This is a genomic window from Rhodococcus sp. BP-332 (assembly GCF_019836065.1).
In the GTDB taxonomy this organism is placed as follows: Bacteria; Actinomycetota; Actinomycetes; order Mycobacteriales; family Mycobacteriaceae; genus Rhodococcoides.
Genome location: NZ_JABUEC010000002.1, coordinates 399,872 through 514,939 on the forward strand (window position 1 = coordinate 399,872; position 115,068 = coordinate 514,939).

The 115,068-nt window shown below is 68.6% G+C and carries 107 protein-coding genes and 4 tRNA genes (2 of these 111 only partly in view); 35 read left to right on the forward strand and 76 right to left on the reverse strand.

All coding sequences use genetic code 11. The features are described from left to right. Both HQ314_RS07475 and eat read right to left on the reverse strand, forming a co-directional pair. Positions 1–747: the 5' portion of an ethanolamine ammonia-lyase subunit EutB gene (locus HQ314_RS07475; RefSeq protein WP_222649739.1), read on the reverse strand. Its footprint begins 666 nt before the window's first position; only the first 747 of its 1,413 coding nucleotides appear in the window; the start codon lies at positions 745–747; the stop codon falls past the left edge of the window. After that, complete coding sequence (gene eat, locus HQ314_RS07480) at positions 744–2,174, reverse strand: ethanolamine permease (protein ID WP_222649740.1); 1,431 nt, start codon at positions 2,172–2,174, stop codon at positions 744–746. The genes HQ314_RS07475 and eat overlap by 4 nt, the downstream gene beginning before the upstream one ends. Before the next feature lie 167 nt (positions 2,175–2,341). Between eat and HQ314_RS21705 the strand changes: the two genes are divergently transcribed. After that, positions 2,342–3,205, forward strand: a complete 864-nt coding sequence (locus HQ314_RS21705) for a type IV toxin-antitoxin system AbiEi family antitoxin domain-containing protein (RefSeq protein ID WP_222649741.1) — start codon at positions 2,342–2,344, stop codon at positions 3,203–3,205. A gap of 21 nt (positions 3,206–3,226) precedes the next feature. On the opposite strand, the gene HQ314_RS07490 is transcribed toward HQ314_RS21705, so the two are convergent. The 4 genes from HQ314_RS07490 to mftF form a co-directional block, all read right to left on the reverse strand. Further along, complete coding sequence (locus HQ314_RS07490) at positions 3,227–3,721, reverse strand: DUF779 domain-containing protein (RefSeq protein WP_037184728.1); 495 nt, start codon at positions 3,719–3,721, stop codon at positions 3,227–3,229. Between the two features lie 56 nt (positions 3,722–3,777). Further along, on the reverse strand, positions 3,778–5,301 hold the full coding sequence (gene adh / locus HQ314_RS07495; RefSeq protein ID WP_027504630.1) for an aldehyde dehydrogenase: 1,524 nt from the start codon (positions 5,299–5,301) through the stop codon (positions 3,778–3,780). 104 nt (positions 5,302–5,405) lie between these two features. Next, the gene (locus HQ314_RS07500) at positions 5,406–6,668 is read right to left on the reverse strand and encodes a transcriptional regulator (protein ID WP_222650055.1); all 1,263 of its coding nucleotides are present in this window, start codon (positions 6,666–6,668) and stop codon (positions 5,406–5,408) included. A gap of 117 nt (positions 6,669–6,785) precedes the next feature. After that, positions 6,786–8,192 (reverse strand): mycofactocin biosynthesis glycosyltransferase MftF, encoded by a 1,407-nt coding sequence (gene mftF, locus HQ314_RS07505; protein WP_027504628.1) that lies wholly within the window; start codon positions 8,190–8,192, stop codon positions 6,786–6,788. Between the two features lie 437 nt (positions 8,193–8,629). Between mftF and HQ314_RS07510 the strand changes: the two genes are divergently transcribed. Both HQ314_RS07510 and HQ314_RS07515 read left to right on the forward strand, forming a co-directional pair. Then, the gene (locus HQ314_RS07510) at positions 8,630–9,331 is read left to right on the forward strand and encodes a GntR family transcriptional regulator (protein ID WP_056441789.1); all 702 of its coding nucleotides are present in this window, start codon (positions 8,630–8,632) and stop codon (positions 9,329–9,331) included. A gap of 133 nt (positions 9,332–9,464) precedes the next feature. Continuing rightward, on the forward strand, positions 9,465–11,051 hold the full coding sequence (locus HQ314_RS07515) for an NCS1 family nucleobase:cation symporter-1 (protein WP_056441786.1): 1,587 nt from the start codon (positions 9,465–9,467) through the stop codon (positions 11,049–11,051). Here HQ314_RS07515 and HQ314_RS07520 read toward each other — a convergent pair. Together HQ314_RS07520 and HQ314_RS07525 are read right to left on the reverse strand one after the other, a co-directional pair. Further along, positions 11,025–11,771, reverse strand: a complete 747-nt coding sequence (locus HQ314_RS07520) for a GTP pyrophosphokinase family protein (RefSeq protein ID WP_081821128.1) — start codon at positions 11,769–11,771, stop codon at positions 11,025–11,027. The genes HQ314_RS07515 and HQ314_RS07520 overlap by 27 nt on opposite strands. Beyond that, positions 11,768–12,277 (reverse strand): GNAT family N-acetyltransferase, encoded by a 510-nt coding sequence (locus tag HQ314_RS07525; protein ID WP_222639331.1) that lies wholly within the window; start codon positions 12,275–12,277, stop codon positions 11,768–11,770. Before HQ314_RS07525 ends, HQ314_RS07520 begins: the two co-directional genes overlap by 4 nt. 65 nt (positions 12,278–12,342) lie before the next feature. Between HQ314_RS07525 and HQ314_RS07530 the strand changes: the two genes are divergently transcribed. Then, a complete protein-coding gene (locus HQ314_RS07530) occupies positions 12,343–13,845 on the forward strand; it encodes a UDP-N-acetylmuramoyl-L-alanyl-D-glutamate--2,6-diaminopimelate ligase (RefSeq protein WP_308119301.1) in 1,503 nt (500 codons plus the stop codon). A gap of 10 nt (positions 13,846–13,855) precedes the next feature. Here the strand turns inward: HQ314_RS07530 and HQ314_RS07535 are convergent, their stop codons facing one another. From HQ314_RS07535 to HQ314_RS07545, 3 genes are read right to left on the reverse strand one after another with little or no spacing between them, the layout of a single operon-like run. Continuing rightward, positions 13,856–14,956: a HoxN/HupN/NixA family nickel/cobalt transporter gene (locus HQ314_RS07535; RefSeq protein ID WP_222649742.1), complete on the reverse strand. Its 1,101-nt coding sequence runs from the start codon at positions 14,954–14,956 to the stop codon at positions 13,856–13,858. A 44-nt stretch (positions 14,957–15,000) separates the two neighbouring features. After that, the gene (locus tag HQ314_RS07540) at positions 15,001–16,218 is read right to left on the reverse strand and encodes an MFS transporter (protein WP_307091356.1); all 1,218 of its coding nucleotides are present in this window, start codon (positions 16,216–16,218) and stop codon (positions 15,001–15,003) included. Positions 16,219–16,269: 51 nt separating this feature from the next. After that, positions 16,270–17,034, reverse strand: a complete 765-nt coding sequence (locus HQ314_RS07545; protein WP_027504620.1) for a glutamate racemase — start codon at positions 17,032–17,034, stop codon at positions 16,270–16,272. 113 nt (positions 17,035–17,147) lie between these two features. Here HQ314_RS07545 and HQ314_RS07550 point away from each other — a divergent pair, with 113 nt between their 5' ends. Further along, the gene (locus HQ314_RS07550; protein ID WP_222649743.1) at positions 17,148–17,432 is read left to right on the forward strand and encodes a hypothetical protein; all 285 of its coding nucleotides are present in this window, start codon (positions 17,148–17,150) and stop codon (positions 17,430–17,432) included. A 100-nt stretch (positions 17,433–17,532) separates the two neighbouring features. Then, positions 17,533–18,198 carry a hypothetical protein gene (locus tag HQ314_RS07555; RefSeq protein ID WP_222649744.1) on the forward strand — a complete coding sequence of 222 codons (666 nt, stop codon included), beginning with the start codon at positions 17,533–17,535 and terminating at the stop codon, positions 18,196–18,198. Positions 18,199–18,259: 61 nt separating this feature from the next. Here the strand turns inward: HQ314_RS07555 and tuf are convergent, their stop codons facing one another. From tuf to HQ314_RS07625, 14 genes are all read right to left on the reverse strand, one after another. After that, the gene (gene tuf, locus HQ314_RS07560; protein ID WP_027504617.1) at positions 18,260–19,450 is read right to left on the reverse strand and encodes an elongation factor Tu; all 1,191 of its coding nucleotides are present in this window, start codon (positions 19,448–19,450) and stop codon (positions 18,260–18,262) included. A 98-nt stretch (positions 19,451–19,548) separates the two neighbouring features. Then, a complete protein-coding gene (gene fusA / locus HQ314_RS07565; protein WP_027504616.1) occupies positions 19,549–21,651 on the reverse strand; it encodes an elongation factor G in 2,103 nt (700 codons plus the stop codon). Between the two features lie 90 nt (positions 21,652–21,741). Then, positions 21,742–22,212 (reverse strand): 30S ribosomal protein S7, encoded by a 471-nt coding sequence (gene rpsG, locus HQ314_RS07570; protein ID WP_027504615.1) that lies wholly within the window; start codon positions 22,210–22,212, stop codon positions 21,742–21,744. A 1-nt stretch (position 22,213) separates the two neighbouring features. After that, positions 22,214–22,588, reverse strand: a complete 375-nt coding sequence (rpsL, locus tag HQ314_RS07575) for a 30S ribosomal protein S12 (RefSeq protein WP_027504614.1) — start codon at positions 22,586–22,588, stop codon at positions 22,214–22,216. A gap of 291 nt (positions 22,589–22,879) precedes the next feature. Beyond that, positions 22,880–23,401: a DUF3558 domain-containing protein gene (locus HQ314_RS07580; protein ID WP_056441779.1), complete on the reverse strand. Its 522-nt coding sequence runs from the start codon at positions 23,399–23,401 to the stop codon at positions 22,880–22,882. Next, positions 23,398–23,931, reverse strand: a complete 534-nt coding sequence (locus HQ314_RS07585) for a DUF3558 domain-containing protein (protein ID WP_222631750.1) — start codon at positions 23,929–23,931, stop codon at positions 23,398–23,400. The genes HQ314_RS07580 and HQ314_RS07585 overlap by 4 nt, the downstream gene beginning before the upstream one ends. A 65-nt stretch (positions 23,932–23,996) precedes the next feature. Then, on the reverse strand, positions 23,997–24,668 hold the full coding sequence (locus tag HQ314_RS07590; RefSeq protein WP_222649745.1) for a TetR/AcrR family transcriptional regulator: 672 nt from the start codon (positions 24,666–24,668) through the stop codon (positions 23,997–23,999). Between the two features lie 5 nt (positions 24,669–24,673). Continuing rightward, entirely contained in the window at positions 24,674–25,522 is an 849-nt protein-coding gene (locus HQ314_RS07595) for an enoyl-CoA hydratase family protein (RefSeq protein ID WP_222649746.1), read from the reverse strand. After that, complete coding sequence (locus tag HQ314_RS07600) at positions 25,522–26,682, reverse strand: acyl-CoA dehydrogenase family protein (RefSeq protein ID WP_027504609.1); 1,161 nt, start codon at positions 26,680–26,682, stop codon at positions 25,522–25,524. Before HQ314_RS07600 ends, HQ314_RS07595 begins: the two co-directional genes overlap by 1 nt. After that, positions 26,679–28,649, reverse strand: coding sequence for a biotin carboxylase N-terminal domain-containing protein (locus HQ314_RS07605; protein ID WP_222649747.1), 1,971 nt, complete (start codon positions 28,647–28,649; stop codon positions 26,679–26,681). The genes HQ314_RS07600 and HQ314_RS07605 overlap by 4 nt, the downstream gene beginning before the upstream one ends. 5 nt (positions 28,650–28,654) lie before the next feature. Next, positions 28,655–30,253: an acyl-CoA carboxylase subunit beta gene (locus HQ314_RS07610; protein WP_222649748.1), complete on the reverse strand. Its 1,599-nt coding sequence runs from the start codon at positions 30,251–30,253 to the stop codon at positions 28,655–28,657. Next, positions 30,250–31,398, reverse strand: coding sequence for an acyl-CoA dehydrogenase family protein (locus HQ314_RS07615; protein WP_027504606.1), 1,149 nt, complete (start codon positions 31,396–31,398; stop codon positions 30,250–30,252). The genes HQ314_RS07610 and HQ314_RS07615 overlap by 4 nt, the downstream gene beginning before the upstream one ends. After that, positions 31,395–33,098, reverse strand: a complete 1,704-nt coding sequence (locus HQ314_RS07620) for an acyclic terpene utilization AtuA family protein (protein WP_056442375.1) — start codon at positions 33,096–33,098, stop codon at positions 31,395–31,397. Before HQ314_RS07620 ends, HQ314_RS07615 begins: the two co-directional genes overlap by 4 nt. 5 nt (positions 33,099–33,103) lie before the next feature. Next, positions 33,104–33,916, reverse strand: coding sequence for a TIGR03084 family metal-binding protein (locus tag HQ314_RS07625; protein WP_222645501.1), 813 nt, complete (start codon positions 33,914–33,916; stop codon positions 33,104–33,106). A 245-nt stretch (positions 33,917–34,161) separates the two neighbouring features. Here HQ314_RS07625 and HQ314_RS07630 point away from each other — a divergent pair, with 245 nt between their 5' ends. Next, on the forward strand, positions 34,162–34,902 hold the full coding sequence (locus HQ314_RS07630; RefSeq protein WP_156380458.1) for a giguanylate cyclase: 741 nt from the start codon (positions 34,162–34,164) through the stop codon (positions 34,900–34,902). 93 nt (positions 34,903–34,995) lie between these two features. Here the strand turns inward: HQ314_RS07630 and HQ314_RS07635 are convergent, their stop codons facing one another. The 4 genes from HQ314_RS07635 to HQ314_RS07650 form a co-directional block, all read right to left on the reverse strand. Beyond that, entirely contained in the window at positions 34,996–35,991 is a 996-nt protein-coding gene (locus tag HQ314_RS07635) for an aldo/keto reductase (protein WP_222649749.1), read from the reverse strand. Between the two features lie 8 nt (positions 35,992–35,999). Continuing rightward, the gene (locus HQ314_RS07640) at positions 36,000–36,383 is read right to left on the reverse strand and encodes a MerR family transcriptional regulator (protein ID WP_056441761.1); all 384 of its coding nucleotides are present in this window, start codon (positions 36,381–36,383) and stop codon (positions 36,000–36,002) included. A 16-nt stretch (positions 36,384–36,399) separates the two neighbouring features. Continuing rightward, on the reverse strand, positions 36,400–37,359 hold the full coding sequence (locus tag HQ314_RS07645) for a lysophospholipid acyltransferase family protein (RefSeq protein ID WP_056441758.1): 960 nt from the start codon (positions 37,357–37,359) through the stop codon (positions 36,400–36,402). Between the two features lie 112 nt (positions 37,360–37,471). Continuing rightward, entirely contained in the window at positions 37,472–38,500 is a 1,029-nt protein-coding gene (locus HQ314_RS07650; protein ID WP_261781494.1) for a LacI family DNA-binding transcriptional regulator, read from the reverse strand. Between the two features lie 49 nt (positions 38,501–38,549). Between HQ314_RS07650 and HQ314_RS07655 the strand changes: the two genes are divergently transcribed. Continuing rightward, positions 38,550–39,767, forward strand: a complete 1,218-nt coding sequence (locus tag HQ314_RS07655; protein WP_027504599.1) for an MFS transporter — start codon at positions 38,550–38,552, stop codon at positions 39,765–39,767. Here the strand turns inward: HQ314_RS07655 and HQ314_RS07660 are convergent. After that, a complete protein-coding gene (locus HQ314_RS07660; protein WP_222649751.1) occupies positions 39,715–41,007 on the reverse strand; it encodes a nitrate/nitrite transporter in 1,293 nt (430 codons plus the stop codon). The genes HQ314_RS07655 and HQ314_RS07660 overlap by 53 nt on opposite strands. 32 nt (positions 41,008–41,039) lie before the next feature. On the opposite strand from HQ314_RS07660, the gene aroQ reads away from it, so the two are divergent. Beyond that, positions 41,040–41,534 carry a type II 3-dehydroquinate dehydratase gene (gene aroQ, locus HQ314_RS07665; protein ID WP_222649752.1) on the forward strand — a complete coding sequence of 165 codons (495 nt, stop codon included), beginning with the start codon at positions 41,040–41,042 and terminating at the stop codon, positions 41,532–41,534. 23 nt (positions 41,535–41,557) lie between these two features. Next, on the forward strand, positions 41,558–42,373 hold the full coding sequence (locus HQ314_RS07670; protein WP_222649753.1) for an acyl-[acyl-carrier-protein] thioesterase: 816 nt from the start codon (positions 41,558–41,560) through the stop codon (positions 42,371–42,373). Positions 42,374–42,436: 63 nt separating this feature from the next. Here HQ314_RS07670 and HQ314_RS07675 read toward each other — a convergent pair whose 3' ends face one another. After that, positions 42,437–43,780: a cytochrome P450 gene (locus HQ314_RS07675; RefSeq protein ID WP_222649754.1), complete on the reverse strand. Its 1,344-nt coding sequence runs from the start codon at positions 43,778–43,780 to the stop codon at positions 42,437–42,439. Positions 43,781–43,869: 89 nt separating this feature from the next. Between HQ314_RS07675 and HQ314_RS07680 the strand changes: the two genes are divergently transcribed. Beyond that, positions 43,870–44,499, forward strand: a complete 630-nt coding sequence (locus HQ314_RS07680) for a TetR/AcrR family transcriptional regulator (protein WP_027504593.1) — start codon at positions 43,870–43,872, stop codon at positions 44,497–44,499. 1 nt (position 44,500) lies between these two features. Here the strand turns inward: HQ314_RS07680 and HQ314_RS07685 are convergent, their stop codons facing one another. From HQ314_RS07685 to HQ314_RS07700, 4 genes are read right to left on the reverse strand one after another with little or no spacing between them, the layout of a single operon-like run. After that, positions 44,501–45,691: an NAD(P)/FAD-dependent oxidoreductase gene (locus HQ314_RS07685; RefSeq protein ID WP_222649755.1), complete on the reverse strand. Its 1,191-nt coding sequence runs from the start codon at positions 45,689–45,691 to the stop codon at positions 44,501–44,503. A 40-nt stretch (positions 45,692–45,731) separates the two neighbouring features. Then, on the reverse strand, positions 45,732–47,063 hold the full coding sequence (locus HQ314_RS07690) for a glycosyltransferase (RefSeq protein ID WP_308119303.1): 1,332 nt from the start codon (positions 47,061–47,063) through the stop codon (positions 45,732–45,734). Then, the gene (locus HQ314_RS07695; RefSeq protein WP_308119305.1) at positions 47,060–48,058 is read right to left on the reverse strand and encodes a glycosyltransferase; all 999 of its coding nucleotides are present in this window, start codon (positions 48,056–48,058) and stop codon (positions 47,060–47,062) included. The genes HQ314_RS07690 and HQ314_RS07695 overlap by 4 nt, the downstream gene beginning before the upstream one ends. Next, entirely contained in the window at positions 48,055–49,008 is a 954-nt protein-coding gene (locus HQ314_RS07700; RefSeq protein WP_222649756.1) for a WcbI family polysaccharide biosynthesis putative acetyltransferase, read from the reverse strand. Before HQ314_RS07700 ends, HQ314_RS07695 begins: the two co-directional genes overlap by 4 nt. A 194-nt stretch (positions 49,009–49,202) precedes the next feature. Here HQ314_RS07700 and HQ314_RS07705 point away from each other — a divergent pair, with 194 nt between their 5' ends. From HQ314_RS07705 to HQ314_RS07725, 5 genes are read left to right on the forward strand one after another with little or no spacing between them, the layout of a single operon-like run. Further along, entirely contained in the window at positions 49,203–50,288 is a 1,086-nt protein-coding gene (locus HQ314_RS07705; RefSeq protein WP_231476217.1) for a hypothetical protein, read from the forward strand. Further along, positions 50,285–51,418, forward strand: coding sequence for a glycosyltransferase (locus HQ314_RS07710; RefSeq protein WP_222631796.1), 1,134 nt, complete (start codon positions 50,285–50,287; stop codon positions 51,416–51,418). The genes HQ314_RS07705 and HQ314_RS07710 overlap by 4 nt, the downstream gene beginning before the upstream one ends. Next, entirely contained in the window at positions 51,415–52,440 is a 1,026-nt protein-coding gene (locus HQ314_RS07715) for a glycosyltransferase (protein WP_222649757.1), read from the forward strand. Before HQ314_RS07710 ends, HQ314_RS07715 begins: the two co-directional genes overlap by 4 nt. Before the next feature lie 13 nt (positions 52,441–52,453). After that, positions 52,454–53,251, forward strand: a complete 798-nt coding sequence (locus HQ314_RS07720; protein WP_027504586.1) for a glycosyltransferase family 2 protein — start codon at positions 52,454–52,456, stop codon at positions 53,249–53,251. Between the two features lie 9 nt (positions 53,252–53,260). After that, positions 53,261–53,758: a histidine phosphatase family protein gene (locus tag HQ314_RS07725; protein WP_222631808.1), complete on the forward strand. Its 498-nt coding sequence runs from the start codon at positions 53,261–53,263 to the stop codon at positions 53,756–53,758. Here the strand turns inward: HQ314_RS07725 and HQ314_RS07730 are convergent. After that, complete coding sequence (locus tag HQ314_RS07730) at positions 53,737–54,630, reverse strand: SDR family oxidoreductase (RefSeq protein ID WP_027504584.1); 894 nt, start codon at positions 54,628–54,630, stop codon at positions 53,737–53,739. The genes HQ314_RS07725 and HQ314_RS07730 overlap by 22 nt on opposite strands. Positions 54,631–54,783: 153 nt before the next feature. Here HQ314_RS07730 and HQ314_RS07735 point away from each other — a divergent pair, with 153 nt between their 5' ends. From HQ314_RS07735 to HQ314_RS07745, 3 genes are all read left to right on the forward strand, one after another. Continuing rightward, positions 54,784–55,167, forward strand: coding sequence for a VOC family protein (locus tag HQ314_RS07735; RefSeq protein ID WP_222649758.1), 384 nt, complete (start codon positions 54,784–54,786; stop codon positions 55,165–55,167). Between the two features lie 182 nt (positions 55,168–55,349). Beyond that, complete coding sequence (locus tag HQ314_RS07740; RefSeq protein WP_027504582.1) at positions 55,350–56,699, forward strand: MFS transporter; 1,350 nt, start codon at positions 55,350–55,352, stop codon at positions 56,697–56,699. 64 nt (positions 56,700–56,763) lie between these two features. Continuing rightward, a complete protein-coding gene (locus tag HQ314_RS07745) occupies positions 56,764–57,855 on the forward strand; it encodes an endonuclease/exonuclease/phosphatase family protein (protein WP_222649759.1) in 1,092 nt (363 codons plus the stop codon). Between the two features lie 4 nt (positions 57,856–57,859). On the opposite strand, the gene HQ314_RS07750 is transcribed toward HQ314_RS07745, so the two are convergent. Beyond that, on the reverse strand, positions 57,860–58,822 hold the full coding sequence (locus tag HQ314_RS07750; RefSeq protein WP_222649760.1) for an MsnO8 family LLM class oxidoreductase: 963 nt from the start codon (positions 58,820–58,822) through the stop codon (positions 57,860–57,862). Positions 58,823–59,027: 205 nt separating this feature from the next. On the opposite strand from HQ314_RS07750, the gene HQ314_RS07755 reads away from it, so the two are divergent. Further along, complete coding sequence (locus HQ314_RS07755) at positions 59,028–60,611, forward strand: GMC oxidoreductase (protein WP_222650060.1); 1,584 nt, start codon at positions 59,028–59,030, stop codon at positions 60,609–60,611. On the opposite strand, the gene HQ314_RS07760 is transcribed toward HQ314_RS07755, so the two are convergent. Further along, a complete protein-coding gene (locus HQ314_RS07760) occupies positions 60,608–62,245 on the reverse strand; it encodes an alkaline phosphatase (protein WP_222649761.1) in 1,638 nt (545 codons plus the stop codon). The genes HQ314_RS07755 and HQ314_RS07760 overlap by 4 nt on opposite strands. Before the next feature lie 99 nt (positions 62,246–62,344). Between HQ314_RS07760 and HQ314_RS07765 the strand changes: the two genes are divergently transcribed. Then, the gene (locus HQ314_RS07765; RefSeq protein WP_027504577.1) at positions 62,345–62,671 is read left to right on the forward strand and encodes a hypothetical protein; all 327 of its coding nucleotides are present in this window, start codon (positions 62,345–62,347) and stop codon (positions 62,669–62,671) included. A gap of 16 nt (positions 62,672–62,687) precedes the next feature. Here the strand turns inward: HQ314_RS07765 and HQ314_RS07770 are convergent, their stop codons facing one another. The 14 genes from HQ314_RS07770 to HQ314_RS07835 all read right to left on the reverse strand — a co-directional run bounded on the left by HQ314_RS07770 (position 62,688) and on the right by HQ314_RS07835 (position 83,443). Beyond that, a complete protein-coding gene (locus tag HQ314_RS07770) occupies positions 62,688–63,077 on the reverse strand; it encodes a VOC family protein (protein WP_222649762.1) in 390 nt (129 codons plus the stop codon). A gap of 622 nt (positions 63,078–63,699) precedes the next feature. Then, positions 63,700–67,656 carry a DNA-directed RNA polymerase subunit beta' gene (locus HQ314_RS07775; RefSeq protein WP_027504575.1) on the reverse strand — a complete coding sequence of 1,319 codons (3,957 nt, stop codon included), beginning with the start codon at positions 67,654–67,656 and terminating at the stop codon, positions 63,700–63,702. A 97-nt stretch (positions 67,657–67,753) separates the two neighbouring features. Next, a complete protein-coding gene (locus tag HQ314_RS07780) occupies positions 67,754–71,260 on the reverse strand; it encodes a DNA-directed RNA polymerase subunit beta (RefSeq protein ID WP_027504574.1) in 3,507 nt (1,168 codons plus the stop codon). A 440-nt stretch (positions 71,261–71,700) separates the two neighbouring features. Further along, positions 71,701–72,471, reverse strand: a complete 771-nt coding sequence (locus tag HQ314_RS07785) for a hypothetical protein (protein WP_222649763.1) — start codon at positions 72,469–72,471, stop codon at positions 71,701–71,703. Between the two features lie 60 nt (positions 72,472–72,531). Next, on the reverse strand, positions 72,532–73,278 hold the full coding sequence (locus HQ314_RS07790; RefSeq protein WP_222649764.1) for a hypothetical protein: 747 nt from the start codon (positions 73,276–73,278) through the stop codon (positions 72,532–72,534). Positions 73,279–73,348: 70 nt separating this feature from the next. Then, on the reverse strand, positions 73,349–74,599 hold the full coding sequence (locus HQ314_RS07795) for an MCE family protein (protein ID WP_027504573.1): 1,251 nt from the start codon (positions 74,597–74,599) through the stop codon (positions 73,349–73,351). Continuing rightward, positions 74,596–75,858: an MCE family protein gene (locus HQ314_RS07800; protein ID WP_222631822.1), complete on the reverse strand. Its 1,263-nt coding sequence runs from the start codon at positions 75,856–75,858 to the stop codon at positions 74,596–74,598. The genes HQ314_RS07795 and HQ314_RS07800 overlap by 4 nt, the downstream gene beginning before the upstream one ends. 2 nt (positions 75,859–75,860) lie before the next feature. Continuing rightward, on the reverse strand, positions 75,861–77,090 hold the full coding sequence (locus tag HQ314_RS07805) for an MCE family protein (RefSeq protein ID WP_261781554.1): 1,230 nt from the start codon (positions 77,088–77,090) through the stop codon (positions 75,861–75,863). A gap of 56 nt (positions 77,091–77,146) precedes the next feature. Next, on the reverse strand, positions 77,147–78,166 hold the full coding sequence (locus HQ314_RS07810; RefSeq protein ID WP_037184706.1) for an MCE family protein: 1,020 nt from the start codon (positions 78,164–78,166) through the stop codon (positions 77,147–77,149). Continuing rightward, positions 78,163–79,227 (reverse strand): MCE family protein, encoded by a 1,065-nt coding sequence (locus tag HQ314_RS07815; RefSeq protein ID WP_222639268.1) that lies wholly within the window; start codon positions 79,225–79,227, stop codon positions 78,163–78,165. Before HQ314_RS07815 ends, HQ314_RS07810 begins: the two co-directional genes overlap by 4 nt. Continuing rightward, positions 79,224–80,555, reverse strand: a complete 1,332-nt coding sequence (locus HQ314_RS07820; protein ID WP_222649766.1) for an MCE family protein — start codon at positions 80,553–80,555, stop codon at positions 79,224–79,226. Before HQ314_RS07820 ends, HQ314_RS07815 begins: the two co-directional genes overlap by 4 nt. Next, positions 80,552–81,412: an ABC transporter permease gene (locus HQ314_RS07825; RefSeq protein WP_027504567.1), complete on the reverse strand. Its 861-nt coding sequence runs from the start codon at positions 81,410–81,412 to the stop codon at positions 80,552–80,554. The genes HQ314_RS07820 and HQ314_RS07825 overlap by 4 nt, the downstream gene beginning before the upstream one ends. A gap of 3 nt (positions 81,413–81,415) precedes the next feature. Continuing rightward, positions 81,416–82,210 carry an ABC transporter permease gene (locus HQ314_RS07830; protein WP_027504566.1) on the reverse strand — a complete coding sequence of 265 codons (795 nt, stop codon included), beginning with the start codon at positions 82,208–82,210 and terminating at the stop codon, positions 81,416–81,418. A gap of 9 nt (positions 82,211–82,219) precedes the next feature. Further along, a complete protein-coding gene (locus HQ314_RS07835; protein WP_056442352.1) occupies positions 82,220–83,443 on the reverse strand; it encodes an ABC transporter ATP-binding protein in 1,224 nt (407 codons plus the stop codon). Positions 83,444–83,898: 455 nt separating this feature from the next. On the opposite strand from HQ314_RS07835, the gene HQ314_RS07840 reads away from it, so the two are divergent. Genes HQ314_RS07840 through HQ314_RS07850 form a run of 3 tightly spaced genes read left to right on the forward strand, consistent with a single transcriptional unit; the run spans position 83,899 to position 88,873 of the window. Beyond that, positions 83,899–85,605, forward strand: a complete 1,707-nt coding sequence (locus HQ314_RS07840; protein WP_222645484.1) for an MFS transporter — start codon at positions 83,899–83,901, stop codon at positions 85,603–85,605. Further along, positions 85,602–87,236, forward strand: a complete 1,635-nt coding sequence (locus HQ314_RS07845) for an MFS transporter (protein WP_056441696.1) — start codon at positions 85,602–85,604, stop codon at positions 87,234–87,236. The genes HQ314_RS07840 and HQ314_RS07845 overlap by 4 nt, the downstream gene beginning before the upstream one ends. Further along, the gene (locus tag HQ314_RS07850; protein ID WP_222649767.1) at positions 87,233–88,873 is read left to right on the forward strand and encodes an NAD-dependent epimerase/dehydratase family protein; all 1,641 of its coding nucleotides are present in this window, start codon (positions 87,233–87,235) and stop codon (positions 88,871–88,873) included. The genes HQ314_RS07845 and HQ314_RS07850 overlap by 4 nt, the downstream gene beginning before the upstream one ends. 6 nt (positions 88,874–88,879) lie before the next feature. Here the strand turns inward: HQ314_RS07850 and HQ314_RS07855 are convergent, their stop codons facing one another. Together HQ314_RS07855 and HQ314_RS07860 are read right to left on the reverse strand one after the other, a co-directional pair. Next, positions 88,880–89,386, reverse strand: coding sequence for a DUF2505 domain-containing protein (locus HQ314_RS07855; RefSeq protein WP_027504565.1), 507 nt, complete (start codon positions 89,384–89,386; stop codon positions 88,880–88,882). 4 nt (positions 89,387–89,390) lie between these two features. Beyond that, positions 89,391–90,677 (reverse strand): aminotransferase class I/II-fold pyridoxal phosphate-dependent enzyme, encoded by a 1,287-nt coding sequence (locus tag HQ314_RS07860; RefSeq protein ID WP_261775725.1) that lies wholly within the window; start codon positions 90,675–90,677, stop codon positions 89,391–89,393. Between the two features lie 299 nt (positions 90,678–90,976). On the opposite strand from HQ314_RS07860, the gene HQ314_RS07865 reads away from it, so the two are divergent. Then, positions 90,977–92,152, forward strand: coding sequence for an acyl-CoA dehydrogenase family protein (locus tag HQ314_RS07865; protein ID WP_231476216.1), 1,176 nt, complete (start codon positions 90,977–90,979; stop codon positions 92,150–92,152). A gap of 9 nt (positions 92,153–92,161) precedes the next feature. Here the strand turns inward: HQ314_RS07865 and HQ314_RS07870 are convergent, their stop codons facing one another. Next, positions 92,162–92,761 carry a class F sortase gene (locus HQ314_RS07870; RefSeq protein WP_222649768.1) on the reverse strand — a complete coding sequence of 200 codons (600 nt, stop codon included), beginning with the start codon at positions 92,759–92,761 and terminating at the stop codon, positions 92,162–92,164. A gap of 13 nt (positions 92,762–92,774) precedes the next feature. Beyond that, positions 92,775–93,476, reverse strand: a complete 702-nt coding sequence (locus HQ314_RS07875; protein ID WP_027504563.1) for a CHRD domain-containing protein — start codon at positions 93,474–93,476, stop codon at positions 92,775–92,777. Positions 93,477–93,535: 59 nt separating this feature from the next. Between HQ314_RS07875 and HQ314_RS07880 the strand changes: the two genes are divergently transcribed. Both HQ314_RS07880 and HQ314_RS07885 read left to right on the forward strand, forming a co-directional pair. Continuing rightward, entirely contained in the window at positions 93,536–94,207 is a 672-nt protein-coding gene (locus HQ314_RS07880; protein WP_261781495.1) for a sigma-70 family RNA polymerase sigma factor, read from the forward strand. Next, positions 94,207–94,905 (forward strand): hypothetical protein, encoded by a 699-nt coding sequence (locus tag HQ314_RS07885; RefSeq protein ID WP_222649769.1) that lies wholly within the window; start codon positions 94,207–94,209, stop codon positions 94,903–94,905. The genes HQ314_RS07880 and HQ314_RS07885 overlap by 1 nt, the downstream gene beginning before the upstream one ends. Before the next feature lie 78 nt (positions 94,906–94,983). Here HQ314_RS07885 and rplL read toward each other — a convergent pair whose 3' ends face one another. Next, on the reverse strand, positions 94,984–95,370 hold the full coding sequence (gene rplL / locus HQ314_RS07890; RefSeq protein WP_027504561.1) for a 50S ribosomal protein L7/L12: 387 nt from the start codon (positions 95,368–95,370) through the stop codon (positions 94,984–94,986). Between the two features lie 105 nt (positions 95,371–95,475). Continuing rightward, positions 95,476–96,030, reverse strand: coding sequence for a 50S ribosomal protein L10 (gene rplJ, locus HQ314_RS07895; RefSeq protein WP_222649770.1), 555 nt, complete (start codon positions 96,028–96,030; stop codon positions 95,476–95,478). Between the two features lie 429 nt (positions 96,031–96,459). On the opposite strand from rplJ, the gene HQ314_RS07900 reads away from it, so the two are divergent. From HQ314_RS07900 to HQ314_RS07910, 3 genes are all read left to right on the forward strand, one after another. Then, positions 96,460–96,657: a hypothetical protein gene (locus tag HQ314_RS07900; RefSeq protein WP_027504559.1), complete on the forward strand. Its 198-nt coding sequence runs from the start codon at positions 96,460–96,462 to the stop codon at positions 96,655–96,657. A 112-nt stretch (positions 96,658–96,769) separates the two neighbouring features. Beyond that, a complete protein-coding gene (locus HQ314_RS07905; protein WP_222649771.1) occupies positions 96,770–98,743 on the forward strand; it encodes a CocE/NonD family hydrolase in 1,974 nt (657 codons plus the stop codon). A gap of 114 nt (positions 98,744–98,857) precedes the next feature. Beyond that, positions 98,858–99,703: an alpha/beta fold hydrolase gene (locus tag HQ314_RS07910; RefSeq protein WP_374197831.1), complete on the forward strand. Its 846-nt coding sequence runs from the start codon at positions 98,858–98,860 to the stop codon at positions 99,701–99,703. Between the two features lie 60 nt (positions 99,704–99,763). On the opposite strand, the gene rplA is transcribed toward HQ314_RS07910, so the two are convergent. The 11 genes from rplA to HQ314_RS07965 form a co-directional block, all read right to left on the reverse strand. Continuing rightward, on the reverse strand, positions 99,764–100,483 hold the full coding sequence (gene rplA / locus HQ314_RS07915) for a 50S ribosomal protein L1 (protein WP_027504557.1): 720 nt from the start codon (positions 100,481–100,483) through the stop codon (positions 99,764–99,766). 86 nt (positions 100,484–100,569) lie between these two features. Next, positions 100,570–101,004 (reverse strand): 50S ribosomal protein L11, encoded by a 435-nt coding sequence (gene rplK / locus HQ314_RS07920; protein ID WP_027504556.1) that lies wholly within the window; start codon positions 101,002–101,004, stop codon positions 100,570–100,572. 77 nt (positions 101,005–101,081) lie between these two features. After that, entirely contained in the window at positions 101,082–101,927 is an 846-nt protein-coding gene (gene nusG, locus HQ314_RS07925; protein ID WP_056442340.1) for a transcription termination/antitermination protein NusG, read from the reverse strand. A 70-nt stretch (positions 101,928–101,997) separates the two neighbouring features. Further along, on the reverse strand, positions 101,998–102,474 hold the full coding sequence (gene secE / locus HQ314_RS07930; protein ID WP_222649773.1) for a preprotein translocase subunit SecE: 477 nt from the start codon (positions 102,472–102,474) through the stop codon (positions 101,998–102,000). 80 nt (positions 102,475–102,554) lie between these two features. Continuing rightward, a tRNA-Trp gene (locus HQ314_RS07935) sits at positions 102,555–102,630 on the reverse strand. Positions 102,631–102,762: 132 nt separating this feature from the next. Further along, a complete protein-coding gene (gene hadB / locus HQ314_RS07940; RefSeq protein WP_222649774.1) occupies positions 102,763–103,191 on the reverse strand; it encodes a (3R)-hydroxyacyl-ACP dehydratase subunit HadB in 429 nt (142 codons plus the stop codon). Next, on the reverse strand, positions 103,181–103,735 hold the full coding sequence (hadA, locus tag HQ314_RS07945; protein ID WP_374197822.1) for a (3R)-hydroxyacyl-ACP dehydratase subunit HadA: 555 nt from the start codon (positions 103,733–103,735) through the stop codon (positions 103,181–103,183). The genes hadB and hadA overlap by 11 nt, the downstream gene beginning before the upstream one ends. A 190-nt stretch (positions 103,736–103,925) precedes the next feature. Further along, positions 103,926–104,093, reverse strand: a complete 168-nt coding sequence (gene rpmG, locus HQ314_RS07950) for a 50S ribosomal protein L33 (protein WP_027504552.1) — start codon at positions 104,091–104,093, stop codon at positions 103,926–103,928. 98 nt (positions 104,094–104,191) lie between these two features. After that, positions 104,192–104,264: transfer RNA gene (locus tag HQ314_RS07955), tRNA-Met, on the reverse strand. A 35-nt stretch (positions 104,265–104,299) separates the two neighbouring features. Continuing rightward, positions 104,300–104,372 (reverse strand) — tRNA-Thr (locus HQ314_RS07960). A gap of 171 nt (positions 104,373–104,543) precedes the next feature. Beyond that, positions 104,544–104,626: transfer RNA gene (locus HQ314_RS07965), tRNA-Tyr, on the reverse strand. Between the two features lie 144 nt (positions 104,627–104,770). Between HQ314_RS07965 and HQ314_RS07970 the strand changes: the two genes are divergently transcribed. Beyond that, positions 104,771–105,262, forward strand: coding sequence for a YajQ family cyclic di-GMP-binding protein (locus tag HQ314_RS07970; protein WP_056441678.1), 492 nt, complete (start codon positions 104,771–104,773; stop codon positions 105,260–105,262). Between the two features lies 1 nt (position 105,263). On the opposite strand, the gene htpX is transcribed toward HQ314_RS07970, so the two are convergent. Together htpX and HQ314_RS07980 are read right to left on the reverse strand one after the other, a co-directional pair. Further along, a complete protein-coding gene (gene htpX, locus HQ314_RS07975) occupies positions 105,264–106,130 on the reverse strand; it encodes a zinc metalloprotease HtpX (protein ID WP_222649775.1) in 867 nt (288 codons plus the stop codon). Between the two features lie 72 nt (positions 106,131–106,202). Next, the gene (locus tag HQ314_RS07980) at positions 106,203–107,237 is read right to left on the reverse strand and encodes a polyprenyl synthetase family protein (protein ID WP_051613090.1); all 1,035 of its coding nucleotides are present in this window, start codon (positions 107,235–107,237) and stop codon (positions 106,203–106,205) included. A gap of 82 nt (positions 107,238–107,319) precedes the next feature. Here HQ314_RS07980 and HQ314_RS07985 point away from each other — a divergent pair, with 82 nt between their 5' ends. Further along, positions 107,320–108,597 (forward strand): geranylgeranyl reductase family protein, encoded by a 1,278-nt coding sequence (locus HQ314_RS07985; RefSeq protein WP_056441675.1) that lies wholly within the window; start codon positions 107,320–107,322, stop codon positions 108,595–108,597. Between the two features lie 32 nt (positions 108,598–108,629). Here HQ314_RS07985 and HQ314_RS07990 read toward each other — a convergent pair whose 3' ends face one another. The 4 genes from HQ314_RS07990 to HQ314_RS08005 all read right to left on the reverse strand — a co-directional run bounded on the left by HQ314_RS07990 (position 108,630) and on the right by HQ314_RS08005 (position 112,107). After that, positions 108,630–109,613 (reverse strand): hypothetical protein, encoded by a 984-nt coding sequence (locus tag HQ314_RS07990; RefSeq protein WP_222649776.1) that lies wholly within the window; start codon positions 109,611–109,613, stop codon positions 108,630–108,632. 61 nt (positions 109,614–109,674) lie between these two features. Continuing rightward, a complete protein-coding gene (locus HQ314_RS07995; RefSeq protein WP_027504546.1) occupies positions 109,675–110,379 on the reverse strand; it encodes a demethylmenaquinone methyltransferase in 705 nt (234 codons plus the stop codon). A 30-nt stretch (positions 110,380–110,409) separates the two neighbouring features. Further along, complete coding sequence (locus HQ314_RS08000; RefSeq protein ID WP_222649777.1) at positions 110,410–111,555, reverse strand: glycosyltransferase family 1 protein; 1,146 nt, start codon at positions 111,553–111,555, stop codon at positions 110,410–110,412. Positions 111,556–111,642: 87 nt separating this feature from the next. Then, positions 111,643–112,107, reverse strand: coding sequence for a DUF3592 domain-containing protein (locus HQ314_RS08005; protein ID WP_261781558.1), 465 nt, complete (start codon positions 112,105–112,107; stop codon positions 111,643–111,645). 102 nt (positions 112,108–112,209) lie between these two features. Here HQ314_RS08005 and HQ314_RS08010 point away from each other — a divergent pair, with 102 nt between their 5' ends. Next, a complete protein-coding gene (locus tag HQ314_RS08010; protein WP_222649778.1) occupies positions 112,210–112,710 on the forward strand; it encodes a DUF2505 domain-containing protein in 501 nt (166 codons plus the stop codon). Here the strand turns inward: HQ314_RS08010 and menD are convergent. After that, positions 112,707–114,317: a 2-succinyl-5-enolpyruvyl-6-hydroxy-3-cyclohexene-1-carboxylic-acid synthase gene (gene menD, locus HQ314_RS08015; protein ID WP_222631857.1), complete on the reverse strand. Its 1,611-nt coding sequence runs from the start codon at positions 114,315–114,317 to the stop codon at positions 112,707–112,709. The genes HQ314_RS08010 and menD overlap by 4 nt on opposite strands. A gap of 83 nt (positions 114,318–114,400) precedes the next feature. Here menD and HQ314_RS08020 point away from each other — a divergent pair, with 83 nt between their 5' ends. Together HQ314_RS08020 and HQ314_RS08025 are read left to right on the forward strand one after the other, a co-directional pair. Continuing rightward, a complete protein-coding gene (locus HQ314_RS08020) occupies positions 114,401–114,994 on the forward strand; it encodes a flavin reductase family protein (protein ID WP_027504541.1) in 594 nt (197 codons plus the stop codon). After that, positions 114,991–115,068: the beginning of an AbrB family transcriptional regulator gene (locus tag HQ314_RS08025; RefSeq protein WP_222645474.1), read on the forward strand. It continues 987 nt past the right edge of the window; only the first 78 of its 1,065 coding nucleotides appear in the window; its start codon is at positions 114,991–114,993; its stop codon lies off the right edge, out of view. Before HQ314_RS08020 ends, HQ314_RS08025 begins: the two co-directional genes overlap by 4 nt.

Genomic DNA, 115,068 nt, shown 5'->3' on the forward strand with positions numbered 1-115,068 from the left:
GAACACGAGATCCACCGGGACACCCTTGCCGATGAGATCCACGGTGGTGGTGACGTGGGACAGCACGCACGACTGCACCGGGATCTCGAAACGCTGCCGGATCTCGTCCAGCAGGTACAGCAGATCCGCTGTCGCGGCGGGTGAATCGGTGGCCGGGTTGATGCCGATGACGGCGTCGCCCGAGCCCATCAGCAGACCATCGAGCGTCGCCGCGGCGATTCCGTGCGGGTCGTCCGTCGGATGATTGGGCTGCAGGCGGGTGGCCATCGTTCCGGGCAGACCGATGGTGGTGCGGAACGCCGAGATCACCGTCGCCGCCCGCGCCACCGCGATGAGATCCTGGTTGCGCATGATCTTGCTCGTCGCGGCCACCATCTCCGGGGTGAGGCCGGGCGCGACGTCCCGCAGTGTCCGGTCACTGTCGGGTTCCGCTGCGACCGTGAGCAACCAGTCCCGCAGACCGCCCACCGTCAGATGCGAGACCGCGTCGAATGCCTGCGCGTCGTGGCTGTCGATGATGAGGCGGGTGACCTCGTCGCTCTCGTACGGCACCACCTGCTCGTCCAGGAAGGTCTGCAACGGGAGATCCGCCAGAACCCAGGCGGCGGCGGCACGTTCGGCGTCCGACTCCGCCGCGCAGCCTGCGAGTTGGTCGCCCGATCGCGCCGGGGTGGCCTTCGCCATGACCTCGACGAGACCGTCGAAGGTGTAGGTCGATCCCGAGATCTGCTGGTGGTAGGTGCTCACCCGAGTTCGTCCTCGGCAGCGGCGAGCGCCGCGAACTCCTCGTCCGGAGAATTGGCCACCAGGTGATGGCGGCTGTAGACGCCGAAGTAGACCATGAAGAGCGCGAAGACGACCAGGCACCACAGCGCCGCCTGGCTGTCCACGAGGAACGTCGCGATCACGGCGAAGGCGGCGATGACGAGCGCGAATCCGGTCGTGACCGTGCCGCCCGGGGTGCGGTACGGGCGCGGCATGTCGGGCTCGCGGCGACGCAGCACGATGTGGCTCACCATCATCAGAACGTAGCTCAGCGCTGCCCCGAAGACGGCCATGTTCAACAACATCGAGCCCTTGCCGGTGAACGTCAGGGCGAAGCCGATGACGCCGGGCACGATCAGTGCCAGCGTCGGCGCCTTCCGGCTGTTGACCACCGACATGGACTTCGGCAGGTAGCCGGCGCGGCTCAGCGCGAACAGCTGCCGGGAGTAGGCGTACATGATGGAGAAGAAGCTGGCGATCAGACCGGCGAGGCCGATGTAGTTGACCACCGTCGCGGCGCCGCTGTCTCCCAGCGCCTCCACCAACGGGTTGCCCGACGCCTGCATCGCGTCGGCTCCGCCGGCGCCCGTCACGAGGATCAGCATGGCGGTGGCGGTCACCAGCAGCACCGCCATGGCGGCGATGATGCCGCGTGGCACGTTGCGCGCCGGATCCTTCGCTTCCTCGGCCGCGAGCGGCACGCCCTCGATCGCCAGGAAGAACCAGATCGCGAACGGCACCGCGGCCCAGATCCCCAGGTAGCCCATCGGCAAGAAGCTCGACGCACCCGCCGCATCGGTGGGGGCGATGTCGGTGAGGTTGGAGGCGTCGAACTGGAAGATCGCGGCGACAGCGAAGATGACGAGGCCTACGAGAGCGATGCCGGTGATGACGAACATGACCTTCAGCGCTTCACCGACACCGGCGAGGTGCACGCCGATGAAGATGGCGTAGACGGCGAGGTACACCCACCACCCGTCGGTGATCCCGAACAGGCCGAGCGATTCGACGTAGGCGCCGATGAACGTCGCGATGGCCGCGGGGGCGATGGCGTACTCGATGAGAATGGCTGTGCCGGTGGCGAACCCGCCCCACGGTCCGAGCGCGCGCCGGGCGAACGTGTATCCGCCGCCCGCGGCCGGGAGCGCAGACGACATCTCCGCCATGCCCAGCACCATCGCCAGGTACATGCCCGCGATGAGGATGCCGGCGATCAGCAGACCACCGAACCCGCCCTGCTCGAGTCCGAAGTTCCACCCCGAGTAGTCACCCGAGATGACGTAGCTGACACCCAGCCCCGCCAGCAGCACCCACCCCGCGCTGCCGGTCTTGAGCGTGCGCTTGGCCAGGTAGTCGGACGATTCTGCCTGAGAATCGGACGCCACGGGGCGCGGTTCCTTCACGGCCATGGGTGAGCCTCTTTCGGAGTGTGAGCGGGTGGTGAGGGTGAGGCTAGGACTGCCGTGTTGCGGGGACGTTGCGATTGTTTTTCCACTGGACGGTGCGCTGACCCGCGATAACCGCGGCCCCGCGCACCCGGCGGAACCAGGAGAGCCGACGCGGCCGTCCAACGCCTGTGATCGATCGACTTCTCGCGCTCCACGACGGTGTCATCACCGCGACGCAGGCTCACGACGCCGGGATGAGCCAGGACGCGATCGATCGGCGCGTCCGAGCGGGCCATTGGCGCCGGGTCACGCGCGGTGTCTACGTCGCCTGCGACAGACCGTGGACGGACGCCGCTCGGGTGCGGTGCGCCGCGTACTGGGCCGGCGACGGGGCCGTCGTGACATCGGTGAGTGCCGCGTACTGGCACGGACTCGTTTCGGTTGCACCACGCATCGTCGATGTCACGGTCCCGCGCGGAGGACGGAGCAGGGCACCGTCGGGCGTTCGGGTGCGGCGACGGAACCTCGACCCTGCCGATGTGGTGGCGATCCGCGGAATCCGCGTCACGGCGTCGGGTCTCACGGTTCTCGAAGCGTCCGAGGAGTTGGGGATGGGCATCATCGACGTCGCCCTGCGCGGGCGGATGTCGCCGTCGGTGCTCCGGCGCGCACACGATCGAAATCCCCGGCGACGGGGCGCCCCTGCGGCCGAGAAGCTTCTCGTGGCAGCGGAGGGAGGAGCTCGGTCGGAGGCCGAGCGACTCTTCCTCGCCGTGATGCGCAATGGACGCATCACGGGGTTCCTGGTCAACTTTCCGTGGCGCGGGTACGTGCTGGACTTCGTGTTCCTCGACGAACGCGTCTGCATCGAGATCGACGGCTGGGCCTTCCATTCGGACCCCACCGCCTTTCACCGAGACCGAACTCGGCAGAACGTCGTCGTTCAGGAGTGGACGGTGCTGCGGTACACCTGGCGCGACCTCACACAGAGACCCGACGAGGTGATCGCCGAGGTCCGAGCGACCCTCCGACGGTGCGCTGAGCCGCGGTAAACGCGGCTCAGCGCACCCGACTCATCCCTGTATCGCCATCCCCGGCACCGGGCAGGCGTCGACGGCCTCGGCGACCACGATGGACTCGGTGGGGACGGGCGGGCGAGCGCCCTCCTCCCACTGCGCGCCGGTGATGGGGTCCTGCGACTCGAGTTCCGCGTTCTCCTCGGGGGTGTAGGCCCGGCCACGACTGAGGAACCGCAGCCCCTCCGGCGTCTCGAGGGAGAAGCCGCTGCCCCGGCCCGGCACCACGTCGAGCACCATCTGGGTGTGCTTCCACGCCTGGAACTGCGACCCGGAGATCCACACCGGAACGGCGTCGCCGTCGCTCGGCAGGTCGTCCGCGACGGTGCCCACCTCCGCGCGCAGGTCGAGGAGCCCGAGCAGGACGTCGCGGTCCCCGACGATGAATTCGCCTGCGGGGTAACACATCGGCGACGACCCGTCGCAGCATCCGCCGCTCTGATGCATCATCAGCGCGCCGTGGAGCCCGCCGAGGCGACGGAGAAGCTCCATCGCCCCGGCGGTTGCTTTGAGCCTCGGAGGCGGTGCCGACCCGTGGTTCGGCTGCATCAGAAGAAGCCCTGAGCCTTCGGGGCGTAGCTCACCAGCAGGTTCTTGGTCTGCTGGTAGTGGTCGAGCATCATCTTGTGGTTCTCGCGGCCGATTCCCGACTGCTTGTAGCCACCGAAGGCCGCGTGGGCCGGGTACTGGTGGTACGTGTTGGTCCACACACGACCGGCCTGGATGTCGCGGCCGGCGCGGTAGGCGACGCCGCCGTCACGCGACCAGACACCGGCGCCGAGGCCGTAGAGCGTGTCGTTGGCGATCTCGATGGCGTTGGCGTAGTCGGTGAAGGAGGTGACCGAGACGACGGGTCCGAAGATCTCCTCCTGGAAGATGCGCATGTTGTTCTTGCCGGTGAAGATGGTGGGCTGCACGTAGTAGCCACCGTTCAGGTCGCCGCCGAGCTGCGCGCGCTCGCCGCCCGTGACGATCTTGGCGCCCTCGCCCTTGCCGATCTCGATGTACGACAGGATCTTCTCGAGCTGGTCGTTCGAGGCCTGGGCGCCGATCATCGTCTCGGTGTCCAGCGGATCACCCTGACGGACGGCCTTGGTGCGGATCGCGGCGAGTGCGAGGAAGTCGTCGTAGATGTCCTGCTGGATCAGCGAACGCGACGGGCAGGTGCAGACCTCGCCCTGGTTGAGGGCGAACATCGTGAAGCCCTCGAGGGCCTTGTCCTGGTAGTCGTCGTTCTGCGACAGCACGTCGGAGAAGAAGATGTTGGGGCTCTTGCCGCCGAGCTCGAGCGTCACCGGGATGAGGTTCTGCGAGGCGTACTGCATGATCAGGCGCCCGGTCGTGGTCTCACCGGTGAAGGCGATCTTCTTGATGCGCGGGCTCGACGCGAGGGGCTTGCCTGCCTCGGTGCCGAAGCCGTTGACGATGTTGAGCACGCCCGGAGGCAGCAGGTCACCGATGACGCTGATCAGGTACATGATCGACGCGGGTGTCTGCTCGGCCGGCTTGAGGACGACGGCGTTGCCGGCGGCGAGTGCGGGGGCGAGCTTCCACACGGCCATCAGGATCGGGAAGTTCCACGGGATGATCTGGCCGACGACGCCGAGCGGCTCGTGGAAGTGGTACGCGACGGTGTCACTGTCGATCTCGGACAGCGAACCCTCTTGCGCACGAATGCATCCGGCGAAGTAGCGGAAGTGATCGATCGCGAGCGGGATGTCGGCGTTCAGCGTCTCGCGGATCGGCTTGCCGTTGTCCCACGACTCGGCGAGCGCGATGGAGTCGAGGTTCTCGGCGATGCGGTCGGCGATCTTGTTCAGGATGACGGCGCGCTCGGCGGGCGAGGTCTTGCCCCACGCCGGCGCGGCCTTGTGTGCGGCGTCCAGGGCGAGGTCGATGTCCTCGGCGGTGGAGCGCGCGATCTCGCAGAAGTTCTGTCCCGTGACGGGCGTCGGGTTCTCGAAGTACTGACCCTTGACCGGAGCGACCCACTCGTTGCCGATCCAGTTGTCGTAGCGGGCCTCGAAAGACATGGCGGCGTCGGGCGTACCCGGGCGAGCGAAGACAGTCATCGAACATGCTCCTTCATCGGTGATCCACCCCCACGGTCATCGGGGGCTGTGATGCAGGACACTAGAACGACGACGGTTGCATGACCGTTGCAGAGCCGACTCGGTCAGCCCAGCAGGGCGAGGCGAGCCTGGACCTGCCCGTACAGCGCCGAGGACGGGCTGAGCGTGGCGAGGTAGGCCGACCACGCGGCGGCGTCCTCGCGGCCGTGCACCGACGCCGTCCACCGCGCCAGCAGCACCGGGTCACCGGACCGCAGCAGCGCCGCCTGGACGCGCACTCGCAACTCCTCGCGGATCTCCGCGATACCCGGGGCGTACGACGACGGGAGCACCACGCCGGAGTAGAGCCGCAGCGCCGCGTCGACGTCCCCGCGGTCGAGAGCCGCCCGCACGTCCTCGACGTCCGACGACAGTTCCGCCACCAGTCGATAGGGCCGCGAGGCCACACCGTCGGCACCGAAAACCTTGCGCAGGCGCGACATCTCGGCTCGAACAGTGACCGAGTCCAGCTCGTTCTCGTCGAGCAGCGCGGCGAGATGGTCGGAGCTCAGCCCCTCGGGATGTGCCCGCAACAGCAGCAGCATCTCGGCGTGCCGTCCGGACAGGGCGACGCGTTCACCGCCGCGGACCAACGACGGGCGCCCGGCTCCGAGTACCTCCAGCCGGACTCCGGTGTCGAGATCGGGACGCGGGGACTCGAGCAGATGCAATCGCAGTTCGGACTCGGCCGCCGCCACCGTCGCGCGGACCAACGAGAGCACCTCGGGAACCGCGACGCGCGGACCGCCCGTGATGTCGATGGCCCCCAGGATGCGGCCGGTGACGGGGTGGTGGACGGGGGCTGCACTGCAACTCCACTCGTGCACGGGCCGCGAGAAGTGTTCGGCCGCGAAGATCTGCACGCAGTGATCGATGGCCAACGCGGTGCCGGGGGCGTTGGTGCCCATCCGCCCCTCGCTCCAGTCAGCGCCCTCGGTGAAGTTCATGGCGTTCGCGCGATCCTTCGCCGCGGTGTCGCCCTCGACCCACAGCAGCCGGCCCGACGCGTCGGTGATGGCCACGAGAAGACCGGTGTCGGCGGCGTCCTCGACGAGGAGTTTGCGCACCACGGGTCGGATGACGGACATCGGGTGATCGGCGCGGTACTGCGCGAGCGTGACGTCGTCGAGGAGATCGTCCGCACCACGATCGGGGTCGACGCCCATGTCGCGGCTACGCAGCCAGGAGTCGAGAACGACGGACCGCACGGGCGACTGGGGATCGACGGGACGGGCGAGTCCCACGGTCGACAGGCCCGGCCCGACGAAAGTCTCGTGAGCACGGGAGACGGAGCGCGCGAGCGTGGCGGCGTCGTCCCCGGGCCTCATCGCGACCCACGGATTGACCGTCACCACAGACCCCGCTTCCGTCAACAGCTCGCCCGGCAGATCGGCACACTCGACCGGCCTCCACTGTAACCCAGCTCACAGAGCGGCTGGCAGGGACTACTGGTTGCCGAGACGCGGCACCAGAGCACGGGGGTCGCGGTGCGACACGGCACCCACCCAGAGTCCGGTGCCGTAGGCGACGTCGTCGATGCGCTTGTACGCCGCGTAGCGCACCGGACCGAGGCCGCCCGGCTCCCGGTGCTCGACCCAGTCCCGCACACCCTCCGCCACCGCGATGGCCAGCGCCAGACGTCGGATGCGCCGGGAGAACAGCACGGCCACCAGCGTGACCGGCCAGTAGTGCCGCACCGCCGCGGACGCCAACTGCCAAGCGCCCCCGACGGTTCCGCGTGCCGCGAACACCGCGGCGAGGCGAGTGGGGTGATCCAGATCGACGAACAGGCGCCGTAGGCGGACCACCGTGGTGATCAGCGTGACCAGCGCACCGACCATGCCCGCACGCGTCCCCGAGGCGGCCAGCAGCAGTGCGAGCAGGGTCGACCGCGCCATGGCCACGGGCGGCACCTTCCCGTGGTGGCGGGAGGCCAGCTCGGTGGCACCGGTACCGTAGAACAGCTTGCGGCCGAACCACTTTCGCAGAGTGACGCGGTGATCGTGGGCGACGCGGGCCACCGGCTCGTACCGCAGGCGCCATCCCGCGTCCTGCAGTCGCCAGCACAGATCGACGTCCTCGGCCACGTGCATCGCCTCGTCGAAGCCTCCGCAGTCGAGCACGGCCCGTCGCCGGGCGACGACCGCCGCACTGGGGACGTACGACACCGGGCCACCCGCGAACACCGGGGCCTCCCGGCGACCGAGATCGAGGGAGGACCGTGCGCGCTCGTAGCGGGCGAGCGCACTGCCCTCCGGCTCGAGCGCCACGATGCGCGGAGCGACCAGCCCGACGGAGGGGTCGGAGAAATGACTGAGGACGACTTCGAGCCAGCCCTTGCGCGGCACCACGTCGGAGTCGAGGAACGCGACGAAGTCGGTCGTGGCCGCGGCGAGGCCGGCGTTGCGCGCCGCGGACGGTCCCCGCGGGGCGTCGTGCCGCACCACCGCGACCGAGGCACACAGTTCGTCCACGGCGATCTCGGCGTGCCGGACGGGAACGCGGGACCCGTCGTCCACGACGATCACGCGGAGTCCACGCAGCGCGCGCATCAGCCGCAGCAGTCCCTCGTGGTTGTCGCGGACCGGGATCACGACCGTCACGTCCGCGGCGGACGGAGTGCTCATCGGCCGGGGGTTCGCGACACCGGAGTCGAGCAGTCGACGCGCCACCGTGGCGGAGTCGGGATCGGACACCCGCAGGAATCCGTCGCCGATCATCGCGGCCGCGGCGGGTGCCAGCATCACCATCCTGGTGGGCGATCCGCCGAGGAGAACTCGACCGTTCGAGAGAGTCCGCACTCGAGGATCGATACGCACTCCGAATCCATCGGGAAGACGACCGTCGCGCATCGGGTCATCGTAAGGGCCTTTCTCGGTATTTGTCATAAGTCGGGCAGGATCGGCCCGAACACCCGCCGACGCGGGAATCGCGCTGTGGTCCGTTCGAGGGACACCCGCCCCGCGCGCACCGTGCATCGGCGCTGCTCGGCGCGCCGTGACCCCGACCGGTCGGCGTGCCTGGTCTCGACTGTCAAGCGAGACTTGAGGTTCGCTCGGATCGAGCGGCCGCCGACCGGATCGTCCACGGCAGATCGACGTGCACCGGGGAGCCCGCGCCGCGAGCTCGGGCAGGCGAGCCGACTGCCCGGCAGCGGATCGATCGACCGGCGTCCGCCGACGTGAACGTTCACCAACTCTCGTCGCACCGATGCGGCGACACGCGAGCGTCCGACGACTCCCCCGGTTAGAGTCGCCATGTCCCGTCCCGGTTCGCAGAAGGGGTCACGATGCCGCCGCGTCGCCGCTCGGCCCTGCTCGCGAAACTGTCCCGCGACGTCGCGGGTGGTTCACAGGAGGAGATCCTCACCGAACTCCGCCGGGTCATCCTGTCGGGTGACGCCCCGCCGGGAACGCCCATTCCCCTGGGCGACGTCGCCGACGTGTTCGGAGTCAGCCGCATCCCGGTGCGCGAATCGCTGAAGACCCTCATCGGCGAGAATCTGGTGTCGCATCGACCCAACCTCGGATACACGGTCGCGCAGTTGACGTCTCAGGAACTGCGCGAGATGTACATCGTTCGGGAGGTGCTCGAGAACGCCGCCCTCGCGGTGGCGGCCGAGGCCGCCACCGACGGGGAACGGCGTCGTGCCGAACAGATCGAGCGAGACCTCCGATCCTCGATCGCGGACGACGATCCCCAGCGCTACCACCGGTTGAGCCGCGAGTTCCACGTCGCCCTCACCGCGCCGTCCCGGATGTACCGCCTGCTCCACATGCTCGACGTCGCGTGGAACGTCACGGAGCCGGTCCAACCGATGGTGCACGTGAAGGGTGCGGACCGCGCGGCGTTGAACGACGATCACAGCGTCATGGTCCGCGCGTTCGTCGACCGCGACTCGGCGGCACTCCTGGCGGCGGCAGGGCACCACAACGAGCGGCTGAACGACGTCATCGCGACGCTTCCGGCGGGTTCCGGCCTGCTCTCCTGAGCCGGAACCGGACAGACCGGACCCGGAAACCTGCCGGTAAAGAGATATATCGGTTTCGTCACGACACGGAAATACAACGGGCTCAGACTTCTCCGCAGCACCGACCACGGTCCGCACCAGCGACGGAGACACGATGACCGACACCATTCCGCACACCGGCCCGTTCGACCCGCCTCCCGGGTCCCGCTCCGGTGTGAACGATCTGATCGAGGCACACGGGTACGCCGGAGGCGGGTCGACAGCAGAGGGACATCCGGTGGGGGGTGGAGTGATCAAGGAGGGGTACGACCCGAGGCTCACCAACGAGGACCTCGCCCCGCTGCGGAAGCAGACCTGGTCGTCCTACAACATCTTCGCGTTCTGGATGTCCGACGTGCACTCCGTGGGCGGATACGTCACCGCGGGCAGCCTTTTCGCGCTGGGACTGGCCAGTTGGCAGGTGCTCGTCTGTCTCCTCGTCGGCATCTCGATCGTCTACGTCTTCTGCAACCTGGTGGCCAAGCCCAGTCAGGTCGCAGGTGTCCCGTACCCGGTGATCTGTCGATCGGTCTTCGGCGTCCTCGGGGCCAACGTTCCCGCCATCATCCGAGGACTGATCGCGGTGGCGTGGTACGGGATCCAGACCTTCCTGGCCTCCGCCGCGCTCGACATCGTGTTGATCAAGCTGTTCCCGGCGCTCGGTCCGTGGGCGGACCGAGACCTCCACGGCTTCGCGGGACTGTCCACTCTGGGGTGGGGCAGCTTCATGCTCCTGTGGGTCCTGCAGGCGGCGGTCTTCTGGCGCGGCATGGAGTCCATCCGCAAGTTCATCGACTTCTGCGGCCCGGCCGTCTACGTCGTCATGTTCCTGTTGTGCGGCTACCTGATTCACGAAGCCGGCTGGAGCGCCATCGACCTGAACCTCGGCGACGTCACCTACACGGGGTTCGCCGCGGTGCCCGTCATGCTCGGCGCGATCGCGCTCGTCGTCTCCTACTTCTCGGGTCCGATGCTCAACTTCGGCGACTTCTCGCGCTACGGAAAGAGCTACGCCGCCGTGAAGCGCGGCAACTTCCTGGGCCTGCCCGTCAACTTCCTGCTCTTCTCGATCCTCGTCGTCGTCACCGCGTCCCTCACCGTTCCCGTCTTCGGCGAGCTCATCACCGACCCCGTCACGACGGTGGCGCGCATCGACAGCACCTTCGCGATCGTGTTGGGCGCGTTGACCTTCACGATCGCCACGATCGGTATCAACATCGTCGCGAACTTCATCTCGCCGGCCTTCGACTTCTCCAACGTCAGCCCGCAGAAGATCAGCTGGCGCGCCGGCGGCATGATCGCCGCCGTCGGCTCCGTGCTCATCACGCCGTGGAACCTCTACAACAATCCCGACGTCATCCACTACACGCTCGAGACCCTGGGAGCGTTCATCGGACCGCTGTTCGGCATCCTCATCGCGGACTACTACCTCATCCGCAAGCAGAAGGTCATCGTCGACGACCTGTTCACCATGGACGAGAGCGGCACGTACCACTACGCCAAGGGCTACAACCCGGCCGCGCTGATCGCCACCGCCGTCGGTGCCGTCTTCGCGATGTTCCCCGTGCTCACGGGCGGCACCCTCACCGGAATGCACACCGCGGCGCAGTACAGCTGGTTCATCGGCTGCGGCATCGGCTTCGCCCTCTACTGGGTGCTGGCCACGAAGACCTCGCTACGGGTGCGGAACGTCCCCGCCTGACCGCGGATCCGGCGCCAGTCCCGGCATGAGCGAGCGCAGGAACAGCTCCTCGTAGTCGGGGCCGGCGTCGGTGCGGGCGTCGCCGAGACGGACCACCTCGGCGTGCAGTCGCTCCATCGTGATGTCGAGCGTGCCCGCGGCCATCGCCGCCTCACGCAACTCGTCCCGCAGGCGTTGCGGCACCTCACCGTCGTACTTGTAGAAGATCTTGTGTTCGAGACTCGCCCAGAAGTCCATCGCGATGGTCCGGATCTGCAGCTCCACGAAGACGTGCTCCGTGCGGTCGGACAGGAACACCGGAATCTCGATGGTGAGGTGGAGACTGCGGTACCCGTTGGGCTTCGGATTCGCGATGTAGTCCTCGAACTCGAGCACTCGGATGTCGCTCTGCGACGCCAGCATCTCCTTCACCGCATAGGTGTCGGCGATGAAACTGCAGGTGATCCGGACGCCGGCGATGTCGAACAGACCGGCGCGGATCGCCTGGAACGTCAACGGAATCCCCTTGCGCACGGCCTTCTCGGCGATGCTGCGCGGCGTCTTCAGCCGCGACACCACGTGCTCGATGGGGCTGTAGGAATGCAGGTGCGTGAACTCGTCCTTCAGGATGTCGATCTTGGTGGTGAGCTCCTGCATGCCGAAGCGGTAGGACATCATGAAGCGGGTGAACTCGTCGCGCGCCGCGGTGAGGTCGAACACCACCGGCTCGTCCACGCTCATCGCGCGTCCTCCCGGAGAACCTTCTGCATCCGGAGGGACGCGGTGTCGTACCCCAGCGACTCGTACAGCCGACGCGCCGCCGTGTTGAAGCCGAACACGTTGAGCCCGAGCACCGTTCCGCCGTTCTCCCGTACCGCGTCCTCCGCCAGGAGCATCGCCGCCCGGCCGAGACCGCGACCCCGGTACCGCTCGTCGATGGCGACGTCCCAGACCCACCAGTCGGTCGTGGTCGCGATCGACTGGGGCCCGATCCACAGTGACCCCACCACGGTCTCGCCGTCCAGCACGTCGTACACCTGATGATGCGGTGCCGGACGACCGTCGGGGAAGTAGGCGGAGAAACTCTGCTCGGCGTTGTCGGTCGCCTGTTCGAGGGTGTCACCCGCCCGGACGCGATCGGCGCGGTAGTCGCCGCGGCTGCGCTCGACCCATTCGGGAAGTCGATCGTCGGGCATGGTCCTCAGCACCACTCGGGCCTGCGTGGAGTCTCCGTCGGCTGCGCTCACCCCTCCAGTGTCCCGGGTGCCGCACCGAGGTGGTTGAGCGTTCTACTTTCGGGTACCGCATCCTGGTGAGTGTCGTGTCCCGCCGTCCGATCCGGCATGCCGGTGGCCAAGGGGCGAGGTCCCTCGTCGACGTCGCCGACCGCGCGGGCGGATCGGTCGCAGGTCCCGCCCAGCCGGTCACGGTGGACGATCTCTGTGACGATTCGCGTGCGGTGCGGCCCGGCGATCTGTATGTCGCGCTCCCCGGAACACGCTGGCACGGTCTCGATTTCGAGGAGGACGCCCAGCGCGCCGGCGCGGTGGCCGTGCTCAGCGATCGGCCCGGCACCCGGTTGCCGAGCATCGTGGTCGCGGATCCGCGGGTCGTCGTCGGTCCGCTGGCCGCATGGTTCCACGGGAGCCCGTCCTCGTCGATGGCCGTGTTCGGAGCGACGGGCACCAACGGCAAGACGAGCACGACGCACTTCCACCACGCCGGCCTGCGCGCCGCGGGTCATCGTGCGGGGATGATCTCCGGGGTGGCGGTCAGCGGCGCCGGTAGCGACGAGGCCCCGGTGCGCACCACTCCCGAGGCGACGGTGCTCCAACGCACGCTGTCGACGTTCGTCCACAACGGATGCACGGCCGCCGCCCTTGAGGTGTCGTCGCACGCCATCGCCCAGCACCGCGTCGACGGAGTGGAGTTCGCCGTCACCGCCTTCACCAATCTCGGCCGGGACCACCTCGACTTCCACGGCTCGATGGAGGAGTACTACCGGACCAAGGCCTCGCTGTTCACCCCGGACCGCACCGGACGGGCCGTCGTCATGATCGACGACGAGTACGGGCGGCGGCTCGCGTCGGAGTGCGCGGTGCCGACGGTGACGTGCTCGGTGTCCGATCCTTCGGCGGACTTCCGCGCCGATCGCATCGACTGCACGACGCATCGCACCCGATTCCTCGCCCGGACCCCGGTGGGCGACATCCCGCTCTCACTGCAGGTTCTCGGCCCCCACCAGGTGGCGAACGCTCTGGTCGCACTCGCCTCCCTCGTCTCCGGTGGGGTGGACGCGGAGCGTGCGGCCGCCGGCATCTCGGCGCTGCACAGCATTCCGGGCCGGTGCGAGACCGTGTCGGCCGGCCAGGACTTCACCGCCCTCGTCGACTACATGCACAACGTGTCCGGCCAGCGCGCGATCCTGCCGTACCTGCGGCGCATCACCCCGGGGCGCCTGATCCTGGTCATCGGGGCGACCGGTGACCGTGACGTGGGCAAGCGCGTCGAGCTGGGCGCGGTCGCCGCGGCCTACGCGGACGACATCGTCGTCACGGACGAGAGTGCCAACGGCGAGGATCCGCACTCGATTCGCGCCGACGTCGTCCGCGGCGCCCGGTCCGGTGATCGGGGCGTCCGCGTGGTGGAGATCGCGGACCGGCGCGCAGCATTCCACCACGCCGTGGCGGACGCGGCGGCCGGGGACACCGTTGTCGTGGCGGGGCGAGGCAGCGACACCTGGCAGCACTTCGGCAGCCGAACCGTGTACTTCGACGATCATGCCGAACTGCACGACGCGATCGTCGCCCGATGACTCCCGCGGATCAGCTCGCCGGCGTCTCCCGCTCGAACCGGTCGTCGATGCGCGCCGCCTTGTAGTAGACGATCGAGCCGATCCAGACCACCACGAACACGACCACCACGATCTGGCCCGCCAGGGTGAGATCCACTGCGGCCACCGCGTCCCAGATGCCGCCGGACAGTCCGAGTTCCTCACCGAGCAACGACAGGATCTGCACGGTGCCCACCACGAGGGCGAGGAAGATCGACAGGCCCGTCATCGTGATGTTGTAGTAGATCTTCCGGACCGGCGTGACGAAGGCCCAGCCGTACGCCTTGGACATGAAGACGCCGTCGAGCGTGTCCATCGTCGACATGCCGGCCGCGAACAGCACCGGCAGCGCGATGATGGCCATCGGCGGGAGGCCACCGGCGATGGCGCTGGTGCCCGCCACGGCGAGCAGACCGACCTGCGTGGCGGTGTCGAACCCCAGGCCGAAGAGCAGCCCCAGCGGATACATCTGCCACGAGTGGCTGATCATCCGGTCGTAGCGGCCGCGGAAGATCCGATTGAGCAGTCCTCTGCGTGCGAGGAGATCGTCGAGCGTCTCGTCGGAGAACTGTCCGCGCCGCGCGGCACGCCACATGCGCACGATGCCGACGAGGACGACCAGGTTCAGGGCCGCGATGAGGTAGAGGAACGTGCCGGAGACGAGGGTGCCGATGATGCCGCCGGTGTCCGCGAAGGCGTCCCGGAAGTCCGTCGCGCGCGATGCGGCGAACGCGATCGCGGCGACGAACGCGAACACGACCGTCGAGTGCCCGAGCGAGAAGAACAGTCCGACCGCCAGGGGCCGCTTGCCCTTCTGCAGCAACAGTCGGGTGGTGTCGTCGATGGCCGCGATGTGGTCGGCGTCGAAGGCGTGCCGCATGCCCAACGTGTAGGCCAACACCCCGGCGCCCGCGTAGACGAGAGTGCCGTCCGCGCCGGTGAGGCCGTGGATCGCCGGGATCGAGTCGTAGTGCAGGAACAGGCCCCACCCGACGACGTGCAGCGCCACGAGCACTGCTGCCAGGCCCAGGAGCCGGGGGATCTCGTCGCGGGTGAAACGCGCACGTCCGGTCACGGTGTCGGCAGACGTCATGGGACACCAATATTCCTCATGGAGCCCGTCCGCGCAGTGCTGGATCAGACGCGCGCGGGTGAACGGAGCACCGTCGTCGTGACGGCAACCGATGCCAGCGCCACGACGACCGCTCCGTAGACCGTCGCGGTGACGAGGAGACCGGCCGAGTGGATCGCAACACCCGCGACGATGGCCGGCACGCTGAAGGCGAGGTAACTCAGCACGAGCGTCGTGGCGAAGACACTGCCGCGATGCTCCGGCGGTGCGAGAGCGCCGATGATGCTCATCGCGCCGAGGAACGTCGCGCCCCAGCCGAACCCGGACACCGCGGTCCCGACGAAGTACAGCGGCGCCGACGCGATGTGCAGCCCGACGAGATTCACCACGATGCCCGCGGCGAGAGTGAGTGCACCGGCGGTCATGGCCGTGCGCGGGAGAAGAGTACGAGCGGACGCGGCACCGATCGCTCCGGCCGTGAACATCGTGAAGATGTCCAGCCCGCCCACGACGGCGCCGCGGAGATCGAAGACCGTGCCCATGATGGACGGCCCCAGCGACAGGTGGAACCCGCCCAGCGACCACGTCGCGACGAGCGCGGGGACGACCGGCCAGAAGTGGGCGCGGATCGACACGGGCAGCCCGAGGGTCGGCGTCAGCACCCGCATGACGTGTCGACGGTCGTCGAAGCCTGCCCGGACCGCGGATTCCGGCACCGCCACGACGAGCGCCGTGAGGACGACCAGCGCGACGATCATCACGACGTACACGAGCGTGGTGGGGAACGGCGCGAACTGCACCAGCAGTCCGGCCGCGATACCGCCTGCTCCCAGCCCGAAGGCCGGTGCGACCGAGCTCACCAGGGGGCCGAGACGGTCGGTCGGCTGCAGATCGATGATCGCAGCGGTCAGGGCACCCATGGCCGCGCCGGCCGCCAGGCCCTGCACGACGCGCGCGGCGATGAGCCAGCCGACCCCGTCGGCGAACACGAAGACGACCTGGCTGGCGATCAGCACGAGCAGCGACGTCACGATCACGGGCTTACGGCCGAGGTGGTCGGACAGCGACCCGACGGTCAACAGGGCGGCGAGTAGTGCGAAGACGTACACGGCGAAGACGATGGTCAGCGTCGACGCGCCGAATCCCCATCGGGACTGGTACACGGGGTACAGCGGGGACGGCGCCGCCGACGATCCCATGACGGTGAAGAACACGAGGGCTACCACCCAGAACGAGCGAACGGGGGTCATCCAGGACTGGGGTCGCACCTCGGTCGTCGTCACCGTGGGTCCAACTCCCCCCACCGACTCCTCATTCCCGGGACGGTGACGGCGTCAGAGCGTCGCGGGCACCGCGAGCGATCGCCCGGCCGCGAAGCGCAACGCACTGTCGGGGAGGGAACCGTCGCGTCCCGACAGGGTCACCGACACGCTCCCGTGTCCCTCACGCGGCGACGACACCTCGTCGAGGCGGCGCAGAGTCTGGGCCGCGACGGCCTCGGCGCTGTCGAACATCCGCACACCCGGCGGCAGCGCCGCCATGATCTCGTCCGCCACCAGCGGATAGTGGGTGCACCCCAGGACGATGCCCTGCACGTCGTCCGGCGTCCGCGCCGCTGCCGACGCGATGGCCGCGCTGACGGCCGCGAGATCACCACGGTCGATGGCATCGGCGAGCCCGTGGCACGCGACGGCCGACACCGTGCGACCCGACGCGAACTCCGCGATCAAGCGCGCCTGATACGACGACGCGGTGGTCGCCGCCGTCGCCCACACCGTGATCGAGTCACACTGCAGTGCAGCGGGTTTGATGGCCGGAACCGTCCCGACCACGGGGGTGGACCCCAGGGCCGCGCGGGTCGCGTCGAGCGCGATGACGCTGGCGGTGTTGCACGGCAGCACCACCACCTCGGCTCCACCGTCGACGGCGCGCCGCGCCGTCTCCACGACGTGCGCCTCCGTCCACGCGGTGGGCTTGGGTCCCCACGGCGCGTTGTCCGGGTCGAGGTACAGATGAAGGTCGAGCGACGGGCGCAGTCGACGCAGGCGGGCTGCCGTGGGCAACGACCCCAGGCCCGAGTCGATCAGCGCGACGTTCACGGTGACAATCTACCGCCCCGGCACCGGCCGACCTCCGGACGTCGGCGCGCGGCCACGATGGATGCGGGAAGGCCGGAGGCCGGTCGGAATGTGACAGAGCGCAGACTGAGCGGATGACCGCTCCGCTCGAGCCCGATGAGGCCGACCTCATCGCCGCAGCGGTGCTCGCGGTCCCCGGTGTGGCCGGCCTGCACTCCGGCCTCTTCGGTGAGGCCGTGACGCTGCTGCCGGGTCGACGCATCGAGGGCGTGGTGGTGGGGCACGAGTCCTGCGCCGTGCACATCACGGTCCGCTGTCCGGGAGATCCCGACTCCGTCGTCCACGCCGTCCAGGAGGTGCTCGCGCGTGTCGTCCGGATTCCCGTTGTGGTCACGGTGGAGGATTTCGCCGTCGAGTGAGTCGGCGTCACAACGCTTTTCGGCACGGTTGCCGTCGCGACCCGAGAGGACGAGGGTTGCGCGCGCGCCGACGCGGGATCGGCGCGGAAACGGAACTCACATGATGCGCACGATCCTTCGCCGCACTGTCGGCACGACCCTCACCGCCCTCGTGGCACTCACGCTCGGAGCGTCCCCTGCATCGGCCGCTCCGGGCGGTGCTCCGCCCATCGCGCAGGTGCGCACTCTCTCCGCCGGCGCCACGGTCACCGTGGTCGGCACGGTCACCACACCGCCCGGCGCCTTTGCATCGAGCTTCCTCGACGTCGGGTTCGGGATCCAGGACCGCACCGCCGGCATCTACATCAGCGCCTCGGCGCCCACCGACGTCGTGCCGGGTACATCGGTGCGTGTCACGGGGTCGCTCGCGGACCAGTCCGGACTTCTGGTGGTGCGACCGACGAGCATCGTGTCGCTGGGACCGGTCGATGCGGTGGCACCCAGACCGGTGGTGGTCCGCGTGGTCGGCGAGTCCACCGAGGCGTCGCTGGTGACGGTCGTCGGACGCGTCACGAGCGTCGTGGTGGACGATCTGCCGTACGGATACAAGTTCACGATCGCGGACCGGACCGGGGAGACCACCGTCTTCGTCAACACGCAGACGGGCATCGACGTGAGCGCGATCCGCGCGGGGCAGACACTGCGCGTCACCGGCATGAGCAGCCAGTACGAGGACCACTACGAGATCGATCCGCGCTCTCCCGCGGACGTCGTCGTGCTGCCCTGACCCCACACACGCCGAACGGCGCCCACCCCGCAGGGTGAGCGCCGTTCGGTGTGAGGCGGTCTTACTTGTTGATCTTCGTGACGCGACCGGCGCCGACGGTGCGGCCACCCTCGCGGATCGCGAAGCGCAGGCCCTCGTCCATGGCGACCGGCTGGATCAGCACGACGGACATCTCGGTGTTGTCACCGGGCATGACCATCTCGGTGCCCTCGGGGAGGGTCACGACGCCCGTCACGTCCGTGGTACGGAAGTAGAACTGCGGGCGGTAGTTGTTGAAGAACGGGGTGTGGCGACCGCCCTCGTCCTTCGACAGGATGTATGCCTGGCCCTCGAACTCCGTGTGGGGAGTGGTGGTGCCGGGCTTGACGACGACCTGTCCACGCTCGACATCTTCGCGCTTGATGCCGCGGACGAGGAGGCCGACGTTATCGCCCGCCTGGCCCGAGTCGAGCAGCTTGCGGAACATCTCGATGCCGGTGACCGTGGTCTTGGTCGACTTCTCCTTGATGCCGACGATCTCGACATCCTCGTTGACGTTGACCGAGCCACGCTCGATACGGCCGGTGACGACGGTGCCGCGACCGGTGATGGTGAAGACGTCCTCGACGGGCATGAGGAAGGGCTTCTCGGTCTCACGGACGGGGTCCGGAACCGAGTCGTCCACTGCCTGCATGAGCTCGAGAACCGACTCGGCCCACTTCTCGTCGCCCTCGAGTGCCTTGAGAGCGGAGACCTTGACGACGGGAGCGTCCTCGTCGAACTCCTGTGCGGCGAGGAGCTCGCGCACCTCCATCTCGACGAGCTCGATGATCTCGTCGTCGTCCACCATGTCGGCCTTGTTCAGCGCGACGAGGATGTACGGCACGCCGACCTGGCGAGCGAGCAGGACATGCTCGCGCGTCTGGGGCATGGGGCCGTCGGTCGCTGCGACGACGAGGATCGCGCCGTCCATCTGTGCCGCGCCGGTGATCATGTTCTTGATGTAGTCGGCGTGGCCGGGAGCGTCGACGTGTGCGTAGTGACGCTTCTCGGTCTGGTACTCGACGTGGGAGATGTTGATCGTGATACCACGAGCCTTCTCCTCCGGAGCCTTGTCGATCTGGTCGAAGGCCGACGCCTCGTTCAGGTCCGGGAACTTGTCGTGCAGAACCTTGGTGATTGCAGCCGTCAGCGTCGTCTTACCGTGGTCAACGTGACCGATGGTGCCGATGTTGACGTGCGGCTTGGTCCGATCGAACTTCGCCTTGGCCACTGTGTCCTCCTGGACTGTTATTGCCTGCGTTATGCAGCATTACGGATGTACTTACGGGTGGTGCGGTGTGACGGTGGTACCGGGTCCAGCTTCGGAGACTATTCTCCGGTGGCCTTCGCGATGATCTCCTTCGAGACGTTCGAGGGAACCTCTGCGTAGGAGTCGAAGACCATGGAGTAGTTCGCTCGGCCCTGGGTGCGAGACCGCAGGTCACCGATGTAACCGAACATCTCCGACAGCGGAACCAGCGCCTTGACGACACGGGCACCACTGCGTTCCTCCATGGCCTGGATCTGGCCACGGCGGGAGTTCACATCGCCGATCACGTCGCCCATGTACTCCTCGGGCGTGATCACCTCGACCGCCATGAGCGGTTCGAGGATGACTGGACCGGCCTTGCGGGCAGCTTCCTTGAAGGCCTGCGAACCCGCGATCTTGAACGCCATCTCGGACGAGTCGACGTCGTGGTACGCGCCGTCGAGCAGGATCAGCTTGACGTTCACCAGCGGGTAGCCGGCGAGAACGCCGTACTGCATCGCGTCCTGCGCGCCGGCATCCACGGACGGGATGTACTCGCGCGGGATACGACCGCCGGAGACCTTGTTCTCGAACTCGTAGGTCGCGCCGTCCTCGCCGATGAAGGGCTCGAGGCCGATGATGACCTTCGCGAACTGGCCGGAGCCACCCGTCTGCTTCTTGTGGGTGAACTCCTGCTTCTCGACGATCTTGGTGATCGTCTCGCGGTAGGCCACCTGCGGCTTGCCGACGTTGGCCTCGACCTTGAACTCGCGACGCATGCGGTCGACGAGGATGTCGAGGTGGAGCTCGCCCATGCCGCCGATGACGGTCTGGCCGGTCTCCTCGTCGAGCTTGACCGAGAAGGTCGGGTCCTCTTCGGCCAGCTTCTGGATGGCCGTGCCGAGCTTCTCCTGGTCGGACTTCGTCTTAGGCTCGATCGACACCTGGATGACCGGGTCCGGGAACGTCATCGACTCGAGGATGATCTGGTTCTGCGGATCGCAGAGCGTGTCACCCGTCGTCGTGTCCTTCAGACCGATCACGGCGTAGATGTGGCCGGCGCTGGCGGTCGCGACCGGGTTCTCCTTGTTGGAGTGCATCTGGAAGAGCTTGCCCAGACGCTCCTTCTTGCCCTTGGTCGAGTTGATGACCTGCGAGCCGGAGTCGACCTTGCCCGAGTACACGCGCACGTACGTCAGCTTGCCGAAGAACGGGTGCGTCGCGATCTTGAACGCGAGCGCCGCGAACGGCTCGTCGGCGGACGGCTTGCGAGTGAGTTCCTTCTCCTCGTCGCCCACGGCGTGACCGATGGTCTCGGCGACGTCGAGCGGGGACGGGAGGTAGTCGATGACCGCGTCGAGCATGGGCTGGACGCCCTTGTTCTTGAACGCGGAACCGCACAGGATCGGGTACAGCTCGGAGTTGACCGTCATCTTGCGAATCGCGGTCTTGACCTCGTCGATGGTCAGCTCGTCACCGCTGAAGTGCTTCTCCAGCAGTGCCTCGTCGGACTCGGCGACGGTCTCGAGCAGCTCGGTGCGGTACTGCTCGGCCCGCTCCTTAAGCTCCTCGGGGATCTCGACGGTCTCGTAGGTCTCGCCGAGCTTCGTCTCTCCGCGCCAGACCTTCGCGTTCATCTCGATCAGGTCGACGATGCCCTCGAAGCTGTCCTCTGCGCCGATCGGCAACTGGATGACCAACGGCTTGGCGCCGAGGCGATCCTTGATGGTCTGCACGGTGAAGTAGAAGTCCGCACCGAGCTTGTCCATCTTGTTGACGAAACAGATGCGCGGCACGTCGTACTTGTCGGCCTGACGCCACACCTGCTCGGACTGGGGCTCGACGCCCTCCTTGCCGTCGAACACGGCGACGGCACCGTCGAGGACGCGGAGCGAACGCTCCACCTCGACCGTGAAGTCGACGTGCCCGGGGGTGTCGATGATGTTGATCTGGTTGTCGTTCCAGAAGCACGTCGTGGCAGCAGACGTGATGGTGATGCCACGCTCCTGCTCCTGCTCCATCCAGTCCATGGTGGCTGCGCCGTCATGGACCTCACCGATCTTGTACGAGATACCGGTGTAGAAGAGGATGCGCTCGGTAGTGGTGGTCTTACCGGCATCGATGTGGGCCATGATGCCGATGTTGCGGACCTTGTTCAGGTCGGTCAGCACGTCCTGTGCCACGAATTCATCCCGCCTTGGTGTTGGAAGAAGTGAGTCGAAGGTTCAACGCTCGGGTGGCGCCGGATGTTTCCCGGCGCCCCCGAGACGCGATCACCAGCGGTAGTGCGCGAATGCCTTGTTGGCTTCCGCCATCTTGTGCGTGTCCTCGCGACGCTTGACTGCTGCGCCGAGACCGTTGCTGGCATCGAGGAGTTCGTTGGCCAGACGCTCGACCATCGTCTTCTCGCGACGAGCGCGGGAGAACGAGACGAGCCAGCGCAGAGCCAGCGTGGTGGAGCGGCCCGGACGAACCTCGACCGGAACCTGGTAGGTGGCGCCACCGACACGACGGCTGCGGACCTCGAGGGCCGGCTTGACGTTGTCCAGTGCGCGCTTGAGCGTCACGACGGGATCGGTGCCCGTCTTCTCGCGTGCCTGCTCGAGAGCCTGGTACACGATGCGCTCCGCGGTCGACTTCTTGCCGTCCAGCAGGATCTTGTTGACCAGCTGGGTGACCAGCGGCGAACCGTAGACGGGATCGTTGATCAGCGGGCGCTTGGGTGCTGGGCCTTTACGTGGCATGTCAGCTCTTCTCCTTCTTGGCGCCGTACTTGCTGCGAGCCTGCTTGCGGTTCTTCACGCCCTGCGTGTCGAGCGAGCCACGGATGATCTTGTAACGGACACCCGGGAGGTCCTTCACACGACCACCGCGCACGAGCACCATGGAGTGCTCCTGCAGGTTGTGGCCCTCACCGGGGATGTAGGCGGTGACCTCGACGGACGTGGTCAGGCGGACGCGAGCGACCTTACGAAGCGCGGAGTTCGGCTTCTTCGGGGTGGTGGTGTACACGCGAGTGCACACACCACGGCGCTGCGGGCTGCCCTTCAGGGCAGCGGTCTTCAGCTTCGCGACCTTGTCGGTGCGACCCTTGCGGACCAGCTGGTTGATTGTTGGCATGAACCGGCTTTCTTCGTGTCGAGAAACAGGGATCTAGCAGTTGGGGCAAGAGAACGCTGCCCCTCACCCAGTAGTGCTTCCGCGGGCTTCGTGCACCCCGCGGTCGGGTGTGTCGCATACCCCCACACGGCAGCCGCGGTTCTTGCTCGATGGTGAACTCGAACACGGCTGTACCTCGCATAGGCACACAGACGTACCGGCTGGGCCGGGCACGACCTGTAACGGTACCCGGCGGCGCGCCTGATGGTCAAAACGCCCCTGCATCGGGTACAGGAGTTCACCCTTCCGTCGTCACGCCGACAGATTGAGCGACAGCTGCATCAACCGCGTGGCCGACTCACAGGGGTCGGTCGGGTTCCCCGGCCGATACTGCACCCACCAGCCGATGACCCCGGAATCGGGCGACTGCGCCGCCACGCCGCACGATGCCGGATCCTCCGGTTGACGGATCTCGAGGGCCTTCCGCGAGGACACCTCGACGTCGCTGACCGTCCACCCCATACGTTCGTTCGCCTCGCGCTCGGCCGCGAGCGACCCCGTCTCGAACCAGTCGAACGTCACCTTGACCGCGCCGCCCGGGCCGGTCAGGTCCCACCGGCAGATGGCGCCGATGAAGCCCTGGTCGATGGCGTCGCCGCCCACGACATCGGCGATCTGCTCCGGCGTCACCGTGTCGCACTCCTCGAGGAGCGAGCGGAACTCGCCGTCCGCGCCACTCACGCCCGCTGCCACGGGCGTGCCCTCGATGGTCGACCCGCATCCGGCGAGCACCCCGGTGACCGACAGCGCCGCCAGCACGCGTCCGGCCCTCACTGCGCGCGCTCCGCGACGAGCGTCATCAGACTCTCGGCGACGGCGCACGGATCCGCGGTGGGAGCGCTGTCGGCGTACATGACGGAGAAGTGGACGAAGTCGTCGCCGTACTGCAGACCGTTCTCGCAGAGGTACGTCACACCCGTCGCGTTCTCGGATCGCGCCTCGAACCCCGGTCGACCCTCGATCTCGATGTCCGCGGCCGGTCGGCCGATCAGTTCCGACCCCATGCGCTCACGCCCGATCGGGCTCCCGCGGTACCAGGAGAAGCTGACCGACGGGCCGGTCGGACCCGACACCTCCCACTCGCAGCCCACCGAGTTGCGGGTCACGATCGCGAACGACGGCACGGCGAACGCAGTGCGGACCTCCTCGTCGGACAGACCGCCGCAGACGCCGAAGAACGGGCCGGGTCCCTGCGACGCGGACGTGGACGGCGCGTCGTCGGTGGCGGCGTCGGAGTCGGATCCGCAACCGGTGAGCCCGAGCAGCACCACTGCTGCCACGCCGGCCCACCGCACGGAGTTCATGGCGGCAGCTTATCGGAGTGCGGACTGTCGCGAGTACGCCGAAAGTGCCGTGATGCGAGCGCCGATCACGACAGTTCGGACGTATTCGCGGGGGTGCTGGTGCTGGTGGTGGTATCGAGGGCGAGGGACGCGTCGAGCACCGAGGCCCACACCTTCACGATCTCGGCGCGGCGGCGCGAGTCGTCGCTGAGCACGTCGGCGAGACCGAGCCCGCGGGCCAGGTCGAGGGTGGCCTGCACGAGTCGGTGGGTGCGCGGATCACTGTCGTCGGCGCCGAGGTGATCGACCGCCGTGCGGTGCGCCACGCGACCGAACTTCTCCTCGAGAGGCAGGACCCGGGCACGCATCTCGGGATCCGCGGCCGCGGCGGTCCAGACCTGCAGCGCGGCACGGAAGATGGGGCTCGTGTAGTAGTCGACCAGCCGGGTGACCACGGCCTCGGTCCGCCCGGCGCCCTGCGGGAGCGCACTGCTCTCGGCTCGCGCCTCCCCCATGCGCGTGTCGAACATGTACTCGAGCGCCGCGGTGATGAGGTCCTCCCGCGTCGGGAAGTGGTGCTGGGTGGCACCGCGAGAGACGCCGGCCCGCTCGGCCACGACGGCGACCGTCGTCGCCGCCCATCCCTCGGTGGCGAGCGCGTCGATCGTGGACTCGAGCAGGCGCAGTCGCGTGGCGCGGCTGCGATCCTGCTTCGGGCTGCGGGTGTCACCGACTCGGTGACGAGTGGGCACGGTCATGGCCGTCACGTCTCCTTCCCCACAGCGGCGCCGGACGACTCCGCCGGTGCGGCCCACGACGGGCTGCGCTTCTGCAGAAAGGCCATCATCCCCTCCCGCGCCTCGTCCGATGCGAACAGCCTCGCGGACTCCTCCGCCAGGTCCGCGCCCCGGCGGTCGAACTCCTCGAGCATCGCGGCGGTGGTGAGGCGTTTCGACGCCGCGAGACCCTGCGGTGACGACGGACGGATCGCCGCGACGAGTTCGGCCACCGTGGCCCCGGTGTCGGCCGCAGCCTCGGTGACGAGCCCGATGGCCTCCGCCTCGTGCGCGCCGAACGTCTCCGTCGTCAGGAAGTACCGGCTCGCCGCACGCGAGGTCATCCTCGGCACCACCGTCAAGGAGACGATGGACGCGGCCAACCCCAGCCGCGCCTCCGTCAGCGCGAACGAACTCTTCGGCCCGGCCACCACCAGATCGCACGCGCCCACGAGGCCCATACCGCCGGCACGCACATGCCCGTCGATCCTGCCGATCACCGGCTTCGGCGTCTCGAGGATCGCCCGCAGCAGCGTCAGCATCTGCTCGGTGCGTGAGGAGACGGAACTGCCCGCCTCCGTGAGATCGGCACCTGCACAGAATGTTCCGCCGGTGTGGGTGAGGACCACGGCGCGGACGTCCCGATCCGCGCCCGCGTCGCGGAGCCCCGCCGTCAGGTCGTCGACCAGGGCGGTGGAGAGGGCGTTGCGATTGTGCGGGGTGTCGAGTGTCAGAGTCACCACGCCGTCCGACCGATCAACCCGCACAGGTGGTTCGTCGCCCCGACCGGCCTCCGGCCTGCCCTGGCCCCGACCGGCCTCCGGCCTGCCCGCCATCAGTAGCTCTTCGGCAGGCCCAGCGAGTGCTGGGACACGAAGTTCAGGATCATCTCCCGACTGACGGGAGCCACGCGGGCGATGCGCGCCGCACCGAGCATGGACGCGAGGCCGTACTCCTCGGTCAGGCCTGCGCCGCCGTGCGTCTGGATGGCCTGGTCGATGGCCTTGATGCTGGCCTCGGCGGCCGCGTACTTCGCCATGTTGGCCGCTTCCGCCGCACCGAAATCGTCACCGCTGTCGTAGAGCACCGCGGCCTTCTGCATCATCAGCTTCGCCAGTTCGAGCTCGATCTTGCATTGCGCCAACGGATGCGCGATTCCCTGGTGCGCCCCGATGGGGCTCTTCCACACGGTGCGCTCGTTCGCGTACTTCACCGCGGCGTCGAGGGCGTAGCGGCCCATGCCGACGGCCATCGCCGCACCGAGGATGCGCTCGGGGTTGAGACCCGCGAACAACTGCATCAGCGCCGCGTCGGGCTCACCGACCAGCGCCTCGGCCGGCAGCCGGACGTCGTCGAGGAAGAGCGTGAACTGATGATCGGGCTCGATGATGTCCATGCGCATCTGCGTCTTGTTCAGGCCCGGTGCATCGGTCGGCACGATGAACAGCGCCGGCTTCAGCTTCCCGGTCTTCGCGTCCTCCGTACGGGAGACGATGAGCACCGCGTCGGCCTGGTCGACGCCGGAGATGTAGATCTTGCTGCCGCGCAGCACCCACTCGTCACCGTCGCGTCGCGCGGTGGTGGTGATCTGGTGGGAGTTGGAGCCGGCGTCGGGCTCGGTGATGCCGAACGCCATGATCGCGGAGCCGTCCGAGAGGCGGGGCAGCCAGGACTGCTTCTGCTCGGGGGTGCCGTACTTCGCGATGATGGTGCCGCAGATCGCCGGGCTGACGACCACGAGCAGCAGGCCCGCACCGAACGAGGACATCTCCTCCTGGACCAGTGCGAGCTCGTAGATGCCGGCACCGCCGCCGCCGTACTCCTCGGGGAGGTTCACCCCGAGGAAGCCCAATTGCCCGGCCTCGTGCCACAGTTCGGTGAGTGCCTCACCCTTGCGTGCCTTGGGCAGCACGTAGTCGATGTAGTTGTGGCGCTTGCCCAGTCCGGCCACCGCGGCGCGGAGGCTCTTCTGCTCGTCCGTCTCGATGAAGCTCATGCCTGATCTCCTTCTGCTGCGACGACCGCCAGTACGGCGTCGACGTCCACCTGGTGTCCCACGGTGACCGTGAGCTCGGTCAGCACGCCCGCCGCGGGTGCGGTGATCGTGTGTTCCATCTTCATGGCCTCGAGCCACAGGATCGGTTGGCCGGCGGTGACGGTGTCGCCGACGGCAGCACCGATCCGCACGACGCTGCCGGGCATCGGTGCCAGCAGCGATCCGGCGGCGACGATCTCGCTCGGATCGACGAACACCGGAACCCGTTCGAGCCGTACCGGTCCGAGCGACGAGTCGACGAACACGGCGTCGCCGTGGACCGCGACGTGGAACTCGCGTCGCACACCGTCGGCCAGCAGCACCACCCGGTCGGACTCGGCCCGGACCAGCGCGCAGTCGTCGACGTCGGTGACGAGCGTTCCGCGCGACAGCCGGTACTCGGCGACGATCTCGGTGCCGTTCACCGCGTACGTCTTGCGTTGCGGCACGGAGGCGAGGTTGCGCCAGCCGCTGGGGAGGGATCGGCCCACCGTCGCCGATTCTTTCGATCGGGTGGCGTCCGCGAGCGCTGCGGCGAGTGCGGACAGCCGCACACCCCGGTCGTCGACGAGCGGCCGAGCGAGGACCGCGAGATCGTGCGTCGCGAAGAACGCGGTGTCGGTGTCGCCCGCGAGGAACGCGGGGTGTCTCAGCACCGTGACGAGCAGGTCGCGGTTGGTGCGCACCCCGTGAATGCGCGCGCGCAGCAGCGCTTTCGCCAGGATTCCGGCCGCCTGCTCCCGGGTGGGCGCGTACGAGATCACCTTGGCGAGCATCGGGTCGTAGTGGGTCCCCACCACGCTGCCGTCGACGATGCCCGAGTCCACCCGCAGGCCTGTCCGCGTGAGCACCTCGAACTCTCGCGCTCCGTCGAACTCGACGTGGTGCACGACGCCGCTCTGCGGCTGCCAGTCGCGCGCCGGATCCTCCGCGTACAGACGCACTTCGATCGAGTGTCCGCGCGTGGTGGGCTGCTCGGCCGGGAGCGCTCCGCCCGCGGCGACGTGGATCTGCAGTGCCACCAGATCGAGACCGGTGGTGCACTCGGTCACCGGGTGCTCGACCTGCAGGCGCGTGTTCATCTCGAGGAAGTAGAAGTTGCCGCGCTCGTCGCTGAGGAACTCGACGGTGCCGGCGCCCTCGTAGTCGAGCGCCTCGGTGGCGATGCGCGCCGCCTCGAACAGCTTCTCCCGCATACCCGGAACGCGCTCGACGAGCGGAGACGGCGCCTCCTCGACCACCTTCTGGTGGCGTCGTTGGATGGAGCACTCCCGCTCGCCCACCGCCCACACCGTGCCGTGGCGGTCCGCCATGACCTGGACCTCGATGTGGCGGCCCGTCTCGAGATAGCGCTCGCAGAAGACCGTCGCGTCACCGAAGGCGGACAGCGCCTCCCGCGACGCCGCGTCGATCTCGTCCTGCAGGGCGTCGAGTTCACGCACCACGCGCATACCGCGACCACCACCACCGGCGGACGCCTTCACGAGCACCGGCAGATCGTCCTGCGTGACGGACGCGGGGTCGAGCCGATCGAGCACCGGCACACCGGCGCTCTGCATCATGGCCTTGGACTCGACCTTCGACCCCATCGACTCGATCGCCTTCACCGGCGGACCGATCCAGGTGAGGCCCGCATCCTGCACGGCGCGCGCGAACTCCGCGTTTTCGGACAGGAACCCGTAACCGGGGTGGATCGCGTCGGCGCCCGCGCGCTGCGCCGCCTCGATGATCAGGTCTCCGCGGAGGTACGTCTCCGACGACGCGGAACCGGGCAACCGGACGGCGACGTCGGCGTCGGCGACGTGCGGTGACGCGGAGTCCGGATCGGAGAACACGGCGACCGTGTCGATGCCCTCTGCGCGGCAGGTCGTGAACACGCGGCGGGCGATCTCGCCGCGGTTGGCAACGAGTACTGACGAAATGGTCATGACGGTCACATCCGGAAGACACCGAAGTTGGCGGTGCCCTCGATCGGGGCGGAGGCGATGGCCGACAGGCACATCCCCACCACCGTGCGGGTGTCTCGGGGGTCGATCACGCCGTCGTCGTACAGGCGTCCGGACAGGAACATGGGAACCGACTCGGCCTCGATCTGCTGCTCGATCATCGCGCGCAGACCCGCGTCGGCCTCCTCGTCGAACGCCTGTCCGCGGGCCTCGGCGGAGGCGCGGGAGACGATCGAGATGACGCCCGCGAGTTGGGCACCGCCCATGACCGCGGACTTGGCGCTGGGCCAGGCGAAGAGGAAGCGCGGGTCGAAGGCGCGACCGCACATGCCGTAGTGCCCGGCGCCGTACGACGCACCGAGCAGCACCGAGATGTGCGGGACGGTGGAGTTCGAGACGGCGTTGATCATCATCGACCCGTGCTTGATCATCCCGCCCTCCTCGTACTCCTTGCCCACCATGTAGCCGGTGGTGTTGTGCAGGAACAGCAGTGGCGTGTTCGAACGGTTCGCCAGTTGGATGAACTGCGTCGCCTTCTGCGACTCCTCACTGAAGAGGACGCCGCGGGCGTTGGCGAGGATCCCGACCGGATACCCGTGCAGTTCCGCCCATCCGGTGACCAGAGACGAGCCGTAGAGCGGCTTGAACTCGTCGAAGTCGCTGTCGTCGACGATGCGCGCGATGACGTCGCGGGGGTCGAACGGGATCTTGAGGTCGGCCGGCACGATACCGAGCAGTTCCTCCTCGTCGTACCGGGGCGGGAGCACCTCGGTGCGCGGCGCCGGACCCTTCTTGTGCCAGTTGAGCCGCTTCACGATGCCGCGGCCGATGCGGATGGCGTCCTTCTCGTCCACCGCGAGATGGTCGGCGAGACCGGAGGTCCGGGCGTGCATGCGGGCGCCGCCGAGCGATTCGTCGTCCGTCTCCTCGCCGGTGGCCATCTTCACCAGCGGCGGTCCGGCGAGGAACACCTTGGACCGCTCCTCGATCATGACGACGTGATCGGACATGCCGGGGATGTAGGCGCCGCCGGCGGTGGAGTTGCCGAACACGAGGGCGATGGTGGGGATGCCGGCCGCGGAGAGGCGCGTCAGATCACGGAAGATGCGGCCACCCGGGACGAACACCTCCTTCTGCGTGGGGAGGTCGGCACCGCCGGACTCGACCAGTGAGATGACCGGCAGCCGGTTCTGCATCGCGATGTCGTTCGCTCGCAGCGTCTTCCGCAAGGTCCACGGATTGCTCGTGCCGCCCCGCACGGTGGGGTCGTTGGCGACGATCAGGCACTCGACGCCGCTGACGACACCGATGCCGACGACCACGCTGGCGCCGACCGGGAAGTCCGTGCCCCAGGCCGCGAGCGGGCACAGCTCGAGGAACGGCGAGTCCGGGTCGACGAGCATCTCGATGCGCTCGCGCGGGGTCATCTTGCCGCGGCCGCGGTGCCGTGCGACGTACTTCTCGCCCCCGCCGCCCAGTGCCTTGGCGTGTTCGGTCTCCACCTCGGAGAGCTTCGCGATCATGGTGTCGGCGGCCGAGACGTACGCGTCACCGGAGCTGTCGAGTCGGGAGGTCAGAGTCGTCATGCGGTGTACCCCAGTCGCTTCGCGGCCAGCGAGGTGAGGATCTCGGTGGTGCCGCCGCCGATGCCGATGATGCGCATGTCGCGGTACTGACGCTCGACCTCGCTCTCGGCCATGTAGCCGAGTCCACCGAACAGCTGTACCGCCTGCGAGGCGACCCATTCGCCGGCCTCGACCGCGGTGTTCTTCGCGAAGCACACCTCGGCGATGCAGTCGTCGCCGTCCTCGACGTGGCGATCGATCAGTGCGTGCGTGTACGTGCGCGCCACGTCGATCTTGCGGTGCATCTCGCTGAGCGTGTTCTGCACCGCCTGACGGGCGATGAGCGGCTTGCCGAACGTCGAGCGGTCCCGCGTCCACGCCACCGTCAGATCGAGGCACCGCTGCGCCGAGGAGTAGGCCTGCGCGGCCAGCGCAGCGCGTTCGGAGACGAAGGCCTGCGCGATCTGGGCGAACCCGGAGTTCTCCGGGCCCACCAGGTTCTCCACGGGCACGCGCACGTCGGTGTACGACAGTTCGGCGGTGTCGGAGGCCCGCCATCCCATCTTGTCGAGCTTGCGGGACACCTCGAATCCCGGTGTGCCGCGCTCGACGACGAGCAGCGAGACGCCGGCCGCGCCGTCTCCCCCGGTGCGGACGGCGGTGACCACGAAGTCGGCCCGGCACCCCGAGGTGATGTAGGTCTTCGCGCCGTTGACGACGAAGTGGTCCCCGTCGCGCACCGCTCGGGTGCGCAGGTGTCCCACGTCGGATCCGCCGCCGGGCTCGGTGATGGCCAGCGACCCGATCAGCTCGCCGTCGAGCGTGGGCCGGACCCACTTCTCGAGGTGGTCGGGGTTGCCCGCAGCGACCATGTGCGGCAACGCGATCCCACAGGTGAACAAGGACGCGAACAGGCCGCCGGACGCACCCGCCTCGTGCATCTCCTCGCAGATGACCGTGGCGTCGACCAGCGAGCCGCCGCCACCGCCGACCGCCTCGGGGAACGGCGCCCCGAGCAGACCGATCTCGGCTGCCGCGCGGTGCAGGCTGCGGGGGATCTCGCCGTCACGCTCCCACTCGGTGAGGTGCGGCAGCACCTCCCGGTCCACGAACCCCCGGACCGTCTTACGGAGTTGCGCTCGGTCGGGGCCACCCCAGGTGCTCATGCGAGTCCACTTTCTGCGAGTACTGATTCGGGTATCGGGACGTGCCGCGATCGCAGCCACTCCCCCAGGCCCTTGGCCTGGGGATCGAAGCGAGCGCCGGATGCGACGCCCTCTCCGAGAATCCCGTCGACGACGATGTTCACGGCCCGCAGGTGCGGGAACTCGTACCGGTGCACGCGCAGGCCCGCCGTCTCCGGGAGCAGCGTCGTCACCAGCTCGGTGGTGAGAGTCGACCGGAGCCAGGCCCACGCGGCGTCGCCGCGCACCCAGACCCCGACGTTGGCGCTGCCGCCCTTGTCACCGCTGCGCGCCGCCGCCACCGTGCCGAGCGGCAGCGTGCGTGTGGGTTCGGCCGGCGGGCGGCCTGCGGGCGCGTCGGACGGGTCCGCCTCGACAGCCGTGGTGACGGTGGGCGGTGCGACGTCGACGCGCGTGCCGTCCGCGAGAACCGCCACGTGCCGCGGCACCGCCTGATCGACGAACCCGGCCTCGAAGACGCCGTAGGGCGACCCCTGACCCGGAGGCGTCGTCACACAGAAACCGGGGTAGCTCGCCAGCGCGAGTTCCACTGCGGCAGCGCTGAACACGCGACCCACACGCTGCGGATCAGCGTCGCGGACGACGACACGGAGCACCGCACTGGCGGCCTCCTCGGTGTCGGCGTCAGGGTGATCGGTGCGCGCGAGAGTCCAGTCGACCTCGCGCGGCGGCGGCGTCAGCGCCTCGGTCATCTGAGTGCGCACCAGGTCGGCCTTGGCCTCGATGTCGAGGCCGGTGAGCACGAAGGTCATCTCGTTGCGGAACCCGCCGAGCGTGTTCCGGGAGACCTTGAGGGTGGGCGGCGGCGCCTCGCCGCGAGCCCCCGTGACCAGCACGCGGTCGGGTCCGTCCTGCGAGACCCGCACCGTGTCGAGCCGCGCGGTGACGTCCGGGCCGAGGTAGCGCGGGCCGGTGATCTCGTACATCAACTGCGCCGTCACCGTTCCGACCGTCACGGCGCCGCCGGTGTTCTCGTGCTTGGTGATCACCGACGACCCGTCCGACCGGATCTCCGCGAGGGGGAACCCCGGTCGACGCAGATCCTCGATCTCACCGAAGAAGGAGTAGTTCCCGCCGGTCGCCTGGGTTCCGCATTCGATGATGTGGCCGGCGACGACGGCGCCCGCGAGTTCGTCGAGGTGATCGCGGGTCCACCCGAACCTGGAGATCGCCGGGGCCACCACCACCGACGCGTCCGTGACGCGTCCGGTGACCACGACCTGCGCCCCGGCGTCCAGGCACGCCGCGACACCGAAGGCGCCGAGATAGGCATTGGCGGTCAGCGGGGAGCCGAGGCCCAGTTCCTCGGCGCGGTCGTGCAGATCGTCTCCCTCCACGTGGGCGACCGAGACGGTCAGACCGAGACGGTCGGCGAGGGATCGGATCTCGTCCGCCAGTCGTGCGGGCGCCAACCCACCGGCATTGCTGACCAGGGTGACACCCTTGTCGAGTGCAGTGCCCAGGCACTCCTCGAGCTGCCGCAGATACGTCCTGGCGTAGCCGCGCGTCGGATCCTTCATCCGGTCGCGTCCGAGAATGAGCATCGTCAGCTCGGCCAGGTAGTCGCCCGTGAGGACGTCGAGATCACCGCCGTCGAGCATCTCGCGCATGGCCGACGCGCGGTCACCGTAGAAGCCGGAGCAGTTCCCGACCCTGATCATCTCCGTCACGACGCCACCCGCACGTCCCGGCCACCGCCGGGAGCCCCCGCGAACGCCTGCGCGAGACCCAGCCACGTCGCCGCGTCGTCGCCGACGGCCACGAGGTCGGTGTCGTCACGGTGCACGCGCTGCGTGACGAGCAGGCAGAAGTCCGGAGCGGAACCCGTGACACTCTGCTCCGCGTCCTCCGGCCCCCACGACCACTCACTCCCGTCGGGAGCGGTGAGCACGACGCGGAACGGTGCCGACGGCGGCGTCAGGCCGCGAATCGCGTAGGCGAAGTCGCGGGTGCGTACGCCGATGTGCGCGACGTGACGCAGCCGAGCCGTGGGTTCGCGAACCACGCCGAGGGCGTCCGCGACGTCCTGACCGTGTGCCCAGGTCTCCATGATGCGCGCGGTGGCCATCGACATCGCGCTCATCGGCGGGCCGAACCAGCGGATCTTCACGCCGTCGGGCACGTGTGTCAGGACGTCGAGCAGTTGCACTCGGCCGAGCCGCCATCGCGACAACAGGGTGCTGACCTGCTCTCCGGCGAGTGCGTCGGCAGCGGAGTCCACGAACGAGTCCGGACTGCCCATCGCGTCGGCGATTACCGCGTCGAATGCCGCTTCGGCGTCCTCGTCACCGGAGGCGCCGGCCGTCGTCAGCGCGGCGACGTGGTCGGTCCAGTGCAGGTGAGCGATCTGATGCGCCACCGTCCAACCGGCCGCCGGGGTGTCCGTGCGCCACGCGGCGTCGTCGGCATCGGCGACCAGCGCGTCCAGCGCGTCGCCCTCCGCACGCAGGTCCTGCAGCAACACCTCGAGAGCAGCCATGCCTGGAACGGTCGCACCCACGGGCCAAAAAAGCAAGCATGCTTGCTTGTTCTTGGACGTTGTGACGAACTCCAAAACAATCCGTGGCACCATCCATCCGCAGCGCAGGTCCGAAAGCCTGGTTTACGGTGAATCCCACAGGCGGTTGGACGCTTTACCGCACGACACCCATCACGACGCTCGCGACACGCCGGGCGGGACGAGGCCGCCCGCGAATGCGGGCACCGAAGGGAACGGGACCCGACATGGTCAGTGCACGAGACGGACGACCGGGGCAGGCCTACAGCGCGCCGGGCGCCTTCACCACGGCCTTCAGTCCGGGCGTCGGACCCCGAGCCGAGTACCCGGTGCCGGAACCGGTGCGGCACGACGAGACCGGGTACGACGAACCCCGGTACGACGACGACGAGCCGATCGGCGAACTCGAGGCTCGCTACGAGTGGATCGTCGGCCTCATGTCGTCGTTCACCGATCAGCGCGTCGTGCGGTGGATCATCGCGTTCTTCACCGCGTCGATGGGCGTGTGCGCCACCCTCGAGATCCTGTACGGCTTCGGCGGCACCACCACGTTCACGGTGGGCGTGCAGATCGGCTGCGCGGCCTTCGCGTTCGCCGCCGCTCTCTGGTGGACGGTGACCTCGTGGCCGCGGCTGCACACCGCCTTCGCCTTCGTCGTCCTGTCCAACCTGGGCATCCTCGCCGCGAACCTGAGCGCCGACATGCCGCCCGCCTACGCCGTCGGGAAGACCACCTTCTTCGTGGTGCTCGGCCTGTTCGCCGGTGTCTTCCTCGACCGCTGGATGCTGGCCACTCACATCGCGATCGCCGGTGTCGCCGTCACGTCCATCATCGGCTACAACATGCTGTTCGAGGACGTCCCCCCGCTGGGCGCGCTGGTCGTGTGGGCACCGGTCATGTCACTGGTCATCGCCGTTCCCGCACTGCTCTACACGTTCGTGCGAGCAGTGCGGCTCGACCAGTCCTGAGCCACTCTCCGCGAGTACGTCCGTGCTGTCGTGATCGTGAGTGAAATCACGACACTGTCGACGTACTCGCGGTGGGGGGGGTGGCCTCGGGGCTCACTCGTCGATGCTGGACATGTCTCCGTAGCGTGCTCCGGCCACGGCCGACGCGGGCACCGCTGCCTCGAGTTCGTCGAGGACCTCCTGCGTCACCGCGACGTCCGCCGCTGCCACGTTCTCCTCGAGGTAGCGCACGCGCTTGGTTCCGGGGATCGGCGCGACGTCCTCGCCCTGCGCCAGCACCCACGCCAGAGCCAGCTGACCGGGCGTGCATCCCAGCCGGTCCGCGATCTCACGGATGCGCGCCACGAGCGCCAGGTTCGCCTCGAGCGCCTCGCCCTGGAACCGCGGGAAGTACGCGGTGCGGCGCGAGTCCTTCTCCGCCAACTCCGACTCGTGCGCGATGGCGCCGGTCAACAGCCCGCGACCGAGCGGCGAATACGGGACCAACCCGATGCCGAGCTCACGGAGCGTCGGGAGCACGGCCTCCTCGAGATCCCTCGTGAACAGGGAGTACTCGGTCTGCACGGCCGTGATCGGGTGCACCGCGTGCGCCCGACGGATGGTCGCGGCCGACGCCTCGGACATCCCGAGATGGCGCACCTTGCCCGCCTGCACCAGCTCCGCCATCGCGCCGACCGTGTCCTCGATGGCGACCGACTTGTCGACGCGGTGCTGGTAGTACAGGTCGATGTGGTCGACACCGAGCCGCGACAACGACGCGTCGCAGGCCGCGCGGACGTACTCGGGGGTGCCGTTGATGCCGAGACGGGTGCCGTCGGCGAGTCGCTCGTTGCCGAACTTGGTGGCGAGCACCACCTGGTCCCGACGGCCGGCGATGGCCTCGCCGACCAGCTCCTCGTTGACGAACGGGCCGTACATGTCGGCCGTGTCGAGGAAGGTCACACCGAGTTCGAGAGCGCGGTGGATGGTGGCGATGCCGGAGGCGCGGTCGGTGTCGCCGTAGAACTCGGACATACCCATGCAGCCGAGGCCGAGGGCGGAGACGGTGAGAGGGGACTGCGTACCGAGGGTGCGTGAGGTGAGCGTCATGCCCCCACTCAACGTGCTGGAGTGCGCTCCAGGTCAAGCCTGCCGACGTAGAGCTCGATCTTGTGGTCGATCGCGCGCAGATGGCCGGTCACCTCGGCGAGCTGCGCCAGCACCCGTTCCCGATGCGCGCGGAGGGCGTCGAGCCGCTGCTGCTCCGTCCCCTCGCCCTGACGCACCAGGTCGGCGTAGTGCCGCACCTCCGCGATCGACATCCCGGTGGCGCGCAGTCGGGTGATGAGGACGATCCACGTGATGTCGTCGTCGCTGTAGCGGCGTTGTCCGGTGGACGACCGCGGCACCGCGCGCAGGAGCAACCCGTCACGCTCGTAGTACCGCAGCGTGTCGATGGTCAGCCCGGTCTGCTCGGACGCCTCCGCGATGCTGTGACTCACCCCGTCAGCTTAGGCATCAGCGGAAGAGCGGGAACTTCCTCTTGGTGGCGAGCGCGTCCATGCCCGACTGGATGGAGCGCCGCACCTCCTCGTACTTGGCCTCCACGTACTCCTCGTCGTCCACGCGGGCGAGATCGTGATCCACCTCGACGGGCGGCATGAAACGGGTCCGGATCTTGGCGGGCAGCGGGATCTGCGGAAGTGCGGCCGGCGCGATGATCCACGGCAGCGACACGGCGATGGGGAACACCTTGAGTCGCGCGATCTTGTCCAGCCCCAACATCTTCGAGAGCTTGTCACCGCGGACCAGCACGGGCATGGCGTCGGCGCCGCCGACGGTGGCGATCGGCACGATCGGCACCCCGCAGCGGATGGCGAGCTTGATGAAGCCGGTGCGCCCGCCGAGGGTGGCGACGTCACGTTCGCTCCACGGTCGCAGCGAGTCGACCTCACCTCCGGGCCACACGATGACGTCGCGCCCCTCGGCCAGTGCCGTGGACATCGAGTCTGGAGCAGCGGGCAGCACACCCATCGACCGGAACACCGTGCCGATGAGGGGGAAGGCCATCAGCGCATCGTGCGCGGTGCCGTGCAGCGTGCGTGACGGGCCGAACCGTCGCCACCACTGCGCCCCCACCGTCCAGGCGTCCCACACGAACGGTGCACCCGAATGCACGCCGACCAGCAGCACCGGTGGCGGCGGGATGGTCTCCCACCCGTCGATCTCCATGCGGAAGTACTTGTCGACGAGCGGGTTCCAGAACTTCTCCTGGCGCCGCATGCTGTCGACGTCCTGGTCCGTGAGGTCCCAGTCGCCGGCGCGCGAAGCGACCAGGCCGCCGAGTCCACCGGACGCGTTCTCGCGCTTGTCCTTCATCGTCAGCCGGGCCGCGGCGGCGACCCGCTCGGCCTGGTCCTGCAGCTCGGGATCGCGATGGTCGGTAGGGGAAACGTCTGTGTGATCGGCGCCACTCATGAGGCCGAACCTACTGCACGGTCAGATGCGCCGTACCCCGGTTGCACACAGGCCGTGACGAATCAGCACATCCGGCCCCGGGGCGGTGGTTCGTGTGCAGCCTGCGCACGCCTCACCTCGTCGAGGTCCGCCGCACGACGTGCCACTCCGGTGTCGCGACCGGCTCACCCGCGAGCACGGCCCGCGCAGCGCTGCGCCCCTGCTCGTACAGCGACTGGGCCACCGTCGTCAGCCCTGCGCCCGCCGCTTCCTCGGTGTCGTCCCACCCGACCATCGCCAGGTCGCCCGGCACCTGCAGGCCGCGGTCCCGCACCACCGACAATGCCCCGAGCGCCATCTCGTCACTCATCGCCAGCACCGTGTCCGGCAGCGCGTCCAGGTGATCCTGCATCGCGCGCGTCCCCTCCGAGCGGAAGCTGCCGGTGCCGAACGCGACGGGCACCGCGGACCAGTCGAGCCCCAGCGCCTCGGCAGCCGCGCGGTAGCCCCGCAGACGGTTCCTCGTCACCGGGAAGTCGATCGTCTCCGGATCCGGTCCGTGCACGAGGCGCCGCTCCCGATGCTCGTCGGCAGGAAAAGCGAGCACCAGCGGTCGCGCGGCACCCGCGAGGGCGATCAGGGCGACCGCCTCGGCCGCGGCGGCGTCGTCGATGCTGACCAACGTCGTGCCGTCGTGCTCCGGACCGCCCTGCACGCACACGGGTCGCCCGGTGGCGACGGCGGCGTCGAGCAATGGGTCCCCGGTGACCGTGGTCCAGAAGACGTACCCGTCCACGGCGGCGTCGCGCACCCGGTCGACGTCGCGGGCGACGCGCGTGTTCGGCAGGATCACCAGGCCGGTGTCGGTGTCGAGGCACGCGTCGGCCACTCCGGACAGGAACCGGCGGGCCTGCGGGTCGTCGAACGCGTACGTCAGCTTCTCCGTCAGAAGCACGGCGAGGTTGTTGCTGCGGCCGCTGCGGAGCGACTGCGCGCCCCGGTGCGGGCCGGTGTAGCCGAGTCGCTCGGCGGCGTCGAACACCTTCGCCCGCGTCTCGTCCGAGACCCGCTCCGGCCGCCCGTACGCGTAGGACACGCTCATGACCGAGACGCCGGCCGCCGCCGCGACGTCGGCCATGGTGACGCGTGTGTGCGAGGTCATCGATCGCCACTCTATCGCCCACCCCCGTCCGTGTGTATCGTTACACAGCATGTCCACGGCACCTCCGCGCGCGAACACGCCCGCTCTGCTCGTCCTCGGCGCGACCGCGTTCATCTACGTCACGGCGGAGACGCTGCCGGTGGGACTGCTCCCCGAGATGTCCGCCGACCTCGGTGTCGGCGAATCGGCCATCGGGCTGCTGCTGACCTTCTACGCGTACGCGGTCGCCGTGATCACGTTGCCGCTGATGGCGGCGGTGAAGTCGTGGGACCGTCGCAAGGTCGTCGTCATCACCGCCGGCGCACTCGCGGTGTCGCAACTCGTGTCGGCGGTGTCCGTCGGCTATCCGATGCTGGTCGGAGCACGACTGATCTGCGCGGCCACCCACGGTGTGTTCTGGGCCGTGGTGGCTCCGGTCGCGGCGTCACTCGCCGCACCGGGCAAGCGCGCGAAGGCGATCGCGCTCGTCTACGCCGGGACGTCGTTGGCACTCGTCGCGGGCAATCCGCTGACCGCCGCCCTCGGACAGTGGACGCACTGGCGCGTCGCCGCGGCGACGCTCGGCGTCGTCGCGCTGGCCATCACCGTCGCCCTCACCCGGTTGCTGCCCGCTCTCCCGGTCGCGACTCCGGTCGCCACCACGGCCACGTCGCGCCCCGGCATCAGCCGGGTGCTCGTCCTGCTGTGCGGCATCACGTTCCTCGCCGCGCTGGGCCACTTCGCCGGCTACACGTACTTCGCGCTCGTGGTCGGCGAGGGCATCGGCACATCGGGGAGCGTGCTCTCGACCATGCTGTTCGTCTACGGACTCGCCGGCGTCGCCGGCATCTGGCTCATCGGTCGCACGTACGACCGCGGTCCGTGGCGCTCGACGATCGTCGTCCTCACCGCCATCACCACGGCGCTCGCGGCGCTGGTCCTGGCCCTGTCCACCGGATCCGGCGTGCTGGCGATCGTCGCCATCGCTCTGTGGGGCATGGCCTTCACCACCATCCCGGTGTGCATCCAGTCCGCCGTCCTGCACTCGGCACCGGCCGGGGCCGCGGCGGACCGCGCGTCGGCGATCTACGTCGTGACCTTCCAGGTGGCCATCGCGACGGGTGCCCTGGTGGGCGGCGGCATCGTCGACACCCTGTCGGTGACGGCGGTGCTGGTCTTCGCGGCCGTCACCATGCTGCTGGCACTGCTCGGGGTCCTCGCCGGGCGGTCGGCCTTCACGGCTCCGACGGCTCCCGTGCCGGTCGCTGCGACCGCATCCGCTCCCTGACCTCACGCCAGGTCCGGGGCGAGATCCCCGCGTCGCGACGGGTCTTGCGGCGGGCCACCAGCACACCCGTCGCCGCCACGGCCCAGACCGCGTACTGCGTGAGCCATGCGACGCGGAACGCCTCGAAGGTGTAGCCGCCCATCGCGTTCAGAATGGCGCCCATGGCCTGCATCACCAGCAGCGACGCGAGGAATCCGCCGATGTTCACCATGCCCTGGGCGGTGCCGAGCGCGACCGACGGGTTGAACGTGCGCGCGTAGTCGAAGCCGATGGCCGACCCCGGGCCACCGACCGAGATGACGATCACCAGGACGAAGAGCAACCACGTCGGCGCAGGCCCGGGAAGAGCGAGCACCACCGCCCACATGAGGGCGTTGCTGGCCATGATCGCCAGCACCATCCACGACCGGCGCATGGGATAGCGCCCCGTCAGGATGCCGACGACGATGCCCGACACGATGGCCGACACCACCGACGTGGTGAGCAGCGCACCCACCACCGCGGACGACACGCCCTGCGCCGAACTCAGGTAGGGCACTCCCCACATCAGCGCGAACACGGTGATGGAGAACTGCGTCCCCATGTGGGAGAAGAAGCCCAGCCGGGTACCGGGCCGCGACCAGACGACGGAGATGTTGCGCACCGTCTCGCGGAACGTCACCCGCGGCGCGCTGTCGGGTCCGGGATCGGGCGAGTTCGAGACGGCGAGGAACGCGGCCAGCGCGACCACCACCCCGCTGCCCGCGGCCGCGCCGTAGGCGACGGACCACCCCCCGCCGTGCAGCAGCGTCAGGAACGGCACCGCGGACAGCACCTGCCCGACCTGCCCGAAGATGCCCGTCAGCTGCGAGACCAGCGGAACCCGGCGGGGCGCGAACCACTTCGGCACCAGCCGCAGCACCGAGATGAACGTCAGCGCATCACCGACACCCACGACGGCACGGGCCGCCACCGCCACCGGCAGCGAGTCGGTGAACGCCAGGATCATCTGCCCCGACGCCATGACCAGCGCTCCCGTGACGATCATCGCGCGCGGACCCACCCTGTCGAGCAGCACTCCCGCGGGGATCTGCATGGCCGCGTAGACGACGACCTGCAGGACGACGAACGACGACAGCACCGACGGACTCGCGGCGTACCGATCCGCCGCGTCGAGCCCCGACACACCGAACGACGTGCGATGCAGGACGCCGACGATGTAGGCGAGGACACCTGTTCCCCAGACGATCCACGCGCGCATGCTGCTCAGTCTCCCGGGTAGAGTCCGCACCCATGACCCACGGTCACGCCCACCACGACACGCTGCCTGACGACGGCCGGCCTCCGGCCTCCCCGCTGCCCATCCTGGTGCTCAACGGTCCGAACCTGAACATGCTCGGAACCCGCCAACCCGAGGTCTACGGCACCGAGACGCTCGACGACGTGGTCGCGCTGTGCCGCGAGACCGCGGAACGCCACGGACGCACTGTCCGCGCCGAGCAGTCCAACCACGAGGGCACGTTGATCGACTGGATTCACGAGGCGCGCGGGACGGCGTCGGGAATCGTCATCAACCCGGGCGGTCTGACCCACACGTCGGTCGTTCTGCGCGATGCTCTGGTCGTGCCCGAGATCCCCGTCGTCGAGATCCACATCTCGAACGTGCACGCCCGCGAGGAGTTCCGACACCACAGCTTCGTCTCGGGGATCGCCGTGTCGGTGATCGCCGGGTGCGGCATCCGCGGGTACCGCTACGCCGTCGACGAGATCTGCGCCCGCACGTCCTGACCATCACGTCGGAAATGAGCACCATGGAACTCTCCCCCGTCACCAGCCACGAACTCGCACCACAGCCGCCGACGGGCGAGGGGTTCGAGACCGCGTGGCCCATCCGCGCCGGCGACGTCGACACCGCGAACCGGCTGCGCTACGACTCCGTCGCCCGGTACCTGCAGGACATCGGGTCGGACAACCTCGACGCCTCCGGACTCGGGGAGACGGATCCGTTCTGGATCGTGCGCCGCACGATCATGGACATCGACCGACCGTCGGTCTGGCCCGAGCGGATCACGTTGCGGCGCTGGTGTTCCGGTCTGTCGACGCGATGGTCGAACATGCGCGTCGACATCACCGGCGACAAGGGCGCGCACATCCGCACCGAGGGATTCTGGATCAGCATCTCGTCGACGACGGGCATGCCGACGCGCATCTCCGACGAGGGGCTCGCGCTGCTCACCCGCACGGCGGGCGAGACCAGACTCAAGTGGAAGAAGTGGCTCCGCGATCCGGCCCCGGAGTCCTCACTGACAGATCTCGCGTTCCCGCTGCGCATCACCGACGTCGACGCGTTCAACCACGTGAACAACGCCGCCTACTGGCAGGCCGTCGAGGAGGTGCTCGCCCGCGCGGAGTCCGGCGAGATCACCGGCCGCCCGCACCGCGCGGTCATCGAGTACCTCTCGCCGATCATGGCGCCGGACCACGTCACGCTCCGCTGGCGTCGGCACGACGTGGACGGTGCACCGGCGGTGACGGTGTGGTTCATGGTGGACGACGCGGTACGCACGATCGCGTGCGTGGTGGCGCGCGCCGGCGCGAGTGGCGTTTCCGCTCCTCTCGCCGACTGAATCGGCGGGATCCCGCTCGCAGGCGGCGCGAGGGGAGCAGAACAACCCGGCCGGTCGTGAACGTCAGCTGCGGCGCTGCAGCCGCACGGGCTGCCCGTCCTTGGGATACGGCAAGGAGGTGAAGTCGATCGGTGTCGCACGATCGGCCGGCACCGACCACGTGTGGTGGCGCAGGAGGTGGTGCAGCACCATCGTGATCTCGATGGCCGAGAAGAACTGACCCAGGCACGTGTGGACCCCGCCGCCGAACGGTTGCCACGCGAACTTGTGCGGCAGCGCGCGACCGTCGAAGCGGGTGGGGTCGAAGACCTCGGGATCCGACCAGTAGGTGGGATCGTGATGCGTGTAATGCGGCGTGGCCACCACCATCACGTCGGCAGGCACGTGATGGCCGCGGATCACCGTGTCCCGCACCGTCCATCGCGCCATGGTGGGCAGCGGAGCGAGCATGCGCAGCGATTCCTTCATCACCGCGTCGAGTGCCGTCAGACCCGCCCGCGCCTCGGGTGCGGAGACATCGGGGCCCGCAGCCAGCGACTGCTGGCGACATTCCTCCTGCCACTGCGGGTGTCGGCCGAGCTGATCGACCATCGTGGAGATGGTGATGGTCGACGTGTCGTGCGCTGCCATCAGCAGGAAGATCATGTGGTCGATGATCGCGTCGTCGGAGAAGCGCTCGCCGTCGTCGTCCTCGAGGTGGGCGAGCACCGAGAACAGATCTCGGCCGTCGCCGCGCCGCCGATCCGGAAGATAGTCCCGCAGGAAGTCTTCGAGGAAGCGTCGACCCTTCAGACCCCGGCGCCACCGACCACCGGGCACGTCGAGCCGGACGATGGACGTCGCCGCCTGAACACAGTCGACGAAGGCCTTGTTGACGGCGTCCAGCCGGGTGTCACCGTCGCGCACCCCGCCCATGAACACCTCGGTCGCGAGGCCGAGCGTCAACGACTTCACGGCGGGATAGATCTCGAAGTGCTCCGACGAGTCCCACTCCTGCACGGTGCGGGCAATCAGCGGTTCCATCGCCGCGGCGTAGGACGCGAGACGGTCCTTGGTGAACGCCTGCTGCAGCAGCCGCCGGTGGTGGCGGTGCTCGCCGAGGTCCATGAGCATGAGCCCGTTGTCGAAGAACGGCCCGATGAGCGGCCGCCAGCCGAGTGCGTTGCTGAACGCCTTGTCCCGGTTGGTCAGGATCTCCTCGCACCCGTCGGCGCCGAGCACCAGCACCACGCGCCGGCCCGCCATCGTGTGCCACGAGACCTGCCCGTAGCGCCGCTCCTGCTGCCGCCACAGGGCGAGGGGGTCCCGGATGTACTGCATCGAACGGCCGACGTAGGGGATGCCCGCGCTGCCCATGACGGGACGGAGATCGGAGCCGAGCGGTGGGGCGGCGAGCGCGTGAGCCATGGGGCCTCCTGAGTATCTGACAGGGCATCCTGTCAGATGTAGTGTGCGTCACAGGAGAGGCACTCGTCAAGACCTGCGAGACTGACGGCATGGCGGAACCCGCGAGCAGGACCTACGGCGGAGTGGACGCGGCGGACCGCGCCGTCCGCCGCCGGGCCGCACTGATCGAGGCGGGCCTGGACCTCATGTCCTCGGTGGGCACCGACAAGACGACGATGACCGCGGTCTGCGCCGCAGCCGGGCTCACCGAGCGGTATTTCTACGAGAGCTTCCGCACCAAGTCGGACCTGCTGCTCGCCGTGCTCGACAGCGTTGCCGACGAGGTGAGAAGCGCTGCGATCCATGCCGTCTCGTCCACGGACGGAGACGTCGCCGACCGCGTGCGGGCCGCTCTGAGCGCCGTGGTGTCGATCATGCTCTCCGACCCCCGCAAGGGCCGGATCGCGTTCGTCGAGTCGATGGCGTCACCGACCCTGCGAGCTCGACGTCAGGCGACCATCGACGCCGTCGCGGACGTGGTCGTCGAACGCTCGCACGAACTCTGGGCCGACCGCGCACTCCCGCCGCCGCAGGACCGGCTCATGGCGTTGATGTTCATCGGCGCCTGCTCCGAACTCGTCTCCGCCCGGTTGCAGGACCACATCGGTGCGACCCCCGACGAGATCGTCGATGCTGCTACGCAACTGTTCCTCACCGGAATGCTGCGCCCGACGAGCTGACTCAGAGATGGCCCTTCAGCAACAGGTGCCAGTACGTGAACGGCAGGCCGAACCGGTCGCCCGCCCACGAGAGCCGACGGGGCTTCAGCGGGTCCAGGAACGACGGCAACGACGACGTGATCTCGCCGGTGCGATCGAACTCGGCCGCGATGAGACGCCGCGCGTCCACCGGGATCGGCGCCACGGTGTAGCCGTCGTACTCCCCCAGCGCCTCGTCCGATCGTTGCGCCAGCACGTTGTCGACGAGGATCGACACCTGGCGCCGTAGTCCGCCGCCCGAGGGATCGGTGTCGATGGACGCGCCGTCGCCCACGGCCCACACGCCCTCGTGTGTGCGGTGCCGGAAGGTCCGCGGATCCACGTCCACCACTGCGTGCGTGCCGGGACCAGCGCTCGCCAGGCCGGTCTCCTCGACCCACCGCGGTCCGCGGTAGGGCGGCACCAGATGCAGCATGTCGTAGCCGATCCGCTCGGTGCGACCGTCCGCGCCGGTCACCGTGATCGATCGCTCGCCCGGCGCGAGCGCCGTCACGGCGGTGCGGTGAAGCACTCGGACATCCAGCTCCCGCAGGTACTTCCGCAGCCGGGCGTCGAGCGCCGGCACTCCCACGAGATCCGGGCGGTCGACCACCAGCGTCATCGACGGCGCCGCACCCACCTTTCGCCAGTACGCGGCGGCGAGGAACAGCGGCTTGATGGTGGTGCCGGTGCAGCTCACAGGCGCACGAGGAACCGTGAAGACGGCGTGCCCGTCGGGACGCATCGTCTGCACGAGGTGCCAGGTGCGCGTCGCCTCGTCGAGGTAATTGCTCGCCACCGACGACGACGCGAGCGCCGCGGCGATTCCGGGCAGTGCGTCGTGATCGGGCACGAGACCGGATCCCACGACGAGGTCGCGGTAGCGCACCTCCGTGCCCGACTCGGTGCGCACCGTCCGCGTCACGGTGTCCACCGAGACGACACGCTCCTGGATCCAGGTACAGCCTTTCGGTGTCACCGAGCGCTGGGAGCGCTGCGCGGACGCGAGGGACGCCTGCCCGCCGCCGACGTAGGACAGCAGCGGCCGATAGGTGTGCACCTCCTGCGGTTCGATGACCACCACGTCGGAGACGCCCTTGTTCAGGAAACGGGCGGCGGCGCTGATGCCCGCGTTGCCCCCGCCGATGATGACGATGTCGTGCTCGGTGGTCATGATGCCTCCGGTGTCCTGTGACTCGAATGGTTCGGGGGTCTCACCACGACAGGTCCGGCTGATGCGGACCCGCGGCGATGCCGACCTCGTCGGCCGGTACGTCCGTGATGCCGAACAGGTCGGCGAGGGCCTGCTGCGGGGTGCGATCCAGTGCGTCGGCCCACCGGCGGGCCCGGCGCACGGCGCGCCACGACCACCACTCCACACTGCCGCCGGGCACGGTCGACCGCACCAGACCGGGGCCTTGCGGAGGCGTCGACGCCTCCAGCGTCCGCGCTGCATCCGGGGCCAGGACGACCGGACCGACGAGGTCGAGCCCGAAGCGGCTGCGCCGTACGTCGTCGCCGCCGGGGACACCGAGGCGGATTCGCGGGTCGTCGGTCCGCCACGATGCGACGAGATCCGCGGCGTCCGTCCCGTCCACCCACACGGTGACGTCCCCCTGCGCGAGCACCGATCCCACCGTCACCAACAGCGATGCGGCACTGTGTCCGTCGGCGTGCACGACGGCCGTGAGGTCGGGAACGGCGTACCGGACGCCGTGGGTGCGCGCAGCGGGGTCGGTGACGAGTGGAAGCAGGGACAGAGCCTCCGCGTTCTTCTGCTCGGTGCGTTGCTCACCGGGTCGGCCCGCCCAGTCGGGACCGTCGTGCCAGGCGACGGCGTCCGGCACGTGCGCGATCAGGGCGCCGGCGAGGTAGGCGCGATTCGCCAGCTCCCAGTCCTCTCCGCCGTATCCGCCGAACGACTCGTCGAAGCCGCCGATCTCCTCGAAGAATGCTGCGGTGCAACACATCACCGCGCTGATGACGTGGCGATAGGATTGATGATCGGCATCGAGCAGATCGCGCGAACCGCGGTACGCGTCGATCAACCAGCGCGGCTCGTCGAGGATTCCGTCGTCCGGCCCCGGAAGTCGGCCCAGCGCGGACAGGTCCGCGTGTCGTCGTCGACCGACCGTGAGTGCATCGGGAACCAGCGACGGCAGACGCACGAGCGCCTGGAGGTACCCGGGCTCGGGAACCGTGTCGGCGTCGAGGAAACAGAGCACGTCACCGGACGCGGCACGCGCCCCGAGATTGCGCGCCGCGGCGGCGCGGAAGCCACGGTCCTCCTGCGAGACCACCGTGACGTCGAGTGCACTGCGGACGAGCGGCGCCGTGGCCGAGCCGTCGTCCGCGACGATCACCTCGAACGCGCGGTACGTCTGATGCTCGAGCGCCGCGAGAACCAGATCCAGCGACCGTTGCTGTTCGAAATAGGGCACGACGACGCTGACCGACGGGCGCGGAGCATCGATGTCGCGCAGCAGGTCCCACCTGTTTCCGGGCACCGCGTGGCCGAGCGGGGTGGGGACCGCGGTGGTGATCACGCGTGCACCACGACCGACTCCGCGTACACCCGCACGTGCGCGGCGCCGACCTCCGCGCGCGTGGGGTGCGCGACGACCCCGTCCTCCAGCCACGTCGACTCGGGGTCACCCGCCGCGTCGGCGAGCGCCTCGGCGAGTCGGTCCTCCTCGTACAGGGTCACGGTGCCGGGCGAGCGCCGGGCGAACTCACGGGTGTACGCGCCGGCCACCACCAGCGGTCGACGGCCGTGCTCGATCCAGGTGTTGATCGACCCGGACGCGGACATGTGCCGATGATGCGCCACGGGAACGGTGACGCGGCCGAGTTCGACCGGAAGGTCGGCGTCGTCGATGTAGCCGGTGACACGCACGGTGGTGCCGTGTGCCGCTGCGGACTCGATCAGCTCGTCGACCAGATGATCGTGTCCCGGCGACGGCGTTCCCAGTGCCAGCAGGTGCGCGCCCGGGGGCAGCGCGTCCAGCACCTCGGTGTGTCCCTTGCCCGGGTACAGGAACCCGAGGACGCCGACGGTCACCTCGCCGCTGTCCGTGCGGATGCCGACCCCCGTCGCCACGGGAAGCGGGATCACGACGGACGGGGTACCGATACCGGCCTCGCGCAACAGGTCTCGTTCGTGCTCGCTGCTGACGATCACGGTGTCCGCGCACGCGACCACCCGTCGGTAGCACTCGACGCGCGCGGACGCGGATCGACCGTCGGACGGCTGCGGCAGATCGTGCAGCGTCACCACGAACGCGGAACCCGATGCGTGGATGCGCCGCGCCAGGTCCTCGACCACCCCGGCCGCAGCCGTCGCCGGTGACCCGAACAATCGGTCCGTGACGTGCAGGTGCACGACGCCGACGTCCGGAATCGACGTGACGTCACTCGCGGACTCGTGACGCAGGAGCGTCGACTCGAGACCGGCGTCGATGATGCCGTCGCGGATGCGCAGCGCGAACTGCACCACCCCGTGTCGCTCGGGACCGATGACGAGATGCGCGACCGACGTCACGAGGCGACCTCCGATAGCAGCAGCGAGAGTGTGTCCGCGTGTCGGGTGAGCGCGGCGTCCACGAACGCGGGATGCTCCGCGTACCACTGCAGTTGGCGACGGTGAATGTCCTCGGCATCGACGACGGAGCCGCCGATCACCCAGTCCGGCCGGGGCGCGGCGCCGAGGTCGAGCGCGTCGACGACAGCGGACTCCAGCGGCGTGTGCACCGAATCGAGCAGTACGCGGCCCGGATCCGCCGCCGCAGCGTCGACACCGGCTGCCGACAGGATGCGCGTGGCCAGCTCGAGCAGCACCGGGTTGCCGGGGTGGTTGATCGTGTGTGCGGCGTCCGCTCCGTGGGCGGTCAGGACGTCCGAGATCGCGACGTCGCAGTCCCGGCGCTCGCGTCGTGCGAGTTCGGCGATGCTCGCCTCGGCGTTCGCGCGCAGCGCGTCAGGGGCGACGGGAGCGGCGCGCCACTCCTCGGATGCCACCCTGCCTGCGGCCACGAGCACCGTGCGCAGATCGTGGTACGGAGCGCCGGCGGGAGACGCCGACGGGTCGCTCGGGTGCCGCACGATCACCTGGAACGGGTACAGCCCGCTGTACCGGAAGACCGGCCACCGCACGACCCGGGCGTGCTCCGGCAGCATCGACTCCACCTGGTTCGTCCCGATCGGCAGGTCGCGGTAGTCGTCGCGAACCGGCTGCGCCAGCAACACCGAGGCCCGGCCGGCCAGCTCGGCGAGGTGCCGCACGTCGGCCGAGTCGAGTTCGTGCACCGGCGGCATGCGCACGGTCCGGAACGGCGCGTCCGGCACCTCGTCGAGCATCACTCGCACGGCCTCGGCCTGGCAGTTCCCGAGCACGATCCACAGCGGTGGATCGTCGGGCACCGGGTCGAGACCGTAGAACTCGCCGTAGTGACGCGTCCGGCCGTCCGGCTCGGTCGACGCAGAGTGAGGCATGACGTCGGGTTACCCGGACAGCGCGCAGGCGAAGCGGTGAGAGACCTGCACGACACCGCGTTTGTGGACGAGCCCCCCGGGGCATTCCTCTTTTGTCGTGGTCCAGAAGGCGGCCCGATCCCTGTTCGTACACCCGTGCCGCCCTGCCCACCCCTCGGGCGCGCGCGTCTGCCCCCGAGAGGATGACCCGAGCCGTGATCGCCGTCGCATCCATCCCTGCTGCGCACCCGTACGTCGCCGCTGTCGTCGCCACGGGCGACGACATTCTTCTGCTCGACGATCCCCGGCCCCTCGAGGCGACCACGCCCGGGCAGTGGTGGCCGCCGCGCCTGCTCGAGCCCGACTATCTCCGCGCGCACATCGACGACATCGACGTGGTGCACCTGCACTTCGGCTTCGACGCCGCCACACCGGACCGTCTCGCCGATGTCGTCTCCGTGCTGCGCGAGTCGTCGACCCCCCTGGTTCTCACGGTGCACGACCTGCACAATCCACACTTCGCCGAGCTCGACATGCACCGGTCCCAGCTCGACGTCCTCGTCCCCGCCGCGGCCGCCGTCATCACGCTGACCGACCGCGCCGCTCGGGAGATCGAACGTCTGTGGGGCCGCTCGGCAATGGTGATCCCGCATCCGCACGTCGCACCGCTCGACGTCATCACCGCACGCGACACCACGGCGCACGAGCGCGCAGTCGTCGCCGTGCATGCCAAGTCGTTGCGCGCGAACCTCGATCCCGAGGCGGTCATGGCGACCGTCGTGGCGGCCGCGTCGGCACGCGACGCCGTGGTGCGTCTCGACATCGACGACGACGTGTTCGACCACACGAGCCACTGGTACGCACCGGAGCGCGGCGAGCGATTGCTGGCCTTCCGTGATCACCCGGACGTCGACGTGCGGGTGCATCGTCGGTTCACCGACGCGGAGCTGTGGCAGTACCTGTCCGAGATCGACGTGTCCGTGCTTCCGTACCGCTTCGGTACGCACTCTGGCTGGATGGAGGCGTGCCGCGACCTCGGCGTCGTCCCCGTCGTCCCGGACATCGGCCACTTCGCCGATCAGTTCCCGTGCCCCACCTTCGTGTTCGGACCCGGCCTCTTCGATCCCGCGTCGCTCGATGCCGCGGTGGGCGAGGCGCTGCGCACCGAGCCGACCGGCCCGGACTTCGCCGACTACCGACGCCATCAGCAGAGCGCGATCGCCGCCGAGCACGCCGCGCTCTACCGTGCCCTGTCCGCTCCCGTCGCCTCGGGCCGCGCGGACGGAGCCGTGCTCGTATGACGGTCGCCGCCGCCGCACGTCCACTGCGCATCGCCCTTCTCGGATCGTCGCGCTTCCCCATCGCGCAACCGTTCGCGGGTGGCCTCGAGGCACACGTGTGGCATCTCGCCCATGCCCTCACCGAGCGCGGCCATCGCGTCACGCTCTTCGGTGCCGAAGGCACGTCGACCGACGTCGCGCACGACGTCATCGACGTCCACACGTTCCAGATGAGTCCGCACGCGCGGACCGAACACATGGGACCGTCGTGGGTGGTGCACGAGCATCACGCCTATCTGTCGGTCATGCTCGAACTGGCCGGGCCCCTGGCACAGTCGTTCGACGTGATCCACAATCACAGCCTCCACTACCTGCCCATCGCGATGTCCTCGATGGTGCCGGTCCCCATGCTCACGACGCTGCACACGCCACCGCTCGCCTGGCTGGAGTCGGCGGCCGCGGTGCCGCTCAATCCGAACACCGGGTACGCCGCGGTGAGCGAGTACACGGCGCAGCAGTGGCTACCCGTCGCGGGTCCGATCCCCGTGGTTCCCAACGGGATCCCGCTCGACCGGTGGCCGTTCGGCCAGGGCACCGGCGATCGCGGCGGGGCGGGCGAGTACGCGGTGTGGACGGGCCGGTTGGTTCCCGAGAAGGGGGTCGATCTCGCCATCGACGCCGCGCGGCGCGCCGGTTACCACCTGCGCATCGCCGGACCGGCAGCCGACGACGACTACTTCCGGACGGCGGTGGAGCCCCGCCTCGGCGACGGCGTCACCTACGAGGGCCACCTGATGCAGAAGGAACTCGCCGATCTGGTCGGCGGAGCCGCCGTCGCACTGGTGACGCCGCAGTGGGACGAGCCGTACGGGCTCGTGGTCGCCGAAGCACTCGCGTGCGGCACACCGGTCGCGGCCTTCCGTCGCGGCGGCATCCCGGAGATCCTCGACGACACGTGCGGCCGGATGGTGCCCGCCGACGACATCGACGCTCTCGCCGGGGCCATCGGAGATGCTGCGCGCCTCCCCCGTGCGCACGCCCGCGCTCGCGCGGAGCGCATCTGTTCGGACGCGACGATGGTGGACAGCTATCTCGACCTCTACCGCGAGTTGCTGACAACGTCGGGCCGAACCGCCGCCGTCCCTGCATGATCGGGTACTACGTCCACCACCACGGCGTGGGGCATCTGACCCGCGCCCGGTCCGTCGCACGGGCGCTCGCCGAGCCGGTGACGGTGCTGTCCTCGCGGCCCCGGCCGTCGGACATCGACCCGTTCGCGGGCTGGATCACACTTCCTCTCGACACACCCAACGGCTCCGCCGATCCCGCTCCGGACACACCCGCCGGCGGTGACGACCCGGACGACCCCACCGCTCACGGGGTCGTCCACTGGGCGCCCACCTCGATCCCCGGGATGACCGACCGCATGGCCGCCCTCGCGCGGTTCGTGGACGAGCTTCGCCCCCGATGCGTCGTCGTGGACGTGTCCGTCGAGGTTGCGATGTTCGTGCGACTCATGGGTGTTCGGGTGGTCGTGTTCGCGATGCCGGGCGAGCGCACCGATGCGCCCCATCAGCTGGCCTATCGCGTCGCCGACCGCATCGTCGCTCCGTGGTCGGCCTCGGTGTACCGGCCGGAGTGGTTGCGCGAGTTCGAGGACAGGACCGTGTACGCCGGCTCGATCAGTGCCCACGCCGATCGTGCCCGCGCCGGAACCGACCGCGACCCGACGTCCGTCGTCGTGCTCGCGGGCGCAGGGGGCTCAGCTCTCACCCCGGACCACCTCGCCCGAGCGGGTGCTGCCACGCCGACCCGCACCTGGCGCGGTGTCGGCGCGCCCGGCACCCCCTGGGTGGACGACGTGTGGCCGCTGCTGACCGGTGCCGGCGTGGTGGTCACGCACGGCGGGCAGAACGCGGTGGCCGACGTGGCCGCATCGGGTGCCCCCGCGGTGGTCGTGGCCGAGAGTCGCCCGCACGGGGAGCAACTCGCGACCACTCGCGCGCTGGGGGCCGCGGGGCTGGCGATCTCGCTCGAGTCGTGGCCCGATCCGGACCGGTGGCCCGAGATCCTGAACCGTGCCGGTGCGCTGACCGGCGACATCCGGGCACGGACCGAGGTGGACGGCGCAGCGCGTCGTGCGGCAGCGGCGATCGAGGACGTGTGGGCGTGACGTCGGTGCTTACATGACTTCGGTGGCCGTGGTGACCATCGTGTCGGGTCGCGCGGGGCACCTCGCTGCGCAACGCCGCGGTCTCGCTCGCTCGACACGGCGAGCCGATCTGCACGTCGTGGTGTCGATGGGTGACCCGACGGTCGTGGACGCCACCGCCGTCGTTCCCCGCGTCGGCGACGCGCTCCCCCTGGCGCGGGCGCGCAACGAGGGTGCCCGCCTCGCCCTCGAGGCCGGTGCCGATCTGCTGATCTTCCTGGACGTCGACTGCATCCCGAGCCGCGAGATGATCGACCGGTACGTCCGTCGTGCGCGCGACGGAGCCGTGCTGTGCGGGCCGGTCACCTACCTGCCCGAGGTCTCCGGTGGGTACCCGGACGACCTGGACGGATGGACGAATCCCCATGCGGCACGCCCGAATCCGGCGCCGGGGCACGTCGAGATCGGAACGAACTGGGATCTGTTCTGGTCGCTGTCGTTCGCGGTCACGTCGGCGACGTGGCACACGCTCGGGGGGTTCTGCGAGGACTACACGGGCTACGGCGGCGAGGACACCGACGTCGGCCGCGTCGCGGAACGATCGGGGCTGGATCTGCTGTGGGTCGGCGGAGCGCACGCGCACCATCAGTGGCACCCCGTGTCCTCGCCGCCGATCGAGCATCTCGACGACATCGTGACCAACGCCGCCATCTTCCACGGTCGATGGGGACACTGGCCGATGATCGGGTGGCTGAACGCTTTTCGCGAGCGCGGCGACATCGACTGGACGCCCGAGGGCAGCAGCATCGCTCGCCGCCCGGTCGGGCACTAGCATCGAGCGATGTCCGACACCCACACCCTGATCCTGATGCGCCACGGCAAGTCCTCGTACCCGGACGGGGTGGACGACCACGACCGGCCGCTCGACGAGCGGGGCCGTCGCCAGGCCGCCGCGGCCGGCGACTGGATCCGGGCGAACGTCGGCGCCGTGGACGCGGTGATCTGCTCGACGGCGACGCGTACTCGCCAGACTCTCGAGCGCACGGCCGTCGACGCGCCGGTGCGCTTCGAGGGCACCGTCTACGGGGGCTCCCCCGACGACATCGTCCGCGAGATCATCGCGACCGACGACTCGGCGGCAACCGTGTTGGTGGTGGGCCACGCACCCGGAATCCCCTTCACGGCACTGGAACTCGCCGACGATCAGGAGTCGGACGCGGCGGTGTGGATCCGTCGGGGCTACCCCACCTCCGCGCTGGCGGTGCTGGAGTTCACCGGCGACTGGTCGGATCTCGGGCCGGGGCGCGCCCGCCTGACTCACGCGCTCCGCGTCGACTGACCCTCCACCACAGCGCGATTGCGCGCGCTCTCCGAGCGACCCAGCGCCTTCACCTCGGCGTCCATCTTCGGCAGGATGCGCGGCACGTGGCGCAGCGTCGTGGCCTCACCGAGCCGAGTGGTGAGCACGGAGCGCACCCACCCGATGCCGCCCACGATCCCGGGAACGTAGACCCGGCGTGACCGCCGCTCCACCGCGCGGACGAAGGCATCGACACACGCCTCGACCGGCAGGGTGCGGCCGAGCGGCCAGGGCAGCACGGACAGCAGATCCTGGAACGCGGTGAGGTCGGACTTGGCGTCCTGCACCAGTGGAGTGTCGATCCACGCCATGTGGGCGGAGCCGACGTCCACACCCTGGTACTTCACCTCGAGGCGCAGGGCGTTGGCGAAGTGTTCGGCTCCCGCCTTGCTCGCGTTGTACGACGCGAGGCCGGGGCACGCGGTGAAGGCCGCGAGCGACGAGACGACGAGCACGTATCCCTTGCGCTCGATGAGCGAGGGCAGCGCCGCGCGGACGGTGTGGAAGACGCCCGTGGTGTTGATGTCGATCACGCGCTTGAACGTCTCCGGATCGACGTTGAGCACCGACCCGTAGCTCGAGATGCCGGCGTTCGCGAGGACCACGTCGATGCCTCCGAATCGCGCGATTCCCGCGTCCACAGCGGCCTGCATGTCCGCCAGATCCCGTACGTCGGCGCGCACCCCCACGGCGACGTCGCCCAGATCGGCCACGAGTGCCGTCAGCGGCGCCTCGTCCACGTCGGTCAGCACCAGCTTCGCGCCCTTGGCCGCGAGAGCCCGCGCCGTCGCCTCGCCGATACCGCGGCCCGCGCCGGTGATGAGCACGACCTTGTTGCGCACGCTGACCATGTGAGTCCTCCTGACGACGAATGTCCGGTCACAGTACCTGTGACCGGAGATGACACCTACTGTTCCTCGGAATCGGCGGCGCATTGCGGACCGTGATCGTCCTCGATCGGGAGCAGAATCTCGGTCATCATCCGATACGAGGAGAGGCCGACCATGACCGCCACGCACCCGCTCACCATGGAGATCCAGCTCGTCATGCTGCCCGTCACCGACGTGGACCGCGCGAAGGAGTTCTACACGCGCATCGGCTTCCACGCAGACCACGACGCGAGTCCGTTCCCTGACATGCGCTACGTGCAGCTGACCCCACCCGGTTCCGCGTGCTCGATCGCGATCGGGAGGAACATCACCTCCGCCGCACCCGGATCCGTCGAGGGCATGCTCGTCGTCGTGCAGGACGCGCAGGCCGCGTACGAGATGCTGCTGTCCGCGGGCGTCGAGGCCACCCCGGTGAAGGACGAGGGCTGGGGGTTGTTCACGTACTTCGCCGACCCGGACGGCAACAGGTGGGCGGTGCAGCAACTGCCGGTGGGCTGACGCCCCCGTGCGCCTTTCGCGCATCCAGGGATACGCAAAAGGCGCACGGGGGTGACGGAGCAAGAGTCCGGGCGGGCCCGATGGTGGGTCCGCCCAAGCTTCTCCCGACAACGGCACCCGGGCGTTTCGCCGGAATAGGCTGCGCCCGAATCGGCAGGCGCGCCGGTCGGACGGGGGCGGCAGTGACGGAGACCGAGAATCGGACCGAGCGGGGTGCGGCGGCGACGCGGGCACCGCGGTGGCGCACGATCGGGGCGCGGCGCGACTCCCTCACCCTCCCGTACGGGTGGGGACCCGCGATCGTGCTGGTGCTGGTCTCCCTCGTAGACCGCATAGAGTTCAGCCTGGTCGCCGCCGTGCTGCCGCAGCTGCAGGCGGAGTTCGGGTTCGGCGACACGGCGGCCGGTTCCATCCCCACCGCGGCCGCCGTCGCCGCGGGCCTCCTCGCGATGCCCGCCGCCTACCTCGCCGATCGCCACGACCGCGGCCGCATCATCACCGTCGTCGTGTTCCTGTGGGCCCTGGCGACGGTCGGTTCCGCGCTCGCTCCCACCTTCGCCGTCTTCTACCTGGTGCGCATGGGCCTCGCCGCCGCCGAGGCCATCGACAACCCGGCCAGCGCCAGCATGCTCGCCGACTTCCACCCACCCGCGACCCGCCCGACGGCCTTCGGGTGGTGGCGGACCGCGGCCTACCTCGGCGGCGCCGGCATCGTGCTGGGCGGAGTGCTCGCCGAGTGGCTCGGGTGGCGCGGCGCCTTCCTCGTCATGGCGATTCCCGGTGTGGTGGTCGCCGTCCTGATGTCACGCGTGCGCGAGCCCGAACGGGGGTACGCCGACAGACTGGCCGCGGGCAGCGCGGACACGCCTGCGCCGGAGGCCACCACCGACCCGATGCCGGTCCAACTCCGCCGCGTCGCACCGATCCGGACGCTGTGGTTCACCGGCGGCGCGCTCACCGTCATGAGCCTCGCGGTCGGTGGCCTGACGTTCTGGGTGCCCAGCCTGTTGCAACGCCGATTCGGCCTCGGCGAAGCGGCCGCCGCGTCCGCGGGCGGTGGTCTGACACTGATCGGCATCGTCGGCGGCACGCTCGTCGGATCCCTGCTCACCCGGCGAACCCTGTTCTCGACGCCGTCGCAGTGGCGCGTCCTGGTGGGCGGCACCGGAATCCTGCTGGGCACCGCGGCCATGGCCGGGGCGTTGGCCTCCGAGAGCTGGCTGCCCTTCACCGTGCTGCTCACCGTGTTCGGCTTCTTCACCGCCTGGGCGATCCCCACGCTCACCTCGTGCGTCGCCGACGTGCTCGCCCCGCGCGACCGCGGACTGGGTTACGGACTGCTGCAGATCGCCGCGACCGTGGGCGGCGCCGTCGGACCGCTCCTCGTCGGCGCGGTGTCCGACGCGTACGGCTCCCTCACCACCGGCATGGTCCCGCTGCTGCCCCTGCTGCTGATCGGGGGCGTGCTCGCCCTCTGCGCCTACCCGTACGTGTCGCCGGACGCGCAGCGGGTGCTGGACGGCGTGGCCTGACGCGCCCCTGCCCGCCCCCTCGTGTTCGCCCGTCTGTCAGGGCGGCGCGATAGCGTCCCGCACCATGCGACTCACCCGCGTGCTTCTCGCCGCGTCCGTCCTGACGATCACCGCCTGCAGCGCGCCTGCCGCCGACGAGCCGCCCGGTGACCCGCGCACCGTCCGCGTCGCGACGTACAACGCCAGCATGAACCGCCCCGCCGCCGGTGATCTGGTCGCCGCGCTGCGGTCCGGAACGGATCCGCAGATCCGGTCGGTGGCCGACGTGGTCCAGCACAACGCCCCGGACATGCTGCTGCTCAACGAGTTCGACTACTCCGACGGCGCCGTCGACCTCTTCCGCGACAACTACCTCGCCGTCGGCGACGCACCGATCGACTACCCGTTCGCGTACACGGCGCCCGTCAACACCGGCGAGCCGTCCGGGCTCGACCTCGACGGGGACGGGCGGTCCGACGGACCGAACGATGCCTGGGGCTTCGGGCAGTTCCCCGGCCAGTACGGCATGGTCGTCCTCTCGAAGTTCCCCCTCGACGCCGCCGCGGTCCGCACGTTCCAGACCTTCCGCTGGGCCGACATGCCCGACAACCTGCTGCCGCGCGAGTACTACGGCGCGAACTCGGACGCCCTGCGCCTGTCGAGCAAATCGCACTGGGACGTGCCCGTGGACATCGACGGGCGGGTGATCCACCTGGTCGTCTCGCACCCCACGCCGCCCTCCTTCGACGGGCCCGAGGACCGCAACGGCCGACGCAACCACGACGAGATCCGGCTCACCGCGGACTACATCGCCGGCGCCGACTACCTCGTCGACGACACCGGACTCGCCGGCGGCCTGCCGAACGGTTCCTCGTTCGTGGTGTTGGGGGACCAGAACAGCGATCCGGTCGACGGGGACTCCTATCCGGGCGCCATCGCGCAACTGCTCGACAGCCCGGCGCTGCAGGACCCGGCGCCCACCTCGCCGACCGCCGGCACCGACACGGCGGACTTCGCCGATCCCGTGCCGGGTGATCTGCGGGTGGACTACGTCCTGCCGAGCACCGATCTGACGGTCACCGGGTCGGGGGTCTTCTGGCCCGCGCGCGGCGAGCCGGGCGCCGAGTTGCTGTCGGCGAGCGATCACAGACTGGTGTGGGTGGACCTGCAGGTCTGACCCGTCAGCGCAGCAGTGCGGCCAACGCCTCGTCGGACGCACGCAGAGCGTCGCGGTCGAACGTCGATGCCGAGGACAGGATCTCGTCGGCGCCGGTGCGGTCGACGAGGTCCTCGAGCCGGCGGCGCACCGTCGCCGGACTGCCGTGCACGCTGCCGTCGAGCGAGCGCTGGGCCGACTGCCGGGCCCGCGGGGTGAGTCCGTCGGGCATCTCGGTGACCGCCCGCAACGGTGGGAACTCCCCGGTCCGGCGGGAGTCCGCCATGGCCACGGCCTCCGCCATGGCGAGACGGCGGGCCTCGGCGTCGGTGTCGGCGACAAGGACGTCGAGCGACACCGTCACGGACGGCTGCGCCGCGAAGGCCGACGGAACGAACTCGCGTCGATACGCCTCCAGTGGAGACAGGTCACCCGTGAGCATCGGACCGCCCACCACGACGGGAAGCCCGCGCTGCGCGGCGATCGCGAGCCCGTGACCCGTCGCGAGAACGTGGATCGGGATCAGTCGCTCGGGCGCGGGCTGCACGGTCACCGGACCGGTGCCGAGCAGGAAGTCCTGCAGATCCGCGAGGTCGTCGGCGAAGCGCTCGGCGTCCTCGGTGTCCGCCCGCAGCACCTTGCGTATCGGCGGAGTGAACCCCAGCGACCGGCCGACACCGAGGTCGACCCGGCCGGGACACAGTGCGTCGAGCATCGCGAACTGCTCGGCGACGACGATGGGCGAGTGGTTCGGCAGCATGACGCCGCCCGACCCCAGCCGAATCCGCGACGTCGCCGCGCCGATCGCGGCGAGCAGCACCGCGGGTGAGCCGCTCGCGATGCCGGGGACGGCGTGATGCTCGGCCACCCAGAACCGCTCGTAACCCGCCGCCTCGGCCCACCGCGCACGCTCGATCGTGTCCGACACCGCGGCGGCGGCAGACCGATCGGTGCGGGTACGGGAGCGATCGAGAAGGGACAGACGCATACTCTGAACAACCCTCGCGGGAGTCGCCCTGTTCCGCCCCGACCCGCCCGATAAACCGGCACAGAGATTGGTAACAGTCATACAATCCGGTCGAGTGGTTCCATCACATGCACCATTCACGGGAGACTGACCATTCGACTGTTCTCGATCGATGGTGGGTGTGCACGTGAAGCGCAGGCAACTGCTGCAACTGGCCGCAGCAGGAATGGTGGGCCTCGCGGTCCCGCCCGCGATCACCCGGTCGACGGCGTCCGCACTCCCGCTCGGCGTCCCCTCGATTCGGAACCTCTTGCCCGAACTGTTCGCCGACCCTCCGCGTCCACCGGACCACTCACCCGCCCTCGTCATCGGATCGGGCTTCGGAGCCAGCGCCGCGGCGTTGCGGCTCGCGCAGGCCGGTACGTCGGTCACCGTGCTCGAACGAGGACTCCGCTGGCCGCGCGATCCGTTCCGCGACATCTTCACCGCCGACATGACGGCCGACGGGCGCGGCCTGTGGCATCAGCGCTCGTTCACCAACCTCACCGGCATGCCTGTCGGGCCCGTCGACTGGTTCAACGGCGTCCTCGACACCACGCGATACGAGAACCTGTCGGTGTGGCGTGCAGCCGCGGTGGGCGGCGGCTCGGTCGTCTACACGGGCGTCAGCATCGCCCCGGACAAGCGCTTCTTCGATCTCTCGTTCGGTGGCCGCGTGGACTACGACGAGATGGCGTCGCAGTGGTACCCCAAGGCTCGCTCGGTGCTCCGGCCGTCGACCATGCCCGACGACATCTACTCCTCCCCCGGGTTCGCCCACTCGAGGACGTGGGACGACCACGCCCGCCGCGCCGGTTTCGACCCGCAGCGCGTCGACGGAGGCTGGAACTGGAACGTGCTGCGTGACGAGATGTCGGGTCGGTCCCGGCCGTCCGCCACCGTCGGTTGCAGCACGTTCGGCAACTCCAACGGCGCGAAGCACGACCTGACGCAGAACTACATCCCGCAGGCCGAGGCCACGGGCAACGCCGTGGTGTGTCACAGCCACGAGGTCGTCGCCATCGGCACCGAGAGCGGTGGCCGCTACCGCGTGGAGGTGCGGCGCCTCGATCCCGAGGGCAACGTACTCGAGACGCGCACGCTGACCTGCGACTCGCTGATCCTCGGCGCAGGATCCATCGGCACCACCGAACTGCTGGTCCGCGCACAGGCCACCGGCACGCTTCCCGAGCTCAACGAGTTCGTCGGACGCGGATGGGGCACCAACGGCGACGCCTTCATGACGCGCTCGCTCGGCCCCATCGGCGGTGGACCGCAGGGGGCGCCGTGCGCCTCGCGCATCGTCGACGACACGGGCATGCCTCTCAGCGTCGAGAACTGGTACGTCCCGGGCGTTCCCACCGAGATGGGTTTCCTCGGATCGCTCGGTATGACCATCGACCCGCTGCGGGCCGATTTCCGCTACGACCGTGCGACCGACGGAATGAGCTTGACCTGGCCCAAGGGCGGCAGCCGCGACACCGTCGAGGCACTGCGCGCGGTGCAGAACCGGATGGCACAGGCCGGCCGCACCGTCGTCTCCGCCGAGCCGTTCACTCGCGACGTCGACGACACCTTCACCGCGCACCCCCTCGGCGGTGCGGTCCTGGGCGACGTCACCGATGCGTACGGACGAGTGAAGGGGCACCCCGGCCTGTACGTCATGGACGGAGCTCTCGTTCCCGGCAGCACGGGTGCGGCCAACCCGTCTCTCACCATCACCGCGCTCGCCGAGCGCAACATCGCAGCCGTCATCGCCGCCGGAGGCTAGGCGAGGCCGATCTCCGGCCGCCCCTCCGGCACTGTCACGGTCGCTGCCGTGCGGACCGGCGCGCCGGGAATCGAGATCGCGTCCAGGACCCGGACCTCGGACCGCCACTCCGTCGGCGTCAGCGTCGCACGCAGGTAACCGCGTCGGGCATTGCCGAATTTGACGTGCGGTGACGCGGCCGCGATGTCCGCACCGGCCGTGTCGATGTCCGCACCGTCCTTGCCCGAGGCGATGGAGGTCGACGCGATCTCGACGCCCACCACCGGGGCGGAGTCGTCCTGATAGTCGCGGCGCAGTTCCGACACGATGGTGCGGTGGATGTCGCCCACGATGGACGCGAGGGTGATCCCCCGGTCGCGGGCGCCGTCGAGGATGCGGTGCCGTGACGCCTCGTACCCACTCCACGGGTCCATCCCGACCTTCCGCTCGCCGTCACTGATGCGGGCGAGGTCGGAGATCACCGTCTGGTGCGCGAGGAACTTCCACGTGGCGCCGGACCCGAAGCCGTCGAGGATCCACTTCTCCTGTGCCGCTCCGGTGATGGTGCGACTCGGGTCCGCGGTCTCCGCGTTCTGCGCGTGTTCGCCGTCCCCGTTGGCCTGATCGCTGCGGTACTGCCGGGTGTCGAGCACCGAGAAGTCCACCAGGTCACCGAAACTGAAGCGGCGGTACGCCGTCAGATCCGGCCCCGTCGATCGCTGGGCCATCCGCACGGGAGTGTTCTCCCACCACGCCTTGAACGCATCGGCGCGGCGCAGGAGGAACACCCGCGGATCACCCGCAGGATCGCCGGAAGCGGCGGTCTCGGCATCCTGGCTGATCGCCCCGGCCCAGTTGTTGTCCACCTCGTGATCGTCGAAGGTGGTGATCCACGGCGCCGCTGCGTGCGCCGACGCCAGGTCGGGATCCGACTTGTACAGCGCGTACCGATCGCGATAGTCGTTCAGTGCCAGCGTCTCTCGTCCCGCGGACTCGGGCCGTGGCTGCGACGCGCGGGCGCCTGTACCTTCGATCGCGTACTCGTAGATGTAGTCGCCGAGGAAGAACACGACGTCCGGGTCACTCGCCGCGAGATCGGCATAGGCGCCGTAGAACCCGTCCTCCCACTTCTGGCACGACGCCCACGCGAACGACAGTGACGCAAGGGGTGATCCCGGTGCGGGCGCCGTCCTCGTCCGTCCGACGGTGCTCACGTGCGGACCGACCATGAAGCGGTAGAAGTACTCTCGCGCCGGAGCCAGACCCCGCACGTCCACGTGCACCGACCAGCCGTCCGCATCGGATGCCAGTTCGATGCCCTGGCTCACCGTCCGCCCGAACCGTTCGTCCTCGGCGATCTCCCACCGCACCGGCACCACACCCGGCCGCATACCGCCGACCGGAGCGAGTGGGTCGACCGCGAGACGAGTCCACAGCACCACCGAGTCCGGAAGCGGATCGCCCGACGCGACGCCGAGGCGGAACGGGTAGTCGGCCGGGGTGCCGCGTTGCGGCTGCGCGTGCGCCGTCGCGCTCGACAGTTCCGGTGTCATCGCGAGCGCACCCACCAGTGCGGTCCACGTGAGGAACGAACGACGCGTGGTGCCGGCACGCAGAGAACGATCGGCACCGATGACGAGATCACGACGGCTCATGGACCGAACGGTGCCCCTCGAAAGGAAACTCCGTGTGGATCGGAGACGACGCGCGCGAGGACTCGCGCTGAAGCCACCCGAATCGGGTACGCAGTCGACATGGACGACAAGCGAGAGATGGGCAGACGCGACGTCGAGAAGCGGTGGCGCGATCCGCGCGCGATCCGGCACGCGGCCACGTACGACGGGGCAGTGATCGGCATCGCTGCCGTCGCGGTGGCCGTGTTCCTCGCAGCGGGCGCGTCCAGCGTCGCGATCGCTGCGCTCGTCCCGGGTGTCTGTCTGCTCGGTGGGATCGGCGCACTGTGGATCGGCTACCGCTCCTACCGCCACGGCGGGACGTGGCCCGTCTGGCAGGGCGCCGCCTGGCTGCTGTTCGCGCTGATGCTGGTGAGCTTGTCCCTCCCGACCCTCGCTCTGCGCTGAGCCGGGAGGGAACGGATCACGCCTGCACGACGGTGATGACGTTGCCGTCGGGATCCTTCAGCATGAACATCGGCGGCACGTTCGGATCGTCGTCCTCACCGAGCGGTTCCATGTCGACGCCGCCGATGGCACTCAGACGTGCGTGTTCCGCGCGGACGTCCGCGGTCTCCACCCCGATCGCGGAACCTCCCGGCGTGTCGTACATCGGCGGGTTCAGCGCCAGGCGCGCCGTGGACCCCGGCGGCGCCACCTCGAGCCAGCGGTACTCCTCGTTCGGCCCGAAGCGGGTGTCACCGCGCACCTCGAACCCGAGCACGCGGGTGTAGAAGTCGAGGGCCTTGTCCTGATCGGCAACGGTGAACATGGCCACGCCGATGTTCGTGATGGTGCTGGGAGTCTCGGTCATACAGATGCCGACTCCGCGGTGGCCCGGAACTCATCGCGGTGACCTGGCGGTGCGGTGCGCCAGGCCCGGCGCCGCGCGCAGCGCCCGGTGCTGCGCGCACCCCACAGCCTGCGCAGAACCCCGCGCGGTGCGCCCGGCACGACGCGCACCAGAGATCCGGGGCGCCGGACCGTCGGCAACCCGCCGGACCTTCCGCGCGCAGCGCCCGGTGCTGCGCGCACCCCACAGCCTGCGCAGAACCCCGCGCGGTGCGCCCGGCACGACGCGCACCAGAGATCCGGGGCGCCGGACCGTCGGCAACCCGCCGGACCTTCCGCGCGCAGCGCCCGGTGCTGCGCGCACCCCATAACCTGCGCAGAACCCCGCGCGGTGCGCCCGGCACGACGCGCACCAGAGATCCGGGGCGCCGGACCGTCGGCAGCCCGCCGGACCTTCCGCGCGCAGCGCCCGGTGCTGCGCGCACCTCATAGCCTGCGCAGAACCCCGCGCGGTGCGCCCGGCAGCCCCAACCGGCCGGCACGGTGCGCCCGGCACGATCAGCACCCGGCACCCCCGAACACAGAACAGCCCCGCACCCCACCGAAGTGGAGTGCGGGGCTGGACTTGTCTGTCGCGCTACCGGCTAGCGGTAGTCGCCGGAGAAACCGTAGTCGTCGAGCGGCACTGCAGCACCGGTGTTCTGGCCGAAGCCGTCCGCGCTGTAGTACTGATCGTCGTACGACGGCACCGCGTAGGCCGCGGCACGTGCTTCCTCGGTGGGCTGAACCGTGATGTTCCGGTACCGGTTGATGCCGGTGCCGGCGGGGATCAGCTTTCCGATGATCACGTTCTCCTTGAGACCGATGAGCTTGTCCGAGCGGCAGTTGATCGCCGCGTCGGTCAGCACTCGGGTGGTCTCCTGGAACGACGCCGCGGACAGCCACGAGTCGGTCGCCAGCGATGCCTTGGTGATACCCATCAGCACCGGACGTCCGGCCGCGGGCTCGCCACCCTCGGACACGACGCGACGGTTGCTCGACTCGAACTCACTGCGCTCGGTCAGCGATCCGGGCAGGAACTCCGTGGAGCCCGAATCGATGATGGTCACGCGGCGGAGCATCTGACGAACGATCGTCTCGATGTGCTTGTCGTGGATGGACACACCCTGGCTGCGGTACACCTCCTGGACCTCGTTGACGAGGTGGATCTGCACCTGGCGCGGGCCCATGACTCGCAGGACCTCGTGGGGATCGGCAGCACCTTCCATGAGCTGCTGACCGACCTCGACGTGGTCACCGTCCGACAACAGACGCTCCGTGCCGTCGTCGTGCTTGAAGACACGCAGACGCTGACGCTTGGAGAGCTTGTCGTAGACGACCTCTTCGCCGCCGTCGTCCGGGACGATGGTGATCTTGTAGAAACGGTCACCGTCCTCGAGCTGGATGCGACCCGAGACGTCCGCGATGGGCGCCTTGCCCTTGGGCACACGAGCCTCGAAGAGCTCCTGCACTCGGGGCAGACCACCGGTGATGTCGTCGCCGGCCACACCACCCTGGTGGAAGGTACGCATCGTGAGCTGCGTGCCGGGCTCACCGATCGACTGTGCCGCGACGATACCGACGGCCTCGCCGATGTCGACGAGCTTGCCGGTGGCCATGGAACGGCCGTAGCAGGTGGCGCAGACGCCGGTTCCGGTGGTGCAGGTGAGCACCGAACGGACCTTGACCGACGTGATGCCCGCTGCGAGCAGCGCGTCGATGGCCGGGTCGCCCAGGTCGTGTCCACGCTCGACGATGACGTTGCCGTCGGCGTCGACCGCGTCGGCGGCCAGGGTGCGGGCGTACGTCGAGGTCTCGACGTGCGCGTCGCGGATCATCGAGCCGTCGGCCAGCTTCTCCGCGATCACCGTGGTGATGCCGCGCTCGGTGCCACAGTCGGTCTCCCGAACGATGACGTCCTGCGAGACGTCGACCAGACGACGCGTCAGGTAGCCCGAGTCGGCGGTACGAAGCGCCGTGTCGGCCAGACCCTTACGAGCACCGTGCGTGTTGATGAAGTACTCCAGGACCGTCAGGCCCTCCTTGAAGGAGGACTTGATCGGGCGCGGGATGAACTCACCCTTCGGGTTGGTCACCAGACCCTTCATGCCGGCGAGCGACCGCACCTGCGTCATGTTTCCGGCTGCGCCGGACTTCACGATCATCGGGATCGGGTTCTCGTCGGGGAAGTGGGCCTCCATGGCCTTACCGACCTGCTCGGTGGCTTCCTGCCAGATCTTGACCAGGGCCGAGTTGCGCTCGGTCCGGTCGAGAGCGCCACGCTGGTACTGCTTCTCCAGGCGGTCGGCCTGAGCCTCGAACTCCTCGAGGATCTGCGGCTTCTCCGGCGGCACGAGGACGTCGGAGATGGAGATCGTGACACCCGATCGCGTGGCCCAGTAGAAGCCGGCGTCCTTGAGCTTGTCGACGGTCTGCGCGACCACGATCATCGGGTACCGCTCGGCGAGATCGTTGATGATCGTCGCCTGGCGCTTCTTCGGCATCTGCTCGTTGACGAACGGGTAGTTCGTCGGGAGCAGCTCGTTGAAGAGCACGCGGCCCAGCGTCGTCTCGGCGGTCCAGGCATCGCCCGGGGTCCAGCCGTCGGGGAACAGCTCCGCCTCGATCTCGCGCGACGGACGCTGCTGCGTCAGACGCACCTTGATCTGCGACTGCACGGTCAGGACGCCGCGATCGACGGCCATCTGTGCCTCGGCCGGGCTGGCGTAGATGCCCAGCTCCGCCGAGTCGGACGTCGAGGCCTGGAACTCGCCCAGAGCCTTGTCGTCGAGACGCGTCAGGTGGAACAGACCCGTCACCATGTCCAGACGCGGCATGGCGAGCGGTCGGCCCGATGCCGGCGACAGGATGTTGTTCGACGACAGCATCAGGATGCGCGCCTCGGCCTGCGCCTCGGCGGACAGCGGCAGGTGGACTGCCATCTGGTCACCGTCGAAGTCGGCGTTGAACGCCTCGCACACGAGGGGGTGCAGCTGGATGGCCTTGCCCTCGACCAGCTGCGGCTCGAATGCCTGGATGCCCAGACGGTGCAGCGTCGGTGCGCGGTTCAGCAGCACGGGGTGCTCGGCGATGACCTCTTCGAGGACGTCCCACACCTGTGCGCGCTGACGCTCGACCATGCGCTTGGCCGACTTGATGTTCTGCGCGTGGTTGAGATCCACCAGACGCTTCATCACGAACGGCTTGAACAGCTCGAGTGCCATGAGCTTCGGCAGACCGCACTGGTGCAGCTTGAGCTGCGGTCCGACGACGATGACCGAACGGCCCGAGTAGTCGACGCGCTTGCCGAGCAGGTTCTGACGGAAACGACCCTGCTTGCCCTTGAGCAGATCGGACAGCGACTTGAGCGGGCGGTTGCCCGGTCCGGTGACCGGACGGCCGCGACGACCGTTGTCGAACAGGGCGTCGACCGACTCCTGCAGCATCCGCTTCTCGTTGTTGACGATGATCTCGGGAGCACCGAGGTCGATCAGTCGCTTGAGGCGGTTGTTGCGGTTGATGACGCGGCGGTACAGATCGTTGAGGTCGGACGTCGCGAAACGTCCACCGTCGAGCTGCACCATCGGACGCAGCTCCGGCGGGATCACCGGCACGGCGTCGAGCACCATGCCCATGGGCGAGTTGCCCGTGGACTGGAACGCGGCGACGACCTTGAGACGCTTCAGCGCACGGAGCTTCTTCTGGCCCTTGCCACTGCGGATGGTCTCGCGCAGGCTCTCGGCCTCGGCCTCGATGTCGAAGGTCTCCATGAGCTTCTGGATGGACTCCGCGCCCATCGCACCCGTGAAGTACTCGCCGTAGCGGTCGATCAGCTCGCGGTAGATGAGCTCGTCGACGATGAGCTGCTTCTTGGCCAGCTTGGTGAAGGTGGTCCAGATCTCCTCGAGACGATCCAGCTCACGCTGCGCGCGGTCACGGAGCTGACGCATCTCGCGCTCGCCACCGTCCTTGACCTTGCGACGGACGTCGGACTTGGCGCCCTCCGCCTCGAGCTCGGCGATGTCTGCCTCGAGCTTCTGCGCACGGGCCTCGAGGTCGGCGTCACGCTGATCGGCGACGGCCTTCTTCTCGACCTCCATCTCGGCCTCGAGAGTGGAGAGCTCGTTGTGGCGCAGCTCGTCGTCGACCGACGTGATGACGTAGGCGGCGAAGTAGATGATCTTCTCGAGATCCTTCGGCGCCAGGTCCAGCAGGTAGCCGAGGCGCGACGGAACACCCTTGAAGTACCAGATGTGGGTGACCGGTGCGGCCAGCTCGATGTGGCCCATGCGCTCACGGCGCACCTTGGCGCGAGTCACCTCGACGCCGCAGCGCTCACAGATGATGCCCTTGAAGCGCACGCGCTTGTACTTGCCGCAGTAGCACTCCCAGTCGCGAGTAGGTCCGAAGATCTTCTCGCAGAACAGGCCGTCCTTCTCGGGCTTGAGCGTGCGGTAGTTGATGGTCTCCGGCTTCTTGACCTCGCCGTAGGACCAATTGCGGATGTCGTCCGCGGTCGCGAGACCGATGCGGAGTTCATCGAAGAAGTTGACGTCCAGCACGTCGTACTTCCTTTCCCCTTCTCAGGGATAGTTTTCTGCTGCTACGAGTGATCGGGGGTGGGCCGGCGCGAGTCCCCTCGCGCCGGCCTGTCACCGATTACTGCGCGAGATCGTCGACGGTCGCGGACTCGTTGCGGGACAGATTGATTCCCAGGTTGGCCGCGGCACGCTCGAGATCCTCGTCGTCGCCGTCCGCCATCGTGATGGCCGCGCCGTCCGAGGACAGCACCTCCACGTTCAGGCACAGCGACTGGAGCTCCTTGAGGAGCACCTTGAAGGACTCGGGGATACCGGGCTCCGGGATGTTCTCGCCCTTGACGATGGCCTCGTAGACCTTCACGCGGCCGACCACGTCGTCGGACTTGATGGTGAGGAGCTCCTGCAGCGTGTACGCAGCGCCGTAGGCCTGCATGGCCCAGCACTCCATCTCGCCGAAGCGCTGTCCACCGAACTGCGCCTTACCACCGAGGGGCTGCTGCGTGATCATCGAGTACGGACCGGTCGAACGAGCGTGGATCTTGTCGTCGACGAGGTGGTGCAGCTTGATGATGTACATGTAGCCCACGGAGACCGGGTACGGGAACGGTTCGCCGGAACGGCCGTCGAACAGGGTGGCCTTTCCGTCCGCGCCGACCATGCGCTCGCCGTCGCGGTTCGGGATCGTGCTCGCCAGCAGGCCGGTGAGCTCGTCCTCCTTCGCACCGTCGAACACCGGGGTGGCAATGTTGGTGTCCGCCTCGGCGGCCAGCATCTCCTCGGGCAGCGTCGCGGCCCAGTCGGGTCGGACTCCGTCCGCAGCCACCTGAATGTTCCATCCGGTCTTGCCGATCCAGCCGAGGTGAGTCTCGAGGATCTGACCGATGTTCATACGACGCGGGACGCCGTGCGTGTTCAGGATGATGTCGACCGGGGTGCCGTCGGACAGGAACGGCATGTCCTCCTGGGGGAGGATCTTGCCGATGACGCCCTTGTTGCCGTGGCGGCCGGCGAGCTTGTCGCCGTCCTGGATCTTGCGCTTCTGGGCCACGTAGACGCGGACCAACTCGTTCACGCCGGGAGGCAGATCGTCGTCGTCCTCGCGCGAGAACACGCGAATGCCGATGACCTTTCCGTTCTCGCCGTGCGGAACCTTCAGAGACGTGTCGCGGACCTCGCGGGCCTTCTCGCCGAAGATGGCGCGCAGCAGGCGCTCCTCCGGGGTCAGCTCGGTCTCGCCCTTCGGCGTGACCTTTCCGACCAGGACGTCGCCGTCACGAACCTCGGCACCGATACGGATGATGCCGCGCTCGTCGAGATCGGCGAGGACCTCGTCCGAGACGTTCGGGATGTCACGGGTGATCTCCTCGGCACCGAGCTTGGTGTCGCGGGCATCGATCTCGTGCTCCTCGATGTGGATCGAGGTCAGGACGTCCTCTTCCACGAGGCGCTGCGACAGGATGATCGCGTCCTCGTAGTTGTGGCCCTCCCACGGCATGATCGCGACGAGCAGGTTCTTGCCCAGCGCCATCTCACCGTTCTCGGTGCAGGGACCGTCGGCCAGGACCTGGCCGGCCTCGACCCGTGCGCCCTCGTCCACGATCGGACGCTGGTTGGCACAGGTGCCCTGGTTCGAGCGCGCGAACTTGCGCATCCGGTAGGTGTTGCGAGTGCCGTCGTCCGCCATCACGGTGACGTAGTCGGCGGACACCTCCTCGATGACACCGGACTTCTCGTTGACGATGACGTCGCCGGCATCGACAGCGGCACGCAGCTCCATACCGGTTCCGACGAGCGGAGCCTCGCTGCGCACCAGCGGCACGGCCTGACGCTGCATGTTCGCGCCCATCAGCGCGCGGTTGGCGTCGTCGTGCTCGAGGAACGGGATCATCGCCGTGGCGACCGAGACCATCTGCCGAGGCGAGACGTCCATGTAGTCGACGTCCATCGACGAGACGAACTCGACCTCTCCACCCTTACGGCGGACGAGGATCTTCTCGTCGACGAAGCGACCCGAGGTGTCGATGGACGAGTTGGCCTGCGCCACGACGTGGCGGTCCTCCTCGTCGGCGGTCAGGTAGTCGACGTCGTCGGTGACCTGTCCCTCGACGACCTTGCGGTACGGCGTCTCGATGAAACCGAACGGGTTCACACGGGCGTACACCGAGAGCGATCCGATCAGGCCGATGTTCGGGCCTTCCGGGGTCTCGATGGGGCACATGCGGCCGTAGTGCGACGGGTGGACGTCGCGGACCTCGAGGCCGGCGCGCTCACGCGACAGACCGCCGGGGCCCAGCGCCGACAGGCGGCGCTTGTGCGTCAGACCCGACAGCGGGTTGTTCTGGTCCATGAACTGCGACAGCTGCGAGGTTCCGAAGAACTCCTTGATGGCAGCGACCACGGGACGGATGTTGATCAGGGTCTGCGGCGTGATGGCCTCGACGTCCTGGGTGGTCATCCGCTCGCGGACCACACGCTCCATGCGGGACAGGCCCACGCGGATCTGGTTCTGGATCAGCTCGCCGACCGTGCGGAGACGACGGTTGCCGAAGTGGTCGATGTCGTCGACCTCCACGGGAACCTCGACGCCGTCGGGTGCCGTCATCGACTTCTCGCCCGCGTGCAGACGCACGAGGTACTCGATGGTGGCGACGATGTCCTCTTCGGTCAGCGTCGACGCCTCGATGGGCAGACCCGAGTTCAGGCCCAGCTTCTTGTTGATCTTGTAGCGACCCACGCGTGCGAGGTCGTAGCGCTTCTCCTTGAAGAACAGGTTCTCCAGCAGGGTCTGCGCGCTCTCCTTCGTGGGCGGCTCGCCCGGGCGGAGCTTGCGGTAGATGTCGAGCAGCGCCTCGTCGGTGCCGGCCGTGTTGTCCTTCTCCAGCGTGGCCATGAGGATCTCCGAGAAGCCGAAGCGCTCGGTGATCTGCTCGGTGGTCCAGCCGAGTGCCTTGAGGAGCACGGTGACGGGCTGACGACGCTTGCGGTCGATGCGGACACCGACGGTGTCGCGCTTGTCGACGTCGAACTCGAGCCAGGCGCCGCGGCCGGGGATGACCTTGACGCTGTGCAGATCCTTCTCGGTGGTCTTGTCGACGGCGTGGTCGAAGTAGACACCCGGGGAACGCACGAGCTGCGAGACGACGACGCGCTCGGTGCCGTTGATGATGAACGTGCCCTTGTCGGTCATCATCGGGAAGTCACCCATGAAGACCGTCTGGCTCTTGATCTCACCGGTGTTGTTGTTGATGAACTCCGCGGTGACGAACAACGGCGCCGCGTAGGTCATGTCCTTGTCCTTGCACTCGTCGATCGAGGCCTTGACCTCGTCGAAGCGCGGATCGGAGAAGGAGAGGGACATCGAGCCGGAGAAGTCCTCGATCGGAGAGAGCTCCGTCAGGATGTCCTCGAGACCGCCGCTGCGAGAGCTGTCGCCACGTGCTTCCGCACGTGCGCGCCACTCCGGCGTGCCGACGAGCCACTCGAACGAATCGGTCTGAAGATCGAGCAACCCCGGTACTTCGAGGGGTTCGCGAATCTTCGCGAACGACACCCTCTTCGGGGCTCCGGGAGTTCCGGCGTTTTCCTTGGACTGGGTGGAGACTGCCAAGATGCGTCCTTCCAGCACCTCACGCGGGCCGCTTCGTGCACTGCGCGACCGTCGCTAATCTGCTTCTTTGTGTGGGAACTTCGCTGGTCACTACCCGTACGAAGTCCTCGCTCAGCAGAGATCGACAGACGTGTCGATTCAGGCAAAGTCTGGAAGTGGACAGGAGGCACCCAGCGCAACGTCCAAAAGTACCCCAATGCGGCGGATATGGCAACCGCGTCCGCGCGGGGAGCGCGCTCGGCCCGGAGACTGCACGGGCCGTGATCCACGAACTGCCGTACGCCCCTGCCCGTCGATCCCGGCGCCCGGTGCCTCCATTTGCTCCGGCGTCGTTCTCGATCATGGCAGCGGGGTCGCACCCGCGTTCGATGAATCCGGTAATCAGAGTGGACTCCCGAAGCCCTCGCGTCAAGAGCGAGAGCGGCGTTTCGTCCCCCGAATCCGCTCGACGCGGGCGATCAGCGGTTGTCGATGGTCGCGAGCAGCCACTTTCCGTCGACACGTTCCATGGTCACCGAGACCGGCGTCTGCACCGTTCCCTGGTCGACCGTGTCCTGCGTCGCGGCGATGTCCATGCTGGCCAGCAGCTCGGCCCGGTCACCGTCGAGCAGTGACACCCCGATGTCGGTGACCGTGGCGGTCGTGGTGGTCTGCGTCTGGATGACGCCCTGCTTGGTCTGCTCCGCGGTGGAGTCGTACTCCCCGCGGCGCTCGTCGTTCAGCACCGCGCGGGCGGCCGCCTGATCCTGGTCGATCGTGTCGAACTTGTAGCTGAACACCGTCTGCAGGGCGTCGCGCCCGGCCGACGTGACCTCGAGTGTGGCCGGAGTGTCGACCCATGCCTGGTTGCTCACCTCGGACGTACCGGGGCGCACCACGGCGAGGAGCGCGATCACGGCGAACACCACCGCGAGTGCGGCGAGCAGCATCGTGCGGGGGGTCCACCAGGCCGTGCGGCCGGCGGGGGCGCCGTCGTCCGCCTCGGTCGTCTCGGTCGTCTCGTCCACGACCGAGTCCGTGGCCGCGCTGTCGACCGCAGCGGTGTCGGCCGACGACTTCGACAGGTCGACGGTCGAGGCCGCGCCGGTGGACGTGCTCGTGTTCTCGTTCTCGATCGCGTCGCCGCCCGCGGGGGGCGCCGTGGAGCGTCCGGCGACCTTGGGTCGGCGAACGCTGCCGGCGGGGACACGGGGAGCGCCTGTGGGGGGTCTGCGGCGTGCGGGGGGCATAGGGAGAACTCCTGGCTGGTGCGAGGCGAGCGGGACGGACGGCGTCGTGACAGCGAGGTGTCACTGACCGCCGTCGGTCGGCGCGGGAGCGGGATCGACGGGCGCGGCGGGGTCGACCGGGGCTGCGGGGTCGACCGGGGCTGCGGGGTCGGTGGCGGCGGGATCGGTGGGTGCAGCGGGATCGCCCGTCGCAGCGGGTGCGCCCGGGACCTCGAGGGGGATGCGCTGCCCGATGGGCTGGATACGCGTGGCCTTCCACGTGCCGTCCACGTCCTGCAGTTCGAGACGCAGGGTGCTCTGGTACCGCTCGTTGCCGTCCGGCTTGGTGGTGTCGGTGGTGAGGACCACGAGCGACTGCGCGGTGCCGTCGTCGGAACTGAACCCGACGAGCGACGCGTGCTGCACCGCCGCGGTGGTGACCACACCGGTCTCCGCGAACTGCTGGCGGAACTGATCCTTGGTGTCGTTCAGACCGTTGGTGAGTTCGTCACCGGTGATGGAGGACTCGATGTCGGCGAACGTCTTGTCCAGATCGTTCGAGTCGACGGAGTTCAGGTTGATCGCCGCCTGCCGGGCGCCGGCGAGGGCGTCGTCCCGCAGGGAGGCGTCCGAGGACTCCTGGTACGCGAGGAACCAGAAGATGCTCAGCACGACGGCCGCGATCAACGTGATCGCGGCGGCCGCGGCAGTCACCGCCGTGGCGACCGGAGACGTGCGCGGCGCCGGTGCGGGCGTGGACTCGGACGTGCCGTCACCGGTGTCGGTGCCGTCGAGGTCCGGGTCGGAAGGAGAGGTGGTTGGCGTCACAGCAGACACCCTACTTGAGGGTAACTTCTCGCTGCCATCACCGCGCACCTCTCCTCACCCGACTCGACGGTCAGGGGCGGACCGTCACACCGAGCAGTGCGGCCAGCTGCGTCGCGATCGGGTTCAGATCCAGGGGGTCCGGCGCGACCTTGGGCTTGTCGTCCCACGGCTGCACCGTCTGCGGATCGGCGAAGCGCACGCTGTTTGCGCCGCGCACTCCCGTCAGGGATCCCTGCGGCACAGTGCAGTTCGCGTCGAGGTTCAACGGGAAGTCCTGCTGCGTCGGATCGAAATCGGGATTCTTGGCGTACTCCGCGTCGAGGATCGCCTGCGTGCCCTCGTAACCCTGGGTGCACGACGGCGGGTTGTTCACCTCGAGCGCGATGCCGAAGTGAATGGTGCCGTCACCCGGACTCGCCGAGTTCGCTCCCTGCGCCAGGGCCGGGAGGAACTGGAGCAGCGGACGCAGTGCGAACGTGCGCGGGCTCAGTGCACTGGTCACACCCGCGAGGTTCGTCAGGTTGGTCGTCAGACCCGGGCCGGCCTGGTCGACGAGCGCGCCGACCTGGTCGCTGGCGGGAAGCCCGTTGTCGATCAGTCGTCGGATGTCCGGATCGCTCGACCGCAACTGCGCGGTGACCAGATCCAGATCCGAGCTGAACTGCTGAATGGACGACGACTGCTCGGACTGGGTGTCCAGCACGACGCGGCTGTCGCGGATCAGCGTGAGGGTCTGCGGCAGGTTGGCGAGACCGTCCTCGGAGAAGCTGTCGAGCGAGGTGACGAGCTGCTGCAGTGAGTCACCCGTGCCGGCGAAGCCGGTACCGAGCTCGGTCACCACGGTGTGCAGATCGTCGACCGGCACGGAGTCCGCGAGCGTCTTGACGTTCTTGAGCAGGCTCTCCACCGGCGTCGGGATGGACGTGTCGTCCTGCAGGATGACGTCGCCGTCCTGCAGGAACGGGCCCTGATCGGTGCGCGGCTGCAGATCGACGTACTGCTCACCGATGGCGGAGCGGTTGGCCACCACGGCGATGGTGTCGGCCGGGACGTCGGGAGCGCTCTTCTCGAGCTTCAGTTCGACGTCGACGCCCTGCTCGGTCAGCTTCAGCTCACCGACGCGCCCCACGGGAATGCCGCGGTACGTCACCTCGGCGTTGCTGAAGATGCCGCCGGAATCGGCGAACTGACCGGTGACCGTGTACTGGCCGAAACCGAACAGCTGGTCGACGCGCACGTACTTGGCACCGACGTACACCAGGCCGAGCACGGCGATGACGACGAAGAGGATCAGCTGTGTGCTGACCAGCTTGGATCTCACTGTCCACCTTCGTTCTGAGGAACGATCCCGAACTGCTGCAGGATGCCGTCCAACGGGTTCGCCGACGGTGCGGCGGCGGGTACACCCGGCGCCGGGGTCGGCGACGGGATGATGGGCGGCAGAGGCAGCAGCGAGATGGTCGGGAAGGAGTTACGCGGGCCGTTGCCGTTGTAGTACGGGTTCGACGGATCGACCCGCGGCTTGGGATCGCCGTTGCGGGGCGCGCTGTAGATCGGGTTGCCCTGGCCGACGCCCAGCGCGGTGAGCTGATTCCCGATCTGCAGATCGACGCTGAGGAACAGGTTCACCGCGTTGCCCTGGGTGATCTTCTCGACACCGTCGGGGAACGGGAACGTAGGCACGAACGCGAGGTCCGTGATCAGCTCGTCGCCGTAGGTCGAGAGCTCCTGCAGGGTCGGGCGCAGTGCGCGCAGGTCGGCGATCAGATCGTCCTTCGACCGCTCGATGACGTCGGTCCCGACCTGCCCGAGGCGATCGAGCTGACCGAGAAGCTGTGTCAGCTGCGGACGCTGCTGTTCGAGCACCTCGGTGGCGACCGGCAGATCGACGAGGATCCGGTCGATCTTCTCGGTCTGCTGGTCGAGCGTGCCGGTGAGGACGTCGAGACCGTCGATCGCGCGCGTGATGTCGGCCTTCTGATCCTCGAGGCCGCCGATGAGCGAGTTGGCCTCCTCGAGCAGGTTCCGCACCCGGTCCTCGCGGCCGCCGAGCGCGGTGTTCAGCTCCTTGACGATCGGAGCGAGCTGCGCGACGCCGCCGCCGTTGAGCAACATCGACAGCGCGCCGAGCACCTGCTCGATGTCGGTGGCGTGGCGGGTCCGCTCGACGGGGATGGTGTCGCCCGAGGCGAGGCGCGCGGACGCCGCGTCGTCGGCCGGAACGCTGAGCTGGACGAACTTCTCGCCGAGCAGGTTGGTCTGCTGGACGGACGCCATGGCGTTGGCCGGCAGGTCCACGGACGAGTCGACCTCGACCTCGACGTCGGCGATCCACGAGTCGTTCGGCACGGAGACCGAGGTGACCCGACCGACCTGGACACCGTCGACCTTGACGGTCGACTGCGGAACCAGGTCCAGCACGTCGTCGAACTGCAACGTCAACCGGATCGGATCCGACCCGACGTCGGCACCGCCGGGCAGCGGGATCCCGTAGATACCGCTGGATCCGCAGGCACTGAGCGTCACGGCGACGACGCAGGCACCGGAGGCGGCCATCAGGCCACGCGAGCGCACTCTCATCGTCACTCCCCTTCCGCAGGAATGTTCAGGCCCGGAAGCTGCAGGTCGTCGACCCGCGGCGATTCGACACCGGGCACGGTGCCGGGCTCGACGTTGCGCTGGATGTTGTCCGCGCTGAGCAACCCGAACGGCAGGACCAGCGTCGGCGTCTTCACACCGGCGACGGCCTGGTCGATGATCGCGCCGCAGTTGTCGACGATCGGCTGCATCTGACGGCCGAGCGCCTCGAACTGCGGATCGCCCGGGCGCAGCTTCTGCAGATCGATGAGATTGCAGAAGAACGTCTTCGGATCCTGGAACTCCTGGAAGATCAGGCGCGCGTCCAACGATCCGGACTCGGCGTTGTAGGAGTTCGCGACGTTCGCGACGGCCAGCGGCAGCAGCGTCAACGTGTCCGCCAGGTTCTGGCGGTTGTCGGCGAGCAACTGCGTGGTCGGAGCGAGGTCGTCGAGATCGTTGGACAGCTGGTCCCGGTTGTCCCGCACGAAGGTCGCGACGTCACCGAGCGTGACCGAGAGCTGGTTCAGCGCGAGACCGAGGTTCTCCCGCTCCCCCGCCAGGAAGCTCGTCAGCGAGGACAGCTGATTGTTGAAGGCACGCACCTGCTGGTCGTTCGCCGACAGTGCACTGACGAACGTCTGCAGATTCTGGATCGTGCCGAACAGATCGCCGCGGTACGAGTCGAGCGTCTCGACGGCACCGGAGAGCTGGGTCAGCGAATCGTTCAGCGCCTCACCGTTTCCGGCCAGGTTCTGCGCGCCGGTGGTCACGAGGTCGGAGACGGCGCCGTTCTGGTTGGCACCGTTCGGTCCGAGCGCGGCCGACAGCTCGTCGATGCTCTTGTACAGCTCGTCGACCTCGACGGGAGTGGCCGTGCGCTCGCGTGGGATCACGGCACCGGACTCCATCTTCTCGCCGCCGGTGTACGCCGGCGCGAGCTGGACGTAGCGGTCGGCGACGACGGACGGTGCGAGCTGGACGGCGCGGGCATCGGCGGGGATGTCGACGCCGCGATCGACGCGCATGTCGACCTGCACCTGATCGCCCAGGCCCTCGACCTTGGTGACGGTGCCGACCTTGACGCCGAGGACGCGAACCTCGGTGCCCTCGTACACGCCGACCGTCTTGTCGAAGTACGACGTGATGGTGGTGGTACCGAGGCGGGTGAAGGCCCACCACAGCGCGAACACGACCAGCACCACGACAGCGACGACGGCAGCGATGATTCCCAGGTTGCGCTTGCTGAAGAAGCCGCCGTTCGACGGGGCTTCCTGGTCGGTGGATGCGGTCACTGGCCTGCTCCCGGACTACGGACGGGATCCACACCGAGGGTGCGAATCGGCTCACGGTATCCCGGAATGTCCGGGAGACCGGGCGGGAAGGTGTTGACGATGACCTGATCGAACCAGCGGCCGTTACCGACGATGTTGGTGTACAGCCGGACGAAGGGCGAGTACAGCTTGATCGCCTCGGCGATGTTCTGGTTGTTGGTCTTCAGGGTGTCGATGACCTGACCCAGCGACTGGAGTGCGGGCCCGATCTGTGCCTCGTTGTCGCGGATCAGACCGGTCAGCTGAGTGGACACCCGCTGCGTGCCGATGAGCAGCTGCGAGATGGACTGCTGCCGATTGTTCAACTCCTGCAACAGGACCGAGGCGTCACCGATCAGCTTGGTGAACTCCTGGTTGCGGTCGGCGAGGACCTGCGTCGTCTTGTCGGTAGCGGCGAAGAGCTTGCTCAGCTCGTCGTCACGGGAGGAGATGGTCTCGGACAACCGCGTGACACCGTCGAGCGAGGCGCGGATGTTCTCCGGCGTCTCGGAGAACGCCTGCGACAGCGTCTCCATGCTCGTCGCGAGCTGCGTCGTGTCGATGTCGCCGGTGGTGCGGGCGGCGTCGGAGAACGCGTCGATGACGTCGTAGGGGGCCGTCGTGCGGTCGATCGGGATCGCGTCGCGCGGGTTCAGCCGCTCCTCGCCCTTGGGCTCGAGCGAGAGGAACTTCTGGCCGAGCAGCGTCTTGATCTGGATGGACGCCGACGTCTTGTCGCCGACCCACGCGTCACTGACCGTGAACTCGACCTTCACCTTGTCGCCGTCGAGGGCGACGTCGGTGACCTTGCCGACCTTCACGCCGGCGATCCGCACCTCGTTGCTGGCACGCAGACCGGCCGCTTCGGAGAAGTTCGCGGTGTACTTCGATCCGGCACCGATGATCGGCAGCGAGTCGAGGAAGAACGCGGACAGCGTCGCCATCAGGATGATGAAGATGCCGAGGGCACCCAGCACCGCGGGCTTGCGTTTCGTCACGAGATACCTCCTGCGGCGCAACGCTTCGCGGAGTTGGTGTACAGCGGCTGATTGATGGTGGGCAGTCCTGTCGGGAGGTTGAGCTGCGGCGCGTAGCCCGGCCCGGCGACGATGTCGATGCCGCACAGGTAGAACTGGAACCACGAGCCGTAGCTGGCGACGCGGATCAGCTTCTCGAGCTTGACCGGGAAGTTCGACAGGATGTTGTCGAAGTCCTGCTGCCGATTGTTGATCTTGGTCGACAGTCCGTCGATGGACGAGATGGCCGACTGGATGGACGGACGGGTCGGCTCGAGCAGATCCGCTGTCGCGTCGGTCAGACCGGCCAGCGAGGTGACCGCCGAGCCGACGGTGTCACGATCCGCCGACAGCCCCGACACCAGCGCCTGGGTGTTCACGATCAACTGGTCGAGTTCCTTGTCGTGCTGGTTCACCGTGTCGAGGACCCCGTTGAGGTTGTCGATGACCGCACCGATGACCTGATCCTTGTCCGCGACCGTGTTGGTCAGGCTCGCGGTGTCGCGCACCAGATCGCCGATGGTGCCCGACTCACCCTGGAAGACTTGGATGATCTCGTACGACAGCTTGTTCACGTCGTCGGCCGTCAGCGTCTGGAACAGCGGACGGAAGCCGTTGAACAGCGTCGTCAGGTTCACCGCGGGGGACGTCCGATCGAGCGGGATGGTGGCTCCGCTGGTGATCTTCTCGCCCTGATCGCCCGTGCCCTGCTCGAGCGCGATGTAGCGCTGCCCGATCAGGTTCCGGTAGCGGATGGTCGCGGTGGTGGAGGCCGGCAGCCATTCACGCTCGGTCAGCGCGAAGTCCACCTGAGCCAGGTCACGCTCGTGGATCTCGATCTTCTCCACCTGGCCGACGCGCACGCCGGCGATGCGCACCTCGTCGCCCTCGTTGAGCGAGGAGACGTCGGTGAAGATGGCCGAGAACTTGGTCTTGCCGGACCCGGCCCCGTTGGCGATGGTCAACGCCAGGGCGGCCGTCGCCAGAATGGTCACCACCGCGAAGATGATCAGCTTGATCAGCGGTGCCGCTAGGCCTCTCATCGCACACTCACTTCCGTGCCGCGGAGCGCCGGAGCGCCCACCAGGGTGGTCCACGCGGGGACGTGGTCCGGGGAGATGCCGGAGCCTCCGCCGTAGACCACCGCCAGCGTGTCCCGTTCGATGTCCGATCCGGCGTAGGCCGCCGGGACGGGCGACTGCAGCGGGTTGGGCAGTGCGCCGGGGTCGACCGCGGGGCCGGGGTTGCGCGACGGCACCTGGTAGGAGCCGTCGTTGACGCCGCTTCCCGGGTACTGCGGGAAGAACTTGCCGGGTGTGGTCACGTTCTCGAAGCACGACGGGCCACGGGTGTCGAACAGTCGCGGCTCGTCCTGGTTGGGGATGTAGCGCCCCTTGGGGTTGACGAAGTTGATCGACGCGCGGACGCCGGGGTACGCGTCGTCGACCGAGAGGATCTTCTTCGCCTCGTCGGCGACACGGACGAACTCGGTGAACGTGCAGCCGAACGACGGGGAGAACTCGGCGAGCAGTTCGAGCGCCTCGCGGGAGTCCGCCGCGATGGACACGATGGACTCGGCGTTGGTCTGCACCAGGTCGGCCAGCGAGCCCGACGACGCGGTGGCGCTCGCCAGGAGCGTGGTGACGTCGTTCTGCTTCTCCACCACCGTGTTCCCGGTGACGCGCAGGTTGTCGAGCGCGTCGATCAGATCCGGAGCCGCGGTCGAGTACGTCTCCGACAGGTCGGCGATGCCGACGAGATCCTGCTGGATGTTCGGCAGCTCGTCGTTCAGACCCGAGAAGATCTCCTCGAGCCGGTCGAGAGTCAGACCGAGCCGCTCGCCGTTGCCCTCGAGAGCCTGCGACAGCGCACCGAGCGTGTTGGCGAGATCCTGCGGCGGGATGGCGTCGAGGAGCGGGAGCAGCGAGTCGAGCAGCTGCCCGACCTCGACCGCGTTGCCGCTGGTGTCCTGACGGATCACCGCGCCCTCGGCGAGAGGGCTGGCGCCGGCGGAGTTCTCGGGGATCTGGAGCGCGACGTAGCGCTCGCCGAAGAGCGTCTTCGGCAGCAACCTGGCGGTGACGTTGGAGGGGATGGTGCCCACGAGACCGGGATCGAGTGCCAGCTCGGACGTGACCTCACCGTTCTCGGTGGTGGCGGACCGCACCTCGCCGACGATCATCCCGCGCGCCTTCACGTCCGCGTTGGCGGGCAGCGCGTTGCCGACGGTGTCGGTGATCAGGTCGACCATGACGACGTCCTTGAACGTCTTGTTGAAGGTCGTGATGCTCCAGGCGACGAAGAGAACGACGACGAGCAGGAATCCGATTCCGAGGAGGCGACGACGTGTCGCCGACGGAGCGTGGTTCATCCGGCGACCCTCACCGTCGTCGTGGTGCCCCAGATGGCGAGGCTCAGGAAGAAGTTCAGCACCGCGACCGTGACCAGTGCGGCGCGCACGGCACGACCGACGGCCACGCCGACGCCGGCGGGTCCGCCCGACGCGGTGTAGCCGTAGTAGCAGTGGATCATGATGAGCACGAAGGCGAAGACCAGCACCTTGGCGAAGGAGTAGAGCACGTCCTCCGGGGGCAGGAAGAGCGTGAAGTAATGGTCGTACGAGCCCGGTGACTGACCGTTGAAGACGGTGCTCACCAAGCGGGACGCGAGATAGGCGGACAGCAGGCCGACGATGTACAGCGGAATGACGGCGATGAATCCGGCGATCATGCGCGTCGACACCAGGAACGGCACGGACGGAACGGCCATGACCTCGAGTGCGTCGATCTCCTCGGAGATGCGCATGGCGCCGAGCTGGGCGGTGAAGCCGCAGCCGACGGTCGCGGACAGCGCGAGGGACGCCACGATGGGCGCGATCTCACGGGTGTTCACGTACGCCGACAGGAAGCCCGTCAGCACCTGGCTGCCGAGCTGTTCGAGCGCCGCGAAGCCCTGCAGACCGACGACGACACCGGTGAACCCGGACATCATCAGGATGACGCCGATGGTGCCGCCGATGACGGCGAGAGCGCCGGAACCGAACGTCACCTCCGCGAGCAGGCGGAGGGTCTCCTTCTTGTAGTGCACGGCCGTCTTCGGGATCCACCCGATCGCGCGTCCGTAGAACGACATCTGTTCACCGGCACGGTCCAGCACACCGAGCGGAGCCGAGGCCGCGCTACGGAGCCGGAGCAGGGTGCGGTCTCCACGACCACGAGCGATGGTCATCGCTCACCCTCCCTTCGCAGGGACGACCTGCAGGTAGACCAACGTCATGATCAGGTTGGCGAAGAACAGGATCAGGAACGTGATGACGACGGTCTGGTTCACCGCTTCACCGACGCCCTTCGGACCGGGATTGGGATGCAGCCCCTTGTAGGACGCGATGACGCCGGCGATGAGACCGAACACGACGGCCTTGAGCTCACCGACCCACAGGTCGGGCAGCTGCGCCAACGTGGAGAACGACGCCAGGTACGCGCCGGGCGTTCCGTCCTGCAGGATCACGTTGAAGAAGTAACCACCGGCGATGCCGATGACCGACACCAGGCCGTTGAGCAGCAGCGCGACGAGAATCATCGCGAGCACGCGGGGAACGACCAGGCGCTGCACCGGATCGATGCCGAGCACCCGCATGGCGTCGATCTCCTCGCGGATGGTGCGTGAACCGAGGTCGGCCGTCACGGCCGATCCCGCCGCACCCGCGATGAGCAACGCCACCACGATGGGACTGCCCTGCTGGACCACCGCCAGCACGCTGGCGGCACCGGTGAAGGACTCGGCGCCGAGCTGCTTGATCAGCGACCCGGTCTGCAGGGAGACCACCGCGCCGAACGGAATGGCGACCAGCGCGGTCGGAAGAATGGTGACACTGGCGATGAACCAGGCCTGTTCGATGAATTCGCGGAATTGGAAGGGGCGCCGGAAGGTGTTGCGCGCGACATCGACGAGAAGTTCGACGATGTTTCCTGCCTGGGCCAGCGCTGCAGTGCCCGACTTGAGAATCGGGTTCTTCGTTTTAGCCATTGTTTTCGGTCAGCCCCGCGAGCCACTGGAAGGGAGACCGTCGTTCCGGTCCTGGCCGGGCTCACTCCACCCCTGGTTGCTGTAGCCCTGATTCTGGTCGTACGTCTGACCCTGGTCGTAGCTCTGGACCTGGTCGTAGCTCTGGTTGCCGTAGGCCGGCTGCTGGTCGTGGCCCGACTGCTGACCGTACGACTCCTGGTAGCCCTGCTGAGCACCCGCGTACGCCGGCTCCGCCTGACGGCCGTCCTGGCCGTCCGCCTCGTCGAGGCTCTGCTGGATGGCGTGCTGTGCGTGCTCGGGCAGGGTGTGCATGATGCTGCGCACCCGGTCGCGACGACGATCCACGGCCTGACGACGCGGCATGCCGGGCGTGGGATCCATCTGCGGCATGATGCCCTCCACGTCCTCGACACCGCCGAGGTTGTGGCCGGCATCGGAGAGGGCCTGCTCCTGGCGCATCTGCGCCTCGTCCTTCTCCTCGCTCATGCCGATCGGCCCGATCATCGTGCCGTTCAGGAACTGCTTCACGGCGGGCTCGTCGGAGGTGAGCAGCACCTCGCGCGGACCGAACATGACGAGGTTCTTGCGGAACAGCATGCCGATGTTGTCCGGCACCGTGCGCGCGAGATTGATGTTGTGCGTGACGATCAGCATCGTCGCGTCGATCTGGGCGTTGATGTTGAGCAGCAGCTGGCTGATGTAGGTGGTGCGCACCGGGTCGAGGCCCGAGTCGGGCTCGTCCACCAGGATGATCTCGGGGTCGAGGACGAGCGCACGCGCCAGACCGGCACGCTTGCGCATACCGCCCGAGATCTCGCCGGGGAGCTTGTTCTCGGCACCGGTCAGACCGACCAGCTCGAGCTTCTCCATGACGATGCTGCGGATCTCGTCCTCCTTCTTCTTCGTGTGCTCACGAAGCGGGAAGGCGGTGTTGTCGTACAGGTTCATGGAGCCGAAGAGGGCGCCGTCCTGGAAGAGCACGCCGAACAACTTGCGGATCTCGTAGAGCTCCTTGGACGAGCACTCCATGATGTCCGTGCCGTCGACGACGATCGAACCCTCCTCCGGTCGGAGAAGGCCGATGAGCGACTTGAGGAAGACGGACTTACCGGTACCGGACGGCCCCAGGAGAGCACTGACCTCACCCTTCGGGAGCGTCAACGTGACGTCCTGCCAGATCTTCTGCACACCGAACGACTTGGTCAATCCCTCGACCGAAACCTCGACACCCATGTGGATCCCTCCCACTGCTCGTCGCACACGACGCGAACGCGTCGACACCTGTGTGCGTCGCGTCACTCTAACCCAGCCGAGTGGTCGCAACGACCACGGACCTTACCGCCCAGTAACACGTCCCCCGACCTGGCCGCAGTCTCCGGATAGAAGTGTGACCCATGAACGCCCGATTCACGAGGGAACGGAGCCGACAAGGCCGAAATTGGTGGCGGCGGTGCACGCGCGGGCGGCCCGGGCTCACGCCGCGTGGCGCGGGACGGGCGCTCCCACCTGCCGCGTCGTACGGCGTCACCGGCTCGCTGACGCAACTCTGTGACGTCACACCGACTTCTCCCGCGCTCCCGCCGTTAGCGTCGACAGTGCCGTCGTGACACCTAGCGTTGCGCTCGCGCACGACACTCGCCGCGCTGCATCCGCGGGCGGGGTCCGGGGGGAATACGGGGGATCACGCCATGGGCAGCAGCTCGAAGGACGACACGGGCACGCCCGGGTCGAGGGGGCACTCGACGTTCGGTGTCCGCACCGAGATCGGTCGGCGTCGCCAACTCGCGGCCTTCGGCGTCATCTGCATCGCCGAACTCCTCATCGTCCTCGACATGACCATCATCAACGTGGCGCTGCCGTCCATCGGCATCGAGTTGGCGACGGGCATCTCGGGCCTGCAGTGGGTCGTCGACGCGTACACCCTCACCTTCTCCGGCCTGCTCCTGGCGTTCGGCAACCTCGGTGACCGGTACGGGCGCAAGCTGTTCCTCGTCGTCGGCCTCACGGGCCTGGGCACCGCGTCGGTGATCGGTGCGCTCGGCGACTCCCTCGCCCACGTCCTGACCTCACGCTCGGTCATGGGCGTCTTCGCCGCGATGGTCCTGCCCGCCACCCTGGCCGTCATCACCAACCTGTTCCCGAAGCCGCAGGAGCGTGCTCTCGCCATCGGCGTGTGGTCGTCCATCGCCGGCGTGGCCGTCGCGATCGGACCGGTGTCGGGCGGCTGGCTGCTCGAACACTTCTCCTGGCACTCGGTGTTCTGGATGAACGTCCCCGTCGCCCTCGTCGCCGTCGTGCTCGTGGTGCTGATCGTCCCCGAGTCGAAGGCCTCGGCGGTGGGCCCGCTCGACGTGCCCGGCGTGATCCTGTCGATCGCCGGCGTCACCCTGCTGGTGTTCGTGGTCATCGAGGCACCGAACTTCGGCTGGACGTCGTGGCGGACGATCGGCGGTCTCGTGCTCGCCGCGGTGTTCCTCGTGCTGTTCGTCCAGCGGGAGCGACGCATCTCGTCCCCCGTGCTCGACGTGTCGCTCTTCCGCATCCGTCCGTTCGCGTGGCCGGCCGTGTCGATCGCGGTGGGATTCTTCAGTCTCTTCGGCTTCCTGTTCCTCATCACCCAGTACTTCCAGGGAGTGCGCGAGTACTCACCTCTCGCATTCGGCATCGCGACGCTGCCCTTCGCCGCCGCGCTGGCCGTCAGCTCCCCGGTGTCGACGATCGTCGCGCAGAAGATCGGCACGATGCCGGTTCTCGTGACCGGGCTCGTCCTCATCGGCGCGGGACTGCTCGTCGCGGGCCGCGTCGAGATCGACAGCTCCTACCTGACGCTCGTCCTGCCCGCGATGCTGTTGCTCGCGGTGGGCATCGCGATCATCCAGGGCCCCGCGACGGAATCCATCATGTCCTCGCTCCCCCTCGACGAGGCCGGAGCCGGTGCCGCGGTGAACGACACCACCCGCGAGATCGGCGGCACTCTCGGTGTCGCGGTACTCGGGTCGATCGTCGCCTCCTACTACGTGTCGACGGTGCGGCCGCTCGTCGAACGGATCCCCACCGCCATCATGAGCGAGACCGAGAAGGGCTACGCGCAGTCCAGCGTGCTCAGTGTCATCGAGATCCAGAAGCGAGACCTGCCCGCGATGTTCGAACCGCAACGCGCACAGTTGATCCTGGAGATGAAGGAAGCCGCTCTGCGCGGATCGTCCATCGCCGCGTACGTGGCGGCCGGAGCCGTGTTCGTCTGTGCCGCACTGGTCTTCTTCTTCTTCCCCGCCTCGTACCGCACCACGGGCATGCTGGCACCGCAGACTTCGGACGAGCGCGCGGTGGACCGTCTCGCCGCAACGAAGGACGTCGGCTCCGCACCGGGCAGCGGCCCGGACTCGCCGTCATGACCGGCCGGCACGCCGCGCCGCCGCCGCGGTCGTCGTCCCACCTCCTCTCGTCACCGCGGCGGATGATCGCCTTCCTCGTAATCTGTCTCGTCGAGCTGCTGGTCGTGCTCGACAACACCGTCGTCAACGTCGCTCTGCCCGACATCTCCACCGACCTCCGCGCCGGCTTCACGGGGCTGCAGTGGATCGTCGACGCGTACATCCTCACGTTCTGCGGTCTGCTGCTGGCGTTCGGCAACATCACCGACCGCATCGGGCGGCGCCGCATGCTGCTGATCGGCGTCGTGGGTCTCGCCGCGATGTCGGTGGTGGGCGCGGTGGCCGACGACCTGCCGCAACTGATCGCCTCGCGCGCACTGATGGGGGTCTTCGCCGCCGCCGCGCTGCCCGCGACCCTGGCGGTGATCATCGACCTGTTCCGTACTCCCGCGGACCGCGCCGTGGCCATCGGGGTGTGGGCCTCGATCGCCGGTGTCGCTATCGCGATCGGGCCGGTCTCGGGTGGGTGGCTCATCGAACACTTCACCTGGCACTCCGTGTTCTGGCTGAACGTGCCGGTCGCCGTCGTCGCGGTGATCGGCATCGTCGCCGTGGTGCCCGAATCACGTGCTGCGGCCACCGGTCCGCTCGATCTGCCCGGTGTCGCCTTGTCCTTCTCGGGGGTCTCGCTCCTGGTGTACGCACTCATCGAAGCGCCGGGTCACGGTTGGGTGACCGTGCCCACGCTCGGCGGGATCGCGGTGTCCCTGGTTCTGTTGTCCGCCTTCGTCGTACGCCAGTCGCGCGTGTCCAGCCCGATCCTCGACGTGCGCCTGTTCCGGTTGCGACCCTTCGCGATGCCGGCGCTCGCGATCTCGGTCGCCTACTTCTCGCTGTTCGGGTACGTCTTCCTCATCACCCAGTACTTCCAGGGCGTCCGCGGCTACTCGCCGCTCGAGTTCGGTGTCGCCACACTGCCGTTCGCGGTGGCCCTCGCGGTGAGCGCACCGACCGCGACCTCGCTGGCACAGCGGATCGGCACCATGCCGGTGATCGTCGCGGGCCTGCTGTTGGTGGGCATCGGCATGATCATGGCGGGTCAGGTCGGCATCGACAGCTCGTACGTCGGGCTGTTGCTGCCCACGATGATCGTGCTCGCAGTCGGCATCGCCGTGATCCAGGGTCCCGCGACCGAGTCCATCATGTCCTCCGTGCCCATCGACGAGGCCGGCGCCGGCTCGGCCGTGAACGACACGACGCGGGAACTCGGCGGCACTCTCGGTGTCGCGGTGCTCGGATCCGTGACCGCGTCGTACTACAACACCACCGTCGGCCCACTCGTCGCGACCATTCCGTCGGAAATCCTCTCGGACCGCGACCGGGAGTACGTGAACGGCAGCTTCCTCAGCGTGCAGCAGATCCAGCAGTACCCGCTCCCCGAGATGTTCTCCGCGGTGCGCGACAACCTCGTCCTGTCCATGAAGGAAGCCGCGATGGCCGGGTCCGAGGTGGCGTCCTACCTCGCCGCCGCGGCCGTCTTCGCCTGCGCCGTCGTCGTCGCGGTCCTGCTTCCCCGCCACCACCGCACCACAGGAGTCGTCATGACGGACCCACAGGACACCACCCGACAGTTCAGCTCGGACGAACGGTGAGCGGCCTGACCGTCGCCGTCACCGGTGCGACGAGCGATTTCGGTGCTGTCATTCTCCCTGTGCTGCTGGATGATCCGGAGATCGACCGGGTCATCGGGCTGGGTCGCCGGGCACCGCGCGTGCGGCACCCGAAACTCCGCTCGATCGCGATGGACATCCGCTCCCCCGAACTCGAGACTGCCTTCGCAGGCTGTGACGTGGTGATCCACCTGGCTTTCGTCGTGGAGGAGCAGCGCGACAAGGCCGCGATCCACGAGACCAATCTGGAGGGCTCGCGCAACGTCGTCGAGTGCGCGCACCGGGCCGGTGTGCGGTCGATGGTCATTGCTTCGAGTGTCAGCGCGTACGGACGCGAGGACCTCCCGGTACCCGTCACCGAGGAGGAGTTCCCGACGTCGGATCCGTTGCGCTACTACTTCTTCGACAAGGCAGAGGTGGAACACTTCGTCGAGTGGTGGCTGCGCCGGCACGAGGGCGGCATGACCATCTCGATGCTGCGCCCCACCTACATCGTGGGCGCCCACTTCTCGAACGACGGCATCGACACCCTCACGCAGTCCGTGGTGGCCTTCCCCGATCCGGCGCAGTCCCGCTACCAGTTCCTGCACGAGGACGACCTGGCCGACGCCTTCCACCGGGCCGTCCGGACACCCGTGAACGGCCCCTTCAACCTGGGTCCGCGCGACTGGCTCGGGGTGCGCGAACTCGGTGCGATGCAGGGCCAGTTGGTGCTGCCGATCCCGCGTCGAGTCCTGCGCACCGTGGTCGATCTCGCGTACGCGCTCCGCATCCTGCCGTTCTCCAGCCACTGGATCTCCTCGGGCGAGGCGGCCGTCGACTCGACGGCCTTCGAACGCGCCACCGGGTGGACCCCGACGATGTCGTCCGCCGAGGCCGCGGCCGTCATGGTGTTGCTCAACGGGCGCCCCATCCTGTCGACCCGCCACGCGCCGGTCCGTCATCACGTGTGCGAGGCGGCCCTGGACGGCGCCACTCGCCGCGTACGGACGTGGGGCGACGTTGACCCGGACATGAAGCCCTTCAGCGCCGAGCTCGATCGCGCGGTCTCCTCGTGCGAGCACCGCCAGATCCGCACGTCGACGGGCTCGGTGCACGCCGAGATCCACGAGGGGACCGACACCTCGGCCCCGACGGTCGTTCTCGCGCTGCCCCGCGGCTCCCATGCGCGGTACGCCACCGGTCTGGCACGGACACTGGCCGATCACGGCCCGCGGGTGGTGCTGCTCGACGCCCCCGGCCACGGTCTCGGTACCGGCATCCGCGGGCGCGCCGGACGCCGGTCACGAGCCGAGGCGATCGACGCTGCGGCCGGTGAGTTCGCGGGGACCGACGTTGTCCTCGTGCGGGTTCCGCGCACCAGGACCCGACGGACGGCCGCGGCCCTCCGCCGGGGAGACGACACGCTGACGGCGGTACCGGGCACGGACGGTCTGCTCGCCGCACGGAACGGACCGCGCCTGCCCCGACGTCTGCGAGGAGTCGAACACCAGACACCACAGCCGGTCTCGGGTTCCTACCGGACCGTGTCGGTGCCGCGCGGAACCACCGTCACGTCCGGCCGTGGTCAGCGCCAGGTGCTGGAGGCGGTCCTGCGCGCACTCCCGCGCCGCAGATGAGAGGGCTCAGGTCCGGAGGGCGAGCCACGACTGGGTGAACTCGCGCTCGGCGGAGAAACTCTTGTCGATCTCGCCGACCATGATCTTCTCGACCACCGGACCCATCACCGGGATCGACGCGTCGACCGTACCGACGAAGTGGAGCACGCACTGCTGCGCTCCGGTCGCGAGAAGTTCGAGTTCCCCGTCGATCACCACGGGCATCCGGGCGACCCGCAGGGTGTAGTGGCCCTGCGCGGACCCGTCCTCGCGCACCGACTGCCACGACTCGGTGCACCGTGCCGACATCGACGCTCCGGCGAAGCGCTGCAACGCCTTCGGTAGTGCCGCCGCCTCGAGGTCCTGGTCGACCACCGAGGTGGTCAGGCCCTCCTCGACGCGATGCTCCACCACTCGACTGCCGCCACCGATCTCGGCGATCCGGTCCTGCCAGTATCTCTCGTCGGTGAGGGTCGCGTGCAGCACCGCGGCGGCACAGTCGTACGTCGTGCGCTGGTCGACCTGTGTCACCACCGGGTCAGACCGATGCCGGCGCCGGCGCGGCGAGCGCTGCCCCCACCTCGGCCGACGCCGCCTCGGACGTGGACGAGTTCTCGCCGAGGAACAGGCCCATCTGCTCCACCACGTAGTCGAGCTGGGTGGTGGTGTGATCGGGCTGGACGCACAGACGCAGGAGTGCACCGTCGCGGGCCACCGCCGGGAACATGGCGGCGGATGCGAAGATGCCCGCGTCCCACAGCTTCCGCCACGTGTTGACGGTGCGCAGGTCGTCACGGACGTTCACGGGCACGATGGGCGAGACCATGTCCGTACCGTCCGGGAGAGGGCTCGGCGCGTGCACGTCGACACCGGCCGCCACGAGCCCGTCGTGCAGGTAGCGCGCGTTCGCGAGTGTGCGGGTGGCGCGCTCGGCGCCCTCCTCGGTCTGCATGAGCTGCACGGAGGCGAGCGCCGCGCCGAGGGCAGCAGGCACGCCCGCGGTGGTGAACAGGAACGTGCGCGCATGCACGCGCATGGCGTCCACGATGTCCTTCGAGCCGGCCACGAAACCGCCCGAGGACCCGAGTCCCTTGGAGAGGCAGCCCATCCGGGCGTCGATGTCGTCCTCGATACCGAACAGCTCGGCGGCACCGGTGCGCTTCGCGCCCATGACCGCGACGCTGTGCGCCTCGTCGACGAACAGTGCCGCGTCGTACTTCTCGCAGACCGCGGCGATCTCGTCGAGCGGGGCCAGGTCGCCGTGCATCGAGTAGAGGCCGTCCACCACCACCATGACGACGCCGGTGGAGCGGGAGAGCTTCTCCTCCAACAGGTCCACCCGGTTGTGACGGAAGGCGCGGATGGTGGCACGTGAGAGGCGGCAGGCATCGTAGATGGACGCGTGCGCGGCCGAGTCGACGATGATGGTGTCACCCACACCGCACAGCGCGCTGATACCGCCCAGGTTCGCCTGGTAGCCGGTCGTGAAGACCAGCGCCTGCTCGGTCCCGTGCCAGTCGGCGAGCGCTTCCTCGAGTTCCGTGTGCAGCGAGATGGTGCCGTTGAGCAACCGGCTGCCCGTGACCGTTGCGCCGTATTTGTCCAGTGCCGCAGCGGCTCCCGCGCGCACCAGCGGATGGTCGGCGAGGCCGAGGTAATTGTTGGAACCGAGCATGATGACGCTGCGGTCCTCCACGTCGACGACCGGCGCGTTGACCGATTTCATGACGCGGAAGAACGGGTTCTGGTCGTGCTTCGTCAGCACACGATGGGCCCAGATCCTCTTGTCGTGGCGGATTCGGTCGAGCATTCTCTGCGAGCTCATGTTCGCTCCAAGATTGGGGGATCGGTACGTGACGCGAGTGCGCTCGCCGGTCCGGGAGACCCGTGCGACGGGAGACGTCTGTGATTCGAGCCTACGGTCAGCACAGGCGACCCGAGGGTGCCGCGACCTGTGAGTAGTTGCCAACGAACACGACTGCACTTGTGTCATGCAACAGCAGTTGAGACGGGCGCCATCGAGGCCGTCGCCGACCCCGAATACTGCGGTATCGAGTGACGTGCTGGCACGTGTCCCACACCCGTCTCAGCCACGGTCACCCTTCTTCGACGAAAGGCCGGTACGTGTCCGTTCTCGCTGACAGAGCAGCTCTCGCGTCCGACGGGACCGCGCAGCCGTCGCGGCTCATGTCCACCGAACGCGCCACGCTCCGTCGCCTGCTGCCCGCCCTCGCCACCTATCTCGAGGCCACGCCGCTGTCCGTGCTCGAGGCGCCCGGCAGCGACGCCATCGCGACGTTCCGCGACGCGGGCGGGTGCGGACTCATCGCACCCACCTCGCTCGGCGGACTCGGCGCGACCGCCGTCGAGGCACTGCGCGTCCACCGGGCCATCGGCGCGGCCTCCCCGTCGCTCGCCGCCGCCGTCACGATGCACCACCTGTCGATCGCCACGATCATCGAGATCGCCATGGCGGGTCCCGAGGAGGAGCTGCCGCTCGTCGCCGGCCTCATCGAACAGAAGTCGATCATCGCGTCCGGCTTCGCGGAGGGCGTGGGCAGCACGCTGGTGCCGTCCGTGGACGCCTACTACGACGACGGCGACTACGTCGTCAACGGCAGCAAGAAGCCGTGCAGCCTGTCGGCCTCGATGGACTTCCTCGCCGCCAGCGTCGCGACACGCGAGAAGAAGGGCGGCAAGACACGCAAGGCGGTCGCCCTCATCCCCGCGTCGATGCCCGGTGTCTCGGTGCGTCCGTTCTGGACGACGCCCGTTCTCGCGGGTGCGGAGAGCGAGGAGGTCGTCCTCGAGGACGTGCGCGTGCCGGTGTCGCTGACCATGGTCGGCGCGCTGGACGATCCGGAGGGCATGCACGAGCTCACCGGGTTCCTGTGGTTCGGCATCCTCGCCTCCGCCGGGTACATCGGCGCGGCCACCGCGCTCGTGGAGCGTCTCGTGGGACACCCGAAGGTCAGCGACAGCGTCTACACCTCGGCGGCCGCCGAACTCGAAGCGGCGATCGCGGGCCTCGAGGCCGTCGCCGCAGCGATGGACTCGGGTGAGCGCGGCGCCGACATCTCGGCTCGACTGTTGTTCTGCCGCATCGCGCTTCGAGGCGCACTGCGGCGCGCGGTCGACGCCGCCGTGACAGCGCTGGGCGGCATCGCGTTCATCACCGACCCGGACATCGCGTACCTGCAGTCCGTCGTGTCGGCGTTCGCGTTCCACCCGCCGTCGATCCGCGAGACCGAGTCGTCCCTCGCGGCCTACCACCGCGGCGAGAACTTCTCCCTCGCCTGAGGTGTCGCATCACCCCACGCGGGTGCCGAAGACGACGAGGTTGTTCTCGTAGGACCCCGCGTCGTCGTCGAACACTCCGGCACACGTGATCAGTCGGATCTCGTCACGCGGGACGGCACCGAACACGCGTGCCGTCGGGAACTCGGATTTCGCGTAGTCGCCGATGTCCGTCACCCGGTACCTGGCCTCGATGCCCTCTGTCGTGGTGACCGTGACGTCGTCTCCCACCACGAGGTCGCGGAGTCGGAAGAACACGGAGGGACCCGTGGTCGAGTCGACGTGACCGGCCAGCACCGTGGGTCCGACCTGATCGGCCGCACCGGGACGCCCGGGCCGCCCGCCGCCGGTGAACCAGCCGACGTCGTCGTGGTCCTCGGGAACCGCCATGGTGTTGTCCGGGTTCAGACCCAGCTCGATCAACGGTTCGTCCAGACCCATCGCGGGTGCCGACACCCGCGCCGGGACGAGAGGCGCCGCCTCGGACGCAGTGGCGGCAGCGGGAGACGTCACGGACACCGCCGTCTCGGTGGGCGGTACGGCCGGTGGTCGCGCGCAGGCGACCACCAGCCCCACCAGGAGGAACGCACTCGCGCGCGTCGACCATCTCATCCGCGTCGGTCGATCAGGAGTTCCGCCGACGGGCGACGCCCAGCCCGACGAGGGCCGCCACGCCCAGAACGGCGGCACCGGCACCCGCGACGGTCGCGGTCGAACTGTCGGTGACGGATCCACCGGCGCCCGTCTCCACACCGCCGACGGGAATCGGGGTCAGCTGTCCGCGCACCGCGCCGGCGGCGAAGGCGGTGGTGTGACTGTCCGCGGCGAACCCGGCGGCGTTCGCCTCGATGGCCGCGAGGTCGAAGTTCGTTCCGGTGTCGGCACCGTTCGCCATCACGCCGGTCGTGAACGGCCCCTGCAGGCAGCCGCTGCTGGTGCGAGGTCCGTCGCCGACCGGCGACGGGTTCGGGAACGCGATGCGCGGCGGGCCCGCGGCACCCACTGCTGCCTGATGAATGTGCGTCGCCGTCTTCGCCGGCGACATGTAGTCGCCGGTGACGCCCTCGAGGGTGATGTCGTAGCAGATGATGTTCTCGTCCGAGTTGATGCGGAACGTGAACGTTCCGGTCGCGCCGGGCTCACCCGGCGTCGCGACGCCGTCCGCGTTCAGGACCTGGTCCGGAGTCGCCATGGCCGTGAAGGCACTGGTGAACGACGACGGTTCGCCGACCGGCGTCTCTGCTGCCGCGGGAGCAGCGGTGAGCGCGAGGAACGCCGCGGCGCCTCCCGCAACGATGATCGTTCCTCGTGCAGTGCGTGTCGTCATGGTGGTCGTACCTTCCGATCGGGATGCGCGGACGTCCTTCGAGAGGGGATACGTCCGGAATGACCGAAACGTTCACCACGGTCGAACGTCGTCGCACTTCTCGACGTACACCCACCATGGAGGTCGGAGTGGCGTCGACGGTGAGTAGGGTTCGTCCTGCACGGGCACCGGCGGGGTACACCCCTCCCCCGACATCGAGGGGGCAGACGCTGGCGATCTTCCGGTCGCGCGAGAGCGGGACGTTCGATCTCACGGCCGCCTACGACGCCCACGCGTCGTCGCTGCTGGGTTTCGCCGTGAATGTGTTGCACGATCGTGTCGCCGCCGAGGACTGCGTGCAGGAGACCTTCGTACGTGCGTGGCGAGCGCGGGACAGGTTCGACGAGTCCCGGGGTGGAACTCGGACCTGGCTCTTCGCCATCGCACGCAACGTCGTCGCGGATGCTCAGCGGTCGCGAGGCCGTACTCCGCTGGTCGCGTCCTCCCCCATCGCGGAAGGCGACGCCGTGGAACCCGATCGAAGCGATCACGTCCTGACCCGGATGCGGGTGGTGGAGGGTCTGGCCACCCTGTCCCCCGAACATCGACAGGTGGTGGTGGCCATCCACCTGACCGGCCTGTCCTACGCGGAGCTGTCGGCCGGCACCGGCGTCGCGATCGGCACCCTGCGCACCCGCGCGTACTACGCACTGCGTGCCCTGCGCGCTCACTTCGACGGTCAGGAGACCTGATGACTCCGGGACATCCGCGACGAGAGGAGTTGATCGCGGCCGCGGTGGCCGGCGACCTGACCGACGCCGAGCGGCGTGAGCTTCGCATTCTGGAGGCCGAGGACACCTCGGTCGCCGACGAGATCCGTGAGATGCGCGAGACGATCGCGTCGCTGGGGTCGGCAGCGGGACTGACCTGGGTCGATGCGGAACCCGGTGACCTGCTTCGACGACGCATCGTCAGACCGTCCGCACGCGGTCGCCTCGTCCCGGCCGCTGCAGCTGTCGCCGGAATCGCGGTGGGCGTCGCGGCGGTGCTCGGTGTGCAGACGGTCGGCACCGGGGGTGGCGAGACGCCCACCGACAGCACGATCGCGGCGCCCGAGGCCGAGGGACCACCGGGCCAGCTGGGCGCCTTCGAGACGGTCGCCTTCACTGCGTCGAGTCCCGGCGTCACTGTCGACGGCGGCCTGGTTGCTCACACGTGGGGCACCGAGACGGTCCTGGACATGCAGGGTGTCCCGGTCGACGAAGCGTTCGAGGTGGTGTTGGTGGACCGCTCCGGAGCGGATCGTTCCTCGGGCAGCTTCCTCGGCAGCTCCGTGACCATCGACTGCCGCATGAACGCCGCGGTGCTGCGTCCCGACGTCGCGGAGATCGAGATCCGGGCCGCGAGCGGAGACCTTCTCGCCCGCGCCGCACTGCCCACCGTGGGCTGATCTGGCGCACCGCCGCCAGACACGAGAAAAGCGGCCGTACCCCGAGGGGTACGGCCGCTTCTGCGCTGTGGGGCTAGATCACTTGATGGAGATCTTCGCGCCGGCAGCTTCGAGCTTCTCCTTGGCGGCGTCGGCCGAAGCCTTGTCCACCTTCTCCAGGATGGCCTTCGGAGCGCTCTCGACGAGGTCCTTGGCTTCCTTCAGGCCCAGGCCGGAGACGACCTCACGGACGACCTTGATGACCTGGATCTTCTTGTCGCCGGCGCCCTCGAGGACGACGTCGAACTCGTCCTGCTCCTCAGCGGCCTCGGCGGGAGCAGCTGCTCCGCCTGCGGCAGCAACGGCGACGGGGGCAGCTGCGGTGACCTCGAAGGTCTCCTCGAATGCCTTCACGAACTCGGAGAGCTCGAGGAGGGTGAGCTCCTTGAACTGGTCGAGCAATTCTTCGGTGCTGAGCTTCGCCATGGTGGCGGTCCTCTCTGTAAGTCCTTGTCGCCGATCCGGGGACAGGAGATTGCGTGCAGGCCGGAGGCCGGCCGCACGGGGTGGTGTGCAGTCCTTGCGGATCAGCTAGTCGGCAGCTGCGGCTTCCGGCGCCGAAGCGCCCTCTTCTGCAGCCCTCTTCTCCTGCAGCGCAGCCGCGAGACGCGCGACCTGCGAGGCGGGAGCGTTGAACAGGCCTGCGGCCTTTGCCAGGTTGCCCTTCATCGCGCCGGCGAGCTTGGCCAGCAGGACCTCGCGGGATTCGAGATCCGCGATCCTGTTGACCTCGTCCACGGACAGCGCGCGGCCGTCCATGTAGCCGCCCTTGATGACGAGCGCCTTGTTGTCCTTGGCGAACTGCTTGATCGCCTTGGCAGCGTCGACCGGCTCACCATCGATGAATGCGATGGCGGTCGGACCGACGAACAAGTCGTCGAGGCCTTCGATGCCCGCATCAGCTGCGGCACGCTTGACCAGGGTGTTCTTGGCGACGGAGTACGTAGCTCCGGTACCGAGGGCCCGACGGAGCTCCGTCAGACGGGTGACCGACAAGCCACGGTATTCCGTGACGACGGCCGCCGTGGCGCCCTTGAACTGCTCGGAGATCTCCGCGACCGCGGATACCTTCTCAGCCTTTGCCATACTTCGCCTCCTCTCGTTGCGTCGAGTCGGCCCGGCCCGAACAAGCACAAACGCCCCGGTGCAGGGCACACGGGGCGTCGGAATGCGGGCGGCGCGACTCGGAGAGAGTCAGCAACACGTATCCCTGGTCCTCGTCCTCCTGCGTGGGTCGCCGGCTCGGCCGGACCTTCAATCGCCATCTCCGACGAGGCGAACCTCTTCGGAGACCACGATGACCAACGGTCTTGGGTGGAACAGATCAGGTGAACGTCGCACGATCGCAGATCACGACCGCACGGTGTCCGAAGAGAAGAGTACCCCGGGGCCGCCGGAGACACCAAAAGGGCTACGCCCCTGTGCGCCTTGTGCGCATCCCCGGGTACGCAAAGGGCGCACGGGGGCGGAGCCCCCTCGGTTTGAGAGGTGCTCTCCCGAGGGAACACGGTGCTCATGGCCAATTATCGCGTACTCGACCCCACCGGATCCGTCGTCGCCACCAAGGAGATCCCCAACTCCACCGACGCCCACACCTGGTTCAAGGAGAGCAAGTCCGACGACGCCGAACTCGGCTGGCGCCTCGAAGTGGAGCACGACGGCGAGTGGGCCTTCTTCAGCGACAGCGAGGGAACCCCCGAGGGCGGCAAGTAGCAGCGCACTCACCTGGTGACATCGAACGACGACGTGCCCTCGTCGTTGTCGAAGGGCCGGGAATGGCGTGTTGTGTACCGCGTGTCACAGCAATGAGGTTGACTCGACGTTCATGACGACGACATCGGCCCATGCACTGGTGCAACCCGAGCACGTCGTCTCGCCCTTCCACCGTGATCCCACCGGCGGCGCCGACGGCCGAGCATGGGCAGAACTCGTGGAGTCCGCTCCCGAGTTCCCCCGTGTGCACATCGACCGCGGCGCCGCCGTCACGATGACGGACGGAGCCGTTCTCCGCGCCATCGTCGTGTCCCCTGCTGACGCGAGTGGACGATCCGTCTCCTCTCGCTTCCCGGTCGTCCTGAACATCACCCCGTACAACTCGGTCCTGCTCGACTCGATCGACGCACTCCTCGCAGCACCCGTGCTCGGGCCGGCGCTGCGTCGCGTGTCCCGCTCCGTCGACCTCTCGGGAACCCCGTTCGACGGCATCTCCGAGATCACCCGCGTCGTCGCGGGCGGTGCGGCGGATCTGCTCACCGTGAACCGCCATCTCGTCCGTAGCGGCTACGTGCAGGTCATCATCGACGCGCGCGGCACCGGTTCCTCGTCCGGCGTGTGGGACACCCTCGGCCCGCGTGAACAACTCGACACCCTCGAGATCCTCGAGTGGATCCGGGCGTCGCCGTGGTGCGACGGGCGCGTCGGCATGGCCGGCATCTCCTACTCCGCCATCAACTCCCTGCAGGCCGCCGCCGCGGGCAGCGCGGGACCGGACGCCGTGTTCGCCGTCGAGGGATCCGAGGACATCGTCCGCGAGATCTTCGCCACCGGCGGCGCACCGTCGCTCTTCATCCCCCTGTGGCTCACCGCCGTGAACACCCTCAAATGGGTTCCGGCAGTACAGATCCTGCGACGCGGCGGAGTCGGCTGGCTCGCGGATCGCGTACGGTCCCCCGCCACGAACATCAGCAATCTGGTGAACGGGTTCCTCACCGGTTCGGACCCGCGCATCTACGACGACCCGTCCTTCGACACCATCGATCCCACCATCGAGGACATCGCGGTCCCCACGTTCCTCTACGGCTGCTGGCACGACATCTTCGGCGGCGCGGCACCCGACATGTACAACCGACTCACCGTCGAACGCGGGCGCAAGCAACTTCTGGTGGGCGACGGGTACCACGGCAACCCCGGGATCGGCTTCGGTGAACCCGGGTTCCCGCCGCGACTCGACGTGCTCGAACGCGCCTGGTTCGACAAGTGGCTGCGCGGCATCGACAACGGTATCGACCGCTACGGACCGGTCACGCTGCGTCAGCAGGGCGGCGGGTGGGAAGCGCACGGCCGATTCCCCGCGCCCGCCGCCGTGGCTCGGCGCCTCTACCTGAGCGCCGACTCGTCCGGTACCGCGTCCCACAGTCGGCACGACGGGTCCCTGCACTTCGAGGCGCCGACCGACACGGCCCGTCTGACGGTGAAACCCGGGTTCCGCACCGTCGTCTCCCGCGACACCACGCAGGTGCTGGCCGGTGTTCCGGCCGTTCTCGGCGGCGGCTTCACCTACGACAACCGCTTCGCGGAGGGTGACGCGCTCACGTTCACCACGCCTCCCGTCGTGACCACCGTCGTCTACTCGGGCCCCGCCAACGTCCACCTCCGCACCGTCGCGCGCGCCCGCGAGTCGATGTGGGCCGTGATGCTGTGCGACGTCGCTCCCGACGGCACTCCCACCGTGCTCACCAACGGTGCGCTGCTGGCGTCGCGCCGCGCGATCGACGACGGGGAGAGCATCCGCACCGAGTCGGGTGACTACCTGGTGGCCCACCACCCGCTCACGCGCGAGTCACTGCTCCCCGTGGTCCCCGGCGAACCGATCGTCCTCGATATCGAACTACTCTCGACCGAGGCGGTCCTGCACCCCGGACACCGCCTGCGACTCGACATCTTCGCGGCCGACGCGCCTCGATTCGTGCCGATCCTGCCCGATCGCCTCCGCACCCGATGGCGAGCGCAGGACGTCGACCTCGACCCGACGGACCCCAGTTTCATCACGTTGCCGCTGCTCGGTGAGCCCGGCTGGTAAGGAGATCCAGGTATGACAGGCACACCCGAGACCGGCCGTTCCGAGACCGAGGTCGAGGTCGAGGTCCGTACCGGCACCGCGTCGGTCGGCGCGGTCGACATCGCCTACGAGGACATGGGCGACATCGAGAACCCGCCGATCCTGCTCGTCATGGGACTGGGCTGCCAGCTGCTCACGTGGTCGATGCCCTTCTGCCGCAAGCTGATCGACGCCGGCTACCGCGTGATCCGCTTCGACAACCGAGACATCGGACTCTCGGGCAAGCTCGACGGGCAGCGCGTCACGGGGAACATCCTGCTGCGACTGGTCCGCCACGAACTCGGGCAGTCGAGCTCGGTTCCGTACACGGTGGTGGACATGGCCGAGGACACCATCGGCCTGCTCGACCACCTGGGCATCGAGTCGGCCCACATCGTCGGCGCCTCGATGGGCGGCATGATCACGCAGGTGGTCGCGGGGTCGCACCCGGAGCGCATCCGATCGGTCTCCATCCTCTTCTCCAGCACCAACGAGGCGTTCCTGCCGCCGCCGCACGTCCGCGCGCTCGCGCCGCTGCTCAAGCCGCCGCCCAAGAACGCGACGCGCGAGCAGATCATCGAACACCAGGCGACGACGTTCCAGACGATCGGCAGCAAGCAGTTCCCCACCACGCGGGACGAACGTGTCGCCGACGCGACCGAGGCGTACGACCGCGGCTACTACCCGGCCGGCATCGTCCGCCAGCTCGCGGCGATCACCGGAACCGGGAGCCTCGCGAAGTACACGAAGCGGATCACGGCGCCGACGGTCGTCATCCACGGCACGGCGGATCCCCTCGTGCGTCCCGCCGGCGGGAAGGCCATCGCGCGCCACGTGGCCGGATCCGAGCTGGTGCTCGTCGACGGCATGGCGCACGACATCCCGAACGCCCTGGTGGACCGCGTGGTCGACACGATTCTCACGAACGTCGCCAAGGCCTGAGAACGCGACGAAGGCCGGCACCCCCACGGGGTGCCGGCCTTCTTCGGTGCTGCGAGTGACTCAGGCGGTCGCGTCGTCCTCGAGGAGGTTCCGAGTACGGTTCGGGTCCACCGGGATGCCCGGTCCGGTGGTGGTCGAGACCGTGATCTTCTTGACGTAACGGCCCTTGGCCGACGACGGCTTCGCACGCAGGATCTCGTCCAGGGCTGCGCCGTAGTTCTCCACCAGCTTGGCGTCGTCGAACGACGCCTTGCCGATGACGAAGTGCAGGTTGGCCTGCTTGTCGACGCGGAAGTTGATCTTGCCGCCCTTGATGTCGCCGACGGCCTTGGTCACGTCGTTGGTGACCGTGCCCGTCTTCGGGTTCGGCATCAGGCCACGCGGTCCGAGAACGCGGGCGATGCGGCCGACCTTGGCCATCTGGTCAGGGGTGGCGATCGCTGCGTCGAACTCCAGCCATCCGCCCTGGATCCGCTCGATCAGGTCCTCTGCGCCGACCTCGTCCGCACCGGCGGCGACGGCCTCGTCGGCCTTCGCGCCTGCGGCGAAGACGATGACGCGGGCGGTCTTACCGGTGCCGTGGGGCAGGTTGACGGTGCCGCGCACCATCTGGTCCGCCTTGCGGGGATCGACGCCGAGACGCATTGCGACCTCGACGGTCGGATCGAACTTGCTCGACGCGGTGTCCTTGGCCAGCTTCGCCGCCGAGAGCGGCGAGTAGAGCTGGTCCTGATCGATCTTCGCTGCTGCGGCCTCGTAGGCCTTGCTGCGCTTTGCCATGATGATGTCCGTTCGTTGTTCGGAGCGTGGTTGACGAGCCTGGCCGGCTCTCCCACGTGATGCTGTGGAGCTGGTGAGCCGGTGGCTCAGCCTTCGACCGTGATACCCATCGAGCGAGCAGTGCCGGCGATGATCTTCGCGGCCTGGTCGATGTCGTTGGCGTTCAGATCCTCGGCCTTGGTCTTGGCGATCTCGCGCACCTGGTCCATGGTCACCGTGGCGACCTTGGTCTTGTGCGGCTCGCCCGAACCCTTGGCGACGCCGGCTGCCTTGAGCAGCAGCTTGGCGGCAGGCGGGGTCTTCAGCTTGAAGTCGAAGGTCCGGTCCTCGTAGACCGAGATCTCCACCGGCACGACGTTGCCACGCTGCGACTCGGTCGCGGCGTTGTACGCCTTGCAGAACTCCATGATGTTGACGCCGTGCTGACCGAGGGCGGGGCCCACGGGCGGTGCCGGATTGGCCTGACCGGCCTGGATCTGAAGCTTGATGATCCCGGCTAGCTTCTTCTTCTTGGGGGGCATCTGTGATTCCTAGGTTGTTGCGTGGTTCTCGGATGTCTTGCGGTACTGCCTGCAAGTTGTGGGGGGTTCTGAGCGCCCTAGATCTTCGCGACCTGGGTGAAGCCCAGCTCGACCGGAGTCTCGCGGCCGAAGATGGACACCAGCACCTTGAGCTTCTGCTGCTCGGCGTTGACCTCGCTGATGCTGGCGGGAAGCGTGGCGAAGGGGCCGTCCATGACGGTGACGGACTCGCCGACCTCGAAGTCGACCTCGATGGTCGGCTTCGACGACGTCTCGCCCGCACCCTCGGCACCGGTGGTGGCGCCCGCGGTGGCCTTCTTCTTGTCCTCCTGCGGCATGAGGAACTTGACGACCTCGTTGATGGTCAACGGGGACGGGCGCGACGTGGCGCCGACGAAGCCGGTGACACCGGGAGTGTTGCGGACAGCACCCCAGGACTCGTCGTTCAGTTCCATGCGCACCAGGATGTAGCCCGGCAGCACCTTGCGGTTGACCTGCTTGCGCTGGCCGTTCTTGATCTCGGTGACCTCCTCGGTGGGAACTTCCACCTGGAAGATGTAGTCACCGACGTCGAGGTTCTGGACGCGGGTCTCGAGGTTGGTCTTCACCTTGTTCTCGTATCCGGCGTACGAGTGGATGACGTACCAGTCGCCGGGGGCGCGCCGCAGCGCAGCCTTCATCTCGGCGACGGGGTCGACCGGCTCCGCGTCGATGGGAGCGTCGTCGGCGACGACGGCGTCCGCATCGGCGTCGACGGTCTCCGACTCGTCGGTGTCACCGGTGGCGGCAGCGACGTCGGCCGCGATGGCCTCGTCGGTCTCGCGGTCCTGTGCGGCCTGCTCCGCTTCGAGGCCCTGCTTGGTCGCCTCGACCTGAGCGTCGTAGGCGGCCACTTCGGTGGCGTCGTTATGGGGCGTGCTCACGAAAGGCACTCGCTTCCTGTAATCGTTCCGGTCGTACTCGGGGTGGTCGTGCGGACCTGTGTGTCCGGCGTCAGCCGAACAGCCACTGCACTCCCCTGATGAACGCCAGGTCCAGCCCACTGATGTAGGCCACCATGAACGTCACGAACACCAACACCACAGCGGTGTAGGTGACCATCTGCTTGCGGTTGGGCCAGATGACCTTGCGCAGCTCGGCGACGACCTCGCGCAGAAACTTGCGGAGCCGCTTGAAGATGTTCATCTTCGGCGTGGCTTCGGCGCGGGTGCGGCCCTCGACACGAGAGGCGGTGGCGACGGACTTGCCCGCGGTGGTCTTGGCACCATCCTTGATCAGCGACGGAGCATCGTCCGCGGACCGGGTCCGGCGGGCTGCGCGCTTGCCGGAGGGCCGGCTCGACCCGGCGGCATCGTGGGCGGCAGCAGCATCGTCGGCGACGACAGCATCGTCGGCGACGACAGCATCGTCCGCACCGAGATCCTCGGAACCGTCGGAGCTGCTGTCGCGCGCGCCGCGCTGATCGCTCACGTCGTTCCTCTCGGTCGTCGGCAGGGTGTCTGCACTCGAATGCTCTGCATGACCACTGTCCGAAGCACCGCTTGCGAACGTGGCAGGGGCGACAGGACTTGAACCTGCAACCTACGGTTTTGGAGACCGTTGCTCTACCAATTGAGCTACGCCCCTTCGGCCGGATCGAGATCCGGTCGTACCGGCGACGGACAGCGCACAGCGCTGTACGACCCCGGAGATCTCAGTGTACTGCACTCACGGACGCCCCCGAAATCGCTGACTCGAGTCGGCGATCGGAGAGCCGGATCACGCGAGCTGGACGGTCGCGACGGCGCGACCGAAGATCTTCTTGCCCTCGTACTTCGCGGTGATGGCGACGACGGCCTTGCGGGTGTCCGCGTCGACCGACTTGATGCGACCCGTGAAGTCGACCTTGGCCGGCTCGGTCTCCTTGACCAGCACGGGGCTGGTGAAGCGCACGTTGTACTCGGTGATGGCGCCCGGATCACCCGACCAGTCGGTGACGAAACCGGCGCCGAGTCCCATGGTGAGCATGCCGTGGGCGACGACGTCCGAGAGTCCGGCGAGCGTGCGCGCGACCGGATCACTCCAGTGGATCGGGTTCGGGTCGCCGGAGACGCCCGAGTAGTTCACGAGGTCACCGCGGGTGAGCTCGTAGGTGCGCTCGGGAAGGTCGTCGCCGACACTGACCTGGTCGAACTGCTTACGAGTCATGTTTCATGACACCTTTCGCCATCTCCAGCGCGTCCTGATCGGAACCGCCGCCGGTCTTCGCCACGAGTGTCGTCCAGGACGTCATGACGTCCTCGCCGGTCTCGTCCGTGACCATGTTCTTCGTGATGATGATGTCGCTTCCACCCATCTGGCGGAAGGACTCCAGGCTCACGTCGACGGTCAGGCGGTCCCCCGCCACTATCGGACGGTGGAACTCGAGACGCTGATCCGCCTGCATGATCTGCGACAGGTCGTACCCGGTGATGACCTCGTCGAACATGGCCTTCTGCGCGATGATGCCGACGACCGAGATGAAGGTGGCCGGTGCGACGAGATGCTCGTACCCGAGCTCGGCCGCGGCGTCCTCCGAGGAGTGCGCGGGATGATCGTTCTGCACGGCCCGCGAGTACTCGCGCACCTTCTCGCGCCCGATCTCGTAGAAGTCGGGCATGCGGTAGTGGTGCCCGACCATGCTGGCGGTGTGCACCGCCGGGTCGACGGCAGGCGTGTCGCCCCGGTCGGTTGCGGTTGCGGTGACTGTCACGTCGTCGACTCCCCCGAGAATGATGTGGAACTCACCACGGGACACCCGAGCGTGGGACGAGAGACAGTCCGGACGGCTCTGTCGGGCGAGTTCGAGACGGACGGCGCCGAACCGACTGGGTCACCGGCACCTGGACACACGTCAGCGCTGCCACGGCGACTGTGCCGGGGCAGCGCTGCTGTGCGAATGATCAGCGAGATTCGCGGTGCGCGCGATGAGTTCCGCAGTTCGGGCAGAACTTCTTGATCTCGAGGCGATCGGGATCGTTGCGGCGATTCTTCTTGGTGATGTAGTTACGGTGCTTGCACACCTCGCACGCCAAGGTGATCTTGGGCCGAACGTCAGTGGAGGAGGCCACGTCGATGCCTGCTTTCGGGTAGAGCGCGATACGGGTGCTGCGTCGGTCATGAATACCGGACCCCACTGCGCGCAGCAGCGGCGGAGTCCTCTGTCGAGTAGCGATGGCCGGACTTGAACCGGCGACACAACGATTATGAGTCGTTTGCTCTACCGACTGAGCTACACCGCCTCGGTGCCGGACGCCGGCCGGCGCTCGGTCCCGCGAGCCCCCTAACGGAATCGAACCGTTGACCTTTTCCTTACCATGGAAACGCTCTACCGACTGAGCTAAGGGGGCAGGTTCGACGCACACGAGGTGCACGTCGAAGCCTTCGAAGACATTACACAGGGGTCAGACCGCTCGCCAAATTGCCTGGTGAACGAGTTGCACGCGGCGTTTCGCATGCCGCCTGCCCCCACCCCGACGACGAGACCCCGGCGAGGATTCTCGCCGGGGTCTCGTCGGGTGTGGCAGATGTAGGATTCGAACCTACGTAGGCATAAGCCGACGGATTTACAGTCCGCTCCCATTGGCCGCTCGGGCAATCTGCCGGGATGCTCCATGGCGCCGGACACTCGTCGAGTGACCGCTCCAGGTGCGATACGCAGAATACAACGACCGCACCCCTCGATGGCAAACCGGCTGGACACGCTACCGTCGGCACCGTACCGATCACGCACGAAGGAGTGTTGTCAGTGGCTGATTCGTCGTTCGACGTCGTGAGCAAGGTGGACCGCCAGGAGGTCGACAACGCTCTGAACCAGGCCGGCAAGGAGCTGTCGACCCGCTTCGACTTCCGCGGCACCGGCGCGAGCATCGAGTGGTCCGGAGACGAGGCCATCGTCATCACCGCCGAGGCCGAGGAACGCGCGAAGGCCGCCCTGGACGTCTTCAAGGAGAAGCTCATCCGACGCGACATCTCGCTCAAGGCCTTCGACGCCGGCGATCCCGTGCAGTCGGGCAAGACCTACAAGATCACCGGCACGCTGGTGCAGGGCATCACCACCGAGAACGCCAAGAAGATCTCGAAGAAGATCCGCGACGAGGGCCCCAAGGGCGTCAAGGCGCAGATCCAGGGCGAGGAACTGCGGGTGAGCAGCAAGAAGCGTGACGACCTCCAGGCCGTTCAGCAGCTGCTCAAGGGCGAGGACTTCGGCATCGCCCTGCAGTTCGTCAACTACCGCTGACTCAGCGGTAGGGCCCCGCCATGCGCTCGAGGCGGGCGATGCGCTCCTCCATCGGCGGGTGCGTGGAGAACAGCTTGCTCGCCCGGTCACCCGCCCGGAACGGGTTGGCGATCATCAGGTGCGACTGGGCCGTGAGGCGCGGCTCGGGGGGCAGCGGGGCGGCCTGGGTGCCGCTCTGCAGCTTGCGGAGCGCGGAGGCCAGCGCCAGGGGGTCGCCGGTGAGCTCGGCACCCGACTGGTCCGCCTGGTACTCCCGCGAGCGCGACACGGCCAGCTTCACCAGTGACGCCGCGATCGGTCCGAGCATCGACACCAGCAGCAGGGCCAGCGGGTTGGCGCCCTGCCCGTTCCCGCGCCCGCCGAAGACGTTCGCGAAGAACGCGAAGTTCGCGAGTCCGGACACCACGGCCGCCATGGCGCCCGCCACGGACGAGATGAGGATGTCGCGGTTGTAGACGTGCGAGAGCTCGTGGCCGAGGACCGCGCGCAGCTCACGCTCGTCCAGCAGCGCCAGGATGCCGCTGGTGCAACACACCGCCGCGTTGCGCGGGTTGCGTCCCGTGGCGAACGCGTTGGGGGCGTTGGTGGGGCTGATGTAGAGCCGCGGCATGGGCTGATGCGCCGCGGTGGCCAGCTCGCGGACGATCGCGAAGATGCGCGGGTACTCGACCTCGGTGATCGGCTGGGCGTGCATCGACTTCAGCGCCAGCTTGTCGCTGTTGAAGTAGGCGTACCCGTTCATGCCGACGGCCAGGACGACCGCGACCACCAGGATGGTCGAGTTCTGGAACAGAGCGCCGATGAAGACGATCAGAGCCGACATCCCGACCATCAGGCCGAACGTCTTCATGCCGTTCGCGAACTTCATCGTGTGTCGCCGATCCTCTCGCCGCAGTGCTTCTTGCACGAACAACGACCGAGGTGACGCGGGTAGTTCCCGTCAGCTGATGCGGGCGACCGTGTACTCGACCAGCTTGCGCAGCGCGTCGTTGGCCGGGCCCTGCGGCAGAGCGTCCAGCTCGGTGCGCGCCCGCTGGGCGTAGGTGTCGAGCGTCTCGCGCGCCTTGGCCATGCCCGGCGAACGACCCAGCAGAGTCAACGCCTCGGCCACGTCCGCGTCGTCGGTGATGGGACCGCGCAGCAGGTGGCGGAGCCGGTCGCCGTCCGCACCCTCGTCGCGCAGCGCGAACAGCACGGGCAGCGTGTGGACGCCCTCGCGCAGGTCGGTACCCGGCGTCTTGCCGGAGTCCGACGCGGCGGACGAGATGTCGATGATGTCGTCGGAGATCTGGAACGCGGTGCCCACCGCGTCGCCGAGGCGCTCGAGCCGCTCGATGTGCTCGTCGTCGCCCCCGGAGAACGTGCCGCCGAAGCGACCGCTCGTCGCGATCAGCGAACCCGTCTTCTCCCACACCGTGGTGAGGTAGTGATCGACCGGATCCTGATCGGGCTTGCTGCCGATCGTCTCGCGCATCTGGCCCGTGACCAGCGCGGCGAACGTCTCGGCGATCGTACGCACGGCGGAGGGGCCCAGCGTCGAGACCAGGCGCGACGCGTGTGCGAAGAGGTAGTCGCCCGCGAGGATGGCGACGCTGTTGCCCCAGCGCGCATTGGCGGACTCCACGCCGCGGCGCATGGCGGCCTCGTCCATGACGTCGTCGTGATACAGCGTCGCGAGGTGCACCATCTCGAGCACGGTGGCCGCGGTGACGATGTCCGGACTGGACGCCTTGGGGCCGAGCTGACCGGTGAGAATGGTGAACAGCGGGCGGAACCGCTTGCCGCCGGCCTTGGCGAGGTGCAGCGCCGCCTCGGTGAGGAAGTCCTCACCGTCGGACAGCTCGGTCACGAGCAGGCTCTCGACCTCGGCCATCGCCGCGCGCACGATCTCCGCGAACTCCGCGTTCCCGAGATCCACGCCCGCCACCACGGTGGCCCCACTCGCACTCGTCTCGGTCACCGCGCTCGCACCCATTTCTCGTCGTCGAACACCTCGCGCGGCTCCGGGCCTCGGCGCCGCGTCTGACTCCAACCTATCGTGCCTGCAAGATGGAACGATGACGGATGGACGCGCACAGGGTGTGACACCGGGAACTCGACGCGTGACCGACGTTCTCGTCGTCGGAGCGGGACCCGCGGGCAGCGCCGCCGCGGCCTGGTCCGTACGAGCTGGTCACGACACGATTCTCGCGGACGCCGCCACGTTCCCGCGTGACAAGACCTGCGGTGACGGACTCACGCCGCGTGCCGTGGCCGAGCTCGACGAGCTGGGACTCGGTGAGTGGGTGCGCTCGCGGGCGATCAATCGTGGCCTACGCCTCACCGGATTCGGTCAGGAACTCACGCTGCCGTGGCCGGGTGGCTCCCTCCCCGACATCGGTTCCGCGGTACCGCGTACCGAGTTGGACGACCGGATCCGCCGGGTGGCCGTCGACGACGGCGCGGTGATGATGGAGAACGCCAAGGCCGTCGATGCGGTGCTGGTGAGCGGGCGGGTCACCGAGGTGATGTTCGACACCGCCGACGGCCCTGTCGCCGTGGCCTGTCGCACGCTGATCGTGGCGGACGGGGTGCGCTCGCCGCTCGGCAAGATCCTCGGCCGTACGTGGCACCGCGACACCGCTTTCGGGGTCGCGGCACGGGCATACGTCACGAGTGACCGCAGTGAGGACGAGTGGATCACCTCGCACCTCGAGCTCCGCGACGGGGAGGGCACCCTGCAGGCCGGCTACGGGTGGGTGTTCCCGCTGGGCGTGAACGACGAGGGCACCGGCGAGGTGAACGTGGGGGTGGGGACGCTCGCCACCTCGAAGCGCCCGGCTGCCGGCGCGCTGCGACCTCTCCTGAATCTCTATGCGTCACAACGGGAGTCCGAGTGGGGCCTGAGCGGCGGCGTGCGCCGCGTGCAGTCCGCCCTGCTACCGATGGGCGGCGCGGTGTCGGACGTGGCGGGCCCCAACTGGGCGCTCGTCGGCGATGCGGCGGCCTGCGTGAATCCGCTCAACGGTGAGGGCATCGACTACGGACTCGAGGGTGGTCGACTGATCGCCGAACACCTGGACGGCGCAGACCTGACGCAGGTGTGGCCGGCGGTGCTCCGCGAGCACTACGGGCAGAGCTTCTCGGTCGCTCGTCGCCTCGCGGGACTGCTGACGGTGCCGCGGTTCCTGCCCGCCACGGGGCCGATCGGCATGCGGTCGCGCGCGATCATGACCGTCGCCGTGCGGGTGATGGGCAACCTCATCACCGACGAGGATCGCGACGTGGTCGCGCGCGCCTGGCGGGCCGCGGGATCGACGTCGCTGAAGGTGGACGACCGGCCACCGTTCTCCTGAGAGTGCCCGGCTGCCTCAGGAGCCGGGCCCGGTCAGCGTCCCGGCCGGAAGGCGTACACGGTGGTGCCGTCCGGCAGAAGTATCCCGTCGCGATCGCGGAAGCCGCACTCGAGAGACGCCACCACGCGTTGCAGCACGGGGAGCCGTGCCTGCTCGTCGAGTCCGGCGTGGACGGCGAGGGACAGTTCGGCTCCGTACAGCGCCAGGATGGCCTCGACCGCGCCGGCGAGCGCCGGGTCCTTGGCCTGGTAGAACGCGAAACGGTCCGCTTCCATCGTGTAGTCGCGCTCGTTGCCGCCCGCCAGTACCCGCACCCCGAACTCGGCCAGGTACTCCACCATGCGGCGCTCGGTGGCGCCGAAGCCGATCGACCGGCGGTCCGGCGAGAGGGTGTCGACGACGCGCTTGGTGTCCATGATCAACAGGCCCAGGTCGTTGGCGTCGAGCAGACCGAGGTCGGCGCGCATGGCGTCGCGCAGCAGACGCTGGATCTCGATCAGGAACCCGTGCTCACGGTTCAGCCGCTCGACGGCCGGACCCGGCATCGCGCCCGTCGTGGAGTAGGGCACCAGCACCCGGAGATCGAGCGACATGAGCATCTCGAGCAGCGGCGCGACGCGCTGGCGGGCCACGACGACGGTGATCGTCGAGACGCGCAGCAGTTCCTGATAGGCGGCGTCGACGTCGGCCTGCAGGTCGTCGGCACCCGGCGGCAGTGCGGTCGCGTCGGGGGCGGTCCGGCGACGTACGGCGTCGATCCAGACCCGCTGGAAGGTGGTCAGCGCGACCGACAACTCCTGGTAGCGCTCGGTGACCTGGTCGCGTACCAGCGACGTCTCGACGGCCTGGCGACCGGAATCGTGGGTCAGCTCGGCGCGGATGGTGCGCAGCTCGCGCGCGCGGCGCGTCTCCCTGGTGAGGTGTATGCGCGTGGTGCTGACGGCCCAACCGGCCCCGCCGGCGGCGACGGCCGAGGCAGCGAGGGTGGCATAGGGCAGCCAATCCGGTACGGGCATGCGCAGATCATGCCGTATCCGGACACGGTACGAACACCGATAGGTGCGTTCTCCGTATCTTTCAGTACACCGGTTTCACGGCGCTGTGCAAGGTGACGATGCCGCCCGTGAGATTGCGCCACTGCACGCGGCCCCATCCCGCGGACTGCATGCGCCGCGCGAGCTCCGCCTGGTCCGGCCAGGCGCGAATGGATTCCGCCAGGTAGACGTAGGCGTCGGGATTGCTGCTGACGGTGCGGGCCACGGCCGGGAGCGCCTTCATCAGGTACTCCATGTAGACGGTGCGGAACGCCGGGAAGACCGGTGTGGAGAACTCGCACACCACCAACCGTCCGCCGGGCCGGACCACCCGCAGGATCTCGGCGAGGCCGGCGTTGTGATCGGCCACATTGCGGAGACCGAACGAGATGGTGGCGGCGTCGAACACGTCGTCGCCGTAGGGCAGGTGCATCGCGTCGCCCGCGATCATCGGGACGCCGCGCGAGAGGCCCGCGCGGAGCATGCCCTTGGAGAAGTCGGTGGCGACGCACCAGGCGCCGGACCGGCCGAGTTCCTCCGTGGACACTCCGGTCCCGGCCGCGAGGTCGAGCACCGCTTCCCCGGGCTTCAGCGCGAGCGCGTCGCGCGTCGCGCGCCGCCAGCCGCGGTCCTGCCCGAAGGACAGGACGGTGTTGGTCAGGTCGTACCGCTTCGCGACTCCGTCGAACATGGACGCGACGTCGTGCGGTTGCTTGTCCAGTTGCGCTCTGGAGCCGTGTGCTGCCACACCTGAACAGTACGTGGGCCGCGCACTCACCTAGGCCGCCGTCGTCCGCCGTCCGACGTCCGAGGTGCCGATGACCGCCTCGTAGTGGCCGATCAACTGGCTGCACAGCGCGGGCCAGGTGCGATGCAGGACGGACTTGCGCGCGGACGTGGCGAACCTCGCACGCGTGGTGGGGTCGGCGAGGGCCTGCACGGCGCTCGGCAGCAACTCCTCGTACCGATCCACGGGCAGCAGGTACCCGTTGCGGCAGTGGCTCACCAGATCGCGGGGACCGCCGGCGTCGGGTCCGATCACGGGGACACCGCTCGCGAGCGCCTCCTGGACGGTCTGGCAGAACGTCTCGTGCTCACCGGGGTGCGCGAACACGTCGAAGGACGCGTAGGCCTCCGACAGGGCCTGCCCGCCCAGCTGACCGGTGAACACCGCGGACGGCATGAGCGCCTCGAGCCGTGCGCGCTCCGGACCGTCACCGACGATCACCACGCGCACGCCCGATGTCCGCTCGAGTACCGCGAGGCGTTCCACGTGCTTCTCCGGTGCCAACCGGCCGACGAAGCCCACCACCAGCGCGTCGCCCGCGTCCCACTGCGCACGACGCTCCGCGTTCCGCGACGACGGCGCGAAGCGCACGGTGTCCACTCCCCGACCCCAGCGATGCACGCGGGGGATGCCGTGCGCGGCGAGTGCGTCCATCGCCGACGTCGACGGTGCGAGGGTGCGGGCACTGCCCTTGTGGATCCGGCGGGTCCACGCCCAGCAGGCACGCGAGGTCAACCCGAGACCGTAACTCTCGGCGAACCCGGCGACATCGGTCTGATAGACGGCGACGGCCGGGACGTCCAGCCTCCGCGCGGCCGCGAGGCCACCGGCACCGAGCGAGAACGGCGATGCCAGGTGCACCACGTCGGGCGCGAACGAGCGCAGCGCGGCGGTCATACCGGGGCTCGGCACGCCGACGGGCAGCGAACTCACCTTGGGGACCATCACCGACGGCACTCGCAGAACCGGGAACGAGCCGTGTGAGGTCGGTGCCGCGGGCACCCCGGCCGGCGTGTCCGGCGCGACGATCATGGCGTCGTGACCTGCGGACTCCGCATGCTCGAGCACACGGAGAATCGAGTTGGTGACACCGTTGACGTGAGGCAGGAACGATTCGGCGACCACGGCTATGCGCACACCGTGGACTGTTCCGCGCCGCGACGACCGCGATGCGAGGGCGACGTGACCAGCGGGCGAACCCCGGGCGAACCCTCCGGTACCGGGTCAGACGCGCGCGTCGCGGCGCCGCAGGTAGAGGATCGACGGGCCGGCGATCAGCCACGTGACGACGATGACGGAGAGCGCGGGCACGACGGCCACCGAGGCGTCGCGGCCGGCGACCCGCACCAGGTCGGGATCGCTGCGGGAGTACTCGACGTCGATGCGCTGACCGGCGACGAGGTTGGTCGGGTACAGCACTCCGAGCTTGGGATTGTGCATCTCGCCGTCGGGAGTCACGAAGCTCACCGCCGAGCGCAGACGTCCGGCCGACAGCACCTCGGCCGTGGCGACGCCCTCGTCCGAGGAGATGGTGTGGTCGTTGCGCCACGCCGCGAGGACCAACAGGACCGCGAGCACCGAGACGACGGTGGCGATCACCAGGAGAACGGTGGGAACGCGCGAGCGGCGCCGCACCGGGGCCCCGTCAGCCTCGGAGTTCTCGACAGCAGGCGTGTCGCCACCGGACATCTCGGCACCGGCCGGACTCGGGACGACGGGGTTCACCAGAACAGGCTAGCGACCGCACCACGCAGGACGTCGGCAGCGGTACGCCGAGTAACGTCTCCCGCCATGGGGCGGAAATTCAGTTACACCGAGGACTTCGACGTGACACCGGCGCAGGCGCACTCCGCCTTGACGGACGAAGCGTTGTGGGACAAGCGAACCAAGGAGGTCTCCGACCGGGCCAGCGTGGAGTACTCGCACCGGCCCGACGGCGGCTTCGACGTGGTGATCTCCGAGGGGGTCGGCGCGTCCGTGCTGCCGGGGTTCGTCCGGAAGGTGATTCGCGGCGACCTGGTGATCACGCGCAAGGACAGCTGGGGACCGCTCGAAGGCGACCGTGCGAACGGCACGCTCGAAGGCGGATCGACGGGCTTGACCTCGAAGGTGCGCGGAACGTTCGAACTGGTGCCTCACGGCACCGGATCGCGCCTGACCCTGAGGGGGACGGCCGAGGTGAAGGTCCCGTTCGTCGGCGGCAAGATCGAGGGCATGGTCACCGAGATGATCGGCAAGATGGTGCACTCCGAGAGCAAGCAGGCACGGGAGTACCTCGCCGACAGGGCCTAGAGGGCAGCGCGGATCGACGCGTGCAGATCGCGTAGACCGGACCGATCGGTGGTCACCTCGAGCACGCGGGTGCCCTCGGCGTGACCCGTGAGCAGCTTCGCGAGCTCGTCGGGATCGACCCGCCGGTGCGGGATCCGGTAGGCGGCACACAGCGCCGCGAGGTCCATGCCGTGCGGAGTGCCGAACACGCGCTCGAAGACGCCCGCGTACTGGGGATCACCTTGCTCGAGCAGTTCGAAGATGCCGCCACCGTCGTCGTTCGCGACGACGATGGTGAGGTCTCGCGGTCGGGGCTCCCCGGTGCCGATGAGCAGTCCGGACGCGTCGTGCAGGAACGTCAGGTCCCCCATCAACGCGATGGTGCGGCCGTCGTGTGCCAGCGCAGCGCCCACCGCGGTGGAGACGGTGCCGTCGATGCCCGCCACACCGCGATTGGACAGCACCCGGACGTCCTCCGCCGGGTAGCCGACCAGCGCCATGTCGCGCACCGGGTTGGAGGCGCCGAGCACGAGCAGATCACCCGGCCGACGTGCCGACGACACGGCGGCGGCGACGTGCAGACCCGTTGGAATCGAGAGCGAGTCGAGCTGCCCGCGGACCGCGGCATCGGCCGACTCCGAGGCGTCGGCACAGCGACGCAGCCACTCGGGTGACGGTGTCCCGGTGACCAGCGCGCGCGTTCCGGTCGCCACGACGTTGCCCGAGACGTCGGGCCAGCGGGGTCCGGTGGTGAGAGCGATGACGGAGACGGCCGGGTCGGCCAGCACCTTCGAGACCTGACGATGCAGCGTGGGACGCCCGGTGATGATGGCCTGGCGCGGCGACAGCGCACCGAGCGCGAGCGGGTTGAGCGGGTGGCCGTGCAGGGGCGCGGTCGGCTCGGCGACCGTCGGCAGCCCGGCGAGTTCCGGCCGATAGGCGGCGCCGTGTCCGGAGATGACGACGGTGTCCACCGAGAGGTCCAGGTCCACCGGAACGTCGAGCGTCGCGTACTGCGTGGTGGTCCACGGGGAGCCGTCGGGACGTCCCTCCGGGGCGGGGCGGGAGTCGGCCAGGTCGGGCGTGAGGGGCTCACGCAGCGGCATGTCGAAGTGGACCGGGCCGGCGTTGCCCGAGCGCGTACCGCGTGCGGCAGCCAGGACGCGGCACACGGCCGACCGCCACTGGCTGTTGACCTGGTCGGACTCCTCGGCGAGACCGAGGCTGATGGTCGCGCGCACCTGACCCGCGAACAGGCCGAGTTGCTCGACCGTCTGGTTGGCGCCGGTGCCGAGCATCTCGTAGGGGCGGTTGGCGCTGAGCACGACCAGCGGAATGCGGGCGTAGTTGGCCTCGAGGACGGCGGGTCCGAGATTGGCGACGGCGGTGCCGGACGTCATCACGACCGGGACGGGTCGGCGGCCGGACACGGCCAGTCCGATGGCGAGGAAGCCGGCGGTGCGTTCGTCGATGCGCATGTGCAGGCGGACGCGACCGGCACGGTCGGCGGCCTCGAGCGCGAACGCGAGCGGCGCGTTGCGCGATCCGGGGCACAGCACGACGTCCTGGACGCCGCCGCGGATCATCTCGTCGACGACGACGGCGGCTTGAGAGGTGGACGGATTCACCATTTCAGAGTGTCACAGATGCCGGACCTGCCTGAATGATCGGCCGGCCTCCAGGGCGCGCGCGGTCCTGGCACGATGAACCGGTGCGCACACACTTCGATCCGCAGACCATGGACGCCGGCGACTATTACAAGCTTCTCACCACGTCAGTGGTGCCCAGACCCATCGCGTGGGTGTCGACGGTCTCCGCGGACGGCGTACCGAACCTGGCGCCGTACAGCTTCTTCTCCGTCTCCTCCAGCGCACCCGCCGTGGTGCAGTTCACGTCGGTCGGCCGTAAGGACAGCCTGCGGAACATCGAGGAGACGGGCGAGTTCGTCGTCAACCTCGCCACCGAGTCGTTGTTCGAGCAGATCAATCAGACGTCCGCGAACTACGACGCCTCGGTGAGCGAGTACACCGCGGTCGACCTCGAGAGCGAGCCCAGTGAGACCGTCCGCCCGCCGCGCGTCGTCGCGTCCCCGCTCTCGATCGAGGCGACGCTCCACCAGGTGGTCGAGGTGGGCAACTCGTTCGTCGTCATGGGCGCGGTCACGATGATCACGGTGCGTCCGGAGTTCCTCGCGGAGGACGGGTTGCCCGACTTCGGCGCCCTCGCACCGCTGAGCCGGCTCGGCCGCGACGAGTGGGGCATGCCCCCGGCCGTGCGACGAATCCAGCGCCCCGACAGGCCTTGAGTCCGGATCGGGTCCCGTTCGACCGCTCGCGCACGGTGCGCTGGGCCTCGCTCGCTCTGGCGACCGTCGTCGTC

Bases quoted from the DNA above. Each gene is read 5' to 3' on its own strand.
- rplA (WP_027504557.1), bottom strand. From the start codon at position 100,483: ATGGCAAAGCGCAGCAAGGCCTACGAGGCCGCAGCAGCGAAGATCGAT.
- HQ314_RS07715 (WP_222649757.1), top strand. From the start codon at position 51,415: ATGATCGGGTACTACGTCCACCACCACGGCGTGGGGCATCTGACCCGC.
- HQ314_RS07585 (WP_222631750.1), bottom strand. From the start codon at position 23,931: ATGAACTCCGTGCGGTGGGCCGGCGTGGCAGCAGTGGTGCTGCTCGGG.
- HQ314_RS07815 (WP_222639268.1), bottom strand. From the start codon at position 79,227: ATGAGAGGCCTAGCGGCACCGCTGATCAAGCTGATCATCTTCGCGGTG.
- HQ314_RS07660 (WP_222649751.1), bottom strand. From the start codon at position 41,007: ATGCGCGCGTGGATCGTCTGGGGAACAGGTGTCCTCGCCTACATCGTC.
- HQ314_RS07825 (WP_027504567.1), bottom strand. From the start codon at position 81,412: ATGACCATCGCTCGTGGTCGTGGAGACCGCACCCTGCTCCGGCTCCGT.
- HQ314_RS07610 (WP_222649748.1), bottom strand. From the start codon at position 30,253: ATGACGACTCTGACCTCCCGACTCGACAGCTCCGGTGACGCGTACGTC.
- rplJ (WP_222649770.1), bottom strand. From the start codon at position 96,030: ATGGCAAAGGCTGAGAAGGTATCCGCGGTCGCGGAGATCTCCGAGCAG.
- HQ314_RS07685 (WP_222649755.1), bottom strand. From the start codon at position 45,691: ATGACCACCGAGCACGACATCGTCATCATCGGCGGGGGCAACGCGGGC.
- HQ314_RS07770 (WP_222649762.1), bottom strand. From the start codon at position 63,077: ATGACCGAGACTCCCAGCACCATCACGAACATCGGCGTGGCCATGTTC.
- HQ314_RS07710 (WP_222631796.1), top strand. From the start codon at position 50,285: ATGACGGTCGCCGCCGCCGCACGTCCACTGCGCATCGCCCTTCTCGGA.
- HQ314_RS07980 (WP_051613090.1), bottom strand. From the start codon at position 107,237: ATGGGTGCGAGCGCGGTGACCGAGACGAGTGCGAGTGGGGCCACCGTG.
- HQ314_RS07615 (WP_027504606.1), bottom strand. From the start codon at position 31,398: ATGAGCACCTGGGGTGGCCCCGACCGAGCGCAACTCCGTAAGACGGTC.
- HQ314_RS07635 (WP_222649749.1), bottom strand. From the start codon at position 35,991: ATGACGCTCACCTCACGCACCCTCGGTACGCAGTCCCCTCTCACCGTC.
- rpsL (WP_027504614.1), bottom strand. From the start codon at position 22,588: ATGCCAACAATCAACCAGCTGGTCCGCAAGGGTCGCACCGACAAGGTC.
- HQ314_RS07875 (WP_027504563.1), bottom strand. From the start codon at position 93,476: ATGACGACACGCACTGCACGAGGAACGATCATCGTTGCGGGAGGCGCC.
- HQ314_RS07725 (WP_222631808.1), top strand. From the start codon at position 53,261: ATGTCCGACACCCACACCCTGATCCTGATGCGCCACGGCAAGTCCTCG.
- HQ314_RS07735 (WP_222649758.1), top strand. From the start codon at position 54,784: ATGACCGCCACGCACCCGCTCACCATGGAGATCCAGCTCGTCATGCTG.
- HQ314_RS07870 (WP_222649768.1), bottom strand. From the start codon at position 92,761: ATGAGATGGTCGACGCGCGCGAGTGCGTTCCTCCTGGTGGGGCTGGTG.
- HQ314_RS07905 (WP_222649771.1), top strand. From the start codon at position 96,770: ATGACGACGACATCGGCCCATGCACTGGTGCAACCCGAGCACGTCGTC.
- HQ314_RS07845 (WP_056441696.1), top strand. From the start codon at position 85,602: ATGACCGGCCGGCACGCCGCGCCGCCGCCGCGGTCGTCGTCCCACCTC.
- HQ314_RS07840 (WP_222645484.1), top strand. From the start codon at position 83,899: ATGGGCAGCAGCTCGAAGGACGACACGGGCACGCCCGGGTCGAGGGGG.
- HQ314_RS07675 (WP_222649754.1), bottom strand. From the start codon at position 43,780: ATGGCTCACGCGCTCGCCGCCCCACCGCTCGGCTCCGATCTCCGTCCC.
- HQ314_RS07515 (WP_056441786.1), top strand. From the start codon at position 9,465: ATGACCGACACCATTCCGCACACCGGCCCGTTCGACCCGCCTCCCGGG.
- HQ314_RS07985 (WP_056441675.1), top strand. From the start codon at position 107,320: ATGACGGATGGACGCGCACAGGGTGTGACACCGGGAACTCGACGCGTG.
- HQ314_RS07490 (WP_037184728.1), bottom strand. From the start codon at position 3,721: ATGGAGCTTCTCCGTCGCCTCGGCGGGCTCCACGGCGCGCTGATGATG.
- HQ314_RS07605 (WP_222649747.1), bottom strand. From the start codon at position 28,649: ATGACCATTTCGTCAGTACTCGTTGCCAACCGCGGCGAGATCGCCCGC.
- HQ314_RS07900 (WP_027504559.1), top strand. From the start codon at position 96,460: ATGGCCAATTATCGCGTACTCGACCCCACCGGATCCGTCGTCGCCACC.
- htpX (WP_222649775.1), bottom strand. From the start codon at position 106,130: ATGAAGTTCGCGAACGGCATGAAGACGTTCGGCCTGATGGTCGGGATG.
- hadB (WP_222649774.1), bottom strand. From the start codon at position 103,191: ATGACTCGTAAGCAGTTCGACCAGGTCAGTGTCGGCGACGACCTTCCC.
- HQ314_RS07730 (WP_027504584.1), bottom strand. From the start codon at position 54,630: ATGGTCAGCGTGCGCAACAAGGTCGTGCTCATCACCGGCGCGGGCCGC.
- HQ314_RS07590 (WP_222649745.1), bottom strand. From the start codon at position 24,668: ATGACCGTGCCCACTCGTCACCGAGTCGGTGACACCCGCAGCCCGAAG.
- HQ314_RS07765 (WP_027504577.1), top strand. From the start codon at position 62,345: ATGGACGACAAGCGAGAGATGGGCAGACGCGACGTCGAGAAGCGGTGG.
- HQ314_RS07720 (WP_027504586.1), top strand. From the start codon at position 52,454: ATGACTTCGGTGGCCGTGGTGACCATCGTGTCGGGTCGCGCGGGGCAC.
- aroQ (WP_222649752.1), top strand. From the start codon at position 41,040: ATGACCCACGGTCACGCCCACCACGACACGCTGCCTGACGACGGCCGG.
- HQ314_RS07630 (WP_156380458.1), top strand. From the start codon at position 34,162: ATGGTCAGTGCACGAGACGGACGACCGGGGCAGGCCTACAGCGCGCCG.
- eat (WP_222649740.1), bottom strand. From the start codon at position 2,174: ATGGCCGTGAAGGAACCGCGCCCCGTGGCGTCCGATTCTCAGGCAGAA.
- HQ314_RS07650 (WP_261781494.1), bottom strand. From the start codon at position 38,500: ATGACCTCGCACACACGCGTCACCATGGCCGACGTCGCGGCGGCGGCC.
- HQ314_RS07990 (WP_222649776.1), bottom strand. From the start codon at position 109,613: ATGCCCGTACCGGATTGGCTGCCCTATGCCACCCTCGCTGCCTCGGCC.
- HQ314_RS08005 (WP_261781558.1), bottom strand. From the start codon at position 112,107: ATGTCCGGTGGCGACACGCCTGCTGTCGAGAACTCCGAGGCTGACGGG.
- HQ314_RS07680 (WP_027504593.1), top strand. From the start codon at position 43,870: ATGGCGGAACCCGCGAGCAGGACCTACGGCGGAGTGGACGCGGCGGAC.
- HQ314_RS08010 (WP_222649778.1), top strand. From the start codon at position 112,210: ATGGGGCGGAAATTCAGTTACACCGAGGACTTCGACGTGACACCGGCG.
- HQ314_RS07785 (WP_222649763.1), bottom strand. From the start codon at position 72,471: ATGCCCCCCGCACGCCGCAGACCCCCCACAGGCGCTCCCCGTGTCCCC.
- HQ314_RS07670 (WP_222649753.1), top strand. From the start codon at position 41,558: ATGGAACTCTCCCCCGTCACCAGCCACGAACTCGCACCACAGCCGCCG.
- HQ314_RS07520 (WP_081821128.1), bottom strand. From the start codon at position 11,771: ATGAGCGTGGACGAGCCGGTGGTGTTCGACCTCACCGCGGCGCGCGAC.
- HQ314_RS07880 (WP_261781495.1), top strand. From the start codon at position 93,536: ATGACCGAAACGTTCACCACGGTCGAACGTCGTCGCACTTCTCGACGT.
- HQ314_RS07830 (WP_027504566.1), bottom strand. From the start codon at position 82,210: ATGGCTAAAACGAAGAACCCGATTCTCAAGTCGGGCACTGCAGCGCTG.
- rpsG (WP_027504615.1), bottom strand. From the start codon at position 22,212: ATGCCACGTAAAGGCCCAGCACCCAAGCGCCCGCTGATCAACGATCCC.
- HQ314_RS07655 (WP_027504599.1), top strand. From the start codon at position 38,550: ATGTCCACGGCACCTCCGCGCGCGAACACGCCCGCTCTGCTCGTCCTC.
- adh (WP_027504630.1), bottom strand. From the start codon at position 5,301: ATGACTGTCTTCGCTCGCCCGGGTACGCCCGACGCCGCCATGTCTTTC.
- HQ314_RS07835 (WP_056442352.1), bottom strand. From the start codon at position 83,443: ATGGGTGTCGAGGTTTCGGTCGAGGGATTGACCAAGTCGTTCGGTGTG.
- HQ314_RS07595 (WP_222649746.1), bottom strand. From the start codon at position 25,522: ATGGCGGGCAGGCCGGAGGCCGGTCGGGGCCAGGGCAGGCCGGAGGCC.
- mftF (WP_027504628.1), bottom strand. From the start codon at position 8,192: ATGCGCGACGGTCGTCTTCCCGATGGATTCGGAGTGCGTATCGATCCT.
- HQ314_RS07500 (WP_222650055.1), bottom strand. From the start codon at position 6,668: ATGAGGCCCGGGGACGACGCCGCCACGCTCGCGCGCTCCGTCTCCCGT.
- HQ314_RS07645 (WP_056441758.1), bottom strand. From the start codon at position 37,359: ATGAGTGGCGCCGATCACACAGACGTTTCCCCTACCGACCATCGCGAT.
- HQ314_RS07760 (WP_222649761.1), bottom strand. From the start codon at position 62,245: ATGAGCCGTCGTGATCTCGTCATCGGTGCCGATCGTTCTCTGCGTGCC.
- HQ314_RS07510 (WP_056441789.1), top strand. From the start codon at position 8,630: ATGCCGCCGCGTCGCCGCTCGGCCCTGCTCGCGAAACTGTCCCGCGAC.
- rplL (WP_027504561.1), bottom strand. From the start codon at position 95,370: ATGGCGAAGCTCAGCACCGAAGAATTGCTCGACCAGTTCAAGGAGCTC.
- rplK (WP_027504556.1), bottom strand. From the start codon at position 101,004: ATGCCCCCCAAGAAGAAGAAGCTAGCCGGGATCATCAAGCTTCAGATC.
- HQ314_RS07820 (WP_222649766.1), bottom strand. From the start codon at position 80,555: ATGAACCACGCTCCGTCGGCGACACGTCGTCGCCTCCTCGGAATCGGA.
- HQ314_RS07600 (WP_027504609.1), bottom strand. From the start codon at position 26,682: ATGAGCTTCATCGAGACGGACGAGCAGAAGAGCCTCCGCGCCGCGGTG.
- HQ314_RS07625 (WP_222645501.1), bottom strand. From the start codon at position 33,916: ATGGCTGCTCTCGAGGTGTTGCTGCAGGACCTGCGTGCGGAGGGCGAC.
- HQ314_RS07555 (WP_222649744.1), top strand. From the start codon at position 17,533: ATGATGCGCACGATCCTTCGCCGCACTGTCGGCACGACCCTCACCGCC.
- HQ314_RS07620 (WP_056442375.1), bottom strand. From the start codon at position 33,098: ATGATCAGGGTCGGGAACTGCTCCGGCTTCTACGGTGACCGCGCGTCG.
- HQ314_RS07755 (WP_222650060.1), top strand. From the start codon at position 59,028: ATGGTGGGCCTCGCGGTCCCGCCCGCGATCACCCGGTCGACGGCGTCC.
- HQ314_RS07535 (WP_222649742.1), bottom strand. From the start codon at position 14,956: ATGACGTCTGCCGACACCGTGACCGGACGTGCGCGTTTCACCCGCGAC.
- HQ314_RS07750 (WP_222649760.1), bottom strand. From the start codon at position 58,822: ATGCGTCTGTCCCTTCTCGATCGCTCCCGTACCCGCACCGATCGGTCT.
- HQ314_RS07860 (WP_261775725.1), bottom strand. From the start codon at position 90,677: ATGAGCTCGCAGAGAATGCTCGACCGAATCCGCCACGACAAGAGGATC.
- HQ314_RS07800 (WP_222631822.1), bottom strand. From the start codon at position 75,858: ATGAGAGTGCGCTCGCGTGGCCTGATGGCCGCCTCCGGTGCCTGCGTC.
- HQ314_RS07745 (WP_222649759.1), top strand. From the start codon at position 56,764: ATGCGACTCACCCGCGTGCTTCTCGCCGCGTCCGTCCTGACGATCACC.
- HQ314_RS07910 (WP_374197831.1), top strand. From the start codon at position 98,858: ATGGGCGACATCGAGAACCCGCCGATCCTGCTCGTCATGGGACTGGGC.
- HQ314_RS07885 (WP_222649769.1), top strand. From the start codon at position 94,207: ATGACTCCGGGACATCCGCGACGAGAGGAGTTGATCGCGGCCGCGGTG.
- HQ314_RS07700 (WP_222649756.1), bottom strand. From the start codon at position 49,008: ATGCCTCACTCTGCGTCGACCGAGCCGGACGGCCGGACGCGTCACTAC.
- HQ314_RS07550 (WP_222649743.1), top strand. From the start codon at position 17,148: ATGACCGCTCCGCTCGAGCCCGATGAGGCCGACCTCATCGCCGCAGCG.